Consider the following 87,040-nt stretch of genomic DNA (forward strand, 5'->3'; position numbering starts at 1 on the left):
CCCCGCTCGTTCGGCAGGGGATACGCCGCCCTCTTGGCGCCCGCGACGATCGCCAGGCGTACTGACAGCCCACCTCCAACTACGCGCACCAGCAACCACTGCGGGCCGAATGGGGGACCCCTCATCCACCCCGCCGACACCTGCCGCCGGGGATCGATGACAACGGCACGACCGCCGCCAGCAGACAGCCCGGGCAGCCGCCCGACGCTTGACCACTGCGACCACCCACCCCCGCCTGGCCGCCGCCCCGAAGCTGATCCGTGCGGTGCCTTCGTCGTCGGCGACGTACACCACGGCCTCACCATTCAGGATCACGTCGGGCGGCAGACGCCTGGCGGCACCGCGAGATCCATCCAGAGCGAGGTGACGTCGCGGTCCGTCCTCGACTGCAGCCGGACACCGTCCTCGGTCGGCCACAGCACGGTCCGGTGGCCATCGATCGGCCGGCCACTGCCAGGCAACCGCAACGACTGCAGGACGTGGGAGGAATCCGGCGCCGAAGTCGCCGTCGGCAACACGATGACCGTCGCCGACGGCGGTTATCCGCGCAGCGGCCTCGTCGTGCCCCACCGCCGCCGCAAAGGTCACGACCTCGCCGACCGGAAGCTGAAGCACAACAACTCACACAAGCGGATCCGGGCCCGTGTTGAGCACGCTTTCGCCCGAATGAAGACCTGGAAGATCCTCCGGGACTGCCGTCTCAAAGGCGATGGCGTCCATCACGCCTTGCTCGGCATCGCCCGCCTCCACAACCCGACCCCCGCCGAATAGACGGCTGGATCGTTCAACGACAGTCCCGCCACTGTGCTTTCGACGCGGTCGCCGTCGCTCGTCGCACCCCGGAGGACTGTCTCCAGGTGGCTGACAACATCCTCGAGGTCCGTACCCGTCGCGGAGTGCTCATCAGTTGGTGGTGAGGTAGGTGGTGTAGAAGTCGGTGAGCTTGTCGATGGCGGGGTCGATGTATTCCTTCTTGTCGTAGAGGTCGACGTGGCTGGCGCCCTTGATCCAGTGGATCTCCTTGGGGCCGGTGGCGCGCTGGTGGGCCTCGACGGCCATCCAGGCGGTGACGGCACGTTCGCCGATGATCTGGAGGATCGGGCGGTCGCCGATCAGCGGGACGGCGAAGAAGGCGTCGTGGAAGGCCATCCTGTCGATGCTCTCCCAGGCCAGGAACTTCGCGGAGCGTTCGTGCTCGCCTCGGGGGGTGCAGTAGTACTCGAAACCTTCGATGCCGTGCTCGCCGCCGAGCGCGCGGGCCTGCTCGGCGGTCTCCGGGAACATGGTCATCACGCCGGGGTCCTCGCTGCGTGCGGCGGCGGTACGGGCCTGGGCGGCGGCGTCCAGCAGGGCCTGGAAGACGGCCGGGTCCTGGGTGCCGTCCGCGCCGAGACGGAACTGGCGGGCGGGCTCGGCGGTGGACACGGTGGCCACGGCCTTGACGCGGTGGTCGCCGCCGGTGGCGGCCAGCGAGTAGCTGCCAGAGGCGCAGATGCCCAGCAGGCCGATCCGGTCGGCGTCGACCTCGTCGAGGGTGGTGAGGTAGGACACCGCGGCCTTGAAGTCCTCCACCCGCTGGGCCGGGTCCTCCAGGCCGCGCGGCAGGCCACCGGACTCGCCCTGGTGTGCGGCGTCGAAGGCAAGGGTGACGAAACCGCGCTCGGCCATCCGCTGTGCATACGTGCCGGAGGTCTGTTCCTTCACGCTGGTGCCGGGGTGACCGACCACGAGTGCCGGCCGCGGACCCGGCGTCGGAGCGTCGGGGGTGTAGAGGTGGCCGGCGAGCGGGATGCCGGCGCTGTTGAAGCTGACGGTGGTCTGGGCCATGAGGGACTCTCCGTAAGATGGTGATGACGTGTCGTAACGCACCCGCGTGGCGGACCCGGGGCCCGCACCCTGCCGGGCACACATCCACGTTCCGTCAGCTTCCACACGAGCGGGAGAGCCAGGTTTCTGCCTGGGAAAGAACTTGCCCCCTCAAACATGTGCCGTGGTCCTCGCGGTGCAATGACACTGGAGAGCATGACTTCAGACTCCGACTCCCGGGCGCTGGGCGCCTTCCTCAAGGCACGCCGGGCCCAGCTGACACCGCGGGAATGCGGCCTTCCCGAGACGGACTCCGCCCGCAAAGTCGCCGGACTGCGCCGCGAGGAGGTCGCCCAGCTCGCCGCCATCAGCGTTGATTACTACACACGACTGGAACAGGGCCGCGTCCGGGCATCCGTACCCGTGCTCACCACCCTGGCCCGCGCCCTGCGCCTCGACGACGACCAGCAGAAATACCTCTACGAACTCGCCGGCCGAACCGACGCCCACCCACGCCGCCGCCGACCCGCCCAACGTCTGCGTCCCGCCATGCGACGTCTGCTCGACCAGCTCACCGAAACCCCCGCGCTCGTCCTTGGCAAACGCCTGGACATCCTGGCCTGGAACCCCGCCGCCGTAGCCCTCTACACCGACTTCGCCGCCATCCCGACCCACCGACGCAACTACATGCGGCTGCTGTTCACGAACCCGGTGGTCCGGCAGCTGCACCAGGACTGGGCCCACGACGCCCGGGAAGCCGTCGCCGCGCTGCGCATGGAGGCCGCGGCCGACCCCGACGATCCCGAGCTCGCCCAGCTCGTCGGCGAACTGTCCGTCCAGGACCCCGACTTCCGCAGCTGGTGGGCCGAACACCGCGTCAACAGCGCCAGTTACGGCACCAAGCGCTACCGCCACCACCTGGTGGGCGACCTCACCCTCGACTGCGACACCTGGACCAGCCCCGACGGCTCCGGACAGCGCCTGATGATCCTGACCGCCGAACCCGGCAGCCCCTCCCACGACGCCCTGCGCATCCTCACCTCATGGACCACCCGGCAACCGAGCACCGACCGGACGGAGGACCTGACGCGATGACGGCCTGGAGACCCGAAGATCTCGCCCTTCTCACCGGGTTCGAATCCCTCGTCCTGACCGCCGGGGACGACGGTCACCCCGGCGTGGAGCTCGGTATGGTCCTGGTCCGCGGCGAGCTGTATGTCCGCGCCTACCGAGGGGTCCGGTCCCGCTGGTACCAGGCGGCGCAGAAGCGCAGCCACGGACAGATCCGGGTGGGGACCGTCACCCGCGACGTCCTCCTGGAAACCTGTGATACCAGCCCCGCCTCCGAGATCGACACCGCCTACCGGAACAAGTACGGACAGGCGGCCGGCCCTCTCGCCGCGAGCCCCGCGGCACACGCCGCGACGATACGGATCGACCCGGCGCCCTCGTCGAACGGCGCCACGGACCTGGTCCGCTGACGGAACGAGACCCCGGGCGACTTCAGCGCGCAGCAGCGCACGCTCACCGCCGAGCGGTCCGGCGAGACTGCTTGTCACGAGAGTTCCGCCGCTGCCGTGATCTCCCGTTTCGCCAGTATCGGGCGCATTGAAGGAGAAGGCCCCCGCGAGCCGAATCGTGGTGGCCTGCAGCAGCGGCGCTGACGTGTCAGGTGCCGAAGCCGAGGCCCAAACGGTCGAGGGACCGCAGCCACAGGTCCCGGCGGCCCTTGTTGCGGTCGGCGCGGGCGAGGGACCGCTGGGTGATGCCGATGCCCAGGGAACGGACGGGCTCGGGCGGGAAGGGCAGCGGTTTGCGTCGTATGAGGTCGAGGGCGGTGCGCTCGGTGTGCTCGCCGGCCAGCAGGTCGAGCATCACCTCGGCGCCGAAGCGCGTGGCGCCGACGCCGAGCCCGGTGAAGCCGGCGGTGTAGGCGACCTTGCCGTGGTGGCTGGTGTCGAAAAAGGCACAGAACCGGGTGCTCGCATCGATGGCGCCGCCCCAGGCGTGGCTGAAGCGGATGCCCTCCAACTGGGGGAAGGTCCTGAAGAACTGGCGCGCGAGGGTGGCGAACGTCTTGGGGCGCTGGTCGTGCTCGGAGCGGACGTGGGCACCATAGCGGTATACGACGTCGTAACCGCCCCACAGGATCCGGTTGTCGGCCGAGATCCGGACGTAGTGGAAGTAGTTTGCGGTGCCGGCCCAGCCCTGCCGGTTGCGCCAGCCGACCGAGGCGAGCTGTTGCGCGCTGAGCGGTTCGGTCATGAGCGCGTAGTCGTACACGGGCACGGTGTAGAGGCGGTGCCGGCGGACGAGGGAGGGGTACGCGTTGGTGGCGAGTGCGACGCGGCGGGCGGTGATCCGGCCGTAAGGAGTACGGACGGAGACAAGGGCGCCGTGCTCATCGAGGGCGAGGGCCGGGGTGTGTTCGTGGATTCGGACGCCGAGTTCGAGGCAGGCGCGCTTGAGGCCCCAGGCGAGTCGCGCCGGGTTGACCATGGCGATGTCGTTCTTGTTCCAGACGGCGCCGAGGAAGGTGGGGGAGTTGATCTCGGCACGGACGGCGTCGGTGTCCAGGACGGTGACGGTGGCGCCGTGGCGGGCGGCTGTCTCGGCCTCCTTGGCGAGCCAGCCGACCTGGTGCGGCTCGGTGGCGACGACGAGGGAGCCGGTGCGTTCCCAGTCGCAGTCGATCGAGTGGCGTGCGAGGGTGTCTTCCATGGCTTGGAGGTTCTCCCGGCCGAGGCGCTCGAGGACGCCGATCTCGTCGGGCCAGCGTGCCAGGCCGTTGGCGAGTCCGTGCGTGAGGCTCGACTCGCAGAAGCCGCCGTTGCGGCCCGAGGCGGCGCCGCCGGCCTCGGTGGCCTCGACGAGGACGACGTCGGCGGAGGGGGTGCGTTCCTTGGCGACGAGAGCGGTCCACAGGCCCGTGTAGCCGCCGCCGACGACCAGCAGGTCGCAGCTGGTGCCGCCGACGAGGGCGGGGGTTGCCTGGGGCCGGCGGGGGTCGTCGAGCCAGAACGGAGTGGGATCGGAGTCCTGGAGCGAGAGCAGGGGATCCATGGGGGTCCTTCTGGTGGTGGAGACGTCAGGCGTGCGGTCCTTCGGAGGAGCCGCTGAGGAGAACCGGCCTCCGCCAATACCGTCAATGAATTTGACGTAAGGGTTTGCGTGCACACTGGAGACGCCATCCCGCTTCGTATGCGATCCGTTCGAGCAGGAGGGCGGTGTCTGCGCGCCTACGCGTCAGTGGGAGTGGCCGAGTTGGGCGAGGGCGTGGTCCAGCGTGTCGACGAAGAAGTCGGCCGCGGTGGTGTCGATGCACAAAGGTGGCTTGATCTTCAGGATGTTGAGGTGGTCCCCGGTGGGCTGGACGATCACGCCGAGGTCCAGCATGCGGTCGCAGAGTTCGGCGGTCTCTTCTGTGGCGGGTTCCAGGCTGACGCGGTCCCGGACGAGTTCGAGGCCGAGGTAGAGGCCCGAGCCGTGGACGGCGCCGATGATGCCGTAGCGGTCGGCCAGTGCCTTCATCCGGCGCTTCAGGTGGCCGCCGACGCGCACCGCATTGCCTTGGAGGTCCTCGTCACGCAGGGTGTCCAGGACGGTGAGGCCCACGACGCTGGAGACCGGGCTGCCTCCGGTGGAGGAGAAGAAGTAGCCCTGGTCGCGGTACCGGTCCGCGACCTCCTTGGACGTGATGACGGCGCCGAGGGGGTGTCCGTTGCCCATGGCCTTGGCGACACAGACGATGTCGGGGACGACCTGCTGCTGCTCGAAGCCCCAGAACCAGTGTCCCAGGCGGCCGTACCCGACCTGGACCTCATCGGCGACGGCCAGGCCGCCGTGACGCCGTACCGCCGCGTATACGTCGGCGAGATAGCCGTCGGGAAGGGCGACTCCTCCGGCGTTGCCGTAGTAGGTCTCGCCGATGAATGCTCCTGCCGGGCGGCCGGACGCGGCCAGCTCGTCGATCACGGCGACTGCCTCGGGCCCGTAGCGCACGGCATCCGCCCCACGGTGCCGGCCGCGGTAGGAGTTGGGCGAGTCCACTGTGTGGACCCAGTTCGGACGGGTGGCGAGGGCGTTCGGGTTGTCCTGGAGTGAGGTGGAGACTGCGTCGGAGGCGTACGTCCAGCCGTGGTACGCCTCGCGCAATGCGACGACGTCGTGTCGGCCGGAGGCGCCGATGGCCAGTCGGAGGCCCAGATCCACCGCCTCGGAACCGGAGTTGACGAGGAACACCGTGTCCAGAGGGTCGGGAAGGAGGGCGGCGAGGCGTTCGGTGAACTCCACCACCGAGGCGTAGTGGAAGCGCGAGTTGGTGTTCAGCCGTCGCAGCTGCCGGGAGACCGCCTGTTCGACGCGGGGGTGGGCGTGGCCCAACGGGGTGACGTTGTTGACGATGTCAAGGTACGAGCGGCCGTCGGTGGAGAGGAGATGGTGGCGCCAACCACGCTCGATACGGGGAGGGCTGGTGTAGTAGTGCTCCTGCACGGTCGCGAATACGGCGTCACGCCGGTCGAGCAGGTCGTCCTTCTGCGGCGTAAGGCCGGGGGCAGGGAGACCGAGGAGCGGGGCGGGGTCGGTGGTGAGCGCGAGCCAGCCGGCGGCGTACTCGGGGCGGACCAGGGGAGGGACGGCAGGGCTGTCGGCGTCGCGCAGCGCGATGTGGAAAGAGGTTCCGGAGGAGAGATGGGCGACGTCTTCGCCTGCCTGGACCGTTGCACCGGTGGTGACCATCGGGTGGACCGTGCCGAAGGACAGCGTCAGCACCTGTGGGCCGTGGGCGATCTCCACACGGCCCGGTGCCGCGGCGAGGACCTTCCCCGCGGTGGGGGCCTGCACCACGGTGGCCCGGCCGAGCCACAGGTCGATGCCGGTGGGCACGGTGGCGGCGGAGACGGCTGACAAGGCCGACGCCTGAGTAAGCCGTGTACGGGCGTACCGGGTGGCGACCGCGACCGCTCCGCCCGCGAGCGCGGTGGCGGCCAGCCGGTCCTCGATGCCGGCTTCGAGCCAGGCTCCGTGGTCCATGGAGTCGGCGCCGGTGGACAGGTCGACGAGGGTGATGTCGTCGGCGGCGACGTCCCGCAGGAGAGGGTGCACCGGTGAATCGGCCTGAGCGGGCACGTCGGCCAGGCCGGTCGCGTCCTTGACGAGGTGGATCATCACCGGCAGGGGCAGGTGGGCGGCCTGCTCGAATATGTGCCACTCGCGGTCGAGCGCGGCCTTGGCATAGGCGTTGTCCCCGTCGACGGCGGCCTGGTGCCGCCCGCTGGCGACCAGGACGGCGGCGCGCAGGACCACCAGCGGCCACAACGCCTCCGCCTCCTCCTGGGAGAGCGGCCGAACGGCGTGGAAGGCGCGGACGGCGGCCAGCACGTGATGGGGCTCGACGCCTTCGTGGTGGAGCATCGAGGAGAGCGACACGGCGAGTTCGCCGACCGCCCAGCTCGTGGTCAGGTCGCCGAAGTCGATGACGCCGTCGGGCATCGTCAGGCGGCGGTCGGGGCAGCGGATCAGATTGTCGTCGGTGAGGTCCAGGTGCACGGGCTGCGACGGCAGCACGGCGGCAACCCTCTGGACGCGTGCCCAGGCCTCGGCGGTCGCGGCCTGGACGGCGGCGCGCCGGTCGGGCTCGTCGATGTGCTCTGCGAGCTTGGCGACGACGCGGTCGGCGTGCTGCGGGTCCCACTGGAGAACGCGCTCGAGGCCCGGGTGCCGGAAGTCGCGCAGGGCGGTGCTGACTTTCGCGGCGACAGTGCCCATGGCCGCCATCGTGGCCGGTGACAGGTGCCGGGGTCCCGACAGCGGGCCACCGGGCAGGTAGCGCAGCAGCCGCGCGACGGCCGGCCCGCACCTGGTGTCCACCGTCGTGCGACGCGGGGAGCCGTCAGGGCGGAGCAGGACGGTGGCGATGCGCAGTTCCGGGTGCGCCGAGGCGATCAGGTCGGCGGCGGTGTCCTGGGCTTCGATCTCGATGGCGTCGAAGGCGGGGTTGGCGATCTTCAGAATCGCCACGGGCGTCCCGTCGTCGGTGTGCAGCAGGAAGTTGACGTCCTGCTGGCTTCCCAGCGCCTGCGCGCGAGCGGTGATGCCGAGGTGCTCGGTGGCGATGCGCTCTGCCTCGGCCGGTGTCACCTGTGGTGCGGGAAGTGCGTCTTCAGCGAAGAAGTCGATCGTGCGGTACTCGTTGCGCAGCATGCAGGGTTCCTCGGCTGGTGCGGGCAGGCTGGGTTGGGACGCTCCGATGCCTCAGTCGACGTGCCACAAGAAGCGGTGGGTGTGAATCGCGAAGTAGGGGAAGTTCTCCACGGATGCGACACCCTCGACGGGCCGCACGACGTCGTTGATGAAGTCCAGAAGATCACGAGGCTGACTGCACACGACCTCCGCGAACAGGTCGAAGTTGCCGGCCGTCAGGACCGTGTACACGACTTCGTCGTGTCGGGACAGTTCATCGGCCACCGCCCGGGGATCGCCGTCGACGCGCAGGCCCAGGAGCGCCATCGTCTGCTGGCCCATGGTCATCGGGTCGGTCACTCCGACGACCTGGACCGCCTTGCTGTCGATCAATCGCTGCAGCCGGAGCCTTGCGGCCGAAGGCGACAGCCCCACCTTCGGTCCCAGATCGGCGTAGGGGATGCGACCGTCGACCTGCAGCTCTCGCAGGATGGCCTGGTCGATGTCGTCCATGAAGCACCTCTCTCCTGCGTGACCGGCAGGTCATGCGCTTGTTTCAAGCACAATGCCGGATAGTCACGCTTGAATCAACTGTATTCACGCTCGGATCGAGCGGATCACGTGTTCTGGACTCTCGAGAGTGCTCCTCGGCTCTGTGACGTTTCCGGCCATGGCGGCATCCCGGGCCGGCAGCGGCGGGACATCTGTTCCCGCTGTCGCCGCAGGGACGGCCCTTCCTCTGAGCGCGCGCGGAGATCCGTCGGACTCCGGGCGGAGCGGTGCCGTCCCTGCCGTTGCAGGCGGGTTGCCCGGACGAGGGAAGGGGGGTCTGGTGTGCCGGTCAGGCGTAGGGGTTGAGGACGAGGTAGCCGTCGACGCGGCTGAGTGCGTCCGAGGCGGGGTCGGGCGGGAGCGCGTGGCCGAGGTTTTCGGCACGGACCTCGCTGATCCACTGGTCGTGCTGGTATTCGTGGTTGATCAGTGCGGTCAGCAAGTGGAACCCGACGACGGTCAGTTGGGTGGGGGCACCGACGTTGCCGGCGGCGATGTCGCCGATGCGGGCGTGGACGCGTTCGGCGACGGTGTTCCGGAAGGCGGTGAGCCGCTCGACGGTGGGCAGCGTGCCGCGGAACTTCTCCGGATTCGCCGAGTCCATGAGCCCGTCCAGTTCCGGGTCCGGGCTGGGCTCGGCCGCGGTGAGGTTGCGGATCATGAAGTGGGCGACGTGGGCCTGGTGGCCGAGATGCCAGCCGATGGCACTGGAGTCCTCGTGCGGTCGCCAGGTCACCTCGTCCGGAGTGAGGTCTCTCCACAGGTCATCGGTGTAAGCGCGGGCACGGTCGTACTCGCGGAGTAGGGCTTGGAGTTCGTGCATGACTTCACCTGTCGGTGTTGGGGGAGGAGAAGGAGGAAGTGAGGATGCGTCAGGTGCGAGCGGTCCTCTTCGCCAGGCAGGAACTGTCCGTGTTCGACAGGCGCGTGGGCACGGCTGCGGACTGTGGTGACGAGGGCGATCTCGATCGCACCGCCGACCTACAGGCTGGTGCCCCGCCCGTAGGCGACTTCGTGCTTGGCTTCTTCGGCGTCGTGGCTCGCGCCGACGGGTGCAGCCATGGGGCGCTGGCATGCGCGGCGGGCGCCTCGTGGGCGGGGGCCTGCCCGGACGGTTCCGGGAGGGGTCAGACGGTGTCGTAGAGGCGCACGTCGGGTGCCGCCTTCAGCAGCGGGGACAGACCGCCGACCACATCGCGGGTGAACAGGTCGCTCTCCAGGTACGCCTTCGCGTCGGCCACGCTCCGGAAGCCGTGGAGGACCTGGACGTCCTCGTCGCGGACAAGGAGCTCCTTGCCGGTGGCCCCAGGGATGGTCTCCAGGAACGGCTGCTTGTACTTCTGATACACGCCGACGGCCGCGACGCGGTCGGCCGGGTCAACCTGCAGGGTGATCTCAAGATACGCCATGGTTATGCCTCGCTCGATCGGCAGGGACGGAGTAGCGCGGTAGGTGCCGCAACCCATCTGCCAAGTTAGGCGGTCCTCATGGCGTCCGGTGGAGGATCCCTTTGAATCGGGCTATAAGAAGCGCGTATGGCTAGCGGCGGGCGGCCGCGAGGTTGTCGGCAAGGCGGAGAAGGTCCGCGCCGAGCGGGGAGTCGGCGCTCCAGACTGCTTCGAAGGAGATCTGCACCTCGCGGCCCTCGTCCATCAGGGGCCGGTGGGGCACGTCGGGCGAGGTGAGCTTGGAGCGGGGGACCATGGCCGAGCCCAGGCCCAGCTTCGTCCAGTCCTCCAGGACCTGGTAGCTGGCGGCTTCTCCCGGATACGTGTGCAGGGGCATTTGGCGGGCCTGGAAAAGCTGTGTGGTGAATGTGGTCAGGCCGCAGGTGTCCGGAACGAGGATGAAGCACTCTTTGCCGGCTTCTTCCAGTTCGAGTGGTGCCGCGTCCGCGGAATCGGGGCTGACGACGACGACGGGCTCGACGTCGATGACCCGGTGCTCGAAGCGCGGCATCGCGGTCACGGCCGGGATCAGAATGATGTCGAGTTGGCCGGCCAGCAGACATTCGCGCAGGTCCTGCATGTTTGCCTCGCGTAGCACGAGGTCGCGGGGGGCGGGCAGGTCGCGCACCTTGCTGAACGCCCGCGCGACCAGGTGCGAGCCGATCAGGGGCGAGACGCCCATGCGGATCTTCTGCTCGCCGGGTTCGGTCAGCCGCCTGGCCTCCGCCGCGACGGCGTCGAGCGCGACCAGGGCACGCTCGATCAAAGGCAGGATCCGGGCGCCGAACGCCGTCTGGGTGACCCCGCGCGGCGACCGGTCGAACAGCTTGTCGCCGAGACGTTCCTCCAGCTTGGCGATGCCGTTGGACAGGGCGGGCTGGGTGACACCGTAAGCGCGTGCGGCGGCGCTGAACGACTTGGTCTCGGAGACTGCCTGTGCGTATCGAAGGCCTTCGAGATTCAGGCGATCGATCATAGCCATGCCTTATCGCTCCATTCATTGATGTCCCCTACCGGGCTTGTGTTCCTGTGCCTACGGTGGAGGCCCTGCTGATTCAGCATAACCAGCAGCTATATGCATCTTTGTGTTCGGAATGGAAAGGCACCATGTCAGACACTGCCGTGGCCATGGTCGTGACCGAGGCCCGGGGCCCTCTTAACCCCTCCGTGGTCGAGACGACGCCGCCGACGGGCAAGTGGGTCCGGGTGTCCGTCACGGCGAGCGGTGTGTGCAACGCCGACGTCGGGACGGCCGCAGCCACCGGCGCGGGCACGTCCTTCCCGGTCACCCCGGGACACGAGGTCGCCGGTGTCATCGCCGAGATGGGCGACCGGGTCGAGGGCTGGTCGGTCGGGGAGCGGGTGGCCGTCGGCTGGTTCGGCGGCAGCTGCGGGCACTGCGCGCCCTGCCGGGCGGGTGACGTCGTCCACTGCCCTGAACGCAGGGTTCCCGGCCTGTCCTACCCGGGCGGCTGGGCCCAGAGCATCACCGTGCCCGCCGACGCGCTCGCGCGCATCCCCGACGGACTCGACCTGTTCGACGCCGCCCCGTTCGGCTGCGCCGGCGTGACGACCTTCAATGCCGTCCGCAAGGCCGGCACGCGCGAGGGCGGTCGCGTCGCCGTGTTCGGGCTCGGCGGCCTGGGGCACCTGGCCGTCCAGTTCGCGGCGAAGCTCGGTTACGAGACCATCGCCATCGCCCGGGGCTCCGACCGTGAGAAGCTCGCCCGCGACCTCGGCGCCCACCACTACATCGACAGCAACGCCCAGGCACCCGGAGCCGCTCTGAAGGAACTCGGCGGCGCCGACCTCATCGTCCACACCGCCTCCTCCACCGCCCCCGTGGACGAACTGCTCACCGGGCTGAACACGCACGGACAACTCACCCTCGTCGGCGTCGACGCGGGATCCGTGACCGTACCGGCGGCTCAGCTTGTCATGAACGGCCACACCATCACCGGACACCTGACCGGCAGCGCGCGCGAGACGGAGGAAGCGATGCAGTTCGCCGTCACCAACGGCGTACGGCCGATGATCGAGCGCATGCCGCTGGCGCGGGCCGGTGAAGCTGTGACCCGGCTGCGCTCCGGAGAACCCCGCTTCCGCATCGTCCTGGACACCGCCGACGGCGAGTAGCCACACCCTTCCGCTTCGCCCCGCGCCGCCGTCACGGCGCGGCCCCAGCCCTGCCTTGATGCCACCGGCTCGGCACGCCCCCAGAAGCCGGATGCCCAAACACCACCGACGACAGCGGGGGTTCGGCCTGATCAGAAAGGAAATCACACGTGTCCCACCAGGACAGCCACGACGTGATCGTGGTCGGCGCCGGCGCCTCCGGACTGGCCGCGGCCACCGCTCTGTACACCGCCGGCCGCGACACGGTCTGCCTGGAGGCCCGCGACCGCACCGGCGGACGCCTGCTGTCCGCCCTCACATCGCACCCCGAGCGGGCCCTCGACCTGGGAGCCACCTGGTTCTGGGACGGCGAGCAGCGCGTGCAGACCCTGGCCGCACGCACCGGCATCGAGACCTTCGACCAGCACCTCGCCGGCGACACCCTCCTGCAAGAGACCACCGGCACAAGCCGCCTCACCGGCAACCTGATCGACGCCCCCTCCCGCCGCTTCGCCGCCGGATCCCAGAGCATCACCTCCGCTCTCGCCGCGGCACTGCCCACCGGCATACTGCGGCTGAACACGCCCGTCAGTGCCATCCACCCGGACGGCCGGGGCGGCCTTGCCGTGCTCGCCCCGGCCGGAACCCTGCACGCCGAGCACGTCATCCTGGCCGTCCCGCCGGCCCTGGCAATGGAGCGCATCGACTTCGGCGACACGCTGTCCAGTGACCTCGTGCGTCTTGCCCGGGCCACCCCGGTATGGATGGGGGCCGTCGCCAAGGTCGTCGCCCAGTACCCCTCCGCCTTCTGGCGGGAGGAGGGGCTGGCCGGTGCGGCGCTCAGCAGGACCGGCCCGCTGCAGGAGATACACGACATGTCGGGGCCCGACGGTCGGCCCGCCGCACTCTTCGGATTCGCGCACGCCCGTGCCGTCCGAGCGGGATTCGACAAGGCCGTCACCGCACAGCTCACACAGCTTTTCGGACCGGCCGCGGCCACCCCCGAAGTCCTGCACGTGCAGAACTGGAGCGCCGAGCGGTGGACGTCCCCGTCCACCGTGCAGCACCTTGCCGACTACTCGCTCTTCGGCCACACCCTTTATCAACGGCCCGCGCTGGACGGCCGCCTGCACTGGGCGTCGACCGAGACGGCGGTCGACCATGCCGGACACATCGAAGGCGCCCTCACCGCCGGAATGCGAGCAGCACACGCCGTCCCCTTGAATGCGTGATGTCGCTCCCGGCCCGAGTTCCAGCTGACGTTCGTGGCTGGGCCTGCTGGGTTGAGCCGGTCACCGCTGGTCTCCATTGCAGTGGCGGGAGACCGCCTCGCCATAACAATCCTCGAACGTCAGTTGGCGTACTACGTTGTACTTCGACGATCAAGGAGGAGGCGTGAAACCCTGCGCGGAGTGCGGTGGGTCCATGGACTTGCGAACCTGTGACGACCTGTTCCATGCCTTGCTCGCTTTGGACCACGCACGGCAGGCTCCCTGGGGGCCGTTGCACGGCGTCTCAGTCTCCTGCTTCTTGTTCCAGCATCCCAGTCGGCTTCCCGCCGACGACGGTGCGATGGCTTGGGCGCTCCTGCACGCATATCTCGAAGGCGGGCTCGAGGTAGTGAACCAGCTTGTCGGCCAGGCTCGTCGTGGCAACTCCCATCGCGTGAAGAGCATGCCTTCACGAGTCGTCCGCGACGCGGCGCTGCCGCGCCGGGACGCGCCGCCGTCCCGATTCTCTGTCACGATCGAAGATGTCGCTGTCGACGGGACGTTCCCCGCGGAGGAGTTCGCGGAACGCGTCAACGCCTGGGCTGCCGCCACGGTCGACGCATGGAGCCGCAGCACGTGACCGGAAGACCGTGGGCCCACCGAAGAGCGGGTCCACAGCATGTCTGAGCGGCTGAATGTGAAATGTGTGATGTCGGTCAGCCGTCCATGACCAGGCCGGTGCCGGTGCCGGTGAGACAGCTGTCGACCAGGTCCGGGCGGTACTGGATCTGCTTGAGCCTGTGCTTGACGGACCGGGTGATCTGGCTCAGCCCGGCTGCGGCGAGGTTGCCGATGTCGCGTTTGACCAGTGACCAGATGCCCTCCTGCGGGTGCAGGCCCGGCGCGCGGGTGGGCAGCTGGAAGACCGTGAGCCAGTCGGAGTTCGCGGTGATGAACTCTCGCAGGGGCGGTCAGGTGGATGCGTACGTTGTCCCACGCAAGCACGACCGGGCCGCCGAGCTGGACGCGGGCGCGCCGACATCGGCGCTGCCGCAGCGACAAATGCTCTGCGGGCTTCCCGGTGACGCCCGGACACGAGGTCGCCGGAGTCATCGCCGAGGTCGGCGACCAGGTGACGGGCTGGGAGGTCGGGGAGCGGTTGCCCGCCTCACCCGCGGCAACCGCCGCCTTCGCTTGCGGACCGCCGAAACCTGGCCTTGGCGGGAACGAACTCGCCACCGCCTTCCAACGCCTCTCCGCGCTACCCCGCCCGGCTTCTGATGGCCACATCTCCTGTCCGACCGCGAACCGAAAGCTCCTGGAGACTCCGGCCCTGTGTCGGCACCCCGGCATGCCCACACGACGAAAACGTCACAGCGCCCTACAAGTTGACGACGATCAGCGTCCCGTCACAACCACCGAAACGGCGAGGCTAACGATCCGTGTAGCTGCCCGTTGCTGCTCTTGATGAGTCGGCCAGGTACGGCGCATGGTGATGGTGTAGAAGTTCCTGCCTTCGAGGTGGAAGAAGGGACCTTGGATGAGGCACGTGCCCTTCTTCCGGTGGGTGCTGACGCTCGGCCTGGTACTGATCGGGTGCTCGCTGGGCCTGTACATGAGCGCGCCGGGCTTCCCCGAGTTGAGGCAGATCGACCTGACAGTGCTCGAGGAAAAGCCCGACGGGTCGTGCAGGGTCCGGTGGACGGACCCCTTTGGACACCGCGATCGCGAAGCGCCGTACGTGTGCGATGCCGAACGGGACCCGCTCCTGAAGGCGCCGGTCTACGACATGGATTCCGGCCTCGGCTGGGACACCGGGTTCGTGGTCGCCGAAGGCACGGAGAAAGGAGAGCTCTACTCACTGGAGGAGGACGGTGTGGCCGCCGATGAGTGGATCGGGCTCTCCGACACGCTGGTGATGGTCGGGCTGCTCCTGACGATTGTCGGCCTCGTCGGCGGGAACATCCGCGCACTGGCCCGGGTCGGCGGTGTGAGCCCGGAGATCATCCGCCGGGCGAGACGGCTGAGCCAGGCTGCCGCGCTGGTAGCCCAGGACCACGGGCGGGCCGTGGAAGCGGTGCACGAGGCATGGGCGGCGTGGCACCAGGAGGTGCTGGACAAGGAGCTGAGCCTGACTCCCGTCGCGAGGCTGCAGGAAGCGGCTGCAGGACGCCTTCTGGCCGAGGAGTTGGAGAAGGCAGGTGTCCACAGCGTGCGGGACGTCCTCGACGCCGGGGCGCGGGGCCTGGGGTACTTCGGGGTGGGACGGCGCACGGCCGAAGAGGCGGTTGCCGCCGCCCGACGCATCGCCGATGAAGTGGACGAGGCCGCGGTGGCACGGATCGATCCGCACCGGCCCGAGCCACTGACCACCACGCTGCTCGTCGCCCTGTGGGTGCTGATGGAAGCCGGGCCACGGGCGCGGAACGCGGCGCAAGCGGGCAGAGAACTGGCCGCGCGGCTCGACCCGCTGCTGACCGACGCCGCACCCGCCTCAGAGCGCATGCACATGCTGCGTGCGGGGCCGCAACAGCGCCGACGCGCCCGGTCCGCCGTGGCAGAGCTGTGCCTGATGCTGGACGAAGCCGAACAGGAACGCTTAAGGGAGCAGTTCGCGCAGGCCTCGGTCGACCTGCTGCGCGGGCCGGACAACGATCCGGCCGGACTGTCCGCCTGGGCGGACTTCGAGACGCGGCCCGCGAAGTACTACGGCCTGCTCGCGGACGTCGCAGACCGCACCCTCTCGTCGCCGGGCTGATCCACAACGTGGGCTCGATGTGCAAGCCTTCCGTTCGGTCGGCCGTCGGTAACCGCTGCAGTGCAACGCAGGGATGTTGTGTTGCGCCCCACGTCTGGCCCCCGCAGGCGAGCAGGTGCTGCTGGCGGCACTGTCGCGTCTGCTGCCCATGCAGCGCTGAGGCAGCTTCTTCGTCACCCCGGCGACGCTGCTCCGTTGGCACCGCGAGCTGATCGCCGACAGGTGGACCTATCCCCACAAGAGGCCCGGTCGGCCGCTGATACTGCAGGACGAGCGGGAGTTGATCCTGCGGCCTCGCGCCCCCCGCCAATCGCTCCGCCAACGACCTCCCCAGGCCGTAGAGTCCGGCCGGACAGCGCCGTAATCCCGCTCTGCGGCCGCATCCGCCGCTCCCGACTACCCGGCGGCCTCAGCAATGAGTACCAACGTGCGGCCTGACCACGCCATGCGAACACCCTGGTCAGCCCGGCGACACGGCACGAGCCGGGCCCACAGGAGCAGGGCGGGCGCACAGGATCCCCGCGGGCACATCCGAGGCTCGGAGGTACTGCTGGGCGGCGCTCCACGCGCCGCCCAACCCGACGAGTCCGAGCAGGATCCCGAAGTAGTTGAGCGGCAGTGCCGTGCGCGGCGGACTTGCGCCGGCCGTCACACGCCGGGCTCCGTTCCGGTCGCGAGGACCATCCGGAAGCGCGCGTCGCCGGCCATCATCTTCGCGTACGCCTCCCCGGCCCGCTCCAACGGAACGGTCTCGATCATCGGCTGGACGTCGTGTGCGCGGGCGAACGCGACGTTGTCCTCGTTGTCGCTCGGAGTGCCGGTCAGCGAGCCGACGATCGAGCGTGCACCCATGATGAGGGCCGGGGTCAGGACCTCGACCGGATCCATCGCCACGCCGACGACCACGAGTTGGCCACGGACAGCGAGCCCCGCGACCAGCGGTGACATGGAGCCGCCGTGGCTGGCGGTGGCGAGGATGACCTTGGCGCCCCCGAGTGCCTGCAGTGCATGCGCCGGGTCGGCCTCGGTGGAGTCGATGTAGTGGTGTGCGCCGAGTTCGAGGGCAAGCTCCTTCTTGCCCTGTCCGCGGGCGATCGCGGCCACCCGGAATCCCATCGCGCGGGCGTACTGGATGCCGAGGTGTCCGAGGCCGCCGATGCCCTGGACGGCGACCAGGTCGCCGGCGCGCGCGGCCGATGTCCGAAGGGCGTGGTGGACGGTGAGGCCCGCGCACATCAGCGGGGCCAGTTCGGCGGCGGGTGCGTCCTCGGGCACGGCAACGAGACCCGAGGTGCGCGCGGTGACGTACTCGGCGTAGCCGCCGTCCTGGCTGTCGCCCAGCACGGGCTGGTCGGTGCAGTGGACGAAGTCTCCGTGCCGGCACATCTCGCACACTCCGCAGTGCCCGCCGAGGTAGCCGAGCCCGACCCGCTGCCCGACGTGCCAACCGGACACATCGTCACCGACAGCATCGATACGGCCTACGACCTCGTGCCCGGGCACGACGGGCACGCCCGCCGGCCGCTTGCCGGTCAGGTTCACGATCCCGGCCACGTCGCTGTGGCAGACTCCGCACGCCTCGACGGCGACCCGGACCTCTCCCGTACCCGGGTGCCTGAGCTCCCGCTCGACGAGGGTGAACCCACCCTCAGTGGTCGCCTCGACGGCGCGATAGGTGCTCATGTCTTGCTCCATCTTCGTTCTCGATTTCAAAATGACCGGTCATCTTACTGGGCGGACCGCCGGACCCTCACCGGCGCGGCGTCGGTTTCCCGCTCGATTCAGCGGAGCAGGTCGCCGAACACGACCGTGAAGAACTCGGCGAAACCCTTGTCGTGTCGATCGACGCGTGCGCTGATCAGCGTGCCTTCCCAGGCGTTCAGGACGAATCCGGCGAGCAGGTCGGCATCCGCCTCCGCGCGTACCGTGCCCTCCTGCTGCGCCTGATCGATGACCTCGGCGATGGCCGCCCGCCACCGCCCGAGGCCTGCGGCGAGGGTGGCCCGGATTGCCTCATGGTGGTCGGCTGCCTCGGCGCCGAAATTGCCGAGCAGGCATCCCCGGCGGATCCCGAAGCTGACCACTTCGTCCCGCAGGGACTCGAAGTGAGCGCGCAGCCGGTCCAGCGCCGGTGTACCCGGTCGCGTCAGCTCGGAAAGACGTCGCGCAGCCCCGTAGCGCTGGATCGCCTCGACGGCGATCTCCTCCTTGCTCGCGAAGTGGTTGTAGAGCGAGCCCTTCGGCACGCCGGCCGCGTCGGTGATGTCCTTCACGCCGGTGCCGTGGAAGCCCCGCGCATGGAACGTCGTGACCGCCGCGTCGATGATCTCTTCGCGCATGCTGACCCGTGGCATGGACCCTCCTGAAAATGACCGGTCGCTTTAAAGGTAACAGAGGGAGAGATTCGACGGCGAGCGCGGTCCGCCGAAGCGAAGCGGGAGCGGCGGCTCGCGCTCCTCGCGGCCGCAACCGAGCTCGGCCTGGCGCACGGTGTGTGCGAGGTGACGCTCACCGCGGTCACCACGCACGTCGGGCTGGACCTCTCCGCGCTGCGCCGCTATTTCGAGTCGCGTGAAGAGCTGCTCCTCGAGCTGGCCGAGCTCGGTTGGGGCGAGTGGCGCGCCGGTCTCCTCGACGCCCTGGCCGAGGCCTCGCCGCGGACCGCCACCGAGGTCGCCCAGGCGGTCGCGGCCTCGCTGGAGCGGCTGCCGCTGTTCTGCGATCTGCTCACCCACGTCGTGCTCAGCCTCGAAGGCGCGGTACGCCTCGACCGGGCACGCCGCTACAAGGCTGCGGCCACCCAGACGTACGACGAGATGGCCGACGCGCTGGTGGCGACCGAAGCAGGGCTCGACACCGACGGGGCGCGCATCGTGCTCACGGTCGCCATGAGCGTCGGCGCCTACCTCTACCAGGAAGGCGGTCGCGATCGTCGCAGGGCCATGCCTTAGCACCGCGCGCGGAGCGCATTGACCAGCTGTCTTCTGCGCGCACCCTGTCGTACACCGTCGCCCCGTCCTGGAGGCACGCACCGAACGTCAGGACTTCACGCGCCGCTGCCGCGCGACGGCCTCGGGACGCGCGCGATACGCCTGGGCTGTCGTGGCTTCTGCCTCGGCGGCGTCACGGCAGCGGTGGATGCTTGCGGTAGTCGCCGGGAGGCTTTCCCAGGACGCGTTTGAAGGCGACGCTGAGGGCGCTCTCGGATCCGTATCCGACGGCGTGGGCGATGGAGGCGAGTGTGGCGCCGCCTTCCCTCAGCTGCCGGGCCGCGAGCTCGATGCGCCATCGCGTGAGGTATTCCAGCGGCCCCTGGCCGACCGTGGCCTTGAAGCGAGCAGCCAGCGTGGACCGGGACACCGCGCAGGCGCGGGCCAGTTCGGCCACGGTCCACGCCCGCGCCGGGTCCTGGTGCAGGGCGGCCAGCGCTGTGGCGACCAGGGGATCGGCGAGGCCGGCCAGCCAACCCGACACGGCGTGCGGCTCGCGCGCGAGATGCAGACGCAGGACGTGGACGAGCATGACGACGGCGAGATGCTCCGCCACCAGGGTGGAGGCCAACTGCCGGTGGGTCAGCTCCTGGTCGATCGCGGAGAGCGCCCACTGCATCGTCTCCGCATGCCGGGTGCCGGCCGGGATGTGGATCACCGGGGGCAGTCGGTCCAACAGCAGTTCCTGGGCGCGGGCCCCGAAGGAGAAGCGGCCCCCGACCAGGAACGTGTCGTCGCCCTCTCCGGCCCGGGCAACACCGTCCTCCGTCCGGGCGAACAGCGGCGCGGCAGGGACGGGCACGGCCTCCGGATCACTGAGCAGGGTGAACGGGCGCCGATGTGCGAGGAGGTAGCAGTCGCCCTCCGCCAGTTCGACCGGCGCGTCGACCCCGTCGACCTCCAGCAGGCAGGAGCCGCGCCGTACCGCGTTGAACTTGACGCCCTGAGGGGCCTCGAACCGTACGGCCCACCGTCCTCCCGCCACCAGGCCCGCGGACAGGTGACCGCGCGTCTCCAGCAGGGCCAGCACATCTTCGAGAGGATCCACGCCACCCCTTCGGACGTTCACTAAAGAATTGGGGACTATCAACTATAGCTCGTCCGATGCGGTCGCCGTAGCGTGGCCGCATGCCGACAAACATTCCTACTGACACGCCCTCGCTCTCGCCTTCGCCTGCGCGCTCCACCACGCAGCTCGACTCCGCCATCCTGACCACGCCCTTCACCTCCCGCGCCCGCGCGGAGGAGGTGATCGAGGGTGTCGACCTCGCCGGCCGGCGCGCCGTGGTCACCGGCGGCGCCTCGGGGATCGGCGCCGAGACCGTCCGGGCCCTGGCCGCCACCGGCGTGGAGGTCACGATCGCCACACGCCGCCCGGAGTCCGCGGACCCACTTGTCCGGGAGATGGCCGCCCTCCGTTGCGCGGGCCGGGTCGGCGCGGCGGCCCTCGATCTGTCCGATCCGGCCTCGGTCGACGCCTTCGTACGGGCGTGGGCCGGGCCGCTCGACATCCTCGTCGCGAACGCCGGGATCATGGCCCTCCCCACGCGCACGCTCACCCCGGGCGGCTGGGAGATGCAGCTGGCCACCAACCATCTGGGCCACTTCGCACTCGCCACCGGCCTGCACGCCGCTCTGCGGGCCTCCGGCTCGGCGCGCGTCGTGGTCGTCAGCTCCGGTGCCCACCGGAGCGCGCCCTTCGACTTCGAGGATCCTCACTTCGAGCGCCGTCCGTACGACGCCTGGACGGCCTACGGGCAGTCCAAGTCGGCCGGCGTCCTGTTCACGGTCGGAGCCCGGCGCTGGGCTGCCGACGGAATCACCGTCAACGCGCTGAACCCCGGTTACATCCTGACCCGCCTGCAGCGGCACCTCGACGACGACACCATGCGCGCGTTCGGGGTGATGGACGGCGAGGGGAACTTGACGCCGCCGCCGTTCTACAAGACCCCGGCCCAGGGAGCCGCCACCTCTGTCCTGCTGGCCGCCTCACCCCTGCTTGACGGCATCACCGGCCGCTACTTCGAGGACAACCAGGAGGCGCGGGTCGTCCAGGGCGACGAGGATCGCCCCGGAGGCGTGGCCGCCCACGCCCTCGACCCCGAGGCGGCCGATCGGCTATGGGAGTACGCCACCGCCGCGAACCGTACCGCTTGACCGGCCTTTCGGACACGGCGGCTTTCCGGTCGGCTGTGGGACCAACGCCGCGTCCACGGCGAGCTGCCAGGGCCGGGTGGTGTCGATCTTGTGACGGTGCCCGGCGACTGGGGATCACTCGTTTCGGTGGGCAGCGCGGTCTCGGTTCCTGAGCGCGAGCCGCTGTCCGTGCACATCGGGGCCGGGTACCGCTGGTTCGGCTTGCCCTGGGGGCAGCTTCGCTACAAGGGCTTCCGGTCGCCTTGTGATCGCACGCACTGGACGACGCTCCTCGGGCAAACCTTGCCGGTCACAGCACCGGCAAGGCCGCGCGAGAAAGGCGAAGCGCGGGCGGACTCCGAGGTCAGGCGCCCGCCTCAGGGTTCGCCGCGTACGGGGCGATCTCGACACGCACTCCACGGGCCTCGAAGGCGCGGATCTGAGCGTCGGGCGCCGATGTGTCCGTGACCAGGGTCCACTCCTTCCTGAGCGTCGCCCACGCGTGGAACGGCGCACGCCCCAACTTGGCGCCGTGGGCCAGCACGTAGACCCGGTCGGCGCGGCGTGACATCAGCTCCTTGAGGCGGGTCTGGCGCAGGTCCGCCTCGCAGATGCCGCGGTCGACGGTGACGCCGTCGGCGCCGAGGAAGACCCGGTCGAAGGACATGTGCTCGAGCGCGGCCTCCGTGAGCGGGCCGACGAAGCCCTGGCTGAGCGGGCGGAGCGTGCCACCGAGGCACTCGACGTGCACGCCCTCTGCGTCCGCCAGGGCGTGCAGGGCGGTCAGGCCCGTCGTCGCGATCGTCAACTCCTTTGCACCGCAGAGTTCGTGGGCCAGTGCTCCCACCGTCGTACCGGCGTCGAGGAGTAGCGTCTCGCCCGGCTCGACCTGCCGCGCCGCCCACTGCGCGATGGCCCGCTTCTCCTCGTACGCCTCGCCCGTTCGCTGCCGCAGCGACGCCTCGGGGTGCGCGGACAGCGCCATTGCGCCGCCGTAGGTGCGTGCGAGGCGGCCCTCCGTGGTGAGACGAGCGAGGTCGCGGCGGATGGTTGAGGGGGTGACGTCGAAGAGCTGCGAGAGTTCCTCGACGCTGGCGAGGCCGGTGGTGGTGGCGAGGTGGACGATGCGGTCGCGTCGTGCCTGGGAGGTGGTCGGCGGCATCTACGGAGTCCTCTACGGTAACGGCGGTGCAGGGGAAAGCGGTTCAGGCCACCGGGGCGGCCGGTGCCGTAGCCATCTCGGCCGCCTGGCGCAGCGCCTCGACCATGCTACCGGCCTCCGCCGTGCCCGTTCCGGCGATGTCGAATGCGGTGCCGTGGTCGACGGAGGTGCGGATGACGGGCAGTCCCACGGTGAGGTTGACCCCCGCCTCGATGCCCAGGACCTTGACCGGGCCGTGGCCCTGGTCGTGGTACATCGCCACGATCAGGTCGTAGTCGCCGCGTGAAGCGAGGAAGAAGGCGGTGTCGGCGGGGAGCGGACCCCGGGCGTCGACGCCCTCGGCGCGCAGCTTCTCCAGGGCCGGGACGATCTTCTCGTCCTCCTCGCCGTAGCCGAACAGGCCGTTCTCGCCCGCGTGCGGATTGATGCCGCAGACACCGATGACGGGGTTCGGGGTGCCGGCGCGGACGATCGCCTCGTGGCCACGGCGCACTGTGCGCTCGACGAGGCCCGGCTCGATGCGGTTGACGGCGTCGATCAGGCCGATGTGAGTGGTGACGTGGATAACCTTCACCTTCTCGGTGGAGAGCATCATCGAGACCTCCTCGGTCCCGGTCAGGTGGGCGAGGAGTTCGGTGTGGCCGGGGTAGATGTGGCCTGCGGCGTGCAGGGCCTCCTTATTGAGAGGTGCGGTGCAGATGGCGTGCACCTCGCCTGCCACGGCGAGTTCGGCGGCACGCTCGATGTACGCGTACGCGGCGTTGCCCGCGACCGGCGACAGCTTGCCCCAGGGAAGGCCGGCGGGGAGCAGGCCGAGGTCGACCACGTTGACGCGGCCGGGTGCGAACTCGGCGTCGCGCGGGTGGTCGACGGCAGCGATCTCGCAGTCCAGACCGAGGATCCGGGCGGCGACGCGCAGCCGCTGCGCGTCGCCGATGACGACGGGGTGGCAGCGGGACAGGACGGCGTCGTCGAGCAGGGCCGCGACGACGACCTCGGGGCCGACGCCGGCACCGTCGCCCATGGTGACGGCGATGAGGGGGAGGGGGGTGCGCATGAGAACAACTCCTAGGCGGGGCGGACGGTGACAGGTTCAGGCGGCTGCCGTGGAGGCACCCAGGCGAGGCCGCAGCGCGACAGCAATGCGCAGCAGCGAGTCCTCGGCGCCGTGGCTGCCGGGGCGGGTGACCACGTGGCGACCGTCGGGGGTGCGGGAGCGGACGGCGCCGTGGTGGATCTCACCGAGCGGCTCCAACCCCCTTATGCCCAGGGCGCCCAGGGTGGCGCGGGCGGTCTCGCCGCCGGTCAGGACGAGGTCGGGGTGGCCCGGGTACGCGGCGGCGAGCGCACCCAGGGCGGTGCTGAGGGCCCGCCCCGCGCCGGGGCGCGGGCCCGCCGAACCGTCGATGGACAACACGGTCAGGGCAGGAGCGGCGGCGGTACGTGGCAGGTGGACCGTGCCCGCCGCCAAGTCGGTCGGATCCAGGGGCACATGGTGCGCGCCGAGCGCGGTGAGGCGCGCGATCTGCGCAACCGCGCCGGGCTCGGCGGTCCCCACGACGAAGAGCAACGGGGTGCAGCCCCGGGCGGGCGGGGGCGGGGGTGTGGCGGCAGCGGGACGCAGCAGCGCGCGCCCGAGCGCGACCGCCAGACCACCGCTGCCCAGGAGCCGGAATCCACGGCCGAGCCGCAGCGCCGCCGCGGCCACCGCGTCCAGGTCGGCGTCGGTCTCGGCGTCCGGAGCGGGGTGCGCACCGGACGCGGCGATCCGCCGGAACTCCATGTCGAGTGCGGCGGGTTCGGACCGTACGACGTCGAGGGGGACCGTACGGACAGGCAGACCGGACAGCGCCTCGGGCAGTGAGCGGGGCGCGGACGCACGTTCTGCTCGCCAGCCGTCCGTGCGGTGCAGCGGAACGCCGTTCACGTGCACTACGCCGCCGGTCACGGTGCGCCGGGCCGCGGGCAGCGCGGGCGCGATGACGACGGCCTTGGCCCCCTCGGCGTAGGCGGCAGTCTCCGCGGCGAGGTTGCCGCGCAGCTGTGAGTCGACCTTCTTGTACAGCAGGCGAGGCGGACCGGCCTGCGCCGCGCGCAGCGCCGTCCGCACGACGTATGCCGCTTCGGCGGGCGGCAGATGACGGGTGTCCAGGTCCACGACGAGGTCGTGCGCGGCAGCGGTCTCGGCCACGTCAGCGGCGTTGAGCGACAGGCGGACGGGACCGCCGAGCGCGCACGCGGTCTCGGCCGCGCCGGACAGGTCGTCCGCGAGCGCGACGACGTACGGCAGTACGGGCGGCGAGACGCACGGAAGTGGGGGCGGGGGCAGGGAAGCCACGGGATCGAACCTCCTTGGGCGTGCCCGACGGTGGGCGGTTCGGTGAGGATCATGGCACAAGTTGCGTGAAGTGCGCGAGATCTCTTGCGCGATTTACGCAGTCGTGCGAGCGTTCCCATGGCGTCGACGGCCGTCACCCGCGGACCGCGCCGCCCTCGTGGACGTGACGCGTACCGGCTGACACGGCACATCGCACCGCACTTGGCCGCAGCACAGCGCATTGTCGGGAACCACCGCAGCGACCGCTCGAGGCCGTAGCCGCACGGCACCATTCGCGATGCGCACATCACGCAGGAGCTCGCGCACGAGCATGAGACCGCACCACCCGTCCCGGAAGGAACCCGCCGTGACCGTCGGCCTTGAACTCCCTCACGTCCCCGTCCCGTTGTCCCGTCTCGTCCTCGGCACGATGACCTTCGGCGACACCGCCGACCGCGCGACGGCCGCCACGATGGTGGACGCCGCGCTCGATGCGGGCATCACCGGCGTGGACACCGCCAACGGCTACGCGGGCGGCGAGAGCGAGCGCATCCTCGCCGAGCTGCTGCCCGGCCGCCGCGACCAGGTGGTTCTCGCCACCAAGGCCGGCATCCCGCACCCCGACCAGGGCGAGCACGCGCCGCTCTCCGCCAAGGGCCTGCGCGCCGCGCTCGAGGGGAGCCTCAAGCGCCTGGGCACCGATCACGTCGACCTCTTCTACCTGCACCAGCCGGACCGCAGGACACCACTCACCGAAACCCTCGCGACCGTGGCCGAGTTCGTGCAGGCGGGCAAGGTCCTCGCCCTCGGCGTCTCCAACTTCGCCGCCTGGCAGATCGCCGAGCTCAACCGCGTGGCCGACGAGGTCGGCGCCCCCCGCCCCGTCGTCGCCCAGCAGCTCCACAATCTCCTCGCGCGCCGCATCGAGGAGGAGTACGTGGACTACGCCGCGTACGCCGCCACCACCGGACTGCGCACGATGGTCTACAACCCACTCGGCGGCGGCCTGCTCACCGGCCGCCACAGTTTCGAACAAGACCCGGACAACGGGCGCTTCGGCGATTCCAAGCTGGCCGCGATGTACCGCGAGCGCTACTGGAACGAGGATTTGTTCCGAGCCGTCACCGACCTCACCCGCATCGCCTCCGACGCGGGCCTGCCACTGACCGACGTGGCCCTGCGCTGGCTGCTGTCGCGGCCTTCCACCGACGCGCTGCTGCTCGGCGGCTCCAAGGCCGAGCACTTGAAGGCCAACATCACCGCCGCGTCCGCGGGCCCGCTGCCCGCGGACGTCCTGGCCGCCTGCGACGAGGTCGGCGCCCGCCTGCGCGGCCCGATGCCCGCCTACAACCGCTGACCTCGCCACCCACCTCGCAACGGAGACAAACATGGCCACAGGCCGCACATCTGCCCAGTTCACCGCCGCACTGCGCAATCGTGAGCAGCTCATCGGCTACTGGTCGCTGCTCGACTCACCGATCGCCGCCGAGCGCCTCGCCCGCATCGGCTACGACTATCTGGCCTTCGACGCCCAGCACGGCCTCTTCGGCTACCAGGGCATGCTGAACAACCTCCTCGCCACCGACACCAAGGGCAGCACCGCCGTCGGCATGGTGCGCGTAGAGGCCAACGACCTCACCTACATCGGCAAGGCGCTCGACGCGGGCGCGAGCGCCGTGATCGTCCCGCTGATCGACAACGCCCAGGACGCCGCCGACGCCGTCGCCGCCGTACGCTACCCGCCGCTGGGCCGCCGCTCGTACGGCCCGATGCGCGCGCAGCTCCGCATCGGCCCGAACCCGGCCGACACGCACGAACAGACCGCCGTCCTCGCGATGATCGAGACGGCTGATGGCCTGGCCAACGTCGAGGAGATCTGCGCGACCCGCGGCCTGGACGGCGTCTACGTCGGCCCGTCCGACCTGCGCCTCGCCATCGGCGGCGCAACCTCCACCGACCCCTCCGTGCAGGACGAGTTCGAGCAGGCCCTCACCCGCATCCGCAAGGCGGCCGAGGCGGCGGGCATCGCGGCCGGCATCCACAACGCCGACGGGGCGAGCGCCGCCCGTCGCCTCGCCGAGGGCTTCACGTTCGCGACGGTCGCGGCCGACGTCGTGCACCTGCAGCAGATCGCGACGTCCCACCTGGAGGCGGCACGCGGCGGGGCGCGCTGATGCCGACCACGCTCATCACGACGCCCACCTTTGCCCGGCATTCGGCGCGCCCCTGGCAGATCCTGGAGGAGGGCGGAGCGGGTCCCCTGCGCCCCTGCGAGGACGTGCCACTGCCCACCGCCGAACTCTTCGAGTACGTGGCCGAAACGGACGCGTTGATCGTCGGCATGGACCCCATCACCGCCGAGGTGATGGACGCCTCACCCCGCCTCAAGGTGATCGCCAAGCACGGCGTCGGCGTCGACACCATCGACGTGGCCGCCGCCCACGCGCGTGCGATACCGGTTGTGTGCGCGCCGGGCAGCAACTCGCGCGCGGTCGCGGAGTACACCTTCGGCCTGCTGCTGTCCGCGACCCGCTCCCTCGCCGCCTCGCACACCGCGGTGGCGGCGGGCGGCTGGCCGAAGCTGTTCGGCCCCGAACTGCACGGCAGGACGCTGGGCATCGTCGGCTTCGGCCGCATCGGCCGCCTGCTGGCCGGTTACGCCCGCGCCTTCGGGATGGAGCTGCTCGCCCACGACCCGTACGTCTGCGAGGGTGACATCCGCGCGCTCGGCGCCGAACCGGTCGCACTCGACGCCCTGTTGGCGCGCGCCGATGCCGTCAGCCTGCACACCCCGCCCGACCCTTCCGGCACCCCGCTGCTCGATCGCGCCCGCCTGGCGGCGATGAAGCCTGGCGCGATCCTGGTCAACGCCGCGCGTGGCGGCCTCGTCGACGAACGCGCGCTCGCCGACCTGCTCGGCTCCGGTCACCTCGGGGCCGCGGCCCTCGACGCGTTCAGCGCCGAGCCGCTGCCTGCCGAGCACCCGCTGCGCGAGGCCCCGCGCACGCTACTCACCTCCCACATGGCCGCCTGCACACCCGAGGCCAACCAGGCCATGGGCGCGATGGTGGCCGAAGACGTCGTCCGCGTACTGGCCGGCAAGAAGCCCTGCCACCAGGCGCGTTGAGACACCACAGCACACGGCACCACGGCACGACCCTGTCCCCATTCCGGATACCGGCGACGACGCCGGAAGATCCCCTAAGGACCTGATATGGCCACCACGACCGACGGCGCCACAGCGGCGCCGCCACCCGCGCAGACCGACCCGTACGCGCTGCGCGCCGAAGACGCCCGCCCGGCCCCCGAGACCTTCCGCGGCCGACTGCGCCAGCTCGGCCCCGGGCTCGTGCTGTCCGCTGCCGTCGTCGGCTCCGGTGAACTGATCACCACCACCTCGCTCGGCGCGAAGGCCGGGTTCGCGCTGCTGTGGCTGGTGATCATCTCGACCGCGGTCAAGGTGTGGGTGCAGATGGAGCTGGCCCGCTGGACCATCCTCAACGGCCGCCCCGCGCTCGACGGCTTCCGTGACGTCGGCCCCCGGATCGGCCGGCTGAGCTGGATCAACTGGCTCTGGATCGGTATGGACTTCGCCAAAATGTTCCAGCGCGGCGGCATCATCGGCGGCACCGCGGCGGCCTGCTCGATCCTGCTGCCGATCCACGGGGCGGCGCTGAGCACGTCGTCCCTGACCATCTGGGCCCTCATCGTCACTGGCGCCGCCATCCTCATCCTGCAGACGGGCAAGTACCGCATCGTCGAGCGGGTCGAGGTCGTCGGCATCACACTCAAGACGGTCATCACCTTCGGCCTGGCACTCGCCCTGCCGTTCACCGCCTTCGGGTACGGCACCGAGCAGCTCGTCGGCGGACTGAGCTTCCAGATCCCCGCGGGCACGGTCGGCATCGCACTCGCCATGTTCGGCATCACCGGCGTCGGCGCCGACGAGATGACGACGTACACGTACTGGTGCATGGAAAAGGGCTACGCCCGCTGGACCGGCCCCGACGACGGCAGCGAGCAGCGCGCCAGGCGGGCCGAGGGCTGGCTCAAGGTCATGCGGCTCGACGTGGGCGTCTCCTGGGTCGTGTGCACCGTCTGCACCCTGTCCTTCTACGTGATCGGCGCCTCGGTGCTCCACCCGCAGGGCCTGGTGCCCGAGGGCAACGACATGATCACCACGCTGTCGCACATCTACACCGACACCCTCGGCCCATGGGCCGAGTATCTGTTCCTGGCCGGCGCGATCGCAGTCCTCTTCTCGGTCACCGTCGCCTCGTCGGCCAGCGTCCCCCGCTTGTGGACCAACACCCTCGGTCTGCTCGGAGTGGTCAACTGGCACGACATGCGCTCACGCACTCGCACCATCCGCATCCTCACCTGCTGCCTGCCCCCGGTGTGGATGTGCATCTTCCTGTGGGTCCAGTCCCCGGTCCTGATGGTGCAGATCGGCGGCATCGGCGGTGGCATCTTCCTGCTTGCGGTCGTGGTCGCGGTCTGGCGCCTGCGCTACACCGGCGTCCCGCCCCGCTTCCGCGCCAACCCCTGGCTGACCGCCGCCCTCGTCCTGAGCAGCGCGGCGATCCTGTTCCTCGGGGTGTACGGGGTGCTCGACACGCTCGAGCTCACACCCGGCAGCTGAATCCGGCGGCGAGATGCGCTCGTGCCCCGACACCGCACACCGCCCGACCCGACCCGGCCTCGACCGACGGGCCCGGCTCCGACGGGGCGCACGGCGGGGCGGGCCTCGCCCTCACTTCGTCGATCACCTACGCGTCCGCACCGCCTCAGCAGCCGCTCGCCAGCCGTTGCGAGACGACGGTGCCGAGGACGTGAACGTCCGCCTGCGCAAGGATGTTAGCCAACTTGTCGAATCCTGTGGCCACGGCCGAAGCCTCTTGAGCCGGTTGATCCCGCACACGACCGTGTGGCGCTCGCGGTAGTCGATCGTGTCGAACTTCGGTCAACTGGAGCAGACGCTGCACCGTTCCTAACCAGTGTGCATGAGTGAGTCCTGGACCCACTGCTGCGTACCGGGCGCATCCCGAACGGTGTGGGATGCGCTGGGGTTCCCGCGTTCGCGTCCCGTTCGGTGACGGCCCTCCGGGGGGCCGGTCCGTTGCGGGTGGGCGGGTTCCCTCACGCCCCCGGTCACCTGGTCCGGCCTGGGCGGTCCGATGCCCCGCACGATCGCTCCGGTCGTGCGGGGGCGGTGCCGTCCGACGCCGGACCGGGTGCCCGAGGGCGCGTCGTCCGATCGCGATACCGGCGGCATCGTGACGGGACATCTTTCGATGCGGGGTGGCCAGCGGCTTCTGCCAGTGCTGGGCACCCCACTGGGAGGTGTAGGCGGGGTCGACCGCGACGATCGCAAGGCCGTGTTCGGCGGCCATGGAGACGAGCCGGGCCTTGAGCCTGCCGGTCGGGATGCCGGAGATGAGCTGCCGGAACCGTTTGCGACGGCCGTGCTTCTCCCGGGTCTTCTCCGTGGTGAAGTCGAGATCTTCGATGCCGATCGCGGCGACACCGACACGCACCGCCCAGTGGATCAGGCGGGTCAGCGCGTGGCGGATCTGTGCATCGCGGTGACCGGCGGTCCCGGACAGGTCGTAGAAGAACCGCCGGGGCCCGCCCATGGGGTTGCCGTGCCGGTCCAGGTGGTAGGCGGCGAAGTGGTCGGCATTGGTATCGACACCGATCATGCCCCGGGCCCGGGCGGTGGCCAGCGGGATGGTCTGCACGACGGGGCGCTGCCAGGACGCGGTGAGGTACCAGCGGCCGCGCCGGGTGTCGAGGTGGATGCGGTAGGCCACGGCCCGGTTGGCGGTGATGCGGTCGGCCCACTCCGCACCCCGGTGCGCGAAGCCGATCCGGGAGGCGAGGACGTACCGGCCGTGCCCGGCGTTGGCCAGGTGCGCGAGCGGGGCAGGCAGCCTGATGGACACTTCGCCGTCCGGGGTGACGCGGATCGTCTCGTTCCCGAACCGCTTCCCCGACTCACCATCCGCCGCAAGAAACCAGCGCCCCGCCTCCCACCGTTGCCGCCACTGGCCTTCGGTGAGCCCGGCCTGGGCGAGGTGGTGGCGGGTGTTCAGGAGACGTCTGCCGCCCCGCACCACCCGCACCCGCCCGGCCTGCCACTCGGCAACAGCAGCGGCATGCCGATCTTCCAGCATCGCGAGACGGCGGGACTTGCGGAACCACTCGCCCTTGGAGCGGTAGCCACCCGCCGCCCGCTTGGTGCCCTTCTCCCCGATCGGGAGGGACAGACGCTGCCGCAGCGTCCTGATCCCGGCTGCCAGCGTCTGGATATGCGCCGCCTGGCAACGCCGGGCCAGCGCCCACTGATCGTGCGTGGCCTTGGTGATGGCCCCGGCGATCCTGGACGACGACTCCTTCGTCAGGTCCCGCTTACGTGACGCCCACGTGTCCGCACTGTGCTCCAGACCGTCCGCACAGCGGGCCTTGAGATCACGGGAAGCGAGCGCACCCTGATGCTCACCGACCGCACGCAGCACCTCCTCGTCCCGGGCCGTGAGGTGCTTGAGCCGGTCCCGGACCGCCACGCCGCAAGGCCCGGGCACCACGAAGGGCACGGCCAACTCCCGCACACCACCCACCACATCACCCCATCCCACCAGGCCGGGCACCTGCCATCCAGCCCAACGAGCAGCAGCTGCCAAGGTCACCCATTCGACCCCAGAACCCCCGTTCCCACCCCCACAAACCCGCTGACGGGACTCACTCCCGCACACCACCACTCACTTGAGCTCAGCAAACCGACAGCAGCTCACAACCCCCTGGACCTGATCCTCGTCGAGTCCGGCGGAGACAACCTCACCGCGACGTTTTCACGTGGCCTCGTCGATGCCCAGATATTCGTGATCGATGTGGCCAGCGGCGACGACATCCCCCGCAAGGGAGGCCCCGGCATCACCACCGCCGACCTCCTCGTGATCAACAAAACCGACCTCGCACCGTACGTAGGGGCAGACCTGGACACCATGGCAACAGACGCGCAGAAACAGCGAGACGCTCTGCCCGTCGCCTTCACGAGCCTCACCGCGGCCGACGGGATCCGCCCCGTCGCCTGCTGGGTCACCTCCCGCCTCGCCGCGTGGTGCGCCGAAGTTGCCGCATGACCGGCACAGCGCAACTCGAGAGCCGCTGCGAGCTCATCCCGGGCGCCCCGTCAACCGGGGAGCAGCGCGTAACCGACGCCACGGGGCGCGCACCCGAGGAGCACCCCCGTGACGCCCACCCTGCGGGGGTCTGTGCCGCCGCGCGCATCCGCGCCGCTCACCATGGACGCGCCACGACACTCCCGGTGTTGCACAGCGACGGCCCCTTCCACCTGCGCCGCCTACGCCCCTGCGGCGCGCGGGCCCGGGTCACCGTGATCGGCGCGATGAGCGCGCCGCTCGGCGGGGATCGGCTCGTGCTCGATGTCGCGGCGGGAGCGCGGGCCGAACTGGCGATGACCACAGCCGCCTCCACCATCGCCCTGCGCGGTCCCACCACTGACCCCGCCACCTACGACGTACGACTCAGCGTCGGCGAGCAGGCTTCCCTGCACTGGCTGCCACAGCCAGTGATCAACACCTGTGGCAGCACCCTGCACCAGACGTACGACGTGGAACTTGCCCCCACCTCCCGCCTGCTCCTGCGGGAGGAACAGGTACTCGGCCGCACAGCGGAACCACCAGGGCATTTGACCACCCGCCTGACCGTTCGGCGCGACGCACAACTGATCCTCGAGCAGCACACCTCCTACGGCGGTCCTGCACCGGCATGGGACGGGCCCGCCATCCTGGGGCAACACCGAGCAACAGGCCAACTCCTGGTCGTGGAGCCGGACATGGACCCCACGCACGAACCGCTCTTCATCGGTGACAACCCGGCGGAGGGATGCGCGGTTGTGGCTCCCCTGGCCAAAGGAGAAGCGATGCTCGCCACAGCGGTCGCATCGACACCAGCCCACCTGCGCCGACTCCTCGATGCAGCCTTCACACACATTGTGTCCGCGAGGACATAGACCCCGGCCTGCGTACGGGCCCGGCGCCCCGGTGGTCCCGCTCAAGGGCGCGGGTCGGCAGCGCGGTGACTGTGCTGCGCTGCCGAGGGCGCGGTTCTCGAGGGTGAGCCGGCGGATTACTTCTTCGTGCAGCTGGAGCGTCGCGCGTCAACCCCGTCACCGCCAACCGCTGGGGTGCTCCGCGCAGCCGGGCGCCCATTTTATGAGCTCCTCTCAGCACATGAGCCCACTGTTGTCGCGGCGCCGACGGCTCGGCGGGCTCCAGTTGCGCCCTGCCTGTGCGCACCACAGGCTGTCCCTATGGACCGCACCCTGAAAACCAGTGTGCTACCCATTCTGGTGACAGGCGCGGCGGGTAGTGTCGGCGCCGTCGGGCGATCCGTGGTCGAAGGCCTTCGGCGACGGGGCCTGCCTGTCCGGGCAATGGTGCGTCGCGATGACGAGCGGGCGGAGGCGCTTCGCGCGACGGGCGCCCATGTCGTCGTCGGAGACCTGACACACGCGGGCGACGTCGCCGACGCCGTGGCCGATTGTGGACGTATGTACTTCGGCATGGGCGTGTCGGCGCAATATCTGGAGGCTGCCGTGACGGTGGCGGCCGTCACGCGTGCGTACGGGGGCCTGGAAGCGTTCGTGAACATGTCGCAGCTGACCGTCTCCGAGATGGACCTCACCAGCACCTCCGAGTCCCTGCAGCAGCGGCAGCAGTGGCTGGTGGAGCAGGTCCTCGGCTGGTCAGGCCTGCCCGTCGTCCAGGTCAGGCCCACGGTGTTCATGGAGAATCCGCTGTTCCGTGTGGGCTTTTCGTCGATCGCGAAGTACGGAAGCATCAGGCTGCCCTTCGGCCGGGCGAAAACTTCTCCTGTGGCAGCCGGGGATGTCGCCGCGGTTGTGGAGGAGATCCTGGCCGATCCTGCCCCGCACGTCGGCCGAATCCATGAGCTGACCGGCCCGCGCTCGGAGGACGTCGCCGCCATGGCGGCGGAGGTTTCCTCAGCCCTGGGCCGACCGGTCGGTTACACCGACGTCCCCCTGCAGGAATGGATCGTCGACGATCTCAGGCCGTTGGGGCTGCCGGATCACGTCTTCCAGCACATCTCCACCATGGCTCGCCTTCACGCGGAGAATCGCTACGACCGCATGGCGGACGGGGTCGAGCAGGTCATCGGGCGGCCTCCTTCGGGGGTGGCCGATTACGTCCGTGAGAACCCCAGCCTGTTCAGCCCCTGACGCCGCGTCCTCGCCGTGCGTTGTCGAGGGTGTTGCGGGTTGACCGTTGGAGGCGCCTGCCGACCATCGTGCACGGGTCCGGCCGCCACACGGGCACAGGGTTGTTCTCCCACTCCGAAACCGCCCCGGAAAGGACCCGGCCCATGGGTGACGAACTCCTTGACCTGGCAACCACCACAACCGGCGGCAAAGACCGCCCGTACTCCGCAGCCCGCGAGCACTACGAAACCCTCGTTCCACGGTGTATTTGGCGGAGTGCAATGGGGCTGCAGGACGTCGGTTGATGCCCGGTCCAAGACCCACACATACCGGCGCGCAGGAGAAGAATCATGAACCGTCGTGTTGTCCACACCCGTGGCGGATTGCCCGCCGACGTCCTGACCGTCATCGAGGAGCCGGAGTCGGTAGCGCCCGAGCGCGGCCAGGTCCTCATCCGCACCACGGCCTTCTCGGTGCACCCTGGTGATCTCCAGGCCATCGAGGCCTACCCGGGGAAGGCTGCAGATCCGGTTCCGGTCGGCCTGGAGGCCACCGGTGTGGTGGAGGCGATCGGCGGGGGAGCGCGCTTGGCTCCGGGTGTCAAGGTCGGCGGCCGCGTAACGGTCTTCCCCCAGCCGGGGGCGTGGTCCCAGTGGATCGTGGCGGATGCCGAGGCGGTCGTCGCCGTACCGGACGAGTTGTCGGATGACGTCGCCGCGCAGATGCTCGCGAACCCGCTCACCACGGTGATGCTGCGCCGTGAGGCGCAGGAGCACATGGCCTTCGGATACGACGGTCTTCTGGTGCAGACCGCTGCGGGCTCGTCGGTCGGGCGACTGGTGACTGGCGTGTGTCAGTTTCACAACCTGGCGCTGGTCAATGTCGTCCGCAGCGACCGCGGGGCCGCCGAGCTGCGCAAGCGGTTCCCCGACGTGCCGGTCGTGTCGACAGAGCATCAGGGCTGGGCCGACGAGGTCCGCAAGGCAGCCGGCGGCCGCCCGGTCAGTGTGGCCTTCGACCCGATCGGCGGGAAGCTGGCGGAGAGCCTTCTGGACCTGTTGACGCCGGGCGGGAAACTGGCCAGTTACGGGCAAATCGCGGAAGAGTCGATCTCGGTGCCCGCGTCGACGCTGCTGAACAAGTCGCTGACGTTGCGGGGCAAGAACATCGGCCGGTGGCTGTCCGAGGCCTCCGCCGAGAGGCGGGCATCCGACGTCGCCACCGCCAAGCAGATCGCGCTGGGGCTCAAGGACCAGTTCGACGTGGCCGCCATGTACGGGCTCGGCGAGCTGACCAAGGCCGTGGAGCACGCGGTACGGCCCGGCAAGGTCGGCCTCGTCCTCGTCCGCCCCTGATAGCCGCCGGAAGGCCTGGCGGTCCCCGGGTTCGGTCTGCAGTGGCGTGCACCAGTATCCGGGTGAGACAGCCGCCGGCAATCTCGGCGCCTGGCGGAAGGCCATGGAGGCCGTCGCCGCGCTGGCTTGTGTAGCTGGAGTCGCCGAAGGCGGGGTCGTAGCCGTTGAGGTAGAGCTGATCGGCAAGGAACCAGGACAGTTTGCTCAGTGGGGGCGACCTTGCCGACCTCGTAGCCATTGGCGACCAGTACGTCCGCAGTGCCGACGAAGGTGGTCGCGACCCCCATGGCGTCGTGGAGGACGCCTCGGTGTAACCGCCGTCGGCATACAAGACGGCGGCCAGTTGCTGGACCAGGTACGTCTGTGCGTGGTCGCGCCACTGAGACGCCGCGGCGAACTCCGGGAAGCACACGCCGAGGTAGATCAGCGCGCTCTTGATGGTGACCATCCGGTTGGGGATGACAGAGGTCGTGGTGGCGAAGAAGGGCCCGGCGGCGTAGAACGCCTTCAGGATCGCGGTGTTGGCGTCAGCCGTCAGCGACGGGCTGGTACGCAGGATCTCGTAGGCATAACACCAGTTCTGGAAGCGCCAGGCCGCGTCGAGGTTGCGGGGGTAACTCGCGGCGCCGGCCGTCGAGCCGTAGGAGGTGGTGTCGTCGATGAAGTCGGTCATCAGACCGATGAGACCCGTGGCGATCTTCTTGTCGTTCTGGTCGCGGTGGGCGTCGGCGAGCGGACCGGCGAAGTAGAAGCGTGGCAGCTGGTAGTAGAACTCGTTGTCGACGTGCGCGCTTGTGATCGACTTCCAGTCGAAGCCCTTCTCGTTGCCCTGCCAGGAGAAGGTGTTCTGAACGGTGTTGTTCCAGCACCGGGTCGTCTCGTCGAAGGCCACCTGGACCTGGTACAGCGTGACTTGCTGCTGCTGGCTGCCGCTGGTGCGGCCGGTCAGGCTGAGCCTCGCGCTCCGCGGCGAGGTCACGATCCGCGGCGATGTGCGCGAGCTGGCGCAGCGCGGCACGGTGGCCCGCGTACACGGGGGAGTTGTATGGCCTTCCGGGGCATGCCGTCAAGAGCGGCCACGTCGATGGTCTCTTGATCCACAACGACTCGATCGCCCTTCCTCTCGTGAGCCGGTTGCAGGCGTCCGGCATTCAGATTCCCGGGGACCTGGCCGTCGTCACCTACGACGACGAGCTCGCGGCACTTGCCGAACCCCCGCTCACCGGTGTGGCGCGCGGTGGGCGCCGAAGCTGTCGAACTGCTCGTCAGGAGGCTTCAGGAACCGGGCAGGCCGGGTCACCACCTCAGGCTGCATCCCGCTCTCAACGTTCGCAGCTCATGAGCCCACCATGGTTGTCCGGCCCACGGTCCTGATGAGATTGGCGGCTCGTCAGGACCTCGCATCGGCGGGGCGCTGATGCCCACAGGGCACCACGTGGGCTTCTCTGTCGAATATCTCGGCAACGGCACCCGAGGGTGCCGCCGACAATAAAATCCTCCTTGACAAATTTTCTTGTCGGCCTGATCCTGGAACGGTGCTGGACGTCGCTGTGATCGAAGAACCCGCCGCGGCCGAGGCGTCCCTGGACCCGATACGGTCACGGATCCTCGCCGCCCTGGCCGAGCCCGGCTCGGCCGCCATGCTGGCGTCCCGCCTGGGACTTCCCCGGCAGAAGGTCAACTACCACCTGAAGAAACTGGAGCGTCACGGGCTGGTCGAACTCGCCGAGGAGCGGCGCAAGGGCAACGTCACCGAACGGGTGTATCGCGCCACCGCCGCCTCCTACGTGATCTCTCCCAGCGCCCTGGCCGTCGTCAGCCCGGATCCCTCCCGGTCCCCGGACCAGCTTTCCGCCCGCTGGCTGCTGGCGCTGGGCGCCCGGCTGGTGCAGGAGGTCGGCTCCCTGCTGACCGGCGCCTCCCGGGCCCGGCGGCGGGTCGCCACCTTCGGGATCGACGCCGAGGTGCGGTTCGCCTCCGCGGCCGACCGGACGGCCTTCGCCGGCGAACTGGCCCAAACCGTGGCTGCCCTCGTGGGCCGCTATCACGACGAGTTCGCTCCCGGGGGTCGCAGCCACCGGGTGGTCGTCGGGCTCCATCAGATCCCCACTGCGGAGTCCGCCGCCACGGAGAGCCGGGCTGCACTGCGGCAAGGAACCGCGGGGACGCGCGAGAAGGAATCAGAAGCAGGACAGGAGAACCCACGATGACGCACCCGTTCGAGATCGAGCAGGAGACGACCCTGCCGGCGAGCCCGGAGGAGGTCTGGAACGCGATCGCCACCGGACCGGGGATCGACTCCTGGTTCATGGGGCGCAACGAGGTGGAACCGCGCGAGGGCGGAATTGCCGCCATGGACACAGGGGGCCACCGGGAGGAGTCCGCGGTCACCGCCTACGAACCCGGCAAGTGCTTCGCCACGCGCACGGCGACCGCCGAGGACGGCCGGTTCATGGCCTTCGAGTACCTGATCGAGGGACGGGACGGCGGCAGCACCGTGCTCCGCGTCGTCCACAGCGGTGTCCTCGGCGACGACTGGCAGGACGAGTACGACGCGCTGCGCCGTGGCTGGCCGTTCCACCTCCACACGCTCCGCGAGTACCTGGCGCACTTTCCCGGACGTACCGGACTCCCCGTCTTCGCCATGGCGCCGTCGGGCGAGCGGCCGGCGCAGGAGGTCCGGGCGGCCCTCACCCGTGCACTCTCGCTGCCGAGCCCGGTCGCCGTGGGCGCGCCGGCCCACGCCGAGCCGGCCGACCTGCCGCCGCTGGACGGCGAAGTGACCTGGTCGGACGACGAGCGCATCGAGGTCCGCGCCGCCGACGGGATCTACACCTTCCACCACTTCCCCGGCGTGGTGCTGATGTTCCACCACCTCTTCGGCCCGGACACGGACGGCGCCGAGGTTGCCTGGCGGCAGTGGCTGACCGGTCTCCTCGCCTGACATTCGCGGGCGCGCCCCGACGCACGGCCGCACAGTCGGGCCATCCGTATACGTACCGCCCCCAGGACTGCCGGATCAGCCGCTCGCCGTAGCGGTCTTCGGTACGTCACCATCGGGACGCTTGCGCCGTGAACGCGGCCGAAGCGTGCACCCAGCAGTCAAACAACATACATCCGAGACACCAAGGAATTCTTCCATGCGCACTCTGATCAGCACTGCCTTCATCTCGCTCGACGGCGTCGTGGAGGCTCCGGGCGGCGAGCCCGGCTACCGCAACTCCGGATGGACCTTCAAGGAGGTCGAGTTCGTTCCCGAGGCATTCCAGATCAAGGAGCGGGAGCAGCAGGAGTCAACTGCGATCCTGATGGGCCGGGTCAGCTACGAAGCCTTCAGCCCGGTGTGGCCGGACATGGAGGAGTTCGCCCACTACAAGACGATGCCGAAGTACGTCGTCTCCAGCACCCTCACCGAGGACAAGCTGGTTTCCAACTGGGGTGAGACCTCCATCCTGCGCTCGCTCGACGAGGTCGCCGCCCTGAAGGAGACCGACGGAGGCCCGATCATCGTCCACGGCAGCGCCTCCCTGAACCACAGTCTCTCGGACGCCGGCCTGATCGACCGCTACCACCTGCTCGTCTACCCGCTGCTGCTCGGCGCCGGCAAGCGCCTGTTCAGCACCACGGACAAGGACACCCAGAAGCTGAAGCTGGTCGAGCACGACGCCTACAGCAACGGCCTGCAGAAGCAGGTCTTCGACGTCGTCCGCTGACAAGGATCCGGCGTCTCGCGCTCCCGTCGCCCGCTCGCCCGCTCGCCCGGACACGTTCCGATCCCCGTACTCGTCGTGGGCCAGGCGTCACAACCTGGCCCACGACCGGCCCGCCTGCTTCCGTGAGGTGCGGCGAGCGGTGGCCTGGGACGGAACGAACGAGGCGGGCGGCTTTCCGGGCCGAGAGCCCGGCGGTAGGCGTCACTTGAGTCTTCTGGTGGTGGGGTAGGTGTCCCAGCGGTAGCGCGGGGGCGCGGCAGATGCGCATGCGGAGCGTGACGAGCACGCATGGCCGCGCCCGGCTGCACCTACGGTGAGGCACGTCGAGGGCCATCTCCTGCTCAGATTCCTGGCCATTGCCGATGGTGATGGCCAGGAGGCTTCTCTGTGCGCTTCCAGTTGCCCAGGCAGCGTGTCAGGGCTGTCCGGGCCAGTCGCGGGTCAGGTCCGTAGATCCTCGAACGTCGGCTGAAGCCCGGCCGGGTGGGCGGATGCCGAACGGTCAGGCGGCGGGAATCGCCTGCGGTTGGAGCACGCGCGGGACGGCGGACAGGGCCGCCTTGAGCTGGACGCAGTTGTCGTCAGCGAGGATCTCCATCTTCCCTGCCCTGATGCCGCCGAGCGCGGCGCGTACGACGTCGGCGACGCCGGTCTCCCCGCGTCCCTCGCCGGCCAGTGCGGGCCGGATCCACCCGAGGCGAACCATGAGGTCGAACTCGGTACGCCTGCAAGCCGACAGGTCCGCAGACCTCTGGAGGGGAAAATCGAGGAGACCGGAGGGAGATGAACCTCTGGGAGGCAGAGTCATCGATGGGTTTTCGGACTGCTGGTTGGCAACAGGGTCGTTACGGGACGGCCCTTACGCACCCGCTCGTTCGGAGACGACCGTCGATTCCGTCTTGCTGCCGGTGGGCAGGTGGTGGGTGTGGGATCGTCGGTGTGGTCCCGCAGGGGCGGGTCCGGTGTGACGCGTGTGGCTTGGCAGGCGTCCGGACGGGGGTGGGTGGCTTTGCGGGTTGTGGGCGGCCGTTACGAGTTGGTCGCGTTCGTCGGTCGGGGCGGTATGGGGGAGGTCTGGGAGGGCCGCGATCGTGTGATCGAGCGCCGAGTCGCGGTCAAGCTGTTGCCGCACGACCGGCGGGACGCCTCCGGCGCGAAGCTGTTCTTCCGCGAGGCTCGAACCGCCGGCAGGCTGAACCACGCGGGCGTGGTGACGGTCTTCGACCTGGGTCAGGACCCCGACGACGGCACCCTCTATCTGGTGATGGAGTTCCTTACCGGGCGGGACCTGGACGCGGTGCTCCGCGAGGACGGCGCACCCCAGGTGACCACTGCTGTGGACTGGGCGGCACAGACCGCCGAGGCACTGAAGGCCGCCCATGCAGCCGGGATTGTGCACCGGGACCTGAAACCGGCGAACCTCATGCTCGCCCCGGACGGTCGGATCAAGATCCTCGACTTCGGTATCGCCCGGTACGTGGCGTCCACACACAAGTCGAGCAAGGTCATCGGCACGCTTGCCTACATGCCCCCCGAGCGTTTCGGCGATCTCCCCGCCGAATCCCGCTCCGACCTGTACTCGCTGGGCTGCGTGCTCCACGAACTCCTCACCGGAAGCACCCCCTTCCAAGCTGCCGAACCAGTTGCGATGATGGCCGCTCACCTCAACACAACCCCAGAGCCACCGGGCCGGGCTCGACCTGGTGTCCCCGCCGCCCTGGACGACCTGGTCATGGCTCTCCTCGCCAAGGACCCCGACGACCGTCCCTCATCAGCGGCCGAAGTCTGCGATCGGCTCCGCGAACTTTCCGCTGCAACCTCGGCATCCGGTGCCGGATCCGACCTGTCCGGCGCGGACGCGAAGACCGTCACCACTCCGGTCACCGGTGCCGGTCCCGGCGCAGCCCGAACGCCGGTGCCCGTGCCGGGACCGGGCGCAGGCACGCCGATGCCAGCGGGGCGCATCAGCCGTCGCACCGCGCTGCGGCTCGGCATCGGCGCCGGTATCACCGCCGCCCTCGGTACCGGCGTCGCCGCCGCCGTCGACCTGTTCGACCACAACACCACTGACCACAAGACCCGCGAGGACGCCTCCAAGATCCCGGACCCACGGCTCCGGTGGCGATATGCCACCGGAGGTGCGGTCACGTCGTCGCCGGCGGTGGTCGACGGGGTCGTGTACATCGGCAGTACCGACGGGAGCGTGTACGCCCTGGACGTGACCACCGGGAACAAGAAATGGGCCTACTCCACCGGCGACAAGGTCGAAGGGAAGCCGGCGGTGGTCGACGGGAGCGTGTACATCGGCAGCACCGACGGGAGCGTGTACGCCCTGGATGCCGCTACTGGGGAGAGGAAGTGGGCCTACTCCACCGGCGACAAGTTCGAAGCGGCGCCGACGGCGGTCGACGGGGTGGTGTACATCGCTGGAAACAAGTCTGTGACAGCCCTGAACGCGGCTACCGGGAACGAGAAATGGGCCGTCTCCTGCGATTCCGGCCTCGAGTCGCCGGCGGTGGTCGACGGGGTGGTGTACATCGCCGGCTACAGCTCCGTGACAGCCCTGAACGCGGCTACCGGGAACGAGAAATGGGCGCGCCGCGCAAGCGACTGGGGCTTCGACAGAAATGACGAATGGGACAACACGCCGGAGGATTGGCGCTTCGCGCCGCCGACGGTGGCCGACGCGGTGGTGTACATCGGTAGCAGCAAGAGGGTGTACGCCTTGGACGCGGTCACCGGGAGGAAGAGATGGGCCTTCGATACCGGCGGCACGGTCGAAGGGACTCCCACAGTGGCCGACAAGGTCGTGTACGTCGGCTGCAGCAGCAAGAGGGTGTACGCCTTGGACGCGGTCACCGGGAGGAAGAGATGGGCCTTCGACACCGGCGGCACGGTCGCGGGGACACCGACGGTGGCCGACGGAGTCGTATGTATCGGCAGCTTTGACCGCAACGTGTACGCCTTGGACGCGGTCACCGGGAACAAGAAATGGTCCTACGCCACCGGCGGCAGGGTCCGATCGTCGCCGGCGGTGGTCGACGGGGTCGTCCACGTCGGCAGTCAGGACCACAACGTGTACGCCCTGGATGTCACCATCGAGGGCAGCTCGGCATAGCCCTCTTCACCATCCGCTTCTGGAAATTCAGGGAACCGGAGGGAGGCTGAGCCTCTGGAAGCAGTGGTCATGGCTGAGTTGGATCCTTGATGAAGCGGTGCCGGCGGGCAGCGGTCCGAGCTGTCCGGAGTGTGCGGACGAAGCGCGGTGACCAAGGCGGACTCCTTGCGGCGCAGATCGGTCAGCGGCTGTTGGGAGCGGGCGGAATGGAGGCGGCACCGTCGTCGTCTCCTGTAGCGGACGCCGGGCTTGGAGGCAGCTGCATGCCGGGTTCGCGCAGGGTGCGGAACAGCAGCCAGCTCAGCACCGGCATCAGGACGAGCGGTGCCAGGGCGGTCTGCAGGGATGTGACGTCGGCGAGGCTGCCGAGGACGGGGCCGGCCAGGCCGCCGATGCTCACGGTGAGGCCGAGGGTGATCCCGCTGGCCGTGCCGATCCGTGAGGGCAGATAGTCCTGCCCGAGCGTGACCTGGAGCGAGAAGGGTACGTAGAGGCCGGCCGAAGTCAGCGCCACGAACAGGTAGATGGCCGGGCCCGGCACCCACACCACTCCCGCGACGGCCACCGCGCTGATCACGTAGGACCACCGGGAGACGGTCACTCGGTCCCAGCGGCCCGCAAGGGATCCGCCCAGCACTGAACCGATCGCGCCTCCGAGGTAGAGCACGGTCAGGGCCGCGGTGCCCGCGGTGGTTCCGCCGCCCGTGCGCTGCTGGGCGTACAGGGAGATGAAGGTGCTCAGACCGACGAACGCGATCGACCGGAACACCACGGCCAGGGACAGCCGTACGAAGGAGGCGATGTCGTCGCTCCCGGCCGGCATCGGCGCGTCGGCTCCGGTGACCTTCCTGTCCTGCAAGGTGCGTAGCACCGGCAGGCACATCGTGGCGCCGACGAGTGCCGGCACCACCAGCAGCGGCGTCCAGCGCAGTCCTCCGCCGGCCACGACGGCACCGACCATGAGCGGGGCCAGCGCGAAGCCGATGTTGCCGCCTGTGGAGAACACCCCCATCGCACTGTGGCTGCCCCGACTGGCGACGCGCGCGATGCGGGCGGATTCAGGGTGGTAGGCGGCCACACCGATCCCGGATATCGCCACGAATGCGAGGGTGAGTGCGTATGAGTCACTCATTCCGCTCAGTGCGATGCCGACACCGCCCAGCAGCGTGCTGGTCGGTAGCAACCAGGGCATCGCCCAGCGGTCGGTGAGCGCCCCGAACACCGGCTGCACCACCGAGGAGAGGACCGAGGCTGCCAGCACAACACCGGAGGCGACCGCATAGGTGTAGCCGCGTTCGGCGACGAAAAACGGCATCAGCGCTGCTACAGCACCTTGGTAGATGTCGACGCAGCCATGGCCGACGGACAGCAGGGTGATCGATGTGTTCCTTCGCACCCCATCATGGTCCGAGCCCGGGAGCCGTCGCACTTCCGGTAATCTGCCAAGTGATGACGGAAATCCGCCACGAGGCCATTGCTCCGACCCGCATCCAATGGCTGGCGCCCGGCCGTGCGATCGACGCCCATCGGCACGACGACCATCAGATCGTCTATGCCGGCCGGGGCGTGCTGGCCGTGACGACGAGTGAGGGTTCCTGGGTCGCCCCGGGCACCCGCGCCATCTGGGTGCCGGCCGGCACCGTCCACGCGCACCGGGCCCACGGCGAACTCGAACTGCACCTGGTCGGGCTGCCCGCCGCAGAGAACCCTCTCGGCCTCGGCGCACCGACCGTACTGGCCGTCGGCCCGCTGCTGCGCGAGCTGATCATCGCGTACACCCGTACCGAGGAAGACGGCAGCCCCGAACGGGCCCGGCTGCGCGCAGTACTGCTCGACCGGCTACGGGTCTCACCGCAACAGCCGCTGCACCTTCCCACCCCCACAGCCTCCTTGTTGCGCGCCGTGTGCGACATCCTGCAAGCCGATCCGAGCGACGACCGCACGCTCCCGGAGCTCGGCCGTGAGGTCGGAGCCAGCGATCGCACGCTGTCCCGGCTGTTCCGCAGCGACCTCGGCATGACCTTCCCGCAGTGGCGCACACAACTGCGCCTCCATCACGCGCTGGTCCTTCTGGCAGGCAGGATGCCGGTGACCGCGGTGGCACACCAGTGCGGCTGGTCATCCGCCAGCGCATTCATCGACGTCTTCCGCCGCGCCTTCGGCCACACCCCGGGCTCCCACCCAACGAGCTGACAGAAGAGAAGGCCCAGATGCGTGTTCGGGTGCAGTCCGTCCGCGCCGACCACGGGGTCGAAGGCGCGGCGCGTGCCGCTGTCGAAGATGACGTGGACGGTGTCCCCGTCGTCATCCAGTGTCACGATCGAGTTGTTGAATCGGAATTCGACCCGGCCCGGCAACGGCGTGCAGAGGGCCGGTCCGTCCAGTGCGGCTCCTGCTGGTCGCCGTCGGAACTCTGGTGGCCTACGGCACTGCTGGCCCGGCGGGAGCCATGGTGCGGCCTTCGTCATTGGCAGATCCCGCTACGAAAAGGATCGGCATCGCCTGGGCTTCTGCCCCAACGTGGATACGCAGCCGTAGCCGAAGGGCGCCGCCGTCACGCTATGGCAGGGGCACGCCACAGGTCGATGGGGATGGGGCGAACGGCCCGGCCTTCGTCGTCCAGAATCCAGCCCATCCGTTTGAAGTTCGCCAGTGTGAGCGACCGGTCGACCAATGTGATCTCCGGGAACCGCTCGACCAGGTACTCCTCCAGCCGCCGACTGTCCGGCACCGACCGCACCCAGCCGTTGACCACCAGGTTGTGCGCCGCGGAGATCGAGGCGCACATGCGCACCGACGGCATGCCGGACAGCGCGGAGCCCACTCTCGCCAGCGCGGCCGAAGGGACGTTCATCCGGTAGGTGACGAACACCGGGTAGTTGGACCGTGAGTGCGCGATCTCGCACCGTGGCACCAGCACGCCCGTACGTAGCAGCCGCGAGGTGCGCCGCCGTGCGGTGGACTCGCTCATCCCCGTACGCTGCGCCAGTTCCTGGTAGCCGAGCCGTCCGTCGCGGCCGAGCGCCAGCATCAGCGGGATGTCCTCGGGCGCGGGGGTGGGATCGGACTCCTGGACTGCCAGGTCGTCGCGGCCATCGTGCATGACCTGTCGCTGGTCGCGATCCAGCGCCCGCAGGTCCCAGCGGGACCCCTCTGTGAGCAGCTCGGTGACGATCTGACTGCGGGTGGCCAGCACCCCGTCCAGGCGGCCGATCACGTCGGTGAGGAGCCGGGAGAGCGCTGCCAGGTCCGAGACCAGCACGTTGAGCAGCAGGTCCTGCCGCCCCGAGGTGTGTTCCACGCTGGCCACCTGTGGTTGCTCCACCAGGCCGGCCACCACCGAGGACAACCGCGAGGGCATGCAGTCCACCTCGACGAACGCCACCACATGGTGCCGGGCGACGAAGTCACCGCCGTACGCGGTCACCCAGGCCAGCCCTGCCTTCCTCAGCCGCTCCCAGCGCCGGGCAGCGGTGACCGGGCTGATGCCCAGCGCCCGGCCGACCAGCGCCCAAGAGGCCCGCGGCGTGGTCTGCAGCGCGGTGACGAGCGCAAGGTCCGTCTCGTCCAGATCGGCGGAAAACTTCATGCGCACTATCTGAACGCCGGTTTGCTGCAAAAACAAGGCCCGATTGCCAGTGTGGGCCGATGCTGCTGCGATCCGATCTCGCCCCGCAACCAACGACGCGGGCTGGAACCCCTTCCGGAATCCGGAGCACGAACATGCCTCTTGCGCTGACACTTCTCGCGGTGCCCGTGGTGGCGCTACTGGCGGCCGTGTGGCTGCCCTTCGTGAACGGTCCCCAACTGTGGCTGGGATTGCCCTCGCTGCTGGTCTGGTCCGTCGGCTGGGTGCTGGCGCTGACCCCCGCGCTGGCCTACGTGGAGCGCTGCCGCCGCAACGCCACCGGCACCGGGGAGGAGCGCTGATGTCCGTCACACTGCTCGTCTGCATCCTCGGTATGGTCGCCATCGGAGCCCTCGGCCTGCTCGGCCGCCGTCGGCCCGCTGCCAGCCTGGAGGAGTGGAGCGTCGGGGGACGCAACTTCGGCGCGTTCACCACCTGGCTGCTACAGGCCGGCGAGATCTACACGACCTTCACCTTCCTCGGCCTCGCCGGACTCGCCTTCACCTCGGGTGTGGCCGTCACCTACGCACTGCCCTACCTGCCGCTCGCCTATGTCGGCCTGTACGCCATCGCGCCTGCCGTCTGGCGGATGGGACGCGACCGCGGCTACCTCACCCAGGGTGACTTCTTCGCCGACCGCTACGGAAGCCGCCTGTTCGGCGGGCTCACCTCCGTCCTCGGCGTGGTTTTCCTGCTGCCGTACCTGCAACTGCAGATCACCGGACTCGGCCTGGTCATCCAGCTGGCCACCGGCAACAAGGACGCCGGCACCCCCGCCATGATCGCGGCCTCGGTGTTGGTGGTCGCCTTCGTGCTGTGGTCCGGCATCCAGGGCATCGCCAAGGCGGCCTACCTCAAGGACGCCCTGATGGTCGTCGCGCTGCTGGTGCTGCTGGTGATGGTCCCCGCGCACTACAACGGCGGCATCAACCACCTCGGCGCCCAGCTGCGCGAGCACCACTCGGAGCTGCTGAGCGTGCCCGCCGGCGGGGCGTACGGCCAGGTGTGGTTCTTCACCGCCATGCTCACCAGCCTCATCAGCGTCCTTTTCCTGACGATGCCGCAGGGCTGGCCCCCTGTGTTGGCCGCCGGCAGCGAGCAGGCGCTGCGTAAGAACAGCATCTGGATACCGGTGTACGGCGCCACCCAGGCCATCCCGATGATCGTCGGCTTCACCGCGCTGACCACGCTCAGCGGCGCGGCCTCGCCCGCCGGCAACGGCGTCCTGCTGCAGCTGGCCTCCGGCGCGATGCCCGACTGGTTGCTCGGCGTGATCGCGGTGGCCGCAGCCGCGACCGCCATGGTGCCCTCGGCGGGCATCGTGCTCGGCATGTCCACCCTGGTCGCCCGCAATGTGCTGCGCCCGCGCGGCGCCCGTTCCGGGTTGCTGGTCAACCACGGCACGGTCCTCATCGCGGTCACCCTCGCATTGGTGCTCGGGATCACCCGCCCCGACGCGCTGGCCAACCTCCTGCTGCTCACGTACAGCGGCCTGGGACAGATGGCGCCCGCCACCGCCGCCGCGCTCACCCGCCGCCCGCTGCTGCGCTCCTGGTCGGCCGGCGCCGGCATCGTCGCCGGCGAGGCGGTACTGATCTGGCTGACCTTCGGTGGCTCCTACCACGGCGCCATCAGCACTGGACTGATCTCATTGGCCGTCAACGTCGTGGTCGCGGTCGCCGTGGAGCTGGTGCTGCGGGCCTGCAGCGGTGCACCCGCACTCCCGGACGAGCCGTCCGCCCCCTCATCCGCCTCCACCCCTGCCACAGTCTGAGGAGCACGCCATGACAACCCCAGCCGCCTTTCCGCAGTTCGCCTCCCCGGTGTCGGCCGCCGCATCGCACCGGTCGGAGAAGGTGCGGATCTTCCACGCCCGCGCGATCACCACCCTTGCCGGACCGCAGACCCAGGCCCTTGCCGTCCTGGCCGGCCGGATCGTTGCCACCGGTGGTCTGGCCGAGCTGTCCGCGACCTTTCCCGCCGCCGACCGCACCGACCTCGGCGACGGCCACGTCGTACCCGGCTTTCACGACGCGCATTGCCACCCCTCCTGTCTCGCCGAGACCAAGCTGCGTCTTCACCTGGGCAGCGGGGACACCTCCGTGCCGCCGCGCGAGCGCATCGCCGCCGCCGTCGCGACCGCCCCACCCGGCGGCTGGGTGACGGCCGAGGGCTACGACCCGCGCACCGACCCCGAGGGCCGACTCGACCGTGCCGCCCTGGACGCCCTCGCCCCGGGCCGTCCGGTGGTGGTCGTCCACTTCTCCTCCCACATGGCCGTCGCCAACTCGCCCGCACTGGAACTCGCCAGGTTCCGGGATGGCGACCCCACCCCGCCCGGTGGCGACCTGGGCCGGGACGCCACCGGGCGGTTGGACGGCTGGATGTACGAGCGGGCCTGGTTCGACGAGTGGTACCGGGCGGTCGGCGAACCCGAGTTCCTGCCCAGCCACAGCATCGAGGACCTCGTCGAGCCGCTGGCAGAGGTCTGCTCCGACCTGCACGCCACCGGTATCACCTCGTGGTGCGACGCCTTCGTCACCCCCAAGGAGTTGCGCCTGTACCAGCTCGCGTCCGAGCGCGGGCGGCTGACCGCCCGCGTCGGCATGCTGCTGTGGTACCGCTACCTCGACGAGCTGCGCCGGGCCGGGCTGCGCGCGGGCTTCGGCGACGAGTGGGTGCGGGTGGTCGGCGTCAAACTGATGGCCGACGGCGCGCTGGCGGGCGGCACCTGTCTGTGCAGCAGGCCGTATCGGGCGGAGACCGGCGGTGACAACGGCATCCAGGTGATGGGCGACGAGGAGTTGGCGGCCACGGTGGAGGCGGCGCACGCCGCCGGGCTGCGGGTCGGCGTCCACGCCAACGGCGATCTAGCGGTCGGCAAGGTGCTGGACGCCATCGAACGGGCACGCGCCCTGCACCCGCAGAACACGGTCAACCATCGGATCGAGCACTGCAGCATGGTGGACGACGCCCTGGTCGAACGGATCCGCCGCAGCGGGGCCACCCCGGTCCCGTTCGGCTCCTTCGTCTACGGGCACGGCGCCAAGCTCATCGGCTACTACGGCGACGAGCGCGCCGAACAGGCGTGCGCGCACCGCACCCTGCTGGACGCCGGTATCACTGTCGCGGGCTCCTCCGACTACCCGGCCGGACCGCTCAACCCGCTGCTCGCCGTCCAGACCATGGTTACCCGGCGCACCGCCGACGGCCGGGTGCTCGGCGCCGACCAGCGGCTGACGGTTGCTCAGGCGCTCGAGGTGTACACCGCCGGATCCGCTCACGCCACCGGCGAGTCCCACCTCAAGGGCCGCCTGGTACCGGGGATGCTCGCCGACTTCGTGGTGCTCGGCGCCAGTCCCTTCGACACCGACCCGGACGGTATCTCCGAGATCCCCGTCCGGTCCACCTGGGTCGGCGGCCGCCAGGTGTGGTCCGCCGATTCCTGAGGCCTGCGGCCTAAGGGCAGTCCCGTAATCCCTGGCGGGCGCACGACGACAGCTACGGCACGTCGCTGCATTGTCGGAACGCCCGAATACGCCCAGTATGAGGACGGCCCTCCGCCTTGCGATGCACCGCATCTGACGCCGCGACGGCTGAACACGCGGGTTGTGCTGCCCGCGGTGCGAGTCATCGATGTACTTCCTGCGGGGTTCCAGCAATGCGATACGGGTGTCGGCGCTTCGTGTGCGAGGTCGGGGCGCGGGTGCCGCCGCCGATGCCGGGGGTAGCACCCGCCCGGCATCGGCGGCGCACATCACATCTGCTGGAGCGGCCTCAGACGGGGCGGCCGCCCACGTTGATCTCCGCAGCGCCCGCGAAGGCGTTGCCTGCCTGGGAGTTGAGGCCCGTCAGGCGCACGTACCGCCCACGGACGGCATCGAACTCGGCGTTCTGCGGAGTGAGCGCCTCGGTGAAGGAGTTGTTGGCCGCCTCTTTCCACGTGGTGCCGTCGACGGACACCTCGATCCGGTAGTCCTTGATCCTGCCGTTGCGGGCGTTCTGCCGCTGCGTGTACTGCAGGCCCGTGACGTCGTACTGCTTGCCCAGGTCCAAGGTGATGTGGTGGGGGAAATCGGGGGACGCGCTGTACCACTGGGTGTGCCAGATCGTGTTGAGGTCTCCATCGATGGCGTTCGCGGCGGCGCCGTTCTCGCCGACGGTCTCCTGGCTGTCGACGTCGTGCACGCGGAGCGTGGACTGGTCGATCGGGTTCGGCAGCGGGCGCAACTCGGACGCGACCGACACCGTTTGGCGTGCCGAGCGGTCGCCCTGGACGGCGCTGATCGTGTGCGTGCCGTCGTAGGTCGCTGCCGGGACGACGCCGTGGCGGGCGAACCGGCCGGCCGCGTCGGCGCGCACCGTGTAGAGGGTCTTGTCGTCGATGCGGATGTCGACGTAGCCGAGCGCGAACCCGGTCAGCTTCAGCGGGACCCACGTTCCGGCCTTCACGTTCCGCGGGACCTCAAGTGTCGGGGTGGCGGCCGGAGCGTCGCGGTCCTCCGCGCGTGCGTCGGAGACCCGGACGCGGACGGACACCGGGTCGCCCACCGACGGGGTGAGCACACACGTCGTGTCCTGGGGGAACGCCGCCTTCACAGTGGCGGTGTAGAGGCCTGCGGCGTGCAGGGAGTCGCGTGCCTGGCTCTGGGTGAACGTCACCGGCAGGACCCGTTCCTCGCACTTCGCGGTCGCGGTCAGGGGCTTGGTGAGCGCGCTGGACGAGGCGGGGTCGCCGTCGGTCGCCACGGTGTCCGGAACGATTTCGGTGCCGTTCTCGGAGATCTTGGTGCCGGGTGCGGCGACGAGCCCCAGCTCGTGCCGGGTGGTGACTCCGTTCGGGGCGACCGCGTCGGTGCCGGCGACGGTGGCGGCCCACCGCGCTCCCGGGCTCTCGTAGAAGTTGGTGCCCGCCACGGTGAGGCGCGGGCCGAGCTGGGCGAGGCGGGAGGCGAAGTCGGCGACGTCCTTCTGAGCCTTGGGCGTCCAGCCGGTCTCCAGGATCGCGGCCGCCCGAGGCAGTGTCAGAAACTCCGCCTGGTCGCCGCCGCGCACGGTCTCCGACCACAGCGGGCCCTCGACGCCGAGCACGCCCGCCTCGGGGATACCGCCGGACACCGTCGTGGTCGGGTCCCAGTCGTAGTAGCGCTGGAAGTCGCAAGTGCCACCGCAGGCCCATGTCAGGCCGATCGGGGTGTCCTTGGTGTACTTCTGGTCCAGGTAGGAGCCGCCCGCGGCCGACACCACGGCCTTGCCGCCCTTGGCGATGAAGTCGCGTACCCAGTCACCGGAACCGACCCAGTACTGCACGACCGAGCCGTCCCAGAAGCCCGGTTTCTGGGACAGGCCGGCCTCGGCGTACTCCGTCCAGCCCATGGTCCCGACGCCCGACGCCGCCTTGATGCGGGGCACGGCGCGGGAGATGAAGTCGACGTAGCGGGTGTGGCCCATCGCGTGGGACTCGTCGCCACCGATGTGCACGTACGGGCCGCCGGTCATTTCGGCCAGTTGGTGGAAGACGTGCTCCACGAAGGTGTAGGTGAGGTCGTGCCGCTCGTCGAGGGCGGAATATCCCACGTTGCCGGTGCCGTTCCAGTCCACGACGCCGGTCTTGGGGTTGGGCGCGGGCAGGGACCGGTCGGTGTTGAGCTGCGGGATCGCGTGCAGGGCGGCATTGGTGTGACTGGGTATGTCGACCTCGGGGACGACGGTGACGAACCGGTCCCTGGCGTAGGCGACGATGTCACGGTACTGCTTCTGCGTGTAGTAGCCGGTGCGGCCCAACTCGCCCCGGTATCCCTGCTGGTTCATCGCGGTCGCGCCGGACTCGCGGTGCAGCGCGCTGTAGTCGATCGGGTCGCCCGTGGCCTTGCCGTCGTTGGTGATCTCGATCCGCCAGCCCTGGTCGTCGGCGAGGTGCAGGTGCAGCACGCTCATCTTCATCCGGGACAGCTTGTCGATGTAGCGCTTGACGGCGTCGACGTCCTGGAAGGACCGGGCCACGTCGAGCATGACGCCGCGATAGGAGAAGCGCGGCGCGTCTTCGATGTGCGTTGCGGGCACGCGCCAGTCGGTGACGACCGGAGTCCGTGACTCGGCCCAAGCGGGCAGCAGTTGACGCAGGCTCTGCACGCCGTTGAACGCGCCGTGGGCGGTGCGCGCGTTGATCGACACGACATCACTGTTGACGTCCAGGACGTACGACTCCGGGGTGGGCGCGGCGCCGTCGACGGTGTATCGCGCCGCCGGGTCCACCGTGATGTGTATGGCGTTGGATCCGCCGTGCGCGCGCACCGGCACCCGGAACCCGGTCGCGTCACGCAGCTCTCCCGCGAGCTGCGAGGCGACGCGAGCCGCCTCGCCGTCCGCGACGACGGCGAGTGAGGGTCGCAGGACGAACGGCGCCTTGCCGGCGTCCTGTTGGACGACGACCGGACGCGGGACGAGCGCGGTGTCCGGCGCGACGGACGCGCCCGACGCGGCGGGCTCGGCGACGGCCGACGGCGCGCCGGCCAGACCGGCCATGGCCATGAGGACCACCGCGAGCAGCAGACGCGGCCCACGAGGTCGGACGGGCACAGGACTCTTCTTTTTCCGCAACCGCACGGGGACTCCCTGAGGGGCAACCAACGATGCATGCACTTGCTTGAAGGGTCAGGCTTTCTTTCAGGTTCGAGCACCATAGCGCTGCGGCGTGAAGTGGTCTAGTCCCTTGCGCTGACTCCGGTACTGACCTGAACTCCCCGTCCGGGAGGGGCTGCTGCGATGACGAAGACCGGCGGAGCGCGAGCGGGCACAGCCCTCGCCGTCGGCGTGAGGCCGCCTCCACGGAGGCCGACGTGACACGCGCCTGGCCGGCCCCTGGGGCTGGCGAGTCCGCATGCCGAGGTGTCACGCGGCCGGCCTGCGGGTCCGACGGCTGGCTACTTACCGGCAGTCAGTAGGTACGCCTGCCGTATCTCCGTCGTCATGCCGCGCCTATTGCCCGCACGAAGATCACAGTGGCTGAGAGGTCCAAAAGATGGACGGCATGACCAGGATGTGGACTCGCAGCATTGGTCATCCCGTCCGGTGGCGTCGGTATTCCGAGGAATGACAGGCTCGATACTCCGCTCAGGAACGGAGCCAGATCAGGATCAGCAGCGCAGCGGCGGTCACGGTGCCCAGGTAGGCAGCCGAGGCCAGAGCAGTCTTGAGATTCGTTTCATCACCGGACTGAAGCCCCGCGCACGGCCAATGACCCGGTAGCACTGCACCGCGCCGGAGCGGGAGTGTGTGCAGGTCCGCAGGCAAAGTGTGGCTGCGGCGATCAGCCGTACATGCCCGCGGCCGCCCCCGATCGGGGGCGGCCGCCACAGGCTCTGTCGGAGTGATGGCCGACAGGTCAGGACACTGGATGCGTGTCCGTGTCCTGGCCGGCGGACGGCCCGTGAGCCGTGGTGCGCCGGCCAGTCCGTGCACTCAGTTGGTCGCGTCCGGCTTCACGATGTCGGGGAGCTTCGCCTCGAACAACTCATCGAGCTTCATCGAGGGCAGGATGTGTCCCTGGTTGGGGGCCTCGTTGGCGATGCTCGCGCCCCATGTGGACGCCGCGATACGCTGGTTGGGCGTGCCGTGGTGCCCGTTGCTGCTGAAGCTGCAGTCGCCTACCTGGTAGAAGGACTTGGCGGAGTCGAGCACCCGCTTGGTGTTGAGAGCCTCGCCGCGCGAGTGCGTGAGGAAGTACGTGCCGAACGCGTCCGCCATCAGCTCGGTGCGGCGGGTGGCCTCCGGCCCGGTCAGCGTGGTGTTGTCGAACAGGTTGTTCTCGTACTGCACGTGGTGGCCGAACTCGTGGCCGAGGATGGCGCGCGGAGCGGTGTCGCCCAGGCCGATGGCCTTCATGGCCTCCAGGATGCCGTCGCCCATGACGATGCGGTCGGAGATGCCCAGCGGCTGCGGGTCGCCCTTCTCGGAGTAGGCGAACGCGTTGAAGGTGAAGATCGGGTTGGCCCCGCCCTTCAGCACGGGCTCGGAGTCGACCAGCGAGATGAACAGCTCGGCCAGGTCGAGGTTGCTCTCGGGCGTGCCGCCGTACAGCACGGACAGGGTGCGGGCGAGCCGTTCCGGGGAGGAGTAGACGTCGGCGCCGTGCATCGGCATGAGCTGGATGTCGTCGGAGTAGATGTCCCAGAACGACTTGAGATCCTTGGCCTCGGACGTCAGCTGGTTGGTGTATTCACCGTTGACGCCGTAGGTGTTGGACTTGGACTCGCTGCCGAACAACAGCGCATCGTACGTGGGGAAGTCGAACCCGCCGAACAGGGAGAGGATGAAGATCGCGAAGGGGTCGTTGGCGCCGTCGAGCAGCGTGTTCGCATAGGCCGTCAGCTCGGTGCTCTGGCACTGGTAGTCGCCCGGGTTGATGACGCTGTTGAGGATGTCGGCCCACTGGCTGTCGCCCATGCCGTACTTGGTGTTGGCGGCCTGGAGGCGCGCCTGCCAGTCGGCCGGCAGCTTGGCCTGGATCTCATCGACGAGGGCCTTCGTCTTCGGGTCGAGCGAGGATGTGTCGATCGCGGAGCCGTAGGACGCGGAGCCGTAGGACGCGGCGGTGACGGCGGTGGCCGTCGTGCCGTCCGCGGCCGCTGCAGGCAGGGCGGTACCCAACGTGCAGGTGGCCGCGGTCACGAGGGTGACGGCCCAGGCGAAGGTCTTCTTCACGGTCAACTCCTTGGTGTGTTGAAGCCGACACGCCGGTCGTCCTTGTGGGACGGGAGAGGCGGTCGGAGTGCCATGGGGCAAGAGTTTGCAAGGAATACGCTTTCCGGAGAAGTCGTCTGTGCTGTCGGAATCCGGCATGGCAGGAAGGTGACAGATGCGATGCCACACATCGCCGTACACCCTCCACGTGACGACCCCTGACTTGACGAAACGTCACTCCGTATAACGCCCCTACCGGATGGGTAGTCGCTATGTGCACACGACCTCCACATGGAGTAAATCGCATATGCGTGCAATGATTCGAATATGCATCCACTTCGGGTCATAGGTCTCACCGCGACGGCCGAGGACATCTACCTCGCGCTCGTCCAGCGCGGCCCGGCGCCTCCGGCCGGGCTGGCAAGCACCCTGCGCGTGACCCCGGACGCCGTCCGCGCGGCCGCCGACGAACTCACCGGACTGGGCCTATTGGAACCAGACGGGGAACAGCTCGTCGCCCGCCCCCCGCGGGCAGCGCTCGATGCCCTCGCGGAGATCCGCGCGAAGGAACTCGGCACCCTGCGCGACAGCGCCGACGAACTCGCCCGGTTCTGGCGCGACCACCACGCCGAAGGTCCGGGATACATCGAGATAGTCCGGACGGAGGCGGCCCGTGACGCGCTCGCCCGGCGCGTGCAGGACGAGGCGGTGTACCAGGTCCGTGCTCTCTCGATCGGCCCCACCGGCCGTCTCGCCGCACCCGCGCAGGTGGCGCCCGGCTGCCTGGAGGCACTCGCGCGTGGCGTCGCGTACTCAGTGGTCTACGGCGCCCAGGTGCTGCGTGACCCGCTGGCCCGGGAGGCCATCCAGACCTGCGTCAACCTCGGTGAACGCGCCCGCGTCTTCCCCAACGTCGCGTTGAACCTGATGATCTGTGACGACCGCTTCGCCGTCGTCACCGCACCGGCGCGTGACCACCAGCGACGCCACTACATCGCCGTGCAGCGATCGGCCCTGCTCGACGGACTCGTCGGCGTGTTCGAGTCGTACTGGCAGATGGCCGTTCCGCTCCCCATCAGCCACGAGTCCATGGACGACGCCGGCGCTTCCCCCACCGACGACGCCCGGCAGCTTCTCACCTACCTCAGCGGCGGACTCACCGATGAGTCCATCGCCCGTGAACTCGGCGTCAGCGAACGGACAGTGGCCCGCCGCATCGCCCGCCTCCAGGAAGTCCTGGGCGCACAGACCCGCTTCCAACTCGGCGTCCAGGCCAGCCGCCGCGGCTGGCTCTGAGCGCGGAGCCCCAAGTGAACGGGGAAGTACCGGCTCGCCGGGCCGCACCTCCTCGCTTCCCGCCCCGACGGCGGCCCCGGTCGGGCTGCGCGACAAGGCACTGGCGCTCACCGGCTTCCACCACGCTTCCCGGGCCGGCGCCACGTCCTGACCGCCGCAGCGGTCACTTCCGCACCCAACCGCCAGAACCAGCCCAGGTCCCCAGGATGCAGTTGCATCGGCGCCCCGTCGTACTGCCACTCCCGCAGTACGCCCACAGCCTCGCTCAGCCCGTCGACTCCCGGCTTGCCCAACACAGTCTCCATCCCCCCGATCACACATCACGGGACCGATAGTCCGCACCCGGTTTCCGACCGTCGGGCGTGGTGCGGTTTTGGGGACTCGGGAAGGCAGCCGATGGTCGAAGAGACACGGAGTGGCCCAGGGCCGGGGTGCCACGCCCGCCACGGGGTGCCGCTCGGCGGGTTGATGGTGACGTTGAGGCCCGCCGGCCGCCGCGGCGGTTGGGCCGTCGTCCCCATGGACGGGGAGATCGAGGCCGAGATCATCCGTCTGCGCGATCGGCACGGACCAGCGTCCTCGACACCCCAGGTCCCTGCCCAGCAGCGCGCCTTGGACGCGTCCTTGCTCCGGCGTCTGGAGGCCGCGACGGCCCGTAACCGCCAACTTGAGTCGGAAGCACGAGAGCTGAGGGACCAGCTCGCCCGCGCGCTGGGCCGGCAGCGCGCCGCCGCAGTCACCTCTTCGGCTGTGCAGGTGAATACGGAGAGCGGGTGTCGTTGAGTCTCGATCGGTACCGGGAGATGTCGGCGAGAACCGAGAGGACCGTGTCGGCGTGTTGGTGATCAGCGGCATAGTCCGGGCCGCGGATCTGAGAGCGGAGTTGGGGCTGTGACGGAAGTAGCGAAGGATGTCGGGTCGGAGACCGATGGTCCGAGCCTCTGGCGTCAGCGGGATTTCATGCTGCTGTGGAGCGGCCAGACGGTCAGTGAGATGGGCTCGGCGGTCACCCAGGTCGCTTTGCCTCTGGTTGCGGTCGTCGCGCTCAAGGCGAGCACGTTCCAGGTCGGGCTGCTGACCGCTGCCACCACGGCAGCGTTCGCGCTGATCGCGCTGCCCGCGGGCGCGCTCGTGGACCGCGGATCCAAACGTTCCATCATGATTGTCTGCAACATCCTCCGCCTGCTGATCATCGGCTCGGTACCGCTGGCGGCTGTCCTCGGCTCCCTGACGATGGCGCAGCTCTACGTCGTCGCTGTCGCAGCCGGTGTGTGCACGGTGTTCTTCGACGTCTCGTACCAGAGTTATGTGCCGTCGCTGATCCGCGCCGATCTCCGGATGGACGCCAACGGCAAGCTGGGCACCACCCAGGCGTTCGCGCAGCTCGGGGGACCCAGCCTGGGCGGGGGACTGGTCGCGGCGTTCGGCGCCGCAGGGGCGATGACCGCCGACGCGATCTCCTACGCGGTCTCGGTCTTCTCGATATCCGGAATCAGGACGCGCGAGGAGCCGCCGCCCGCGCGGCGCGAGGGCGAGACATTGCGGAGCCAGATCGCCGAGGGATTGAGATTCGTCGTCGGGCACAAGATATTGCGGAGGGTCGTGGCGTGCACGGGCACCGCGAACCTGTTCGGCGGCATGAGTTCGGCGCTGGCGATGATTTTCCTCGTCCGGGTGCTGCACGTGCGTCCCGGGCTGATCGGGCTGGTCGTGGCGGGCTCGGCTGTCGGCGGGATCGCCGGGGGAGTGTTCGCCGGTCGGCTCGCCAAGAAGATCGGCTCGGCGCGGATCATCTGGGTGTCGATGCTGGTGTTCAGCGCGCCGCAGGTCATCGCGGCGGCCGCTTGGCGAGGCTGGGGGGTGCTGCTGTTCCCGGTTGGCTGGGGCATCACGTACTTCTCCGCGATGGTGTACAACGTCGCGCAGCTCAGCTACCGGCAATCGGTGACACCGCCGGAGCTGATGGGCCGGATGAACGCGGCCGTCCGCTGGATCGTGTGGGGCACGCTGCCGTTCGGCAGCATCCTCGGCGGAGTACTTGGCACACTGATTGGGGTGCGGCCCGCACTCTGGCTGGCGTTCATCGGTTCCTGGGCGGCCGGCTGGTTCGTGTTCTGCTCCCCGCTCCGCCACATGCGCGATGTTCCCCAGCCCGAGCCTGCTCCCGGTGTTGCGCGTTGATGGTGCGCGTGGGGTCGGCCCGAAGCATCGGGTGCTCTCGCCGCCGAGCGACAGGTGCTCTCACGGCTCACGCATAAAGCGACCTCTTCGAGCGTAAGGAGTCGCACCGGCCACCGGCCGGTGAAGACCATCGGCCCCTGCTGATCGACTCCGCCAGCGACATCAGTCACCACGCAGAGGTCCCGGTCACAGCCCTTTCCTGGCCTGCGACCGAAGATGGGCTTCGGGGTGCAGATGTGCGCCGTCCGGTACGTCGGCCAGTTTCTGGTGGACGTGCCGTGGTCGGTCATCGAGCATCTGGCCGAGCAGCTGCGGATCGAGGAAGTTTTGGCCTTGCCGATGGGCTCGGACACGACACGCACGCCCGAGGCCCGTCCGGCCAAGAGTCGGGCAGGTCGCCGTCGCGGCCGCTGATGCCGAACTCGGTTGCCGCGGCGGGTTGCAGACGGGTGTAGTCGGCCACGTAGGCGTCGCAGATCTCGTGTACGCCGACGGCCGGTGACGTCGCGCCGTCCATGGTCCCGTCCCCAGGTCAGGAATCCGGTTCGAGAACTGTGGATGCCGCGCGGCGGCGCGGCAGACAGAGCTGGGCGGACAGCAGCCCGACCACGCCGACCAGGGCCCACAGCGCTCATGGGCCGATCGCGTACACGGCACCACCGATGAGCGGTCCGGCGCCCGTACCGGTCGTGTACGCGACGCCGTGCAACCCCTGGTAACGCCCGACCATCCGCGGCGGAGCCAGACTTCCCAGGTAAGCCTGGGAGATGGAGCTGGTCATCACCTCGCCGAGCGTCCAAACCAGCACCGTCGCCGACAGCAGGACCATGCCGGTCATGAACCCGGTCAGCGCGAGACCGACACCGATGATCAGGTTGCCGATGGCCAGTACGTACTCCGGCCGGTACCGGGAGACCGCACCCGTGACGGGCAGCTCGAGAACCAACACCAGCAGACCGTTGAGCCCGATGAGGAGACCGAAGTCGCGCTCGTTCAGACCCACGTTGCTGACGTGCAGGGGCAGGCCGACGGTGGACTGGATGCAGACGAACTCGGCGAACACGGTCATCAGCAGGAATCGCACCAGGGTGCGGTCGGCGGCGGTGGACTCCTAGAGGCCGTCGTCCGCTCGGGGCATGCGCCCGCCGGACGCGGGGAGTCGGGAATGACCTCACCGTCCCGCAGTAATCCTGCTTCGAACTCCTCGACGAACAGCACGGCCTGTCCAACGCCGACCTCGCCCACGGCACCTTCGTCACTCGGCAGTCCGCCAACGTCGTCCTTCGCGGCCTCAAAGACGCCGGCCTCATCACCCGTCCCACCAGTACCGACCACGGCCGCGCCCTGCCCGTCCATCTCACCCCCGCAGGACAACAGTGCCTGCATGCGGCCCGCACCGCCGTCTACGCCATCGAGGAACGCATGATCAATGCCATCCCCCACAAACGTCTCGCAGCACTGCTCGCCGACATCGACACCATGGCCAAAGCCCTCAGCGAACCCACGGATGGCTGATGCTCCACCGCCGCTCGGTCCGCGACTGTGAGGCCCTGACCGCATGACTCCGCACTCGGCGGTGGGGCCGAGTGCGGAGTCGCAGGGCGGTGTCAGCTGGTGCGGTTGTAGATCGCCGTGCCGGGGCAGGCGGTGATGCCGGAGCGGGTGGCGCAGCCGGTGTACTGGCCGGAGCCGTTCCACCAGGTCCAGCCGCCGATGGTGCGGCCGTGCAGCCACGTGTACTGGCCGACGTAGTTGGCGTCGTACGTGCGCAGGCTCCAGTGCACATGGGCTCCGGTCGCGGAACCGCCGGCGCAGGTGTCGGTGCCGGTGGTTCCGAGCAGGGCGCTGCTGGGGACCCACGTACCGTTGTAGTAGGTCGCGTTCCACATGTGGTAGTAGTCCGTCGAGAAACCGCCGGGGTGGATCACCCTGGTCCAGCCGCCGCCGGCGCCGCACATCGAGGTCGCCGTACCTTCACGGGACGAACGGACCCGGCTGCTGGCGTTACCACCGGCGAAGTCGAGGCTGCTCCAGTAGCCGGTCGCGCCGTCGCTGGAGTGCGGGCCACCGGTCAGGGTCATGTAGTAGTCGGGCATCCAGGGCAGCAGCAGCCCGTTGGTGTTGGCCAAGGTCCCTATCGACGATGCCTGCTTCTGCGGCGTCGCCTCGTGCTGCGCGTATGCCGTCATGGTCTGCCGCTCCGCCTTGCCGACCAGCGGGGACTCGGCCGCGTAGTCGGCGAATTCGCGGTCGCCTTCGAGGCCTGAGACCCAGCGCCCGTCCTTGCGGTGGGCGATGTAGAGCCAGCCTTCCGGCTGGCCGTGGTGCGTGCGCGGCGCTTCGACGTACGCGACGCCACGGGCCCAGTCGCGCGAGACGGCGCGGACGTCGACGACCACCTTGCGGCCCTCGTCGGCGAGCTTGCTGACGGCGGCCTTCGGGGTGAGGCTCTTGGCGTCGTGGGACCGGGACAGGACGTCTGTGGAGATGGCGTCCATCAGCGCTTTGCGGCCGGTGCCGAGGCGGTCGGCGACCGCGGCCGGCATCTTCACGGTGACCCCGGCGGACGGCGACTGGGCGGCGGCCACCGCGGTCGGGGTCGCGGCCGAATGTCGGGAGGTCGCCGTCGCCGCGGGCGCGGTGGTGAGCAGCCCGGTGACGGCGAGGGCGGCGATGGTGGTTCTCACGAACAGTTTGGAAAGCATGGGCGGTATCCCTTCTGCATAAGAGGGCGTGCCGGGCGGACAGATGGCGAGAGCGTGGTGGACCGCGGCCACGCCGTACGAGACGTTGAGGCTGAACCACTCCGGGCGGGTACTTCTCTTTCCGGAACTTGACAGGCCGGTTGTGTACGTCAGTTGGTCTGGGGCGTGTCGCGCTCTGACCCGCCCTTGTAACGGGGCGCGTGAGTTTCGACGAGATGGATTCATCCGTGTTTGCGCAGCCGTCCAAGCAGCCACGGAAGCGTTCTTCCGGCGTGTTTGTTCAGGTCATGGTGCTGCGGTGATTCTTCTCGGCGTACGGCCCCGGCTCGTCTGCGCCACTTGTGGTTCTGCCACGCAGAGGGTCTCCGGGTGGGGCGGGTGGAGACAGACGGCCGGTTTCGGCGCGGGTGGGGTCAGAGGCCGCAGCTGGGGGCCGACCAGTACCGGCCGGTGCCGCCCGCGACGTGGACGTGGTCGTCGTGGCCCGGGTAGCCCGGCCCCAGGATCTGGGTGAAGCCGTGTTCGCGGGCCTCGAAGGCCAGGGCGCAGAAGCCCTGGGAGCCGGCGCTCATGTCGGCCGCGAGGCCGTACATGTGGAGGCTGTCGGAGGCGCCGCCGACCGCGTCGTTGCAGGCGTGGCTACGGAAGCCGTCGTTGATGCCGATCGGCCTGTCGCCCATCGCGTGCCGCAGGGCCTGCAGTTTCCACATGGTGACCAGGACGTTGGCCTTGACCGTGCCCGCGTCGACCTGGCCGTCCGACCAGTCGGAGTTGCACTGGTTGAGTTCCGACCAGTCGAAGTTGGCCGGGGAGCAGTCGCTCTTCTGGAGTTCGTAGATCTTGCCGAAGGTGATCGGGCCCGCGATGCCGTCGGCCTCCAGGCCGTAGGCCGCCTGGAAGCGCTGTACCGCGGCTCTCGTGGCCGGGCCGAACTCACCGTCCAGGGCGAGCTCGCCGCCGAATCCCGGGTAGCCGGCGACCCTGATCTGGAGCTGTCGTACGTCCTCGCCGGAGGCTCCCTCGCTGAGGGACCTGTCCCAGGTGAAGCAGGCATTGGCGGATGCGACGCCGGCGGATGCCGAGGCGGGCGCTGGGGACGGTGCGGGGCTCGCGGACGCGGACGTGGACGCGGCGAGCAGCAGGCCGGCGCCGGCCAGGGCGGACGCGAGCAGCAGGGATGAACGCGATGTCATGTGGGGGCCTCTGTTCGGAGGACGACACGGTCAGGGGCGCAGCCTCGCGAGTCGGCCGAACTGTTGTCAATGTCCAGTCAAAAAATGGCGTGGTCGGAAGCTGCCGGGCCATGCCGGCGTTGACGCGGTGGCGGGGCGGCGGCGGGGGCTACGGGCCGGCGTTCACGCAGGTGCTCGCGGTAGGAATCGGCAAGGCCTGCACGGTACTTGGAAACGTGGAGCATCCGCTCGGGCTTCTGGGCGCGGGCGAAGCGTTTGACGGTGTTCAAGGCCCTGGTCTCGTACCGGCTACGGCGAACGGACATGCCAAGGACGGCAGCCGGCCCGTTCGACTCCACCGTCGTCCGGGCCCACCGGCACGCCGCCGGAGCGCTCAAAGACGAGGTCGTAGTTGAGCCGGCCGAATACCCCCCGTCGCGCCAGGCGGCGTAGCAGGGGTAGACGGTGCCGTGGTTCGGGAAGTCGTGCGGGAGGTATTTCCAGGGGATCCCGTGCGGTTCACGTGGAGGATCGCATTGAATGCGTTGCGCAGATCGACGGCTGCATCCGTAGGCCGATGGGACATCCGTCGGGGCCAACGCCGCGTACCCGTACGCGGCGCGCCACCGCTTCGTGAGAAGCTCGTCAGTTCCCTTGGACGGCAAAAGGAAAAGGCAAGGAGGACTCTCTCCTTGCCACTCTCAACGTATAGCGCGTTGGGGGGCTTGCCGCAAGACCCGGGTCACGGCGCAGAATCGACGGCCGATGCCACAACCTGCGGAAATGGGGGCACGACGTGCGTGTGTTGTTTTCGACGTATGGGGGACGCGGTGACGTCGAACCAGTGGTGGGACCGGCAGTGCAGGTGCGGGTGCTCGGCGCGGAGGTACTGGGGTGCGCGCCGGCCGACTCATCGGAGGGGACGCAACCAGGGATGAGGACCTGCTCGACAAGAGGTTCGACAAAGTGGGAGGCGCCGGTGATTCGATCGGCCACCGCAGTGCAACAGAGCACGGCTGCCTCGGAGGTATCGCAATGATTGAGCAGTACGTGTTGGATCTTCAAGAGGTTGACGACATGCAGGTCGCGGTCGTTGGCGGCAAGGGCGCGCACCTGGGCGGGCTGTCGCGGATCGAAGGCATCCGCGTGCCGGCCGGCTTTTGCGTGACGACGGACGCCTTCCGGCGGATCATGGCGGAAGCGCCGTCGATCGACGATCGACTCGATCAGTTGTCGCGCTTGAACCCGGACGACCGGGAGGCGATCCGCACGCTCAGCGCGCAGATTCGTCGGACCATCGAAGGCATTGCCATCCCGGGCGATCTCGCGGCGGCGATCACCCGCGCGCTCGCCCAGTTCGGCGAGCAAGCCGCCTACGCCGTCCGATCCAGCGCGACGGCAGAGGACCTGCCGACGGCCTCCTTTGCCGGCCAGCAGGACACGTACCTGAACGTCGTGGGGCCGACGGCGATCCTCCAGCACGTCAGCCGGTGCTGGGCCTCGCTGTTCACCGAGCGGGCCGTGACCTACCGCCAGCGGAACGGCATCGACCACCGTACGGTCCACATGGCCGTGGTCGTGCAGCAGATGGTCTTCCCGCATGCGGCCGGCATCCTGTTCACGGCCGACCCTGTCACGGGCAACCGGAAGGTCGCCACCGTGGACGCCGGCTTCGGCCTCGGCGAGGCCCTGGTCTCCGGCCTGGTGAACCCGGACGTCTTCAAGGTGCGACACGGCGAAGTCGTCGCCAAGGCGATCGCCGCCAAACAACATGCCGTTCACGCCCTGCCGGCCGGCGGTACGCAGGAAGTGGCGATCGACTCGCAGTGGTGGGAGCAGCCGGCGCTGACGGATGCGCAGGTCGTGCGGCTCGTGCAGCTCGGGCGGCGGATCGAAGCGCACTTCGGCCGCCCGCAGGACATCGAATGGTGCCTGGTCGATGATGACTTCCGGATCGTTCAGAGCCGGCCGATCACGACGCTGTTCCCCATTCCCGAGACCGGCGACCAGGAGAATCACGTCTACGTCTCCGTTGGTCATGGGCAGATGATGACCGACCCCATGAAGCCCCTGGGCCTCTCCGTGTGGCAGCTGACGGCCATGGTCCCGATGCACGAGGCCGGCGGGAGGCTGTTCGTCGACGTCACCCGGCGCCTGGCCTCGCCCGCGAGCCGCTCCGGGCTCCTGGACGTCATGGGGAGAGGCGATCCGCTGATCAGGGACGCTCTGGAGACCGTCCTCGACCGCGACGATTTCGTCCCGTCGCTCCCGGACGCGGGTCCCGGCGGGCCGCCGGCCGGCAGTGCGTCCGCCCCGATCGAGACCGATCCGGCCATCGTCACCGAGCTGATCGAGCGCAGCCAGGTGTCCATCGCCGCCCTGGAGCGCGACATCCGGACGAAGACGGGACCGGCACTGTTCGACTTCCTGCTGGAGGCCTTCGAGGAGCACAAGCGAGTCCTCAGTGATCCGCTGAACCTTCAGGCGATCATGGCGGGGATGGAGGCCACGTGGTGGCTCAACGACAAGCTGCAGGAGTGGCTGGGCGAGAGGAACGCGGCTGACACGCTCACGCTGTCCGCCCCCGACAACGTCACGTCGGAGATGGGACTGGCGCTGCTCGACGTCGCGGACGTGATCCGCCCGCATCCGGAGGTGGTGGCGTTCCTGCAGGGCGTCGAGGACGAGGGCTTCCTGGACGAGCTGGCGAAGCTCGCGGGCGGGACCGAAGCGCGCGACGCCATGGAGGCCTACCTCGACCGGTACGGCATGCGCTGCGTCGGCGAGATCGACATCACGAGGCCGCGTTGGCGCGAGCGTCCCACCACGCTCGTGCCCGCGATCCTCGACAACGTCAGGAACTTCGAGCCGGGCGCCGCCGAGCAGCGCTTCGAGCAAGGGCGGCAGAAGGCGCAGAAGAAGGAACAGGACGTGCTGTCACGCTTGCGGGCCCTGCCGGACGGGGACCAGAAAGCCGACGAGGCCAAGCGGATGATCGACCGGGTCCGAACCTTCATCGGATACCGGGAGCACCCGAAGTACGGCATCGTCAGCCGCTCCTACGTCTACAAGCAGGCCCTGCTGGAAGAGGCCGAGCGCCTCGTGCAGGGCAACGTGCTTCCTGAGAAGGAGGACATCTTCTACCTCACGTTCCAGGAACTCCACGACGTCGTGCGCTCGAACCAGGTGGATGACCAGCTTGTCCGGCAGCGCAAGGACGCGTTCCGGTCGTACCACGCGCTCACACCGCCCCGGGTGCTCACATCGGATGGTGAGGCCGTCACCGGGGCGTACCGGCGCGACGACGTGCCGGCCGGCGCCCTGATCGGCCTACCGGTTTCCACCGGGAGCATCGAGGGAAGGGCCCGCGTCATCCTTGACATGGCGGAGGCCGATCTCGAAGCGGGCGACATCCTGGTCACGACCTTCACGGACCCCAGCTGGTCGCCGCTGTTCGTCGGAATCGCGGGCCTGGTGACGGAGGTGGGCGGCCTGATGACCCATGGCGCAGTGATCGCCCGGGAGTACGGCTTGCCGGCCGTCGTGGGCGTGGAGCAGGCCACCCGGCTGATCCGGGACGGGCAGCGGATCCGCGTGCACGGAACCGACGGGTACGTCGAGATCCTGCCTTGACCGACCACACCGAGAAGCCCCATCCGTAGCTTCCGTCCAAACAACGCCAAGCAGTTGATGACCCCTCGTGAAAGCCCGAGGCTGAACTTGAACTCGTGATGCCGGCGCTGGGGGCGCGTGGCACCTGCGGCATGCAGTGCAGCGACGATGCGCTCGTACTTCTGACGGTCGTCGAGATGCCGTCCAATCTGGTCGTGGGCCATGGACAGTGCTGTTTGTCGTGGGGCGGCGCCGCGGTCGAGCAGGTGAGGCACCATCACCCTGCTGCCTTCTTGCGTGCTGAAGACGGTAGACAGGTGGTTGTCGTTGGCTGAGAGGACGAGAAGACGTGGACGTGTATGAAGCCGTGCACAGTCGCCGGGCCGTGCGGGCGTTCAGCGATGAGCCGGTACCCAAAGAGGTACTCGAACGAGTGCTGGCCGCAGCGACGCGGGCTCCGTCGAGTGGGAACCTCCAGCCGTGGCATGTGTATGTCGTGACCGGCGAGCCCCTGGCCGAACTGAAGAGGCATACGACGGCCAGGGCCCTGGCGGGAGACCCGGGTGATGAGCGGGAGTATCCGATGTACCCGGCGACACTGACCTCGCCGTATCTGGACCGTTTTTCCGCCGCGGCCGCCCAGCGGTACAAAGCGCTGGGGATCGAGCGCGACGACCTCGACAGGCCCACAAAGATCGCCGCCTTGAACTCGGAGGCGTTCGGGGCGCCGGTCGTACTGTTCTGCTACCTCGACCGGACGATGGGGCCCGGGCAGTGGGGGGACGCGGGGATGTACCTGCAGACGGTCATGCTGTTGCTGAGGGCGGAAGGGTTGCACAGCTGCCCCCAGGTGATGTGGACGGTGTATCGCAAGACCGTCAGCCAGATAGTCGGAGCCGATGACGGGCTCGTGTTGTTCTGCGGTGTCGCGGTGGGATTCGAGAAGCATGGCGTGCCACGGCTGCGTACCGGGCGGGCGGACATGACAGAAACAGTGAGCTTCATCGGAGTGTGACCTCCAGGACTTGCCGATCATGTTCGCAGCCGGACGGCGACGGCTGCTGCTGTCGCCGTGCCGCGGAAAGCGTAGCCGCGCCTGTCGTAGCGCGTGGCCACTGCCCGATGCTGCTTCAAGCGGTTTCGGTGTCCGTCAGATCGCCCCGCCCCATACCTACATCAACGACTTGGGCACGGAGTATCCACATGATCGGCTGAACAAGCATGCAGGTATTCGGGCATGAGACGATCCGACGATGGTGCTTGCAGGAGAGTTCTTCCTCGCCGCAGACGACGAAGCGGCGGTGCGGGTCGGCCCGGGCAGGAGACATGAATTCCCCGCGGTGCCGTGCGACGGCATCTGTCCCGATGATGCGGTGCTGAAGTGGGAAACCTTGCTGCCACGTGCGTCGGCGAAGGAGCCGGTTGGTTCAGACCGGCTCCGCGAAGTGGTGCCCATGGCCAACGACGGGTTCACGGTCTTTGCCATTCCGGACCGGCTGTGCACGGCATTGGTCAGTGCGGGAACGGATCGGTTCCGGACGACAGCCGTTCTGTGGGCCGAGACTTCAGAGCCGGACGATGAAATCTCGCTCGACAGAGCGGTGGACCTCCTTGAGCGCTTGTCGGTTCTGGCCGGCCGCGGAGCCGAGAGGAACCTGAACCTGTACTGCTGGTACTTCGCTCCCTGACTCCTCACTCCCTCCCGCTCACGTGCCCGTAGCCTCCGCCGTTCACCCGGCCGCGGCGACTACCACCGGACCAGGCCCGGGCCGACAAAGAACGCTGTCGGCACAAGCTGCTGACGCGGCGCCAGGACTTCTTCCGGCTCAGGCACGAAGGCGGGCTGTCCGGCTGCCCCAGCCGCGCGGAGTCCGCCCACGACATCGTGGAGAACTACCACGTCCCGGTGCCGATGTCCCGGGCGGCAGCAGGCATTTGTGACCGCGCAACGGCGAGGCATGGCCCGTCAGGCCGCCTCTCGCCTTCTGCCGTTGTGGCTACGAGTGACCTCCGGAGGTGGAGGCAGTCCGCTCTGCCTCGCGGGGCCGGCCCGGCGAGACCCGGGTCAGGCCGCGCTCCAGGTCGTCGAGGGCGCGGCGGGCGGTGGCGATGCGTTCGAGCAGCAGGTGGGGGTCCTCTGGGGAGGCCGCGAGAGGTCGGTCCCGAGCATCGTTCTCCTCCATGTCGCGTGCTTCGTCGAGGGAAGTGATGACGACGCCGATGAGGACGTTGACGAGGACGAAGGAAGCGAGCAGGACGTAGGAGGCGTAGTAGAGGATGCTCCAGTGGGAGACCTCCAGGCCCGCACGGACCGCATCGCCGATGCCGTCCAGGGTCATCAGGAGGAAAAGGGTGAGGACGGCGCGGCCGATGGAGCCGTAGTGCTCGGGATCGTGGCGTGCGAAGAAGACCCAGCCCACCATCGCGTAGACGTACAGCAGCAGAGCGCCCACGACCAGGAAGCTGATCGTGCCGGGGAGACTGCGGCCGACCGCGACCAGGAAGATGCGCAGCTGCGGCAGGAAGCGGGCGGTGCGCAGCACTCGGGCCAGCCGCAGCAGTCGCAGGACGGTGGAGTTCTCGCGTACGACGGGCAGGAACGCGCTCAGTACGACGGCGAGGTCGAAGAGGTTCCACGGGTCGCGGAAGAAGTCCCGGGGACGGTTGGCGTGGGCGGCCAGGCGCAGCACGATCTCCACCGTGAAGGCGGCGACGCAGGCGTGCTCGGCGAGGCGTAACCACCGGTGCCAGTCGTCAACCAGTCCGCTGTACGTCTCCACGCCGAGCAGCGCGGCGTTGGTGAGGATCAGGGCGAACACGGTGGCGGCGAACCAGCGTGCCTCCGTGATGGCGCGACACCGATGCGCCAACGTCTCCCGGGCGGTCCGCGTCCCGGCAGTCACTTCCGTCATCCTGCTCTGTTCCTCCGTGCAACACGCTGTTCCCGGCCAGCCGGGCCGGAATTCGGGCTTGTTGAGCGATCACGCTCCAGGAGAAACTTCTACAGCACTGTAGAGAGCGATGTGCTGCCGGTATGCCGTTTCGGCCGCCGTCCGTCCCCCTGGGAGAGCAGATCTGATGTTCGGCCTGAGTGAACTGGCCCTGATCCTTCTCGTCGTCGTGGTGGTCCTGGGGGTCAAGAAGCTGCCCGAGCTGACACGTTCGGCAGGCAAGGCGGCCCGGATCTTCAAGAGCGAGGCCAAGGAACTGAAGAACGGCGAGCGGTGAACATGTGCCGGCCCCAGCCCTGCGAGGCGTCTGCCTTCAGACCGTTGGTGTTGACGAGGGGCTCGGAGCGACCGCATGACCCTCTCGTCCCGCACTTCTCGGCCCTGGGGACCCTCGGCGCCGGCGCGGCCGCGGTCGCCGCCTGCGCGGTGTGTTGCGCGGGCCCGCTCCTGGCCGTCCTCGGCGGTATCGGCGTCACCTCCGCGATCGGTGCGTTGTGGATGCCCGTCCTGGCGGTGCTGGCCGTGGCCGCCGGGCTCGGCGTCCTGGTCGTGCGACGGCGGCGCCGGGCGGAGGTCTGCCGTACGGTCGCGGCACGGGCCGACCTCGGCATGCCGACTGTCGGCCCACCCTCGGATGCGGACGGCAGCGAGGCAGCTTGCTGAGCTGGAGCCGCAGGTCGGGCCGAGCACGGTGACTTGTGAGATGGAACGTGTGGCAGTCACGGGCCGTCGGCACCGTGGCAACGAACCCTTCGGACAGAGTGGCCATGACGGCGTGCCTCGTTTTGCTGTGCCGGGCGAGCAGAGCGTCGACGAACGCTGTGAATGCGATGGGGGCGATCTGGCACTCGTCAGCCTCTCCCCGCTGGTCGTAGGGGCCAGCGTAGGGAGCATCTGACATGGCGGTCAGTCAGCCCACCATGGAACGTGAGCCAGAACCCCACTTCGGGAGACGCATGAGCTGGCCGCGGGAATTGAACTGCTCACCGTTCGCGACAGCATCCGGAAGCCTGCTCAGGCCCACGAGCCGTTGCCTGTCGACGCTCAACCCTCGGGGCCGGACCCAGCACGCCCCGGGAAGGCCCAGCCTCCGTACGTCTGCGGGCCGCTTGCGGTCACTGACCGGGTGGGGACTCCAGCAACTCCGCCGCGCGGCGCAGCGCGGCGGCCAGGCCACTCTGCCCCCACCCGCATCGACTGTCCGGACGTCTCATGGCCGTGGCGATCGAGATGGTTGTCTATCCGTGGTCGGGACTTGGTCGGGCGGTGTCGTTCGAGGTTGCTTCGGGTTTGGTGTGGAGGACTTCGCGGGCCTGTTCGGCGGCGCGGGTGATGCTCTCGCTGATGAAGTCGAGGAAGCGGGCGATGTTCTCCATGCGGGTGGCGGCGGGGGTGTGGGGGCCCAGGATGGCGACGCCTTGGCGTGCGGTTTCGACGAGCTGGTCGTTGGATCGGGCGCTGGCAATCGTCGCCTGGTAGAAGAGTTCGTCGTCGACGACGTAGCGGTCGCGGCGGCGTTCATCGCGTTCTCGGCGGACGAGGCTCTGGCTCTCCAGGAAGGAAATCGCTTTGGAGATGGACGCCGGGCTGACCTGGAGGCGCTGGGCGAGTTGGGACGCGGTGAGGCTGCCCGCGTCGGTGGTGAACAGGCAGGTCAGCACCCGGGCCGTCATCTTGGGCAGGCCCGAAGCCATGAGGACGGTGGTGAGTGTCTCCTCGTACTCGGCCACTGCCTCGGCGTTGCGTCCGTGTGGCTGGGGGACTGCCTCCGACCCTCGGGAGGGGGCGGGCTTGCGCCGGTGAGCGCGGCGTTCGGTGGCGCGGTGGGCCAGATCGGCGCGGTAGGCGGTGGGGCCGCCGTTGCGCATCACCTCACGCGTGATCGTCGAGGTCGGACGGCCGAGGCGTCGGGCGATCTCGGCGTAGGGGAGGCTGTCGGCCAGCCCCAGCGCGATCTGCTGGCGTTCCTGCTGGGTAAGCCTGCCTCCCGGCATCGCGATCTCCTTGGTGATCCTTCGTGGTGGTTCCTGATCCCCTCACTATAGCGTTCACTTCTCGTTCATTGCAATGATCGAAGCGATCATCGTTGCGTTACTGACGAGACGGTTGCAACGGCTTCCTAGGTTCTACCTGCGTGGATATCGATTCTGCGCAACGAGTATGTTGCATAAATATGGAAAGCAACGTAGCGTTTCCGACGTCAGAAACAATGAACGAGCACGGGAGAGCACGATGCAGAAGTTCGACACGCCCGCCCCGATCTCCGCCGTCCTGGCCATCCCCGCCGGACGCATCCAGTTCATCGCCGCCGACCGCGCCGACACCACCGTCGAAGTCCTGCCCGCCAACCCCTCCAGGAGTCGCGACGTCCAGACCGCCGAGCAGACCACCGTCGCCTACGCCGACGGCGTCCTGCGGATCCACACCCTCGAGCCCACGAACCAGCTCTTCGACCCCTCCGGATCCCTGGAGGTCACCGTCCAGCTGCCCGCCGGCTCCAGCATCGAGGCCAAGGCCGCCGGCTCCGAGCTCCGCGGCGTCGGCCGCCTTGGCGACGTCGCCTTCGAAGGCGCGTATCGCCAGATCAAGATCGATGAGGCGGTGAGCGTCCGCCTCACCGCGGTCGACGGCGACGTCGAGGTCGGCAGGCTCAGCGGCCCCGCGGAGATCAGCACCGCAAGGGGCAACATCCGGATCACCGAGGCCGTGCGCGGCACGGTCGTGCTCCGCACCCAGTCCGGCGACATTTCGGTCGGCGCCGCCGCCGGCGTCTCGGCCGCCCTGGACGCCGGCACCGGCTACGGCCGCATCAGCAACGCCCTCAAGAACGATGGCACCGCCGATCTCGACATCCGCGCCACCACCTCCCACGGCGACATCACCGCCCGCAGCCTCTAACGACCCGGTACGGGCCGGGGGCGGTGAAGCGGCGGCCGGCGAGCAGTGGGAGGATCTCGCGGATGGCGCGGGTAACGGTGGGGCGGGTCACGCCGTACAGCTCCGCGAGCGCCGCGTGCGGCAGTTGCAGGCGCAGGTAGACCACGGTGACCAGGATCCGGTCGGTGAAGGCCAGTCTGTGGTCCGGCCCCGCGCCGGCCGCCCGCTGGCGTTCTCCGCCGCGGCGCTCGCGCAGTGCGGACTCGCGCCGGGCCGTCCACGGATCGGCCAACTCCTCGATCAAACCACCGAGATGTGGACGATCAAGGTCGCAAGAAACAGGATGGGACAAGGTCGCACGGGCTCGGCAATGCGTCACAACATCACCAACTCGTGCGGTGCACTCACGTCACGATGCGCCGGCGGCGCGAGCGGCGCAGGACTTCGCGACCAGTTCCTCGACCAGAGCGCTCTTCGCCGCCAAGTAGGCCGCCCTGCCCTCGCTGTCGGCAGGGAACCGCTGCGCCAGGGCCACCTTCCATGCGCTGTAGCGCTGGACCTCATCGGGCCGTTGACGCAGGTAATCACGGAGTAGGACGTGATCAAGGTGGGGCTTTGAGCCCGCGACCACGCCATACAGATGATGTTCGGGAACCGTGGGAGGGGCCTGGAAGGCCTCCCGTCCCCGAATCCCCAGATCGCCTTCGTGTCGGTAGCCCTGCCTGGCGAGCCGGGAGATCAACTCGGGCATGACGGCCTTCTCGGACAGCACGATGTCGAGGTCGATGATCGGTTTGGCGGCGCATCCGGGCACGGCCGTACTGCCGACGTGTTCGATGGACACAGCCAGATCCGCGACGTGAGGTTCCAGTCGCTGCCGCAGATCCTCGAACCGCTGGGGCCATTGGGGGTCGTAGTCACTGACCACGATCATGTCAGTCATGTCGGCAGTCTCCAGGACCGCCAGGGACCACCGCATCCCTCGGAGACCCCTGGCTGTCGCCGTACCGAGTCGTAAGGGGGGGCTCACAAAAATGGGCGCCCGGCTCGCGACGCCCGGCACGCACGCTCGCTGCGTTGCCGAAAGGCCCCAGTAGCTCCTTCCCCGAGCTCTCGGCTTCGTTCGAGTAGGGGAGACCCTGTCCGAGGACCTTCCGGCGCCTTGCGATCGGACGCACCGGACGCGGCGAGCTGATCGGACTCCCATTGTGCGAGCTCCTCTTACGGACTTCCGAGGGGGTGGGGTTGTCGGTGGTGTGAGGCAGAGTTGCCGTCATGGGAACGAGTCTTGGGACTGTGGTAGTCACCGGTGCAGCCGGGCGAATTGGGTCAATGGTGCGGATCGGCCTGCGCGGTGAAGCGGAACGCTTGGTGCTCGTCGATCGTGTCGGCCTCGCGGCGCAGTCGCCGGCCGAGGAAGTGCGGCAGCTTGATCTGCGCGACGCTGAGGCGGTGACAGCGGCCCTGGAAGGTGCGGACGCGGTGGTGCATCTGGGTGGAGTCCCGGATGAGGCGCCGCTGTCGGAACTGCTGGACGGCAATGTCCACGGAACGCATAACGTGCTGGAGGGTGCACGTCGGCAAGGAGTGGGGCGGGTCGTACTCGCCAGCAGTAACCGGCTCACCGGCTTCTATCCGGTCTCGACGACCGTCACGCCCGAGATGCCGCCGCGCCCGGACGGTCTCTACGGGGTGAGCAAGGTAGCGGTCGAGGCTCTGGGACGTCTGTATGCGGACAAGTTCGGTCTCTCCGTGGTGTGCCTGCGCATCGGGAGCTTTGAAGACGCGCCGACCGAGCGACGTCATCTTGCCACCTGGCTGAGCCCGCGCGACTGCCTCGGCTTCATTCGCGCGGCGCTCACCGCCCCCGACGTCAACTTCACGACTGTCTACGCCGTTTCCGCCAATGCGCGCAGGTTCTGGGACATCGAGGCCGGGTCGGCTATGGGATACACACCCGTGGACGACGCGGAAGCCTTCGCACCGCGTATTCCGCCGGAAGGGGGCGCGGCGGAGCACGATCTGCAGGGCGGCCCATACGCCGACGTGGAATACACGCTCCGACACATCTGAAAGAGGTCAACCGCTGCAGTGAGGCATCTCAGCTGCAGCTCCCGGTCGCGGCGGTTCGGAAGTTCCGCAACGACGTTGTCAGAGGACGTCGTAGGTCAGGTGCGTCGCGGTCGATGTCGAGGTCACGCTCCGCTGCACCAGTGTGCGCGGCACTCCGCCGGTGAACAATGGTGTCCCGGCACCCAGCACGGCGGGCGCGAGGTGCAGCGTCAGCGCGTCGACCAGCCCGGCGTCGAGCGCCGAGCCGATCGTGGCGCCGCCGCCCATCAGGACGACGTCGAAGTCCTTGCCGCTGTCCGACGACGCCGCCTCGGCGTGGTCGCGCGCGGCGGTGACGGCGTCGGGCAGACCGGTGGTGACGAACGTCCAGTCGAGGTCGGTGAGCCGCACCGACTCCGGCAGCGAGCTCGTCACGACGACGAACGCGGGCTTGCCGACCTCGCCGGCGCCGTAGCCGGACTTGTCGTCCCAGCCGTTCGGCCCGTCGACCAGGTCGAAGAGCCGGCGGCCGAGGACGACGGCGCCCGAGCGGGCGGTCGCCTCGCGCAGGACCCTGCGGTCGTCGGGGTCGTCGGAAAATGCCCAGGTGTGCAGGGCCTCACCGCCAGTGCCCAGACCGTTGTCCGGGCCGGGGTCGGGCCCGGTGACGAAGCCGTCGAGGGAGATCGAGATGTCAGCGATGATTCGAGTCATACCAGGGCAGACCCGATCCACCGCCCAAAATCATCGCTCATGCATGACCCCGCCTACCGGCTCCCCGCCAGCCGGGACCCCTCGGGTGTACGGCGGTAGAGCACCGATCGGCCGGACCGGGCGCGGGCGACGAGGCCGGCCCGGTGCAGTACGCCAAGGTGGTACGAAACCGTGGCAGGGCTGAGACGTGCCGCCAGCTGGGACGTGGAGGCCGGTTGTGCCAGCGCGGCGATCAGCCCGGCGCGGGTGGGGCCGAGCAGCTGGGCCATCTCGACGGAGGGAGCTGCTGGGGCGATGGCCTTGTCGCGCACGGGATAGACAAGCATCGGGGGCCGGTCTCCGTCGCGCGTCGGGTCCACAACCACGCCCGGCCGAGGTGCGACGAGTGACGGCACGACGACCACCAGGGGCACGGGCAGCGCGATCCGGAACCGGTTCGCGACACGCAGGGTGCCGTCGGCCCACCGGATGCCAGGGTGCGGGGAGTTGAAGAGCCTGGCCGCTCCGTGCCGGGCCTGCACGCTGGCGCGTCGGTCGACCTCCGCGTCGAGGGCGGCCTTGGCGGCCTCCCAGTGCGGGGCGAAGGCCAGCTCCCAGTAGCGCCGTATCTCGTCCGTCGCGTGCCGGGCCACGTGCGCACCGCCCCGCGCCATGGCCCGCTGCACCCCAGCCGGTAGCTCGGAAGCGGCGAGGCCGTTCCGTGGCCGCCCGTCGCGCAGCGCCTCCAGCTCGCCCAGGACGCGCTCGGGTGGGGTGCGCCGGACCCGCTCCAGCTCCTCCTCGACGGTGGGGGAGGGCCCGGAGGGATGCGGGCTGAGGAAGTCGGGCACGTATCCGCCCTCGTCCAGGGCCAGTTCGGACAGCAGCGGCAGCCGAGCCTGGCGCAGCACGCGCCGTGCACGAGCGACCCACGGATCGGCATCAGGGGCCGGTCGCAGGCCCCAGGGCAGCAGCGTCGCGACGACCTCGTGCAACGGCGGGACGGCGAAGCGGGAGCGGGCGAGCCCAGCGGCGTCCACGGTGAGCTCGATCACGACCCTCCCGCTGTCTGGTTCTGTTGGTCCCGCGGCCGTCCCTTCGAATCTGCTCGAATCGTGGCATAGAACGTCGCGGTGGCGGGCCTGATCAGCGCAAGCTGATGGCCCGCGGTTTGATTGAAACTCCAAGAGTGATCGTTGCTCTCTGGTGACTGGCCGTTCCGCCGTGTAGCGTCATCGGCAGATGTCGTGGTTCGCAGTACCTGCCCGCGCCCTGGCGTGGGCGTTCTGCTGTGCAGTGCAGGACCAGGGCGATCACCTCCGGGTCCGCGCGGTGCGGGTCCGATATCGACTGAGAGGCACAAGCATGGCCAGCGGAACTGTGAAGTGGTTCAACGCCGAGAAGGGCTTCGGTTTCATCCAGCAGGACGGAGGCGGTCCGGACGTCTTCGCGCACTACTCCAACATCAACGCTTCGGGCTTCCGCGAGCTCCAGGAAGGCCAGGCAGTGACCTTCGACATCACCCAAGGCCAGAAGGGCCCGCAGGCGGAGAACATCACAGTCGCCTGATCCGGCACGATCAGGTCCCCCGGAGCAGGCTCCGGGGGACCTGGCGAGGCCCCTTCCCGCCTCCCTGTCAGCCAGCCTCCCGGCCCGCTCCGTTCGCTGCCAACGACTTCACATCGGCTCCGAGCTGCGCCCCCCGGCGAGGCGTGACCGATCCGCTCGATTTCACCCGGACCAGCGGGGAGACCCCGACGGGACAACCGCCGCACCGCAAGGGGCGCGCCCCGATCATCTTGGACTGAACGACCGCGTGCGGCCGCCTTCGCCGCCATCGGATGACCGTCAGCAACCTGTGATCACTTCACGGGCGGCACACCACCATGGTGGCCCCTGCCTGGGCCCGTACGGCGGGATCCGGCCCGCGCGTACGCGTCTGGTCATCCACGTACTGGACGAACGGGGCGTAAATCAGGCCGCGGATCCCCGAGCACGCAGCCGTACTTGGTGCGTGGGTCGGGCACTTCGACGCCTTCACCGACCTGCTGGAGGATTGGGGGCGCGTGTTGACCGAGGCCACCCGGCGGGGCTGGGGCGTCGTAGGACTGAGCGAGTAGCGCGGGGCCGCGCGCCCCGCGCGTACTACTCCGTCCGGCCTGTCCGACTGTCACGAACGCCGTCGCGGAGCTGCGGGTGCTGCCCGGACGTCCCTGCCGCACGCGGTTGGGTGCAGCCTCCAGAGGGGAGCCTGACCAGGTGGTGGGCTTCATTCCGGCCGCGACGGCCGAAGCCGACTCCATCCAGGCGATGGCAAGCAGCCCACGATTGTCCCACGTCACCACTTGCACGCTCCGCGCCTTGGCGCCCTGACGTGGAGATGTTGGCGCCGATGGCCGCACGTCGTCTGCGGCGGTTCCGGATGGCCGTTCGCAGAGGCGGGCATCCGTTCGTCGAAGTGCTACTGGTCGTAGCGTCGACGCGCGAGATGGACGGTGATGTCGGCGACAATCTCGACCGTCTCGGGCAGGAGCTGCATGATCTGGCCAAATACCTGCTCTTGCTCCGAGGCCGGCAATACGAGATAGGCCGAGATGGTCGAGAGATGGCCGACATAGTCGCGAGCACTCATCGTCAAGCGCCGTTCCACCACCGACTGTTGAACACCGGTGAACCACTCCGAACGCTGGAGCTCTGTACCCGGCCACTGCATGTCATGACCTTCCGGAGTCCCGTCCGGGGACGGAACCTCGTCGCTTTCCAAGAACGGTGCCCGTGCCGCGCGAACAGCTTCCGCCACAGCCGGGTCAGCCAGCCGGACTGGCCCGCCGCAAGAGGCAAACACGCCCCCCGGCTCCAGCAGCTCGGCCATGCGCGACCACCGGCCCTCCGGGTGCGTCCAATGCAGCGCTGCTGCCGCATAGACCAGCCCGTACCTCTCGCCCGGTCGCAGGTCCTCGAACGCGGCTTGCACCGTCCTGACGTTTGCTGGCACGTGCTTGCGCAGCTCGGCAAGCATGGCCTCGTCAGGCTCAGTCGCGGTGACCCTGACCCCCCGTTGAGCGAGCAGTCGGGTTGCTTTGCCTGTCCCGGCGCCAATCTCGAGGGCAGTCAGAACCGGGCGACCCGCATACGCCATCACCATGTCGAAAAGTTCCACGGGATACCCCGGCCGGAACCGTTCGTACGCTTCCGCCATCACTCCGAAGCTCAGTGCGCGTCCAGACATGGCGAGCATCCTGGCACGATCTGCGCCGTCAACGCTTGGTCATTTCGCACGACAGGGCCGCCCGATCACGGGGCAGCAAAATCCTGAAGCAGCAAACGCGTGTCCGCCGCTTCACGCAATACATCATGGCCGGACGTGCCGGCGTCCCACTCCTTTGCCACCGCTGGCCGGGGCATCCGGCCGCGACGCCCAGGCGGGTGAGATCCCCGTCGCCCCGGCAGCCTCCACACGTCGACGGCGCTCGGGCCGGCCGACGGCGCAACTCCGCCTTCGACGCCGCGGCCCCCATAGTAGGGACAGCATGTGCCAACTCGCGTGGTCAGTCACACGTCTCGGGACGCGGCCACGCCTCGGCCTGAACACAGCCCCGCTGCGGCAGATCACCGAGCGATGACTCATGCCCGACACATCCGGACCGGAAGAGAGCACTCCATGAAGATCCATCTGACCAGCGTCTTTGTCGACGACCAGGCCAAGGCCCTGCGCTTCTACACCGAGACCCTTGGCTTCGTGAAGAAGCACGACGTCCCGGTGGGCGAGAAGGACCGGTGGCTGACCGTCGTCTCGCCCGACGAGCCAGGCGGCACCCAGCTCCTCCTGGAGCCCGCCGGCCACCCGGCCGTCAAGACCTACCGCGACACGCTCGTCAAGGACGGCATCCCGCTCGCTCAGTTCGCCGTCGACGACGTGAACGCGGAGTACGAGCGCCTGCGCGGCCTCGGCGTACGGTTCACCCAGGAGCCCCTGGAGATGGGCGCCGTCACCACCGCCGTCTTCGACGACACCTGCGGCAATCTGATCCAGATCGCGACACAGCCGCAGTAGGCGGTCGGCCGCGTGCGGGGCTCGGCCGCGCCGACGACTGGACCCACGCCCTGGCCGGTGGCGTGGGCATGGCTCCGGAGTTCTTCGAGTGGCCCAGCCACCGGACCGGCTCCGCCCCGACGCACTCAACGCTGTCATGCGCGACGTCGGCTTCCACCTCACGGCGACGGCCCGTTCGGTTTCGACGTCAAGCCGGCGGGCCCTCGCCCCCGCGGAGCGCCTGACAGGATCCGGCTCACGGCGGAGCCGCTGGGCCAGGGGCGATTCGCGCTCCAGAAGCGCCCTGGACCGGCTGGCGTCGCGCCACCACCAGGCGATTTGCGCGAGCCTGCCACCCGCGCCGTCACCAGCAACTCGACACCGCCCGGGACGGCGGCGGCGCCTCGTACCCGTGCCTGGGACTGTCCCGCCCGGTCAGGACTCCTCGCCGTACGCGAGTTCGCTCGCCAGCAACGCCGCGCCCACCACCCCCGCGCGGGAACCGAGTTGGGACATGACGATCGGTAGATTGCCCGTGGCAAGGGGGAGCGAGCGTTTGTACACGACGCTGCGGATCTCGGCGAGCAACGGATAGCCGAGCCCGGTCAGACCGCCGCCGATCACGATCATCGACGGGTTCATGAAGCTGACCAGGGTGGCGAGGACCTGTCCGACCCGGTGGCCGCCCGCCCGGATCAGATTGACGCATGTGTTGTCGCCGCCGTCCGCGCACTCCGCGACATCCAGGGCGGTCAGCACTCCCCGTTCGGCCAGCCGTTCGGCCAGGGCGGGCGACCTGCCGGACTTCGCGGCCTCCGTGGCATCCCTGGCCAGCGCCACCCCGCCGAAGTACGCCTCCAGGCAGCCGGTGTTCCCGCACGAGCAGACGGGCCCGTCCCCCTCGGCCTCCACCTGGACGTGCCCGATGTCGCCGGCGCAGCCCTCCGCGCCCCGGTAGATACGGCCGTGGTGCTGCATGCCGGACCCGATACCGCTGCCGATCTTCACGAAGAGCAGGTGGTCGACGGTCCGCGCGACCCCGCTGTGCTGCTCACCGAGCGACATCACGTTGACGTCGTTGTCGACCACCACGGGGCAGCCGTGCGCGCGGGCGAGGGTGTCCCGTACGGGAAAACGGTTCCAGCCCACCATGATCGGTGGCGAGACCGGTACGCCCTCCCGGAAGCTGACCGGCCCCGGCAGACCGATGCCGATGGCGTCGAGCCGCGTGTAGTGCCCCTGGTCGGCCATCGCGTGCAGGAGTTCGCTGACGCGCCCGAGCACGGCGACCGGTCCGGAGCGGATGTCGGCCGGCTCGGAGCAGGAGGCGACCGGCGCGAGCGCGCCGTCGGTGATCTCGATATCGACGGAGCTGGCCCCCAGATCGACGGCGGCGAACCGCAGACCGGGGTCGAGCTGGACGAGAGTGGAGCGCCGTCCGCCGCGTGACGCGGCGGGCCCCGCCTCACGCACCCGCCCGGCGGCGACCATCCGGTCGAGTTCGCCGAGCAGCCGCGGGCGCGGAATCTCCAGCCGGTCCGCGAGCTGGGCGCGGGACAGCGGGCCGTTGTCACGCAGCAGACTCAACACGCGGTACTGGATGTTCACGGACTCACTTCCTCTGGACGCCTTCGGGGGCAGGGGCGTGGGCGGATTCCGGCAACTTTTTCACAGAACGTCGAAAGTTGCCGCCTCGTTGGCGGAGCCCGCTTGGGCAGGGACCACGCTGCCCGGAAACGGGCCCCTGACGGAGTCCGGGACACGGAGCTGCCCCGCCGGTGGCAGCGGGGCAGCTCCGTCAGTCCCGGCGTCAGCCGGTGGTGCCTTCCTTGAGCGCCCGTGCGTCCCGTGCCAGGGCCGCGCCCGCCGCGCTGTCCGGCACCATGGCGGTGTCGGAGGTGTAGCCGGCGAACGTCTCCAGCGCGGCCGCGGCCAGGCTGGTGCGGCCCGCCTTGGCGTGCTCCTCGGCCAGGTCGAGCCGTACCGTCAGCCGCTTCTGGCCCTGCGCCGTGATCAAGCCGTCGGCCCGCAGCTGGGTGATCAGCGCGTGGATGTCCGCGTAGGAGGTACGGGTGGTGAACGCCACCGTCTTCGTGGTGGTGTTGCCGGCCTTGTCGCGGGCCTTGACCGTGAGGTCGTGGTTCCCCAGCGGCAGCCGCCACAGCTCCAGCGCTTGGCCGGAGGTGACGGCCTTGCCGTCCACCGTGGCTGTCACGGTCGCCCCGCCGGACACCGCGTCCTCCGCCGAGAAGACCGGCGTCGGGCGCTTGGAGTCGCCGTAGACGCCGTCGGCGTCGAGACCGGTGGCCGTCACCGTGGGACCGGTGCGGTCGATCCGTACGGTGAGCGAGCCGACCTCGGAGACGTTGCCGCCATTGTCGGTCGCCCGGTAGCGGACGGTCGTGGCCCCCTCCTTGGACAGCGTGACGGCCGCGTTGGCCGACTGCCATGTCGCCCCGTCGTCGACCGAGTACTGACGGCTGGACACGGTCCCGTTGTCGGTCGCCGAGACGGCGAGCGACACGTTGCTGGTGTACCAGCCATTGTCACCGTTGGGCTGGGGCGGATTGAGCGTGGCGGTGACCTTGGGCGCGGTCTTGTCCGCGACGCCCGCGCCCTGGAAGGTCAGCGAGTCCAGCTCGACACCGCCGGAGCTGGTGACGAAGACCTCGCCGCTGCCCGAAGGCGCGTTGGAGAGCGCGGTGGTGACAGTCTGCCAGCCGTCGCCGGCCGGGACCGACACCGTGGCGAACGGCTCTGCGTCGGCCGATCCCCAGCGCAGCGCCAGTGTGCCGGCGCCGCTCGCACGGGTCTTCACCCCGGTGATCCCGGCGAACGACACCGGGTCGTACGCGATCCAGTCGCCCGCGTCGAACGAGGTCAGCTTGCGCTGACCGGACGCCGTGGTGTCGTCCGTGACCGTCACGCCCTCGGCCGAGTCGTAGTGCTCGGCCTGCATGACGGACGGGTTGAGCACCACCTGGGCGTCACCCGTGGCCGGCGGAACGCCGCCCGCGCCCTTGTCGGTGTAGGTGATCCCGAGGACGCCGAAGACGTTCTCGGTGTCCCCGTGCCCCGCGTCGGTCGGGGTCGCCACGCCGCCCGTGCAGCCGGTGCCGCTGTTGACCGGGTGACCGTGCTGGTTGTGCCCGAGACCGAAGGTCCAGGCGGCCTTGGCGCAGTCCGGCGTGGCGCCGTCCTCCGGGTCCTCGACAGCGATGGCGTACGGCACGGCGTCGCCCCAGTTGAAGAACCCGCCGTTGGGCGGTGAGGTGATCCGTACCGTCGGCGCCGTGTTGCCCACGGTGATCTGACGGCTCGACAGACCGAACTTGCCCTGCGGGTCGGAGACCTTGAGCCGGGCCTGGAACTGCCCGTTCTCCGGGTACGTACGGCTGGCCGTGGGCCCGGTGGCGTCGAAGGTGCCGTCACCGTCGAGGTCCCACTGGTACGTCAGCTCGCCGTTCTCCGGGTCGCTGGACCCGGTCGCGCTGAACGAGACCTCCAGCGGGGCCTGGCCGGACGTCTTGTCGACCTTGATCACGGCTGTGGGCGCCTTGTTGCCCTCGGCGTAGTCGATCCGGTACAGACCCGCGTCGGGGTTCTGACGGAAGAAGCCGTCGCCGTAGTCCAGGACGTAGAGCGCGCCGTCGGGGCCGAACTCCAGGTCCATCGGGTTGTCCCACTGCGGGATCCCGTTCTGCGAACGCTCGCTGTTGGGCAGCAGGTTCTCCAGCTTGCTCACCGGGCCGTTCGGCCCGTCGAGCGTGAGCGCTGCGACGTAGTCCTGGGAGAACTCCGCCATGAACGCCTTGCCGTCCCAGTACTCGGGGAACTTGCCCGGCGAGGGGTTGTCCGCGTCGTAGTGGTAGACCGGACCGCCCATCGGGGCCTGGCCGCCGGGGCCGCCGGGGCCGCGGAAGGCGGTCAGTTCGGGCCACGGCTGGTCGCTGTCCTTGTCGCCGTACCAGAGCGTGGCCGGCGTGGACGCGGGAAGCTCGGTCAGACCGGTGTTCCAGCGGGAGTCGTTGACCGGCGCCGCGCAGTCGAAGGCGGGGCCGGGCGTGAGGGTGGCGAAGTCGAAGTCCCGGTAGGGCTTGCTGTTGTCACCCGTGCAGAACGGCCAGCCGCTGTTCATGGCCTTGGTGGTGGTCTGCCACTCGACGTATCCCATCGGCCCGCGGTTCGGGTCGGCGGTACCGGCATCGGGGCCGTAGTCGCCCCACATCACCGCGTCGGTCTTGCGGTCCACCGCCAGTCGGAAGGGGTTACGCAGACCCATCACGAAGATCTCGGGGCGGGTCTTGGCAGTTCCCGGCTTGAAGAGGTTGCCCTCCGGGATGGTGTAACTACCGTCCTCCTGGACATCGATCCGCAGGATCTTGCCCCGCAGGTCGTTGGTGTTGCCCGCGCCGCGGCGCTCGTCGAGGCCCGGGTTGTAGCCGGCCGCGTCGTTGATCGGGGTGTAGCCGTTGACGTTCGGGCCCGACGCCGGGGTGTTGCCGCCGGTCGAGAGGTAGAGGTTCCCCTTGCTGTCGAAGTCGACGTCACCGGCGACGTGGCAGCACTGCCCGCGGTTGGTGTCGACCCGGATGATCTCCTGCGCGGTGGAGAGGTCCAGCTTGTCACCGGTCCACTTGAAGCGGGTCAGGGTGTCGTACCCTTCCCACTGCTTCCAGTACGAGTCGTTCTGCCCCGCAGGCAGTTGGAGCGGGGCGGAGCCGGCCGGAGTGTTCAGCGGCGGTGAGTAGTAGAGATAGACCCACTTGTTGGTGGCGAAGTCCGGGTCCAGCGTGACCGTCTGCAACCCCATCTCGGAGTTCTGGTACACATCGACGTGGTTGACGACCTTCGTGACACCGGTGCCGGGGTCGGTGAGCCGTAGGTCGCCGTTGCGGGCGGTGTGCAGAACGCGGTTGTCGGGCAGGACGGCGAGGTCGATCGGCTCGCCTGTGTCCTTCGTCAGGGTGACTTTCTCGTAGTTCGACCAGTCCAGGGCGTGTTCGTGGTCCGGGTGCGCCTGGGCGGCGGGCGCGACGGCCACACCGCCCAGCGCAGGCAGTGCCACGAGCAGGACCCCCGTGATCAGGCGTCTCAGGGTGCGTTGCACGGTGATGCGTCTCCTCGGTCGCTGACAGTAAGAAGCGGACGGGGGAGGCGCCCCCAGGGACACGGAGGCGCTCTCTTCTTTCGACGGGGGTCCTGCACGGTGCGTGAGCGGCCTCGAGGGCGATCGCGCAGCGCCTCGTGACGGGCGGTGGCCCGGCCATGGGGGGAGAGACGTGGAAAGACCCGTGAGGTGAACGGCGTTCGTGTGAAAGCTGATCGGCTGCGGTGTTACCGCGACGACAGACATGTCTCGGTGGGCCGAGACATTAGGGCGCCGTGTGGGGGCTGTCCAGAGGTTCGGTACGAATCTCTGGAACTTTCTAATGATTCATCAAAAGATGTGAGGCGCCGACAGAAAGGCCGATGGACCGTCCACCGGTCCAGGGGGGAGTGCGCCAACGGCACGGCTGCGCCGACGTGTTCGCAGTTGTGAAGGAAGTGGGCGGCCTCGGCGGCGGACGTAGCGCGCCTCGGCGGCCGAGTTGAGCCGCAAGCGAGCAGTGCCGGTGGGGAGGTCCGAGGACGAAGCCGTCGCTGGGGGTGTACCCGGGTGTACCTGTACGCGGACGTCGGTCAACGGAGTCAGGTGCGCCAAGCCGCCGAATCAGGCGTGCCGCCTGGGACTCCGAGCGCGGGCCAATGGCGGACGTGGTCCAGGCGGAATGCAGATGGGCGCGGCGCTGTCTTGGTCGCTGGTGCACCCCTGTTGGCCACGCCGCTTCTCCGGTGTGGCGTAGGTCACACAAGTCGCTGGGAACTCCCTCGCCTCGCGAACCGACAACTGGACCGCATGGTTCTGGCCAAGGTGGCCGAGCGATACACCGATCCTGGGGAGATCAGCCCATGTCCTTCGAACCAACGGTCCTCGACCCCGATGACGTACAGCAGGACGGCCTGGAGAGTGACGCGGCACAGCCCGCCGTGGCGCGGTCCGTGTGGGCGTCCTTGCGTCCGCTGGTGCTGCGTCTGCACTTCTACGCGGGAGTGTTCGTCGCGCCGTTCCTGCTCGTCGCCGCCACCACAGGACTGCTGTACGCTTGCTCGTTCCAGGCCGAGAAGGTCGCCTACGCCGACGAGTTGCGTGTACCCGTCGGAAAGCGCGAGCTGCTGGTCTCGCAGCAAGTCGCCGCCGCCCGCAAGGCGCATCCCGAAGGAGCGATCAGCGCGGTGCGGCCCTCACCGGAGGCCGGCGCGACGACGCGGGTGTTGCTGTCCGGGGTGCCGGGCGTGGACGGCGATCACACCCTGGCCGTCTTCGTGAATCCCTACAACGGCGAAATCCGTGGCGCGCTTGAGCAGTACGGCTCGACCGGTGCCCTGCCGCTGCGCACCTGGATCGACGAGCTCCACCGCGATCTGCATCTGGGGCAGCCCGGCCGCCTGTACAGCGAACTTGCCGCGAGCTGGCTGTGGGTGATCACCGGCGGCGGTCTGGTGCTGTGGTTCTCGCGTCGACGCGCCCGGCGTAAGCTGCGGGGGACCACCGGGCGTCGCCGCACGCTCTCGCTGCACGGTTCGGTGGGCGTGTGGGCCGCCGTAGGGCTCATCTTCCTCTCCGCGACAGGGCTGACCTGGTCGACCTACGCGGGCGCGAGCGTCAGTGACCTGCGGGACGCGATCGGCCAGACGACCCCCACGGTGACGTCGAGCCTCACCTCCGGGGGCGAGTCGGCCGGGCACGGTGAGCACACAGGTCCTGGCGGGTCCGGGGCGGATCACGGCGTGCTGGACGGCGGCGCCGGAATCGACGCCGTGCTCAAGGCCGCCCGCGCCGAGGGCCTTTCGAACCCCGTGGAGATCGTCCCGCCTGCGGACGCCTCCTCCGCCTACGTGGTCAGCCAGATCCAGCGGAGCTGGCCGGAGAAGCAGGACTCGGTGGCCGTCGATCCGGCCAGTGGCAAGGTCACCGATGTGCAACGCTTCGCCGACTACCCGGTGCTGGCCAAGCTGACCCGCTGGGGCATCGACGCCCATACGGGGGTGCTGTTCGGACTGGTCAATCAGATCGCTCTGGCCGGTCTCGCTCTCTGCCTGATCCTGTTGATCGTGTGGGGCTACCGCATGTGGTGGCAGCGAGGGCGCGGTGCTGCCTTCGGGCGTCCACTGCCGCGCGGCGCGTGGCAACACGTCCCGTCGTATGCGCTGGTTCCGCTGATGGTGCTGATCGCCGTGCTCGGCTACTTCGTGCCGCTCCTCGGCATTCCACTGGCCGCCTTCATGGCCGTGGACGTCGTGCTCGGCGAGATCGCGTACCGGCGTCGTAGGCGCACCTACGCCTGAGCGGGCGGATGCTGAACTCCACCTCACCGATGCCCGTCTTCGAAGCCGTCGAGTTGATCCGCTGCCTCTTTGGGATGATTCAGGAACTATGAGTGCTTCGTGGGTCGTATGCAGCCTGCGCGCCGCCGTCTTCGCCGCGGTGTGCGTGTTGCTCGCTGTTGCGGGCCATGGTCTGGCGACAGGCATGGCGCCGCCGACGTGGGTGGACGGCGCCGGCTTCGTCTTTGTGTTCGTTCTCGGCTGTCTGCTGGGCCGCAGGGAATGCTCGCAGGCCGGCATCGGTGGGACGATGCTGGCCACGCAGTCCGGGCTCCACACGGTGTTCGGCGCCGCGAGTGCGCGTTCTGGCATGGCCTCTCACAGCATGCGGGCGGCACACGCTCCTACTCGGGCGGTGACTCACGGGCACGCCCTGGCACCACCGCACGTGATTGCATCCCACGCCACGGTGGCGCACGTTACGGCGGCCCTGGTCGCCGCATGGTCGCTGCGGCGCGGTGAGGCAGCTGTGTGGTCGCTGCTTCGCCGAATCGCTGCCTTCGTGCCAGGGGTCGCTGCCTGGTGGCAGGTGCGGAGAGGGGCCTCGGGCGTACGGGGCGAGGTGGTCTTCGACCGCCGGGCTGCTGATGGCCCGCGACCGCTGCGGCAGGCGCTGCTGCGGCACGCCGTCCACAGGCGTGGGCCGCCGAAGGGGATCCGTACAAGAACTGACCCCCAACCACCTCTCTCAGTATGGAGATCAATCCACTGATGTCCCAGACACGCACGACTCTGCCCCGGGCCGGCATCGTCACCGCACTGGCCGTCGCCGGAGTCCTCGGCGCCGCCGGCGCCGCCTTCGCGCACGTCACCGTCCACCCCGGCAGCTATGCCAAGGGCGCCACGGACGGGGTCCTCACGTTTCGCGTCCCCAACGAAGAAGACAGCGCCAGCAGCACAAAGGTGCAGGTGTTCCTGCCCACTGACCACCCGGTCCTCGGGGTGCTCGTCACCCCGCAGGACGGCTGGACCGCGAAAGTGACGACCAAGAAGCTGAAGACGCCGGTCAAGACGGACGACGGCACCATCACCGAAGCCGTCTCCGAGATCACTTGGACTGGCAGCAAGATCGGACCTGGCCAGTACCACGACTTCAACGTCGCCTTCGGGCAGCTGCCGGACGACACGGACCAGCTGGCCTTCAAGACCCTGCAGACCTACTCCGACGGCACGGTCGCCCGCTGGATCGAGAAGACAGATAAGGGCGGGGAGGAGCCGGAGAACCCGGCACCGGTCCTCGAGTTGACCGCAAAGGGCGCGGAGGAGGGCGGCAGCACCTCGGTTGCCTCGCCAACGAATGCGAAGAGCTCCGAGAGCTCCAAGTCGGCCGCCTCGGCCAGTGATTCGACCGCTCGCGGCCTGGGTGTCGCCGGGCTGATCGTGGGTGTCCTGGGTCTGGCCGTGGCGGCATTCGCGGTCGTCCGCAGTCGTTCCACCGGCTCCCGGTCCGAGTAGAGAAGTCGCCCCATCGGCGACACCTTCGCCGACGGGGCGCACACTCGCCGCTTCCGTGGTTCGACCGCGGCACCATCCCTCTTCTTCGGAGGGAATCCCCGCCTTCAGGACTCTGCTGAGGAATGCGTGATTCGAGCAGGACTGGGTCGTTGTTCCTCCGTGACTGT

72 protein-coding genes and 8 pseudogenes are annotated in these 87,040 nt (G+C 69.2%); 44 read left to right on the forward strand and 36 right to left on the reverse strand.

The genetic code is table 11. The features are described from left to right. Window positions 1-438 precede the first annotated feature (438 nt). Window positions 439-771 (forward strand): annotated as a pseudogene (locus tag ACFU8W_RS36370) (transposase family protein); the annotation flags it as partial. Between the two features lie 132 nt (window positions 772-903). Here ACFU8W_RS36370 and ACFU8W_RS36375 read toward each other — a convergent pair. Beyond that, the gene (locus ACFU8W_RS36375) at window positions 904-1,827 is read right to left on the reverse strand and encodes an alpha/beta hydrolase (RefSeq protein ID WP_384046817.1); all 924 of its coding nucleotides are present in this window, start codon (window positions 1,825-1,827) and stop codon (window positions 904-906) included. Window positions 1,828-2,022: 195 nt separating this feature from the next. Here ACFU8W_RS36375 and ACFU8W_RS36380 point away from each other — a divergent pair, with 195 nt between their 5' ends. Further along, window positions 2,023-2,901 carry a helix-turn-helix domain-containing protein gene (locus ACFU8W_RS36380; protein WP_384046820.1) on the forward strand — a complete coding sequence of 293 codons (879 nt, stop codon included), beginning with the start codon at window positions 2,023-2,025 and terminating at the stop codon, window positions 2,899-2,901. Beyond that, window positions 2,898-3,287, forward strand: a complete 390-nt coding sequence (locus tag ACFU8W_RS36385) for a DUF2255 family protein (protein WP_384046823.1) — start codon at window positions 2,898-2,900, stop codon at window positions 3,285-3,287. The genes ACFU8W_RS36380 and ACFU8W_RS36385 overlap by 4 nt, the downstream gene beginning before the upstream one ends. Before the next feature lie 187 nt (window positions 3,288-3,474). Here ACFU8W_RS36385 and ACFU8W_RS36390 read toward each other — a convergent pair whose 3' ends face one another. From ACFU8W_RS36390 to ACFU8W_RS36415, 6 genes are all read right to left on the reverse strand, one after another. Then, window positions 3,475-4,869: an NAD(P)/FAD-dependent oxidoreductase gene (locus ACFU8W_RS36390; RefSeq protein WP_384046826.1), complete on the reverse strand. Its 1,395-nt coding sequence runs from the start codon at window positions 4,867-4,869 to the stop codon at window positions 3,475-3,477. Between the two features lie 183 nt (window positions 4,870-5,052). Then, window positions 5,053-8,010 carry an aminotransferase gene (locus ACFU8W_RS36395; RefSeq protein ID WP_384046828.1) on the reverse strand — a complete coding sequence of 986 codons (2,958 nt, stop codon included), beginning with the start codon at window positions 8,008-8,010 and terminating at the stop codon, window positions 5,053-5,055. Between the two features lie 51 nt (window positions 8,011-8,061). Continuing rightward, the gene (locus ACFU8W_RS36400; protein WP_384046832.1) at window positions 8,062-8,502 is read right to left on the reverse strand and encodes an Lrp/AsnC family transcriptional regulator; all 441 of its coding nucleotides are present in this window, start codon (window positions 8,500-8,502) and stop codon (window positions 8,062-8,064) included. A gap of 328 nt (window positions 8,503-8,830) precedes the next feature. After that, complete coding sequence (locus tag ACFU8W_RS36405) at window positions 8,831-9,364, reverse strand: DinB family protein (protein ID WP_384046835.1); 534 nt, start codon at window positions 9,362-9,364, stop codon at window positions 8,831-8,833. A 304-nt stretch (window positions 9,365-9,668) separates the two neighbouring features. Beyond that, window positions 9,669-9,950 (reverse strand): hypothetical protein, encoded by a 282-nt coding sequence (locus ACFU8W_RS36410; protein WP_384046838.1) that lies wholly within the window; start codon window positions 9,948-9,950, stop codon window positions 9,669-9,671. Window positions 9,951-10,080: 130 nt separating this feature from the next. Then, window positions 10,081-10,971, reverse strand: a complete 891-nt coding sequence (locus tag ACFU8W_RS36415) for a LysR family transcriptional regulator (RefSeq protein ID WP_384046840.1) — start codon at window positions 10,969-10,971, stop codon at window positions 10,081-10,083. A 125-nt stretch (window positions 10,972-11,096) separates the two neighbouring features. Here ACFU8W_RS36415 and ACFU8W_RS36420 point away from each other — a divergent pair, with 125 nt between their 5' ends. From ACFU8W_RS36420 to ACFU8W_RS36440, 5 genes are all read left to right on the forward strand, one after another. After that, window positions 11,097-12,125: an alcohol dehydrogenase catalytic domain-containing protein gene (locus ACFU8W_RS36420; protein WP_384046843.1), complete on the forward strand. Its 1,029-nt coding sequence runs from the start codon at window positions 11,097-11,099 to the stop codon at window positions 12,123-12,125. A 149-nt stretch (window positions 12,126-12,274) separates the two neighbouring features. Continuing rightward, window positions 12,275-13,336, forward strand: coding sequence for a flavin monoamine oxidase family protein (locus ACFU8W_RS36425; protein ID WP_384046846.1), 1,062 nt, complete (start codon window positions 12,275-12,277; stop codon window positions 13,334-13,336). A 163-nt stretch (window positions 13,337-13,499) separates the two neighbouring features. Continuing rightward, complete coding sequence (locus ACFU8W_RS36430) at window positions 13,500-13,955, forward strand: DUF5946 family protein (RefSeq protein ID WP_384046849.1); 456 nt, start codon at window positions 13,500-13,502, stop codon at window positions 13,953-13,955. A 339-nt stretch (window positions 13,956-14,294) separates the two neighbouring features. Then, window positions 14,295-14,783: an alcohol dehydrogenase catalytic domain-containing protein gene (locus ACFU8W_RS36435; protein ID WP_384046852.1), complete on the forward strand. Its 489-nt coding sequence runs from the start codon at window positions 14,295-14,297 to the stop codon at window positions 14,781-14,783. Between the two features lie 72 nt (window positions 14,784-14,855). Continuing rightward, window positions 14,856-16,073 (forward strand): hypothetical protein, encoded by a 1,218-nt coding sequence (locus tag ACFU8W_RS36440; RefSeq protein WP_384046856.1) that lies wholly within the window; start codon window positions 14,856-14,858, stop codon window positions 16,071-16,073. A 460-nt stretch (window positions 16,074-16,533) separates the two neighbouring features. Here ACFU8W_RS36440 and ACFU8W_RS36445 read toward each other — a convergent pair whose 3' ends face one another. The 3 genes from ACFU8W_RS36445 to ACFU8W_RS36455 all read right to left on the reverse strand — a co-directional run bounded on the left by ACFU8W_RS36445 (window position 16,534) and on the right by ACFU8W_RS36455 (window position 18,427). Further along, on the reverse strand, window positions 16,534-16,725 hold the full coding sequence (locus ACFU8W_RS36445) for a hypothetical protein (RefSeq protein WP_384046859.1): 192 nt from the start codon (window positions 16,723-16,725) through the stop codon (window positions 16,534-16,536). Further along, window positions 16,722-17,756, reverse strand: a complete 1,035-nt coding sequence (locus ACFU8W_RS36450) for an alcohol dehydrogenase catalytic domain-containing protein (RefSeq protein WP_384046862.1) — start codon at window positions 17,754-17,756, stop codon at window positions 16,722-16,724. The genes ACFU8W_RS36445 and ACFU8W_RS36450 overlap by 4 nt, the downstream gene beginning before the upstream one ends. A 98-nt stretch (window positions 17,757-17,854) precedes the next feature. Further along, window positions 17,855-18,427: a TetR family transcriptional regulator C-terminal domain-containing protein gene (locus ACFU8W_RS36455; RefSeq protein WP_384046865.1), complete on the reverse strand. Its 573-nt coding sequence runs from the start codon at window positions 18,425-18,427 to the stop codon at window positions 17,855-17,857. 147 nt (window positions 18,428-18,574) lie between these two features. Between ACFU8W_RS36455 and ACFU8W_RS36460 the strand changes: the two genes are divergently transcribed. Continuing rightward, a complete protein-coding gene (locus ACFU8W_RS36460) occupies window positions 18,575-19,024 on the forward strand; it encodes a hypothetical protein (RefSeq protein WP_384046868.1) in 450 nt (149 codons plus the stop codon). 172 nt (window positions 19,025-19,196) lie between these two features. Here the strand turns inward: ACFU8W_RS36460 and ACFU8W_RS36465 are convergent, their stop codons facing one another. Beyond that, window positions 19,197-20,111, reverse strand: coding sequence for an AraC family transcriptional regulator (locus ACFU8W_RS36465; protein ID WP_384046871.1), 915 nt, complete (start codon window positions 20,109-20,111; stop codon window positions 19,197-19,199). Window positions 20,112-20,191: 80 nt separating this feature from the next. Here ACFU8W_RS36465 and ACFU8W_RS36470 point away from each other — a divergent pair, with 80 nt between their 5' ends. Next, complete coding sequence (locus ACFU8W_RS36470) at window positions 20,192-21,220, forward strand: SDR family NAD(P)-dependent oxidoreductase (RefSeq protein WP_384046874.1); 1,029 nt, start codon at window positions 20,192-20,194, stop codon at window positions 21,218-21,220. 343 nt (window positions 21,221-21,563) lie between these two features. On the opposite strand, the gene ACFU8W_RS36475 is transcribed toward ACFU8W_RS36470, so the two are convergent. From ACFU8W_RS36475 to ACFU8W_RS36485, 3 genes are read right to left on the reverse strand one after another with little or no spacing between them, the layout of a single operon-like run. After that, window positions 21,564-22,361 carry a DeoR/GlpR family DNA-binding transcription regulator gene (locus ACFU8W_RS36475; protein ID WP_384046877.1) on the reverse strand — a complete coding sequence of 266 codons (798 nt, stop codon included), beginning with the start codon at window positions 22,359-22,361 and terminating at the stop codon, window positions 21,564-21,566. A 43-nt stretch (window positions 22,362-22,404) separates the two neighbouring features. Continuing rightward, window positions 22,405-23,418 carry a 4-hydroxythreonine-4-phosphate dehydrogenase PdxA gene (gene pdxA / locus ACFU8W_RS36480; protein ID WP_384046881.1) on the reverse strand — a complete coding sequence of 338 codons (1,014 nt, stop codon included), beginning with the start codon at window positions 23,416-23,418 and terminating at the stop codon, window positions 22,405-22,407. Window positions 23,419-23,454: 36 nt separating this feature from the next. Beyond that, entirely contained in the window at window positions 23,455-24,699 is a 1,245-nt protein-coding gene (locus ACFU8W_RS36485; RefSeq protein WP_384046884.1) for a four-carbon acid sugar kinase family protein, read from the reverse strand. 346 nt (window positions 24,700-25,045) lie between these two features. Between ACFU8W_RS36485 and ACFU8W_RS36490 the strand changes: the two genes are divergently transcribed. The 4 genes from ACFU8W_RS36490 to ACFU8W_RS36505 all read left to right on the forward strand — a co-directional run bounded on the left by ACFU8W_RS36490 (window position 25,046) and on the right by ACFU8W_RS36505 (window position 29,320). Then, on the forward strand, window positions 25,046-26,035 hold the full coding sequence (locus ACFU8W_RS36490) for an aldo/keto reductase (RefSeq protein WP_384046886.1): 990 nt from the start codon (window positions 25,046-25,048) through the stop codon (window positions 26,033-26,035). Window positions 26,036-26,066: 31 nt separating this feature from the next. After that, complete coding sequence (locus ACFU8W_RS36495) at window positions 26,067-26,852, forward strand: HpcH/HpaI aldolase/citrate lyase family protein (RefSeq protein WP_384046889.1); 786 nt, start codon at window positions 26,067-26,069, stop codon at window positions 26,850-26,852. After that, the gene (locus ACFU8W_RS36500; RefSeq protein WP_384046892.1) at window positions 26,852-27,805 is read left to right on the forward strand and encodes a phosphoglycerate dehydrogenase; all 954 of its coding nucleotides are present in this window, start codon (window positions 26,852-26,854) and stop codon (window positions 27,803-27,805) included. The genes ACFU8W_RS36495 and ACFU8W_RS36500 overlap by 1 nt, the downstream gene beginning before the upstream one ends. Window positions 27,806-27,892: 87 nt before the next feature. After that, on the forward strand, window positions 27,893-29,320 hold the full coding sequence (locus ACFU8W_RS36505; RefSeq protein ID WP_384046895.1) for an Nramp family divalent metal transporter: 1,428 nt from the start codon (window positions 27,893-27,895) through the stop codon (window positions 29,318-29,320). Between the two features lie 145 nt (window positions 29,321-29,465). Here the strand turns inward: ACFU8W_RS36505 and ACFU8W_RS36510 are convergent, their stop codons facing one another. Further along, window positions 29,466-31,316: an IS200/IS605 family accessory protein TnpB-related protein gene (locus tag ACFU8W_RS36510; RefSeq protein WP_384046900.1), complete on the reverse strand. Its 1,851-nt coding sequence runs from the start codon at window positions 31,314-31,316 to the stop codon at window positions 29,466-29,468. A 150-nt stretch (window positions 31,317-31,466) separates the two neighbouring features. Here ACFU8W_RS36510 and ACFU8W_RS36515 point away from each other — a divergent pair. The 4 genes and pseudogenes from ACFU8W_RS36515 to ACFU8W_RS36530 all read left to right on the forward strand — a co-directional run. Beyond that, a pseudogene (locus tag ACFU8W_RS36515) lies at window positions 31,467-31,820 on the forward strand (GTP-binding protein); the annotation flags it as partial. Beyond that, window positions 31,817-32,713 (forward strand): urease accessory protein UreD, encoded by an 897-nt coding sequence (locus ACFU8W_RS36520; protein WP_384046903.1) that lies wholly within the window; start codon window positions 31,817-31,819, stop codon window positions 32,711-32,713. The pseudogene ACFU8W_RS36515 and the gene ACFU8W_RS36520, both read left to right, overlap by 4 nt. 300 nt (window positions 32,714-33,013) lie before the next feature. Beyond that, a complete protein-coding gene (locus tag ACFU8W_RS36525) occupies window positions 33,014-33,943 on the forward strand; it encodes an NAD(P)H-binding protein (RefSeq protein ID WP_384046906.1) in 930 nt (309 codons plus the stop codon). Between the two features lie 329 nt (window positions 33,944-34,272). Beyond that, on the forward strand, window positions 34,273-35,277 hold the full coding sequence (locus ACFU8W_RS36530; RefSeq protein ID WP_384046909.1) for a zinc-binding dehydrogenase: 1,005 nt from the start codon (window positions 34,273-34,275) through the stop codon (window positions 35,275-35,277). On the opposite strand, the gene ACFU8W_RS36535 is transcribed toward ACFU8W_RS36530, so the two are convergent. Further along, window positions 35,168-36,256: a heparinase II/III family protein gene (locus tag ACFU8W_RS36535; protein ID WP_384046913.1), complete on the reverse strand. Its 1,089-nt coding sequence runs from the start codon at window positions 36,254-36,256 to the stop codon at window positions 35,168-35,170. The two genes, ACFU8W_RS36530 and ACFU8W_RS36535, sit on opposite strands and share 110 nt — an antisense overlap. Between ACFU8W_RS36535 and ACFU8W_RS36540 the strand changes: the two are divergent. The 5 genes and pseudogenes from ACFU8W_RS36540 to ACFU8W_RS36560 all read left to right on the forward strand — a co-directional run. Then, window positions 36,228-36,290 (forward strand): annotated as a pseudogene (locus ACFU8W_RS36540) (hypothetical protein); the annotation flags it as partial. The gene ACFU8W_RS36535 and the pseudogene ACFU8W_RS36540 overlap by 29 nt on opposite strands. After that, window positions 36,268-36,651, forward strand: coding sequence for a substrate-binding domain-containing protein (locus ACFU8W_RS36545; RefSeq protein WP_384046916.1), 384 nt, complete (start codon window positions 36,268-36,270; stop codon window positions 36,649-36,651). The pseudogene ACFU8W_RS36540 and the gene ACFU8W_RS36545, both read left to right, overlap by 23 nt. 161 nt (window positions 36,652-36,812) lie before the next feature. Beyond that, complete coding sequence (locus tag ACFU8W_RS36550; RefSeq protein ID WP_384046919.1) at window positions 36,813-37,487, forward strand: ArsR/SmtB family transcription factor; 675 nt, start codon at window positions 36,813-36,815, stop codon at window positions 37,485-37,487. Then, window positions 37,484-38,221: an SRPBCC domain-containing protein gene (locus ACFU8W_RS36555; protein WP_384046922.1), complete on the forward strand. Its 738-nt coding sequence runs from the start codon at window positions 37,484-37,486 to the stop codon at window positions 38,219-38,221. Before ACFU8W_RS36550 ends, ACFU8W_RS36555 begins: the two co-directional genes overlap by 4 nt. Window positions 38,222-38,417: 196 nt before the next feature. Next, window positions 38,418-38,990: a dihydrofolate reductase family protein gene (locus tag ACFU8W_RS36560; protein ID WP_384046925.1), complete on the forward strand. Its 573-nt coding sequence runs from the start codon at window positions 38,418-38,420 to the stop codon at window positions 38,988-38,990. A gap of 502 nt (window positions 38,991-39,492) precedes the next feature. On the opposite strand, the gene ACFU8W_RS36565 is transcribed toward ACFU8W_RS36560, so the two are convergent. Then, window positions 39,493-39,696 (reverse strand): hypothetical protein, encoded by a 204-nt coding sequence (locus tag ACFU8W_RS36565; RefSeq protein WP_384046927.1) that lies wholly within the window; start codon window positions 39,694-39,696, stop codon window positions 39,493-39,495. A gap of 297 nt (window positions 39,697-39,993) precedes the next feature. On the opposite strand from ACFU8W_RS36565, the gene ACFU8W_RS36570 reads away from it, so the two are divergent. Continuing rightward, window positions 39,994-42,108 carry a PQQ-binding-like beta-propeller repeat protein gene (locus tag ACFU8W_RS36570; RefSeq protein WP_384046930.1) on the forward strand — a complete coding sequence of 705 codons (2,115 nt, stop codon included), beginning with the start codon at window positions 39,994-39,996 and terminating at the stop codon, window positions 42,106-42,108. A gap of 181 nt (window positions 42,109-42,289) precedes the next feature. Here ACFU8W_RS36570 and ACFU8W_RS36575 read toward each other — a convergent pair whose 3' ends face one another. Next, on the reverse strand, window positions 42,290-43,504 hold the full coding sequence (locus ACFU8W_RS36575; RefSeq protein ID WP_384046933.1) for an MFS transporter: 1,215 nt from the start codon (window positions 43,502-43,504) through the stop codon (window positions 42,290-42,292). Window positions 43,505-43,557: 53 nt separating this feature from the next. Between ACFU8W_RS36575 and ACFU8W_RS36580 the strand changes: the two genes are divergently transcribed. Further along, window positions 43,558-44,301 carry an AraC family transcriptional regulator gene (locus ACFU8W_RS36580; protein WP_384046936.1) on the forward strand — a complete coding sequence of 248 codons (744 nt, stop codon included), beginning with the start codon at window positions 43,558-43,560 and terminating at the stop codon, window positions 44,299-44,301. Between the two features lie 361 nt (window positions 44,302-44,662). On the opposite strand, the gene ACFU8W_RS36585 is transcribed toward ACFU8W_RS36580, so the two are convergent. Continuing rightward, window positions 44,663-45,697: an Lrp/AsnC family transcriptional regulator gene (locus ACFU8W_RS36585; protein WP_384046939.1), complete on the reverse strand. Its 1,035-nt coding sequence runs from the start codon at window positions 45,695-45,697 to the stop codon at window positions 44,663-44,665. A 134-nt stretch (window positions 45,698-45,831) separates the two neighbouring features. On the opposite strand from ACFU8W_RS36585, the gene ACFU8W_RS36590 reads away from it, so the two are divergent. The 3 genes from ACFU8W_RS36590 to ACFU8W_RS36600 are packed head-to-tail and all read left to right on the forward strand — an operon-like array spanning window position 45,832 to window position 49,185. Further along, on the forward strand, window positions 45,832-46,038 hold the full coding sequence (locus ACFU8W_RS36590) for a hypothetical protein (RefSeq protein WP_384046942.1): 207 nt from the start codon (window positions 45,832-45,834) through the stop codon (window positions 46,036-46,038). After that, the gene (locus tag ACFU8W_RS36595; protein ID WP_384046944.1) at window positions 46,038-47,510 is read left to right on the forward strand and encodes a sodium:solute symporter; all 1,473 of its coding nucleotides are present in this window, start codon (window positions 46,038-46,040) and stop codon (window positions 47,508-47,510) included. The genes ACFU8W_RS36590 and ACFU8W_RS36595 overlap by 1 nt, the downstream gene beginning before the upstream one ends. Window positions 47,511-47,520: 10 nt before the next feature. Continuing rightward, entirely contained in the window at window positions 47,521-49,185 is a 1,665-nt protein-coding gene (locus tag ACFU8W_RS36600) for an amidohydrolase (protein ID WP_384046947.1), read from the forward strand. A 328-nt stretch (window positions 49,186-49,513) separates the two neighbouring features. Here the strand turns inward: ACFU8W_RS36600 and ACFU8W_RS36605 are convergent, their stop codons facing one another. Next, window positions 49,514-52,315, reverse strand: coding sequence for a family 20 glycosylhydrolase (locus ACFU8W_RS36605; RefSeq protein ID WP_384046950.1), 2,802 nt, complete (start codon window positions 52,313-52,315; stop codon window positions 49,514-49,516). Between the two features lie 882 nt (window positions 52,316-53,197). Then, window positions 53,198-54,439, reverse strand: coding sequence for a hypothetical protein (locus tag ACFU8W_RS36610; protein ID WP_384046953.1), 1,242 nt, complete (start codon window positions 54,437-54,439; stop codon window positions 53,198-53,200). A gap of 306 nt (window positions 54,440-54,745) precedes the next feature. Here ACFU8W_RS36610 and ACFU8W_RS36615 point away from each other — a divergent pair, with 306 nt between their 5' ends. Further along, window positions 54,746-55,714 (forward strand): LuxR C-terminal-related transcriptional regulator, encoded by a 969-nt coding sequence (locus tag ACFU8W_RS36615; RefSeq protein ID WP_384046956.1) that lies wholly within the window; start codon window positions 54,746-54,748, stop codon window positions 55,712-55,714. Window positions 55,715-55,839: 125 nt separating this feature from the next. Here the strand turns inward: ACFU8W_RS36615 and ACFU8W_RS36620 are convergent. Then, window positions 55,840-56,019, reverse strand: a pseudogene (locus ACFU8W_RS36620) (GNAT family N-acetyltransferase); the annotation flags it as partial. A 586-nt stretch (window positions 56,020-56,605) separates the two neighbouring features. On the opposite strand from ACFU8W_RS36620, the gene ACFU8W_RS36625 reads away from it, so the two are divergent. Next, window positions 56,606-57,895 carry an MFS transporter gene (locus tag ACFU8W_RS36625; protein WP_384046958.1) on the forward strand — a complete coding sequence of 430 codons (1,290 nt, stop codon included), beginning with the start codon at window positions 56,606-56,608 and terminating at the stop codon, window positions 57,893-57,895. A gap of 216 nt (window positions 57,896-58,111) precedes the next feature. After that, entirely contained in the window at window positions 58,112-58,309 is a 198-nt protein-coding gene (locus ACFU8W_RS36630; protein ID WP_384046961.1) for a DUF4158 domain-containing protein, read from the forward strand. A 217-nt stretch (window positions 58,310-58,526) separates the two neighbouring features. Here ACFU8W_RS36630 and ACFU8W_RS36635 read toward each other — a convergent pair whose 3' ends face one another. Further along, on the reverse strand, window positions 58,527-58,964 hold the full coding sequence (locus ACFU8W_RS36635; protein ID WP_384046963.1) for an MFS transporter: 438 nt from the start codon (window positions 58,962-58,964) through the stop codon (window positions 58,527-58,529). A 101-nt stretch (window positions 58,965-59,065) separates the two neighbouring features. Between ACFU8W_RS36635 and ACFU8W_RS36640 the strand changes: the two are divergent. Further along, window positions 59,066-59,410 (forward strand): annotated as a pseudogene (locus ACFU8W_RS36640) (MarR family winged helix-turn-helix transcriptional regulator); the annotation flags it as partial. A 92-nt stretch (window positions 59,411-59,502) separates the two neighbouring features. Here ACFU8W_RS36640 and ACFU8W_RS36645 read toward each other — a convergent pair. The 3 genes and pseudogenes from ACFU8W_RS36645 to ACFU8W_RS36655 all read right to left on the reverse strand — a co-directional run. Next, on the reverse strand, window positions 59,503-60,600 hold the full coding sequence (locus tag ACFU8W_RS36645) for a M23 family peptidase (protein ID WP_384046966.1): 1,098 nt from the start codon (window positions 60,598-60,600) through the stop codon (window positions 59,503-59,505). 413 nt (window positions 60,601-61,013) lie between these two features. Beyond that, window positions 61,014-61,793, reverse strand: coding sequence for a D-Ala-D-Ala carboxypeptidase family metallohydrolase (locus tag ACFU8W_RS36650; RefSeq protein ID WP_384046969.1), 780 nt, complete (start codon window positions 61,791-61,793; stop codon window positions 61,014-61,016). Between the two features lie 381 nt (window positions 61,794-62,174). Beyond that, window positions 62,175-62,361 (reverse strand): annotated as a pseudogene (locus ACFU8W_RS36655) (transposase); the annotation flags it as partial. 446 nt (window positions 62,362-62,807) lie between these two features. Between ACFU8W_RS36655 and rph the strand changes: the two are divergent. From rph to ACFU8W_RS36675, 4 genes and pseudogenes are all read left to right on the forward strand, one after another. Then, window positions 62,808-65,405: a rifamycin-inactivating phosphotransferase gene (gene rph, locus ACFU8W_RS36660; protein ID WP_384046976.1), complete on the forward strand. Its 2,598-nt coding sequence runs from the start codon at window positions 62,808-62,810 to the stop codon at window positions 65,403-65,405. Between the two features lie 328 nt (window positions 65,406-65,733). After that, window positions 65,734-66,399, forward strand: a complete 666-nt coding sequence (locus ACFU8W_RS36665; protein WP_384046979.1) for a nitroreductase — start codon at window positions 65,734-65,736, stop codon at window positions 66,397-66,399. A 238-nt stretch (window positions 66,400-66,637) separates the two neighbouring features. Further along, a complete protein-coding gene (locus ACFU8W_RS36670; protein ID WP_384046982.1) occupies window positions 66,638-67,072 on the forward strand; it encodes a hypothetical protein in 435 nt (144 codons plus the stop codon). Between the two features lie 101 nt (window positions 67,073-67,173). Next, window positions 67,174-67,314, forward strand: a pseudogene (locus tag ACFU8W_RS36675) (1-deoxy-D-xylulose-5-phosphate synthase N-terminal domain-containing protein); the annotation flags it as partial. A 67-nt stretch (window positions 67,315-67,381) separates the two neighbouring features. On the opposite strand, the gene ACFU8W_RS36680 reads toward ACFU8W_RS36675, so the two are convergent. Continuing rightward, the gene (locus tag ACFU8W_RS36680; protein ID WP_345516881.1) at window positions 67,382-68,296 is read right to left on the reverse strand and encodes an ion transporter; all 915 of its coding nucleotides are present in this window, start codon (window positions 68,294-68,296) and stop codon (window positions 67,382-67,384) included. Between the two features lie 166 nt (window positions 68,297-68,462). On the opposite strand from ACFU8W_RS36680, the gene tatA reads away from it, so the two are divergent. Together tatA and ACFU8W_RS36690 are read left to right on the forward strand one after the other, a co-directional pair. Then, window positions 68,463-68,612, forward strand: a complete 150-nt coding sequence (gene tatA / locus ACFU8W_RS36685) for a twin-arginine translocase TatA/TatE family subunit (RefSeq protein ID WP_384046986.1) — start codon at window positions 68,463-68,465, stop codon at window positions 68,610-68,612. A gap of 44 nt (window positions 68,613-68,656) precedes the next feature. Beyond that, window positions 68,657-68,998, forward strand: a complete 342-nt coding sequence (locus ACFU8W_RS36690) for a hypothetical protein (RefSeq protein ID WP_384047026.1) — start codon at window positions 68,657-68,659, stop codon at window positions 68,996-68,998. Window positions 68,999-69,080: 82 nt separating this feature from the next. On the opposite strand, the pseudogene ACFU8W_RS36695 reads toward ACFU8W_RS36690, so the two are convergent. Together ACFU8W_RS36695 and ACFU8W_RS36700 are read right to left on the reverse strand one after the other, a co-directional pair. Beyond that, window positions 69,081-69,236, reverse strand: a pseudogene (locus ACFU8W_RS36695) (DUF6086 family protein); the annotation flags it as partial. 337 nt (window positions 69,237-69,573) lie between these two features. Beyond that, window positions 69,574-70,329 carry a helix-turn-helix domain-containing protein gene (locus tag ACFU8W_RS36700; protein ID WP_384046989.1) on the reverse strand — a complete coding sequence of 252 codons (756 nt, stop codon included), beginning with the start codon at window positions 70,327-70,329 and terminating at the stop codon, window positions 69,574-69,576. 238 nt (window positions 70,330-70,567) lie between these two features. Here ACFU8W_RS36700 and ACFU8W_RS36705 point away from each other — a divergent pair, with 238 nt between their 5' ends. Continuing rightward, complete coding sequence (locus tag ACFU8W_RS36705) at window positions 70,568-71,233, forward strand: DUF4097 family beta strand repeat-containing protein (protein WP_384046992.1); 666 nt, start codon at window positions 70,568-70,570, stop codon at window positions 71,231-71,233. Here ACFU8W_RS36705 and ACFU8W_RS36710 read toward each other — a convergent pair. Both ACFU8W_RS36710 and ACFU8W_RS36715 read right to left on the reverse strand, forming a co-directional pair. Next, complete coding sequence (locus ACFU8W_RS36710) at window positions 71,214-71,516, reverse strand: transposase family protein (RefSeq protein WP_384046995.1); 303 nt, start codon at window positions 71,514-71,516, stop codon at window positions 71,214-71,216. The genes ACFU8W_RS36705 and ACFU8W_RS36710 overlap by 20 nt on opposite strands. Before the next feature lie 105 nt (window positions 71,517-71,621). Further along, on the reverse strand, window positions 71,622-72,146 hold the full coding sequence (locus tag ACFU8W_RS36715; protein ID WP_384046998.1) for a GrpB family protein: 525 nt from the start codon (window positions 72,144-72,146) through the stop codon (window positions 71,622-71,624). A 398-nt stretch (window positions 72,147-72,544) separates the two neighbouring features. On the opposite strand from ACFU8W_RS36715, the gene ACFU8W_RS36720 reads away from it, so the two are divergent. Continuing rightward, window positions 72,545-73,285 (forward strand): NAD-dependent epimerase/dehydratase family protein, encoded by a 741-nt coding sequence (locus ACFU8W_RS36720; protein ID WP_384047001.1) that lies wholly within the window; start codon window positions 72,545-72,547, stop codon window positions 73,283-73,285. 78 nt (window positions 73,286-73,363) lie between these two features. Here the strand turns inward: ACFU8W_RS36720 and ACFU8W_RS36725 are convergent, their stop codons facing one another. Both ACFU8W_RS36725 and ACFU8W_RS36730 read right to left on the reverse strand, forming a co-directional pair. Further along, entirely contained in the window at window positions 73,364-73,978 is a 615-nt protein-coding gene (locus tag ACFU8W_RS36725; RefSeq protein ID WP_384047004.1) for a dihydrofolate reductase family protein, read from the reverse strand. Between the two features lie 53 nt (window positions 73,979-74,031). After that, window positions 74,032-75,012 (reverse strand): ArsR/SmtB family transcription factor, encoded by a 981-nt coding sequence (locus tag ACFU8W_RS36730; RefSeq protein WP_384047007.1) that lies wholly within the window; start codon window positions 75,010-75,012, stop codon window positions 74,032-74,034. 310 nt (window positions 75,013-75,322) lie between these two features. Between ACFU8W_RS36730 and ACFU8W_RS36735 the strand changes: the two genes are divergently transcribed. Continuing rightward, window positions 75,323-75,526 (forward strand): cold-shock protein, encoded by a 204-nt coding sequence (locus ACFU8W_RS36735; RefSeq protein ID WP_266993260.1) that lies wholly within the window; start codon window positions 75,323-75,325, stop codon window positions 75,524-75,526. An 892-nt stretch (window positions 75,527-76,418) separates the two neighbouring features. Here ACFU8W_RS36735 and ACFU8W_RS36740 read toward each other — a convergent pair. Continuing rightward, the gene (locus ACFU8W_RS36740) at window positions 76,419-77,195 is read right to left on the reverse strand and encodes a class I SAM-dependent methyltransferase (RefSeq protein ID WP_384047010.1); all 777 of its coding nucleotides are present in this window, start codon (window positions 77,193-77,195) and stop codon (window positions 76,419-76,421) included. 423 nt (window positions 77,196-77,618) lie between these two features. On the opposite strand from ACFU8W_RS36740, the gene ACFU8W_RS36745 reads away from it, so the two are divergent. Continuing rightward, window positions 77,619-78,011 carry a VOC family protein gene (locus ACFU8W_RS36745; RefSeq protein ID WP_384047013.1) on the forward strand — a complete coding sequence of 131 codons (393 nt, stop codon included), beginning with the start codon at window positions 77,619-77,621 and terminating at the stop codon, window positions 78,009-78,011. 414 nt (window positions 78,012-78,425) lie between these two features. On the opposite strand, the gene ACFU8W_RS36750 is transcribed toward ACFU8W_RS36745, so the two are convergent. Both ACFU8W_RS36750 and ACFU8W_RS36755 read right to left on the reverse strand, forming a co-directional pair. Beyond that, on the reverse strand, window positions 78,426-79,598 hold the full coding sequence (locus ACFU8W_RS36750; RefSeq protein WP_345516869.1) for an ROK family transcriptional regulator: 1,173 nt from the start codon (window positions 79,596-79,598) through the stop codon (window positions 78,426-78,428). Window positions 79,599-79,800: 202 nt separating this feature from the next. Beyond that, window positions 79,801-83,100 carry a PQQ-dependent sugar dehydrogenase gene (locus ACFU8W_RS36755; protein WP_384047016.1) on the reverse strand — a complete coding sequence of 1,100 codons (3,300 nt, stop codon included), beginning with the start codon at window positions 83,098-83,100 and terminating at the stop codon, window positions 79,801-79,803. An 842-nt stretch (window positions 83,101-83,942) separates the two neighbouring features. Here ACFU8W_RS36755 and ACFU8W_RS36760 point away from each other — a divergent pair. Together ACFU8W_RS36760 and ACFU8W_RS36765 are read left to right on the forward strand one after the other, a co-directional pair. Continuing rightward, window positions 83,943-85,379, forward strand: coding sequence for a PepSY-associated TM helix domain-containing protein (locus ACFU8W_RS36760; RefSeq protein ID WP_384047019.1), 1,437 nt, complete (start codon window positions 83,943-83,945; stop codon window positions 85,377-85,379). 750 nt (window positions 85,380-86,129) lie between these two features. Beyond that, window positions 86,130-86,873: a YcnI family protein gene (locus tag ACFU8W_RS36765; protein ID WP_384047022.1), complete on the forward strand. Its 744-nt coding sequence runs from the start codon at window positions 86,130-86,132 to the stop codon at window positions 86,871-86,873. The last annotated feature ends 167 nt before the right edge of the window (window positions 86,874-87,040 follow it).

The sequence above is a fragment of the Streptomyces sp. NPDC057565 genome (genome assembly GCF_042801455.1).
Taxonomy (GTDB): Bacteria; Actinomycetota; Actinomycetes; order Streptomycetales; family Streptomycetaceae; genus Streptomyces; species Streptomyces yanii.

Excerpts from the sequence above, each read along its gene's own strand:
- ACFU8W_RS36375 (WP_384046817.1), bottom strand. The coding sequence starts at position 1,827 with ATGGCCCAGACCACCGTCAGCTTCAACAGCGCCGGCATCCCGCTCGCC.
- ACFU8W_RS36380 (WP_384046820.1), top strand. The coding sequence starts at position 2,023 with ATGACTTCAGACTCCGACTCCCGGGCGCTGGGCGCCTTCCTCAAGGCA.
- ACFU8W_RS36385 (WP_384046823.1), top strand. The coding sequence starts at position 2,898 with ATGACGGCCTGGAGACCCGAAGATCTCGCCCTTCTCACCGGGTTCGAA.
- ACFU8W_RS36390 (WP_384046826.1), bottom strand. The coding sequence starts at position 4,869 with ATGGATCCCCTGCTCTCGCTCCAGGACTCCGATCCCACTCCGTTCTGG.
- ACFU8W_RS36395 (WP_384046828.1), bottom strand. The coding sequence starts at position 8,010 with ATGCTGCGCAACGAGTACCGCACGATCGACTTCTTCGCTGAAGACGCA.
- ACFU8W_RS36400 (WP_384046832.1), bottom strand. The coding sequence starts at position 8,502 with ATGGACGACATCGACCAGGCCATCCTGCGAGAGCTGCAGGTCGACGGT.
- ACFU8W_RS36405 (WP_384046835.1), bottom strand. The coding sequence starts at position 9,364 with ATGCACGAACTCCAAGCCCTACTCCGCGAGTACGACCGTGCCCGCGCT.
- ACFU8W_RS36410 (WP_384046838.1), bottom strand. The coding sequence starts at position 9,950 with ATGGCGTATCTTGAGATCACCCTGCAGGTTGACCCGGCCGACCGCGTC.
- ACFU8W_RS36415 (WP_384046840.1), bottom strand. The coding sequence starts at position 10,971 with ATGGCTATGATCGATCGCCTGAATCTCGAAGGCCTTCGATACGCACAG.
- ACFU8W_RS36420 (WP_384046843.1), top strand. The coding sequence starts at position 11,097 with ATGTCAGACACTGCCGTGGCCATGGTCGTGACCGAGGCCCGGGGCCCT.
- ACFU8W_RS36435 (WP_384046852.1), top strand. The coding sequence starts at position 14,295 with ATGCGTACGTTGTCCCACGCAAGCACGACCGGGCCGCCGAGCTGGACG.
- ACFU8W_RS36440 (WP_384046856.1), top strand. The coding sequence starts at position 14,856 with ATGAGGCACGTGCCCTTCTTCCGGTGGGTGCTGACGCTCGGCCTGGTA.
- ACFU8W_RS36450 (WP_384046862.1), bottom strand. The coding sequence starts at position 17,756 with ATGAGCACCTATCGCGCCGTCGAGGCGACCACTGAGGGTGGGTTCACC.
- ACFU8W_RS36455 (WP_384046865.1), bottom strand. The coding sequence starts at position 18,427 with ATGCCACGGGTCAGCATGCGCGAAGAGATCATCGACGCGGCGGTCACG.
- ACFU8W_RS36470 (WP_384046874.1), top strand. The coding sequence starts at position 20,192 with ATGCCGACAAACATTCCTACTGACACGCCCTCGCTCTCGCCTTCGCCT.
- ACFU8W_RS36475 (WP_384046877.1), bottom strand. The coding sequence starts at position 22,361 with ATGCCGCCGACCACCTCCCAGGCACGACGCGACCGCATCGTCCACCTC.
- pdxA (WP_384046881.1), bottom strand. The coding sequence starts at position 23,418 with ATGCGCACCCCCCTCCCCCTCATCGCCGTCACCATGGGCGACGGTGCC.
- ACFU8W_RS36495 (WP_384046889.1), top strand. The coding sequence starts at position 26,067 with ATGGCCACAGGCCGCACATCTGCCCAGTTCACCGCCGCACTGCGCAAT.
- ACFU8W_RS36500 (WP_384046892.1), top strand. The coding sequence starts at position 26,852 with ATGCCGACCACGCTCATCACGACGCCCACCTTTGCCCGGCATTCGGCG.
- ACFU8W_RS36505 (WP_384046895.1), top strand. The coding sequence starts at position 27,893 with ATGGCCACCACGACCGACGGCGCCACAGCGGCGCCGCCACCCGCGCAG.
- ACFU8W_RS36520 (WP_384046903.1), top strand. The coding sequence starts at position 31,817 with ATGACCGGCACAGCGCAACTCGAGAGCCGCTGCGAGCTCATCCCGGGC.
- ACFU8W_RS36525 (WP_384046906.1), top strand. The coding sequence starts at position 33,014 with ATGGACCGCACCCTGAAAACCAGTGTGCTACCCATTCTGGTGACAGGC.
- ACFU8W_RS36530 (WP_384046909.1), top strand. The coding sequence starts at position 34,273 with ATGAACCGTCGTGTTGTCCACACCCGTGGCGGATTGCCCGCCGACGTC.
- ACFU8W_RS36545 (WP_384046916.1), top strand. The coding sequence starts at position 36,268 with ATGTGCGCGAGCTGGCGCAGCGCGGCACGGTGGCCCGCGTACACGGGG.
- ACFU8W_RS36555 (WP_384046922.1), top strand. The coding sequence starts at position 37,484 with ATGACGCACCCGTTCGAGATCGAGCAGGAGACGACCCTGCCGGCGAGC.
- ACFU8W_RS36560 (WP_384046925.1), top strand. The coding sequence starts at position 38,418 with ATGCGCACTCTGATCAGCACTGCCTTCATCTCGCTCGACGGCGTCGTG.
- ACFU8W_RS36565 (WP_384046927.1), bottom strand. The coding sequence starts at position 39,696 with ATGGTTCGCCTCGGGTGGATCCGGCCCGCACTGGCCGGCGAGGGACGC.
- ACFU8W_RS36580 (WP_384046936.1), top strand. The coding sequence starts at position 43,558 with ATGACGGAAATCCGCCACGAGGCCATTGCTCCGACCCGCATCCAATGG.
- ACFU8W_RS36585 (WP_384046939.1), bottom strand. The coding sequence starts at position 45,697 with ATGAAGTTTTCCGCCGATCTGGACGAGACGGACCTTGCGCTCGTCACC.
- ACFU8W_RS36590 (WP_384046942.1), top strand. The coding sequence starts at position 45,832 with ATGCCTCTTGCGCTGACACTTCTCGCGGTGCCCGTGGTGGCGCTACTG.
- ACFU8W_RS36595 (WP_384046944.1), top strand. The coding sequence starts at position 46,038 with ATGTCCGTCACACTGCTCGTCTGCATCCTCGGTATGGTCGCCATCGGA.
- ACFU8W_RS36600 (WP_384046947.1), top strand. The coding sequence starts at position 47,521 with ATGACAACCCCAGCCGCCTTTCCGCAGTTCGCCTCCCCGGTGTCGGCC.
- ACFU8W_RS36615 (WP_384046956.1), top strand. The coding sequence starts at position 54,746 with ATGCATCCACTTCGGGTCATAGGTCTCACCGCGACGGCCGAGGACATC.
- ACFU8W_RS36630 (WP_384046961.1), top strand. The coding sequence starts at position 58,112 with ATGGGCTTCGGGGTGCAGATGTGCGCCGTCCGGTACGTCGGCCAGTTT.
- ACFU8W_RS36635 (WP_384046963.1), bottom strand. The coding sequence starts at position 58,964 with ATGACCGTGTTCGCCGAGTTCGTCTGCATCCAGTCCACCGTCGGCCTG.
- ACFU8W_RS36645 (WP_384046966.1), bottom strand. The coding sequence starts at position 60,600 with ATGCTTTCCAAACTGTTCGTGAGAACCACCATCGCCGCCCTCGCCGTC.
- ACFU8W_RS36650 (WP_384046969.1), bottom strand. The coding sequence starts at position 61,793 with ATGACATCGCGTTCATCCCTGCTGCTCGCGTCCGCCCTGGCCGGCGCC.
- rph (WP_384046976.1), top strand. The coding sequence starts at position 62,808 with ATGATTGAGCAGTACGTGTTGGATCTTCAAGAGGTTGACGACATGCAG.
- ACFU8W_RS36670 (WP_384046982.1), top strand. The coding sequence starts at position 66,638 with ATGGTGCTTGCAGGAGAGTTCTTCCTCGCCGCAGACGACGAAGCGGCG.
- ACFU8W_RS36680 (WP_345516881.1), bottom strand. The coding sequence starts at position 68,296 with ATGACGGAAGTGACTGCCGGGACGCGGACCGCCCGGGAGACGTTGGCG.
- tatA (WP_384046986.1), top strand. The coding sequence starts at position 68,463 with ATGTTCGGCCTGAGTGAACTGGCCCTGATCCTTCTCGTCGTCGTGGTG.
- ACFU8W_RS36700 (WP_384046989.1), bottom strand. The coding sequence starts at position 70,329 with ATGCCGGGAGGCAGGCTTACCCAGCAGGAACGCCAGCAGATCGCGCTG.
- ACFU8W_RS36705 (WP_384046992.1), top strand. The coding sequence starts at position 70,568 with ATGCAGAAGTTCGACACGCCCGCCCCGATCTCCGCCGTCCTGGCCATC.
- ACFU8W_RS36715 (WP_384046998.1), bottom strand. The coding sequence starts at position 72,146 with ATGATCGTGGTCAGTGACTACGACCCCCAATGGCCCCAGCGGTTCGAG.
- ACFU8W_RS36720 (WP_384047001.1), top strand. The coding sequence starts at position 72,545 with ATGGTGCGGATCGGCCTGCGCGGTGAAGCGGAACGCTTGGTGCTCGTC.
- ACFU8W_RS36725 (WP_384047004.1), bottom strand. The coding sequence starts at position 73,978 with ATGACTCGAATCATCGCTGACATCTCGATCTCCCTCGACGGCTTCGTC.
- ACFU8W_RS36735 (WP_266993260.1), top strand. The coding sequence starts at position 75,323 with ATGGCCAGCGGAACTGTGAAGTGGTTCAACGCCGAGAAGGGCTTCGGT.
- ACFU8W_RS36740 (WP_384047010.1), bottom strand. The coding sequence starts at position 77,195 with ATGCTCGCCATGTCTGGACGCGCACTGAGCTTCGGAGTGATGGCGGAA.
- ACFU8W_RS36745 (WP_384047013.1), top strand. The coding sequence starts at position 77,619 with ATGAAGATCCATCTGACCAGCGTCTTTGTCGACGACCAGGCCAAGGCC.
- ACFU8W_RS36760 (WP_384047019.1), top strand. The coding sequence starts at position 83,943 with ATGTCCTTCGAACCAACGGTCCTCGACCCCGATGACGTACAGCAGGAC.
- ACFU8W_RS36765 (WP_384047022.1), top strand. The coding sequence starts at position 86,130 with ATGTCCCAGACACGCACGACTCTGCCCCGGGCCGGCATCGTCACCGCA.